The 115,343-nt window shown below is 31.9% G+C and carries 108 protein-coding genes, 4 tRNA genes, 1 other RNA gene and 3 pseudogenes (2 of these 116 running past the window's edge); 76 read left to right on the forward strand and 40 right to left on the reverse strand.

Annotated elements, in window-relative coordinates; translation table 11 throughout:
• Together gatA and ileS are read right to left on the reverse strand one after the other, a co-directional pair.
• Positions 1 to 41, reverse strand: the 5' end (the start) of a protein-coding gene (gene gatA / locus CCUN_RS08300) for an Asp-tRNA(Asn)/Glu-tRNA(Gln) amidotransferase subunit GatA (RefSeq protein ID WP_027305510.1). It extends 1,318 nt beyond the left edge of the window; the window shows 41 of its 1,359 coding nt (coding positions 1–41); its start codon is at positions 39 to 41; its stop codon lies off the left edge, out of view.
• Positions 42 to 146: 105 nt separating this feature from the next.
• Positions 147 to 2,900, reverse strand: coding sequence for an isoleucine--tRNA ligase (gene ileS, locus CCUN_RS08305; RefSeq protein ID WP_027305511.1), 2,754 nt, complete (start codon positions 2,898 to 2,900; stop codon positions 147 to 149).
• Positions 2,901 to 2,996: 96 nt separating this feature from the next.
• Between ileS and CCUN_RS08310 the strand changes: the two genes are divergently transcribed.
• From CCUN_RS08310 to rpsR, 6 genes are all read left to right on the forward strand, one after another.
• Positions 2,997 to 4,085 carry a CinA family protein gene (locus tag CCUN_RS08310; RefSeq protein WP_027305512.1) on the forward strand — a complete coding sequence of 363 codons (1,089 nt, stop codon included), beginning with the start codon at positions 2,997 to 2,999 and terminating at the stop codon, positions 4,083 to 4,085.
• A 287-nt stretch (positions 4,086 to 4,372) separates the two neighbouring features.
• Entirely contained in the window at positions 4,373 to 4,900 is a 528-nt protein-coding gene (gene pgsA / locus CCUN_RS08315; RefSeq protein WP_027305513.1) for a CDP-diacylglycerol--glycerol-3-phosphate 3-phosphatidyltransferase, read from the forward strand.
• A complete protein-coding gene (rseP, locus tag CCUN_RS08320; protein ID WP_027305514.1) occupies positions 4,897 to 6,000 on the forward strand; it encodes an RIP metalloprotease RseP in 1,104 nt (367 codons plus the stop codon). Before pgsA ends, rseP begins: the two co-directional genes overlap by 4 nt.
• A gap of 186 nt (positions 6,001 to 6,186) precedes the next feature.
• The gene (gene rpsF / locus CCUN_RS08325) at positions 6,187 to 6,564 is read left to right on the forward strand and encodes a 30S ribosomal protein S6 (RefSeq protein ID WP_027305515.1); all 378 of its coding nucleotides are present in this window, start codon (positions 6,187 to 6,189) and stop codon (positions 6,562 to 6,564) included.
• Between the two features lie 7 nt (positions 6,565 to 6,571).
• Complete coding sequence (locus CCUN_RS08330; protein WP_027305516.1) at positions 6,572 to 7,069, forward strand: single-stranded DNA-binding protein; 498 nt, start codon at positions 6,572 to 6,574, stop codon at positions 7,067 to 7,069.
• 16 nt (positions 7,070 to 7,085) lie between these two features.
• On the forward strand, positions 7,086 to 7,346 hold the full coding sequence (rpsR, locus tag CCUN_RS08335) for a 30S ribosomal protein S18 (protein WP_027305517.1): 261 nt from the start codon (positions 7,086 to 7,088) through the stop codon (positions 7,344 to 7,346).
• Positions 7,347 to 7,412: 66 nt separating this feature from the next.
• Here rpsR and CCUN_RS08340 read toward each other — a convergent pair whose 3' ends face one another.
• From CCUN_RS08340 to fliW, 5 genes are read right to left on the reverse strand one after another with little or no spacing between them, the layout of a single operon-like run.
• Positions 7,413 to 7,865 carry a hypothetical protein gene (locus CCUN_RS08340; RefSeq protein ID WP_027305518.1) on the reverse strand — a complete coding sequence of 151 codons (453 nt, stop codon included), beginning with the start codon at positions 7,863 to 7,865 and terminating at the stop codon, positions 7,413 to 7,415.
• Complete coding sequence (locus CCUN_RS08345; RefSeq protein ID WP_027305519.1) at positions 7,862 to 8,554, reverse strand: hypothetical protein; 693 nt, start codon at positions 8,552 to 8,554, stop codon at positions 7,862 to 7,864. The genes CCUN_RS08340 and CCUN_RS08345 overlap by 4 nt, the downstream gene beginning before the upstream one ends.
• Positions 8,551 to 8,850, reverse strand: coding sequence for a type II secretion system protein (locus tag CCUN_RS08350; protein WP_027305520.1), 300 nt, complete (start codon positions 8,848 to 8,850; stop codon positions 8,551 to 8,553). The genes CCUN_RS08345 and CCUN_RS08350 overlap by 4 nt, the downstream gene beginning before the upstream one ends.
• A complete protein-coding gene (locus CCUN_RS08355) occupies positions 8,847 to 9,581 on the reverse strand; it encodes a pyrroline-5-carboxylate reductase (protein WP_027305521.1) in 735 nt (244 codons plus the stop codon). The genes CCUN_RS08350 and CCUN_RS08355 overlap by 4 nt, the downstream gene beginning before the upstream one ends.
• On the reverse strand, positions 9,581 to 9,988 hold the full coding sequence (gene fliW, locus CCUN_RS08360) for a flagellar assembly protein FliW (RefSeq protein WP_027305522.1): 408 nt from the start codon (positions 9,986 to 9,988) through the stop codon (positions 9,581 to 9,583). The genes CCUN_RS08355 and fliW overlap by 1 nt, the downstream gene beginning before the upstream one ends.
• Before the next feature lie 190 nt (positions 9,989 to 10,178).
• Here fliW and bamD point away from each other — a divergent pair, with 190 nt between their 5' ends.
• The 14 genes from bamD (at position 10,179) to CCUN_RS08430 (ending at position 21,324) form a co-directional block, all read left to right on the forward strand.
• Complete coding sequence (gene bamD / locus CCUN_RS08365; RefSeq protein WP_027305523.1) at positions 10,179 to 10,826, forward strand: outer membrane protein assembly factor BamD; 648 nt, start codon at positions 10,179 to 10,181, stop codon at positions 10,824 to 10,826.
• Positions 10,827 to 10,835: 9 nt separating this feature from the next.
• Complete coding sequence (lon, locus tag CCUN_RS08370) at positions 10,836 to 13,211, forward strand: endopeptidase La (protein ID WP_027305524.1); 2,376 nt, start codon at positions 10,836 to 10,838, stop codon at positions 13,209 to 13,211.
• A gap of 426 nt (positions 13,212 to 13,637) precedes the next feature.
• Positions 13,638 to 15,062 (forward strand): catalase, encoded by a 1,425-nt coding sequence (locus tag CCUN_RS08375; RefSeq protein WP_027305525.1) that lies wholly within the window; start codon positions 13,638 to 13,640, stop codon positions 15,060 to 15,062.
• Positions 15,063 to 15,103: 41 nt separating this feature from the next.
• Positions 15,104 to 15,604, forward strand: a complete 501-nt coding sequence (locus tag CCUN_RS08380; protein ID WP_027305526.1) for an ankyrin repeat domain-containing protein — start codon at positions 15,104 to 15,106, stop codon at positions 15,602 to 15,604.
• Positions 15,605 to 15,817: 213 nt separating this feature from the next.
• The gene (locus CCUN_RS08385) at positions 15,818 to 16,279 is read left to right on the forward strand and encodes a restriction endonuclease (RefSeq protein ID WP_027305527.1); all 462 of its coding nucleotides are present in this window, start codon (positions 15,818 to 15,820) and stop codon (positions 16,277 to 16,279) included.
• 329 nt (positions 16,280 to 16,608) lie between these two features.
• Positions 16,609 to 16,683, forward strand: a tRNA-Gly gene (locus tag CCUN_RS08390).
• Between the two features lie 13 nt (positions 16,684 to 16,696).
• Positions 16,697 to 16,785, forward strand: a tRNA-Leu gene (locus tag CCUN_RS08395).
• 8 nt (positions 16,786 to 16,793) lie between these two features.
• Positions 16,794 to 16,867 (forward strand) — tRNA-Cys (locus tag CCUN_RS08400).
• 23 nt (positions 16,868 to 16,890) lie between these two features.
• A tRNA-Ser gene (locus CCUN_RS08405) sits at positions 16,891 to 16,978 on the forward strand.
• A 137-nt stretch (positions 16,979 to 17,115) separates the two neighbouring features.
• The gene (locus tag CCUN_RS08410) at positions 17,116 to 17,652 is read left to right on the forward strand and encodes a hypothetical protein (protein ID WP_027305528.1); all 537 of its coding nucleotides are present in this window, start codon (positions 17,116 to 17,118) and stop codon (positions 17,650 to 17,652) included.
• Positions 17,653 to 17,660: 8 nt separating this feature from the next.
• A complete protein-coding gene (locus CCUN_RS08415) occupies positions 17,661 to 18,200 on the forward strand; it encodes an HAD family hydrolase (protein WP_027305529.1) in 540 nt (179 codons plus the stop codon).
• Positions 18,187 to 19,302 carry a hypothetical protein gene (locus CCUN_RS08420; protein ID WP_027305530.1) on the forward strand — a complete coding sequence of 372 codons (1,116 nt, stop codon included), beginning with the start codon at positions 18,187 to 18,189 and terminating at the stop codon, positions 19,300 to 19,302. Before CCUN_RS08415 ends, CCUN_RS08420 begins: the two co-directional genes overlap by 14 nt.
• 36 nt (positions 19,303 to 19,338) lie before the next feature.
• Positions 19,339 to 19,974, forward strand: a complete 636-nt coding sequence (locus CCUN_RS08425; RefSeq protein ID WP_027305531.1) for a hypothetical protein — start codon at positions 19,339 to 19,341, stop codon at positions 19,972 to 19,974.
• Between the two features lie 9 nt (positions 19,975 to 19,983).
• Positions 19,984 to 21,324: a DNA-processing protein DprA gene (locus tag CCUN_RS08430; RefSeq protein WP_051521693.1), complete on the forward strand. Its 1,341-nt coding sequence runs from the start codon at positions 19,984 to 19,986 to the stop codon at positions 21,322 to 21,324.
• Between the two features lie 348 nt (positions 21,325 to 21,672).
• Here CCUN_RS08430 and serC read toward each other — a convergent pair whose 3' ends face one another.
• Positions 21,673 to 22,743: a phosphoserine transaminase gene (gene serC, locus CCUN_RS08435; protein WP_027305532.1), complete on the reverse strand. Its 1,071-nt coding sequence runs from the start codon at positions 22,741 to 22,743 to the stop codon at positions 21,673 to 21,675.
• 8 nt (positions 22,744 to 22,751) lie between these two features.
• Complete coding sequence (xseA, locus tag CCUN_RS08440; protein ID WP_027305533.1) at positions 22,752 to 23,915, reverse strand: exodeoxyribonuclease VII large subunit; 1,164 nt, start codon at positions 23,913 to 23,915, stop codon at positions 22,752 to 22,754.
• A gap of 165 nt (positions 23,916 to 24,080) precedes the next feature.
• Between xseA and CCUN_RS08445 the strand changes: the two genes are divergently transcribed.
• From CCUN_RS08445 to CCUN_RS08455, 3 genes are read left to right on the forward strand one after another with little or no spacing between them, the layout of a single operon-like run.
• Complete coding sequence (locus CCUN_RS08445; RefSeq protein ID WP_027305534.1) at positions 24,081 to 25,058, forward strand: Bug family tripartite tricarboxylate transporter substrate binding protein; 978 nt, start codon at positions 24,081 to 24,083, stop codon at positions 25,056 to 25,058.
• A gap of 3 nt (positions 25,059 to 25,061) precedes the next feature.
• Entirely contained in the window at positions 25,062 to 25,499 is a 438-nt protein-coding gene (locus tag CCUN_RS08450) for a tripartite tricarboxylate transporter TctB family protein (protein WP_027305535.1), read from the forward strand.
• A 15-nt stretch (positions 25,500 to 25,514) separates the two neighbouring features.
• Entirely contained in the window at positions 25,515 to 27,008 is a 1,494-nt protein-coding gene (locus tag CCUN_RS08455) for a tripartite tricarboxylate transporter permease (protein ID WP_027305536.1), read from the forward strand.
• Positions 27,009 to 27,480: 472 nt separating this feature from the next.
• Here CCUN_RS08455 and mreC read toward each other — a convergent pair whose 3' ends face one another.
• From mreC to CCUN_RS08495, 8 genes are all read right to left on the reverse strand, one after another.
• Complete coding sequence (mreC, locus tag CCUN_RS08460; protein WP_027305537.1) at positions 27,481 to 28,230, reverse strand: rod shape-determining protein MreC; 750 nt, start codon at positions 28,228 to 28,230, stop codon at positions 27,481 to 27,483.
• Entirely contained in the window at positions 28,220 to 29,263 is a 1,044-nt protein-coding gene (locus CCUN_RS08465; protein ID WP_027305538.1) for a rod shape-determining protein, read from the reverse strand. The genes mreC and CCUN_RS08465 overlap by 11 nt, the downstream gene beginning before the upstream one ends.
• A gap of 10 nt (positions 29,264 to 29,273) precedes the next feature.
• A complete protein-coding gene (gene clpX / locus CCUN_RS08470) occupies positions 29,274 to 30,506 on the reverse strand; it encodes an ATP-dependent Clp protease ATP-binding subunit ClpX (RefSeq protein WP_035175737.1) in 1,233 nt (410 codons plus the stop codon).
• The gene (gene lpxA, locus CCUN_RS08475; RefSeq protein WP_027305540.1) at positions 30,499 to 31,293 is read right to left on the reverse strand and encodes an acyl-ACP--UDP-N-acetylglucosamine O-acyltransferase; all 795 of its coding nucleotides are present in this window, start codon (positions 31,291 to 31,293) and stop codon (positions 30,499 to 30,501) included. The genes clpX and lpxA overlap by 8 nt, the downstream gene beginning before the upstream one ends.
• Positions 31,290 to 31,730, reverse strand: a complete 441-nt coding sequence (gene fabZ / locus CCUN_RS08480; RefSeq protein ID WP_027305541.1) for a 3-hydroxyacyl-ACP dehydratase FabZ — start codon at positions 31,728 to 31,730, stop codon at positions 31,290 to 31,292. Before fabZ ends, lpxA begins: the two co-directional genes overlap by 4 nt.
• A gap of 158 nt (positions 31,731 to 31,888) precedes the next feature.
• Positions 31,889 to 32,962 (reverse strand): epoxyqueuosine reductase QueH, encoded by a 1,074-nt coding sequence (locus CCUN_RS08485; protein WP_027305542.1) that lies wholly within the window; start codon positions 32,960 to 32,962, stop codon positions 31,889 to 31,891.
• On the reverse strand, positions 32,962 to 33,420 hold the full coding sequence (gene bcp / locus CCUN_RS08490) for a thioredoxin-dependent thiol peroxidase (protein WP_027305543.1): 459 nt from the start codon (positions 33,418 to 33,420) through the stop codon (positions 32,962 to 32,964). Before bcp ends, CCUN_RS08485 begins: the two co-directional genes overlap by 1 nt.
• Positions 33,413 to 33,625, reverse strand: coding sequence for a tautomerase family protein (locus CCUN_RS08495; RefSeq protein ID WP_027305544.1), 213 nt, complete (start codon positions 33,623 to 33,625; stop codon positions 33,413 to 33,415). Before CCUN_RS08495 ends, bcp begins: the two co-directional genes overlap by 8 nt.
• Positions 33,626 to 33,755: 130 nt before the next feature.
• Here CCUN_RS08495 and ilvE point away from each other — a divergent pair, with 130 nt between their 5' ends.
• The 4 genes from ilvE (at position 33,756) to CCUN_RS08515 (ending at position 36,796) form a co-directional block, all read left to right on the forward strand.
• Positions 33,756 to 34,676 (forward strand): branched-chain-amino-acid transaminase, encoded by a 921-nt coding sequence (gene ilvE, locus CCUN_RS08500; protein WP_027305545.1) that lies wholly within the window; start codon positions 33,756 to 33,758, stop codon positions 34,674 to 34,676.
• A 2-nt stretch (positions 34,677 to 34,678) separates the two neighbouring features.
• Positions 34,679 to 35,743, forward strand: a complete 1,065-nt coding sequence (locus CCUN_RS08505) for a prohibitin family protein (RefSeq protein WP_027305546.1) — start codon at positions 34,679 to 34,681, stop codon at positions 35,741 to 35,743.
• A 72-nt stretch (positions 35,744 to 35,815) separates the two neighbouring features.
• On the forward strand, positions 35,816 to 36,286 hold the full coding sequence (locus tag CCUN_RS08510; protein ID WP_088245169.1) for a DUF2393 family protein: 471 nt from the start codon (positions 35,816 to 35,818) through the stop codon (positions 36,284 to 36,286).
• Positions 36,287 to 36,796 (forward strand): DUF2393 family protein, encoded by a 510-nt coding sequence (locus CCUN_RS08515; RefSeq protein ID WP_027305548.1) that lies wholly within the window; start codon positions 36,287 to 36,289, stop codon positions 36,794 to 36,796.
• On the opposite strand, the gene CCUN_RS08520 is transcribed toward CCUN_RS08515, so the two are convergent.
• From CCUN_RS08520 to CCUN_RS08540, 5 genes are all read right to left on the reverse strand, one after another.
• The gene (locus tag CCUN_RS08520) at positions 36,793 to 37,764 is read right to left on the reverse strand and encodes an iron-sulfur cluster assembly scaffold protein NifU (protein ID WP_027305549.1); all 972 of its coding nucleotides are present in this window, start codon (positions 37,762 to 37,764) and stop codon (positions 36,793 to 36,795) included. The genes CCUN_RS08515 and CCUN_RS08520 overlap by 4 nt on opposite strands.
• A 10-nt stretch (positions 37,765 to 37,774) precedes the next feature.
• Entirely contained in the window at positions 37,775 to 38,956 is a 1,182-nt protein-coding gene (locus CCUN_RS08525; protein WP_027305550.1) for a NifS family cysteine desulfurase, read from the reverse strand.
• Between the two features lie 194 nt (positions 38,957 to 39,150).
• Positions 39,151 to 39,777: a methyltransferase domain-containing protein gene (locus CCUN_RS08530; protein WP_027305551.1), complete on the reverse strand. Its 627-nt coding sequence runs from the start codon at positions 39,775 to 39,777 to the stop codon at positions 39,151 to 39,153.
• A complete protein-coding gene (locus CCUN_RS08535; RefSeq protein WP_244893539.1) occupies positions 39,764 to 40,993 on the reverse strand; it encodes a polysaccharide pyruvyl transferase family protein in 1,230 nt (409 codons plus the stop codon). Before CCUN_RS08535 ends, CCUN_RS08530 begins: the two co-directional genes overlap by 14 nt.
• Positions 40,994 to 41,066: 73 nt before the next feature.
• The gene (locus CCUN_RS08540; RefSeq protein ID WP_027305552.1) at positions 41,067 to 42,221 is read right to left on the reverse strand and encodes a hypothetical protein; all 1,155 of its coding nucleotides are present in this window, start codon (positions 42,219 to 42,221) and stop codon (positions 41,067 to 41,069) included.
• Positions 42,222 to 42,357: 136 nt separating this feature from the next.
• Between CCUN_RS08540 and rpmI the strand changes: the two genes are divergently transcribed.
• The 5 genes and pseudogenes from rpmI (at position 42,358) to cheQ (ending at position 44,797) form a co-directional block, all read left to right on the forward strand.
• A complete protein-coding gene (gene rpmI, locus CCUN_RS08545; protein ID WP_027305553.1) occupies positions 42,358 to 42,549 on the forward strand; it encodes a 50S ribosomal protein L35 in 192 nt (63 codons plus the stop codon).
• 95 nt (positions 42,550 to 42,644) lie between these two features.
• On the forward strand, positions 42,645 to 42,998 hold the full coding sequence (rplT, locus tag CCUN_RS08550; RefSeq protein ID WP_027305554.1) for a 50S ribosomal protein L20: 354 nt from the start codon (positions 42,645 to 42,647) through the stop codon (positions 42,996 to 42,998).
• Positions 42,999 to 43,025: 27 nt separating this feature from the next.
• Positions 43,026 to 43,123: pseudogene (locus tag CCUN_RS10270) on the forward strand (HDOD domain-containing protein); the annotation flags it as partial.
• 309 nt (positions 43,124 to 43,432) lie between these two features.
• Positions 43,433 to 44,296, forward strand: coding sequence for a cheVAW transcriptional regulator CheP (gene cheP, locus CCUN_RS08555; protein WP_027305555.1), 864 nt, complete (start codon positions 43,433 to 43,435; stop codon positions 44,294 to 44,296).
• 21 nt (positions 44,297 to 44,317) lie between these two features.
• Entirely contained in the window at positions 44,318 to 44,797 is a 480-nt protein-coding gene (gene cheQ / locus CCUN_RS08560) for a cheVAW transcriptional regulator CheQ (RefSeq protein WP_088245168.1), read from the forward strand.
• Here the strand turns inward: cheQ and CCUN_RS08565 are convergent.
• Both CCUN_RS08565 and CCUN_RS08570 read right to left on the reverse strand, forming a co-directional pair.
• Entirely contained in the window at positions 44,766 to 46,073 is a 1,308-nt protein-coding gene (locus tag CCUN_RS08565) for an MFS transporter (RefSeq protein WP_027305557.1), read from the reverse strand. The two genes, cheQ and CCUN_RS08565, sit on opposite strands and share 32 nt — an antisense overlap.
• Before the next feature lie 3 nt (positions 46,074 to 46,076).
• The gene (locus CCUN_RS08570; protein WP_035175739.1) at positions 46,077 to 46,235 is read right to left on the reverse strand and encodes a hypothetical protein; all 159 of its coding nucleotides are present in this window, start codon (positions 46,233 to 46,235) and stop codon (positions 46,077 to 46,079) included.
• A gap of 90 nt (positions 46,236 to 46,325) precedes the next feature.
• Between CCUN_RS08570 and moaC the strand changes: the two genes are divergently transcribed.
• From moaC to CCUN_RS08605, 7 genes and pseudogenes are all read left to right on the forward strand, one after another.
• A complete protein-coding gene (moaC, locus tag CCUN_RS08575) occupies positions 46,326 to 46,799 on the forward strand; it encodes a cyclic pyranopterin monophosphate synthase MoaC (RefSeq protein ID WP_027305558.1) in 474 nt (157 codons plus the stop codon).
• Positions 46,777 to 47,040: an HP0495 family protein gene (locus tag CCUN_RS08580; protein ID WP_027305559.1), complete on the forward strand. Its 264-nt coding sequence runs from the start codon at positions 46,777 to 46,779 to the stop codon at positions 47,038 to 47,040. Before moaC ends, CCUN_RS08580 begins: the two co-directional genes overlap by 23 nt.
• A 10-nt stretch (positions 47,041 to 47,050) precedes the next feature.
• Positions 47,051 to 48,181 carry a hypothetical protein gene (locus CCUN_RS08585; RefSeq protein ID WP_027305560.1) on the forward strand — a complete coding sequence of 377 codons (1,131 nt, stop codon included), beginning with the start codon at positions 47,051 to 47,053 and terminating at the stop codon, positions 48,179 to 48,181.
• 1,312 nt (positions 48,182 to 49,493) lie between these two features.
• A pseudogene (locus CCUN_RS10275) lies at positions 49,494 to 50,498 on the forward strand (methyl-accepting chemotaxis protein); the annotation flags it as partial.
• A 413-nt stretch (positions 50,499 to 50,911) separates the two neighbouring features.
• Complete coding sequence (mutY, locus tag CCUN_RS08595; RefSeq protein ID WP_027306064.1) at positions 50,912 to 51,928, forward strand: A/G-specific adenine glycosylase; 1,017 nt, start codon at positions 50,912 to 50,914, stop codon at positions 51,926 to 51,928.
• Between the two features lie 182 nt (positions 51,929 to 52,110).
• Complete coding sequence (locus CCUN_RS08600; protein ID WP_027306065.1) at positions 52,111 to 53,865, forward strand: 1-deoxy-D-xylulose-5-phosphate synthase; 1,755 nt, start codon at positions 52,111 to 52,113, stop codon at positions 53,863 to 53,865.
• 171 nt (positions 53,866 to 54,036) lie between these two features.
• The gene (locus CCUN_RS08605) at positions 54,037 to 54,714 is read left to right on the forward strand and encodes an MmcQ/YjbR family DNA-binding protein (protein ID WP_027306066.1); all 678 of its coding nucleotides are present in this window, start codon (positions 54,037 to 54,039) and stop codon (positions 54,712 to 54,714) included.
• 29 nt (positions 54,715 to 54,743) lie between these two features.
• Here CCUN_RS08605 and CCUN_RS08610 read toward each other — a convergent pair whose 3' ends face one another.
• The 3 genes from CCUN_RS08610 to CCUN_RS08625 all read right to left on the reverse strand — a co-directional run bounded on the left by CCUN_RS08610 (position 54,744) and on the right by CCUN_RS08625 (position 57,500).
• On the reverse strand, positions 54,744 to 55,058 hold the full coding sequence (locus CCUN_RS08610; protein WP_027306067.1) for a hypothetical protein: 315 nt from the start codon (positions 55,056 to 55,058) through the stop codon (positions 54,744 to 54,746).
• 492 nt (positions 55,059 to 55,550) lie between these two features.
• The gene (locus CCUN_RS08620; RefSeq protein ID WP_085296682.1) at positions 55,551 to 56,159 is read right to left on the reverse strand and encodes an HXXEE domain-containing protein; all 609 of its coding nucleotides are present in this window, start codon (positions 56,157 to 56,159) and stop codon (positions 55,551 to 55,553) included.
• Between the two features lie 78 nt (positions 56,160 to 56,237).
• Positions 56,238 to 57,500 carry an MFS transporter gene (locus tag CCUN_RS08625; protein WP_027305815.1) on the reverse strand — a complete coding sequence of 421 codons (1,263 nt, stop codon included), beginning with the start codon at positions 57,498 to 57,500 and terminating at the stop codon, positions 56,238 to 56,240.
• Positions 57,501 to 57,610: 110 nt separating this feature from the next.
• On the opposite strand from CCUN_RS08625, the gene CCUN_RS08630 reads away from it, so the two are divergent.
• Both CCUN_RS08630 and CCUN_RS08635 read left to right on the forward strand, forming a co-directional pair.
• Complete coding sequence (locus tag CCUN_RS08630; RefSeq protein ID WP_027305814.1) at positions 57,611 to 58,468, forward strand: radical SAM/SPASM domain-containing protein; 858 nt, start codon at positions 57,611 to 57,613, stop codon at positions 58,466 to 58,468.
• A 294-nt stretch (positions 58,469 to 58,762) separates the two neighbouring features.
• Positions 58,763 to 60,043 carry a hemolysin family protein gene (locus tag CCUN_RS08635; protein ID WP_027305813.1) on the forward strand — a complete coding sequence of 427 codons (1,281 nt, stop codon included), beginning with the start codon at positions 58,763 to 58,765 and terminating at the stop codon, positions 60,041 to 60,043.
• 90 nt (positions 60,044 to 60,133) lie between these two features.
• Here the strand turns inward: CCUN_RS08635 and CCUN_RS08640 are convergent, their stop codons facing one another.
• The 4 genes from CCUN_RS08640 to CCUN_RS08655 are packed head-to-tail and all read right to left on the reverse strand — an operon-like array spanning position 60,134 to position 64,776.
• On the reverse strand, positions 60,134 to 60,946 hold the full coding sequence (locus tag CCUN_RS08640) for an ABC transporter substrate-binding protein (protein ID WP_027305812.1): 813 nt from the start codon (positions 60,944 to 60,946) through the stop codon (positions 60,134 to 60,136).
• Positions 60,943 to 61,722, reverse strand: a complete 780-nt coding sequence (locus CCUN_RS08645; protein WP_035175811.1) for an ABC transporter ATP-binding protein — start codon at positions 61,720 to 61,722, stop codon at positions 60,943 to 60,945. Before CCUN_RS08645 ends, CCUN_RS08640 begins: the two co-directional genes overlap by 4 nt.
• The gene (locus tag CCUN_RS08650) at positions 61,719 to 62,693 is read right to left on the reverse strand and encodes a FecCD family ABC transporter permease (protein WP_027305810.1); all 975 of its coding nucleotides are present in this window, start codon (positions 62,691 to 62,693) and stop codon (positions 61,719 to 61,721) included. The genes CCUN_RS08645 and CCUN_RS08650 overlap by 4 nt, the downstream gene beginning before the upstream one ends.
• Positions 62,683 to 64,776, reverse strand: a complete 2,094-nt coding sequence (locus tag CCUN_RS08655; RefSeq protein WP_084483689.1) for a TonB-dependent receptor — start codon at positions 64,774 to 64,776, stop codon at positions 62,683 to 62,685. Before CCUN_RS08655 ends, CCUN_RS08650 begins: the two co-directional genes overlap by 11 nt.
• Before the next feature lie 202 nt (positions 64,777 to 64,978).
• On the opposite strand from CCUN_RS08655, the gene CCUN_RS08660 reads away from it, so the two are divergent.
• The 5 genes from CCUN_RS08660 (at position 64,979) to CCUN_RS08680 (ending at position 68,954) form a co-directional block, all read left to right on the forward strand.
• Positions 64,979 to 65,710 (forward strand): HugZ family heme oxygenase, encoded by a 732-nt coding sequence (locus tag CCUN_RS08660; protein WP_027305808.1) that lies wholly within the window; start codon positions 64,979 to 64,981, stop codon positions 65,708 to 65,710.
• A gap of 304 nt (positions 65,711 to 66,014) precedes the next feature.
• Positions 66,015 to 66,401 carry a FlaG family protein gene (locus tag CCUN_RS08665; RefSeq protein WP_027305807.1) on the forward strand — a complete coding sequence of 129 codons (387 nt, stop codon included), beginning with the start codon at positions 66,015 to 66,017 and terminating at the stop codon, positions 66,399 to 66,401.
• A 1-nt stretch (position 66,402) separates the two neighbouring features.
• Entirely contained in the window at positions 66,403 to 68,361 is a 1,959-nt protein-coding gene (gene fliD / locus CCUN_RS08670; RefSeq protein WP_027305806.1) for a flagellar filament capping protein FliD, read from the forward strand.
• A gap of 10 nt (positions 68,362 to 68,371) precedes the next feature.
• Complete coding sequence (gene fliS, locus CCUN_RS08675) at positions 68,372 to 68,755, forward strand: flagellar export chaperone FliS (RefSeq protein WP_027305805.1); 384 nt, start codon at positions 68,372 to 68,374, stop codon at positions 68,753 to 68,755.
• A complete protein-coding gene (locus CCUN_RS08680) occupies positions 68,739 to 68,954 on the forward strand; it encodes a hypothetical protein (protein WP_027305804.1) in 216 nt (71 codons plus the stop codon). The genes fliS and CCUN_RS08680 overlap by 17 nt, the downstream gene beginning before the upstream one ends.
• Here CCUN_RS08680 and rnpB read toward each other — a convergent pair.
• Positions 68,942 to 69,264, reverse strand: an RNA gene (rnpB, locus tag CCUN_RS08685) — RNase P RNA component class A. The genes CCUN_RS08680 and rnpB overlap by 13 nt on opposite strands.
• Positions 69,265 to 69,371: 107 nt before the next feature.
• Here rnpB and efp point away from each other — a divergent pair.
• On the forward strand, positions 69,372 to 69,941 hold the full coding sequence (gene efp / locus CCUN_RS08690; protein ID WP_027305803.1) for an elongation factor P: 570 nt from the start codon (positions 69,372 to 69,374) through the stop codon (positions 69,939 to 69,941).
• A gap of 260 nt (positions 69,942 to 70,201) precedes the next feature.
• On the opposite strand, the gene CCUN_RS08695 is transcribed toward efp, so the two are convergent.
• From CCUN_RS08695 to CCUN_RS08705, 3 genes are all read right to left on the reverse strand, one after another.
• Positions 70,202 to 70,954, reverse strand: a complete 753-nt coding sequence (locus CCUN_RS08695; protein ID WP_084483688.1) for an alpha-2,3-sialyltransferase — start codon at positions 70,952 to 70,954, stop codon at positions 70,202 to 70,204.
• Complete coding sequence (locus tag CCUN_RS10090; RefSeq protein ID WP_051521710.1) at positions 70,938 to 71,117, reverse strand: alpha-2,3-sialyltransferase; 180 nt, start codon at positions 71,115 to 71,117, stop codon at positions 70,938 to 70,940. The genes CCUN_RS08695 and CCUN_RS10090 overlap by 17 nt, the downstream gene beginning before the upstream one ends.
• 215 nt (positions 71,118 to 71,332) lie before the next feature.
• Positions 71,333 to 72,688, reverse strand: coding sequence for an apolipoprotein N-acyltransferase (locus CCUN_RS08705; RefSeq protein ID WP_035175810.1), 1,356 nt, complete (start codon positions 72,686 to 72,688; stop codon positions 71,333 to 71,335).
• Here CCUN_RS08705 and yajC point away from each other — a divergent pair.
• The 19 genes from yajC to CCUN_RS08800 all read left to right on the forward strand — a co-directional run bounded on the left by yajC (position 72,664) and on the right by CCUN_RS08800 (position 94,661).
• Positions 72,664 to 72,933 carry a preprotein translocase subunit YajC gene (gene yajC / locus CCUN_RS08710; protein ID WP_027305802.1) on the forward strand — a complete coding sequence of 90 codons (270 nt, stop codon included), beginning with the start codon at positions 72,664 to 72,666 and terminating at the stop codon, positions 72,931 to 72,933. The two genes, CCUN_RS08705 and yajC, sit on opposite strands and share 25 nt — an antisense overlap.
• Positions 72,926 to 74,506, forward strand: a complete 1,581-nt coding sequence (gene secD, locus CCUN_RS08715) for a protein translocase subunit SecD (protein WP_027305801.1) — start codon at positions 72,926 to 72,928, stop codon at positions 74,504 to 74,506. The genes yajC and secD overlap by 8 nt, the downstream gene beginning before the upstream one ends.
• Positions 74,507 to 75,478 (forward strand): protein translocase subunit SecF, encoded by a 972-nt coding sequence (gene secF, locus CCUN_RS08720; protein WP_027305800.1) that lies wholly within the window; start codon positions 74,507 to 74,509, stop codon positions 75,476 to 75,478.
• 9 nt (positions 75,479 to 75,487) lie between these two features.
• Positions 75,488 to 77,926 (forward strand): leucine--tRNA ligase, encoded by a 2,439-nt coding sequence (gene leuS / locus CCUN_RS08725; RefSeq protein ID WP_027305799.1) that lies wholly within the window; start codon positions 75,488 to 75,490, stop codon positions 77,924 to 77,926.
• Positions 77,923 to 78,432, forward strand: coding sequence for an LPS assembly lipoprotein LptE (gene lptE / locus CCUN_RS08730; RefSeq protein WP_027305798.1), 510 nt, complete (start codon positions 77,923 to 77,925; stop codon positions 78,430 to 78,432). The genes leuS and lptE overlap by 4 nt, the downstream gene beginning before the upstream one ends.
• Positions 78,413 to 79,792: a hypothetical protein gene (locus CCUN_RS08735; RefSeq protein ID WP_027305797.1), complete on the forward strand. Its 1,380-nt coding sequence runs from the start codon at positions 78,413 to 78,415 to the stop codon at positions 79,790 to 79,792. Before lptE ends, CCUN_RS08735 begins: the two co-directional genes overlap by 20 nt.
• The gene (locus CCUN_RS08740; RefSeq protein WP_027305796.1) at positions 79,785 to 80,954 is read left to right on the forward strand and encodes a Mur ligase family protein; all 1,170 of its coding nucleotides are present in this window, start codon (positions 79,785 to 79,787) and stop codon (positions 80,952 to 80,954) included. Before CCUN_RS08735 ends, CCUN_RS08740 begins: the two co-directional genes overlap by 8 nt.
• Entirely contained in the window at positions 80,941 to 81,825 is an 885-nt protein-coding gene (gene pgp4 / locus CCUN_RS08745; protein ID WP_085296683.1) for a peptidoglycan metallopeptidase Pgp4, read from the forward strand. The genes CCUN_RS08740 and pgp4 overlap by 14 nt, the downstream gene beginning before the upstream one ends.
• Entirely contained in the window at positions 81,780 to 82,175 is a 396-nt protein-coding gene (locus tag CCUN_RS08750) for a bactofilin family protein (protein ID WP_085296684.1), read from the forward strand. The genes pgp4 and CCUN_RS08750 overlap by 46 nt, the downstream gene beginning before the upstream one ends.
• On the forward strand, positions 82,175 to 85,108 hold the full coding sequence (gene mfd / locus CCUN_RS08755) for a transcription-repair coupling factor (RefSeq protein WP_027305793.1): 2,934 nt from the start codon (positions 82,175 to 82,177) through the stop codon (positions 85,106 to 85,108). Before CCUN_RS08750 ends, mfd begins: the two co-directional genes overlap by 1 nt.
• A 1-nt stretch (position 85,109) precedes the next feature.
• Complete coding sequence (locus tag CCUN_RS08760; protein WP_027305792.1) at positions 85,110 to 85,880, forward strand: ATP-binding protein; 771 nt, start codon at positions 85,110 to 85,112, stop codon at positions 85,878 to 85,880.
• A 13-nt stretch (positions 85,881 to 85,893) separates the two neighbouring features.
• Entirely contained in the window at positions 85,894 to 86,574 is a 681-nt protein-coding gene (locus CCUN_RS08765) for an endonuclease III domain-containing protein (protein WP_027305791.1), read from the forward strand.
• Positions 86,575 to 86,656: 82 nt separating this feature from the next.
• Positions 86,657 to 87,478 (forward strand): DNA-methyltransferase, encoded by an 822-nt coding sequence (locus CCUN_RS08770; protein ID WP_084483684.1) that lies wholly within the window; start codon positions 86,657 to 86,659, stop codon positions 87,476 to 87,478.
• Positions 87,471 to 88,061: an HNH endonuclease gene (locus tag CCUN_RS08775; protein ID WP_035175808.1), complete on the forward strand. Its 591-nt coding sequence runs from the start codon at positions 87,471 to 87,473 to the stop codon at positions 88,059 to 88,061. The genes CCUN_RS08770 and CCUN_RS08775 overlap by 8 nt, the downstream gene beginning before the upstream one ends.
• 291 nt (positions 88,062 to 88,352) lie before the next feature.
• Positions 88,353 to 89,354, forward strand: coding sequence for a Fe(3+) ABC transporter substrate-binding protein (locus CCUN_RS08780; protein ID WP_027305789.1), 1,002 nt, complete (start codon positions 88,353 to 88,355; stop codon positions 89,352 to 89,354).
• On the forward strand, positions 89,355 to 90,968 hold the full coding sequence (locus CCUN_RS08785) for an ABC transporter permease (RefSeq protein WP_027305788.1): 1,614 nt from the start codon (positions 89,355 to 89,357) through the stop codon (positions 90,966 to 90,968). It abuts the gene before it with no gap.
• Entirely contained in the window at positions 90,955 to 91,869 is a 915-nt protein-coding gene (locus CCUN_RS08790; protein ID WP_027305787.1) for an ABC transporter ATP-binding protein, read from the forward strand. The genes CCUN_RS08785 and CCUN_RS08790 overlap by 14 nt, the downstream gene beginning before the upstream one ends.
• Before the next feature lie 54 nt (positions 91,870 to 91,923).
• A complete protein-coding gene (locus tag CCUN_RS08795; protein ID WP_027305786.1) occupies positions 91,924 to 93,138 on the forward strand; it encodes a saccharopine dehydrogenase family protein in 1,215 nt (404 codons plus the stop codon).
• Between the two features lie 1,169 nt (positions 93,139 to 94,307).
• Entirely contained in the window at positions 94,308 to 94,661 is a 354-nt protein-coding gene (locus tag CCUN_RS08800) for a dCTP deaminase (protein WP_084483682.1), read from the forward strand.
• A 410-nt stretch (positions 94,662 to 95,071) separates the two neighbouring features.
• Here CCUN_RS08800 and CCUN_RS08805 read toward each other — a convergent pair whose 3' ends face one another.
• The 3 genes from CCUN_RS08805 to CCUN_RS08815 all read right to left on the reverse strand — a co-directional run bounded on the left by CCUN_RS08805 (position 95,072) and on the right by CCUN_RS08815 (position 103,962).
• Positions 95,072 to 96,022, reverse strand: a complete 951-nt coding sequence (locus tag CCUN_RS08805) for an LPD3 domain-containing protein (RefSeq protein WP_085296685.1) — start codon at positions 96,020 to 96,022, stop codon at positions 95,072 to 95,074.
• Positions 96,023 to 96,265: 243 nt separating this feature from the next.
• Positions 96,266 to 100,537: a putative barnase/colicin E5 family endoribonuclease gene (locus CCUN_RS08810; RefSeq protein WP_085296686.1), complete on the reverse strand. Its 4,272-nt coding sequence runs from the start codon at positions 100,535 to 100,537 to the stop codon at positions 96,266 to 96,268.
• 143 nt (positions 100,538 to 100,680) lie between these two features.
• Positions 100,681 to 103,962 (reverse strand): PBECR2 nuclease fold domain-containing protein, encoded by a 3,282-nt coding sequence (locus tag CCUN_RS08815; RefSeq protein WP_085296687.1) that lies wholly within the window; start codon positions 103,960 to 103,962, stop codon positions 100,681 to 100,683.
• A gap of 208 nt (positions 103,963 to 104,170) precedes the next feature.
• Between CCUN_RS08815 and CCUN_RS08820 the strand changes: the two are divergent.
• The 8 genes and pseudogenes from CCUN_RS08820 to CCUN_RS08855 form a co-directional block, all read left to right on the forward strand.
• A pseudogene (locus CCUN_RS08820) lies at positions 104,171 to 104,584 on the forward strand (Cj0814 family flagellar-dependent secreted protein); the annotation flags it as partial.
• Positions 104,585 to 104,990: 406 nt separating this feature from the next.
• Positions 104,991 to 105,683 carry an SIR2 family NAD-dependent protein deacylase gene (locus tag CCUN_RS08825; protein ID WP_027305293.1) on the forward strand — a complete coding sequence of 231 codons (693 nt, stop codon included), beginning with the start codon at positions 104,991 to 104,993 and terminating at the stop codon, positions 105,681 to 105,683.
• Positions 105,676 to 106,284 carry a LysE family transporter gene (locus CCUN_RS08830; RefSeq protein ID WP_027305294.1) on the forward strand — a complete coding sequence of 203 codons (609 nt, stop codon included), beginning with the start codon at positions 105,676 to 105,678 and terminating at the stop codon, positions 106,282 to 106,284. The genes CCUN_RS08825 and CCUN_RS08830 overlap by 8 nt, the downstream gene beginning before the upstream one ends.
• On the forward strand, positions 106,284 to 107,381 hold the full coding sequence (gene dapE, locus CCUN_RS08835; protein WP_027305295.1) for a succinyl-diaminopimelate desuccinylase: 1,098 nt from the start codon (positions 106,284 to 106,286) through the stop codon (positions 107,379 to 107,381). Before CCUN_RS08830 ends, dapE begins: the two co-directional genes overlap by 1 nt.
• Before the next feature lie 75 nt (positions 107,382 to 107,456).
• On the forward strand, positions 107,457 to 110,663 hold the full coding sequence (locus tag CCUN_RS08840) for a type ISP restriction/modification enzyme (RefSeq protein WP_035175670.1): 3,207 nt from the start codon (positions 107,457 to 107,459) through the stop codon (positions 110,661 to 110,663).
• A complete protein-coding gene (gene thiS / locus CCUN_RS08845; RefSeq protein WP_027305297.1) occupies positions 110,660 to 110,851 on the forward strand; it encodes a sulfur carrier protein ThiS in 192 nt (63 codons plus the stop codon). Before CCUN_RS08840 ends, thiS begins: the two co-directional genes overlap by 4 nt.
• Complete coding sequence (thiF, locus tag CCUN_RS08850; RefSeq protein ID WP_088245163.1) at positions 110,848 to 111,654, forward strand: thiamine biosynthesis protein ThiF; 807 nt, start codon at positions 110,848 to 110,850, stop codon at positions 111,652 to 111,654. Before thiS ends, thiF begins: the two co-directional genes overlap by 4 nt.
• Positions 111,655 to 112,044: 390 nt before the next feature.
• Complete coding sequence (locus CCUN_RS08855; RefSeq protein ID WP_088245164.1) at positions 112,045 to 112,815, forward strand: thiazole synthase; 771 nt, start codon at positions 112,045 to 112,047, stop codon at positions 112,813 to 112,815.
• A 325-nt stretch (positions 112,816 to 113,140) separates the two neighbouring features.
• Here the strand turns inward: CCUN_RS08855 and rimP are convergent, their stop codons facing one another.
• Positions 113,141 to 113,566, reverse strand: a complete 426-nt coding sequence (gene rimP / locus CCUN_RS08860; RefSeq protein ID WP_027305300.1) for a ribosome maturation factor RimP — start codon at positions 113,564 to 113,566, stop codon at positions 113,141 to 113,143.
• Entirely contained in the window at positions 113,556 to 113,918 is a 363-nt protein-coding gene (gene rbfA / locus CCUN_RS08865; RefSeq protein ID WP_027305301.1) for a 30S ribosome-binding factor RbfA, read from the reverse strand. The genes rimP and rbfA overlap by 11 nt, the downstream gene beginning before the upstream one ends.
• A gap of 119 nt (positions 113,919 to 114,037) precedes the next feature.
• Between rbfA and CCUN_RS10185 the strand changes: the two genes are divergently transcribed.
• Together CCUN_RS10185 and CCUN_RS08870 are read left to right on the forward strand one after the other, a co-directional pair.
• Positions 114,038 to 114,160, forward strand: coding sequence for a hypothetical protein (locus tag CCUN_RS10185; protein WP_280521951.1), 123 nt, complete (start codon positions 114,038 to 114,040; stop codon positions 114,158 to 114,160).
• Between the two features lie 160 nt (positions 114,161 to 114,320).
• Positions 114,321 to 115,343 carry the 5' portion of a DUF2972 domain-containing protein gene (locus CCUN_RS08870; protein WP_027305302.1) on the forward strand. 516 nt of this gene lie beyond the right edge of the window, so only the first 1,023 of its 1,539 coding nucleotides appear in the window; it begins with the start codon at positions 114,321 to 114,323; its stop codon lies beyond the right edge, outside the window.

Here is a 115,343-nt window from a genome sequence, read left to right on the forward strand (position 1 = left end):
TCATTTTTTGAGTAAGTTAAAGCTTCTTTTAAACTAATCATTTTTATCCTTTTTTCTTATAAAAAGTATGGCTAAAGTACTTAAAAAAAATACGACGAAAATCGTAATCAAAACAAGACTTGTTGGAATTTCCTCTTCAAACACTCTTACATCCTATCAATCACTTCTTGACATCTTGGACAAAGCTCATCTTGAGCTTCAAATTTCCAGCATCTTGGGCATTTGTTGTGCTTTGCTTTGATGATTTTAAATTTTTGGTTTTCTATTTCAAATTCAAACAAAGCCTCCTCATTGCCCATTTTTTCAAAGACACTGACTATAAACCAGTCTGCCATTTCAATTCTCGGTAGGGCTAAAATGGCTTTTGAATTGGTTTGAAGTTCAAGCTCTAAGGTTGATTTAATCATTTTATCCTTTTTAAGAGTGTCAATGAATTCAAAAAATTTTTCCCTCGCTAAAAGCAAAATTTTATCATCAATCTTAAAATCATACTCAAATTTTTCCTCTAAACTCAAATCAAACACATCCAAAGCCTCACCTTTAATCAAAACATTGCTATGCTCTAAGGCTTCATCAACACTATAAGTCAAATTTGGAGCTAATAAATTTAAAAGCTCTTTAGTGATTAAAACCATCGCAACTTGGGCACTTTTTCTTTTGGGGCTGTCTTTATCATCACAATAAAGCCTATCTTTGATAATATCAAGATAAATTCCGCTCAAATCCGCACTTAAAAAATTTAAAAGCCCATTAAAACCCTTAGAAAAATCATAATTTAAAAAAGCTTCTTTACTTGTTTTAAACACCAAACTTGCACGAGTGAGTATCCATTTATCGATAAAAGAAAATTCATCAATTTGCATATCTTTTAAATCATTTGTATTTGCGAGTAAAAATCTTATGGTATTTCGAATTTTGCGGTATTGTTCGCTCACTTGTTTGAGTATATTTTCAGAAATTTTTAAATCACTTGAATAATCACTCAAAAGTATCCAAAGTCTTAAAATTTCAACTCCATAAGTCCTTGCTACATAGTCAGGAGCGATAACATTGCCTTTGGATTTACTCATTTTTTGTCCCTTTTCATCAGTGGTAAATCCATGTGTTAAAATGCTTTGATAAGGGGCTTTTTGTTTGATTGCAGTCCCCACTAAAAGTGAGCTTTGAAACCAACCTCTATGCTGATCGCTTCCTTCTAAATACATACTTGCTTGCTCTTCTCCTGCGTCGAAATTTCCGCTATTTAAAACCGCATTCCAAGTACTGCCGCTATCAAACCAAACATCTAAAATATCGTAAATTTTTTCTAAATTTTCAGCTTTGTATTTTGAATTTGGAGGAAGCAAGTCTTTGATTTCAAGTTCCCACCAAGAATCTGCTCCTTGTCTTTCAAAAATTTTCGCAATAAATTCCAAAATTTCATCATCAAGCACAATTTCTTTGGTATTTTTATCTCTAAAAAATGCAATCGGTGTCCCCCAATCTCTTTGCCTTGATATGCACCAATCAGGGCGATTTTCAATCATAGAACCTATTCTTTTAATCCCGCTTTGTGGGTAGAATTTTGTTTTTAAAATTTGTTCTTTAGCTCTTTCTCTTAGACTTTTTCCTTCAAGTTTTGGTTCATCCATTAAAATAAACCATTGTTTGGTTGCTCTATAAATTACGGGTTTATGAGTCCTCCAGCAAAAAGGATAAGAGTGTATGAATTTTGAAACAAAGATGAGATTTTTACCTAAAAGTTCTAAGATTTTTTCATTTGCTTTAAAGATATGAAGTCCTATAAATTCATCAAGCAAAGCAGGAGGTAATAAGCCTTTAGTTCTCAAGGTTTCATCATAACAACCTCCATCATCTACAGGCATTAACACTTCAAGCTTGTATTTTAAGCCCATATAATAATCATCTTCTCCATGCCCAGGTGCTGTATGCACAAGTCCTGTTCCTCCGTCCATTAAGACATGTTCGCCAAGTACAAAAAGGGATTTTCTTGAATTGAGCGGATTGATTGCATTTAAACCTTCAAATTCTTTAGCTTCAAATTCTTTTTCAAGCTCTCCTTGAGTCAATCCAAGTTTTACCATATTTTTAAGCAAGGCTTTAGCAAAAATCAAACCCTCTTTTGTTAAAACATAATTTTCATTAGGATTTAAAGCTATGGCTTGATTAGCCACCAAAGTCCAAGGCGTCGTAGTCCAAATAACCGCACTTGCTTTTTTAATGTTTAATTTTTTTAAAGCCTCTTCATCGAGTTCAAATGCGATAAAACTTGAATAATCTTCTTTGTCTTCGTATTCCACTTCGGCTTCAGCCAGAGCGGATTTTGCTGCCCAACTCCAAAATACAGGTTTAGAACGTTCATACAATAGTCCTTTTTTAGCGATTGCACACAAAGTGCGGTAAATATTTGCTTCAAACGCAAAATCCATTGTAATATAGGGTTTATCCCAATCTGCTATCACGCCTAAATTTTTAAATTCATTTTTTTGTATGTTTATGAATTCACTTGCATGTTTTCTGCAAAGTGTGCGAATTTCTTTTTTGCTTAAATCCTTTTTTTTATCCTTAAGCTGAAGTTCAACTTGTTGCTCTATAGGAAGCCCATGACAATCCCAACCGGGAGTATAACGCACTTTTTCTCCATTAAAATAATGCGTTTTGATAATGGTTTCTTTTAAAATTTTATTTAAAGCGTGTCCTATGTGGATGTGTCCATTTGCATAAGGAGGTCCATCATGTAAAGTAAAAGTTTTTTGAGCGTTTTTACGTTTTTGTTTTATCTTTTCATAAGCATAATTTTTATCGAACCATTTTTTAAATTTTTTAGGCTCACATTCGGCTAAATTTGCACGCATAGCAAAGCTTGTATTTGGCAAAAGTAAAGTTTCTTTATAGTTCATATTTTAACCACCTTGTTTTTTAAAGTGAAATTTTACCTAAAATAGCTTAAATTTCTACCCTATTTTTAGATATAATTACAAGAAAAAAGGAAAAAAATGAAACATTTGCTTTTTATTGTTGGTGATGAGCTTATTATGAGTCAAAATTATAAGGATTATATTTATAGAGCTTATGAAGAAAAATTTCAAGAGCTTAGTGAAATTCGCATACAGAGCAAAACAGATAAAGAATTGCCTTTTTTACTTGAAAAACTTATGAAAAAATACGAATTTATCACTTTATTTGCAGATGAACAATGCTACGCGATTATTGCTAAAATTTTAGCCACACTTGATGAGGACAATCTTATCCTTAAAGATGAAACTTTGGTTCCGGATAAAGCAATCTTTGCTAAAAATAGCTTTGTGAGTGATTTTAAATATTGCAAGATTAATCTTTTAAAAGTCAATACAGAGGAAAAACTTCCGCCCTTGCTTGGCGAAATTTACCTTGATTTTAAATATTTTTGTCTGTTTGGAATCGATGATGAGAGTGCTTTAATCTTGCTTGAAACCCTTAGAAAATCCTTTGAAGTCAGCATTAAGGCTTCAAAACTCTTAGAGAATCTCACTCTTATGAAGGTTACAAGCTCACAAGCTGTAAAGATTGAAGGTTTTTTACAAAGTGTTAAAAAACTCTTTGGTCCCAAAGTTTTTTTAGGAAAAAATCCACTCCATTTTATCATCAATAAACTTTTGGAAAAAAGGTTAAAAATTTCTTTTGCTGAAAGTTGCACGGGAGGAAATTGTGCAAGTACGCTGACAAAAATTTCAGGAGTGAGTGAAATTTTTGAAGGTTCAATCGTAAGTTATTCTAATCGCTTAAAACACGAATGGTTAGGCATTAGCGAGAGTGTTTTAGAAGGAAGAGGGGTTTATAGCGAACGTTGTGTTTATTTTATGCTTAAAGGCATTTTCAAAACCGCTCAACCAGATTTTGCTCTTGCAATCAGTGGCATAGCCGGAGATGAGGATAGAGAAGGGATTAAGGCTGGGAGCGTTTATATCGGTGCTATGTTTAAGGACGGCACTTATTTGCAAGAGCTTTTAGAACTCAAAGGCGATAGAGAATTCATACAAAAACAAGCCGTGCTTGGTGCTTTTTACCTTATGTTTAAACTCAAGCCCGAAATTTTTGAATTTTAAAAGCTTATTTGGTTTAATTCTAGTTGCAAAATCAAGGCTTATTTTAAATGATTTTTGTGTCATTGTATGCGTTAAAATTAAATTTTTTAATGAAAAAATTTATAAATGCTTCAAAAATGAGGCTAAATTTATTACAAACTTTTGCATTTAAACATGAATAATTCAATATTTTATTTGTTGAAAAGCTCGTTTTGTTTGAAAGTTAATTTTTATAAAATTTTAAATTTTCTGCAAACTTTTTTAACATAAATTTGTTAGAATTAATACATTTTATTTTAAGGCAAGTTATGAATTTACCTAATACTTTAGCTGTGTTAAGAATGATTTTAGCTCCTTTGTTGTTTTTTTTACTCACTCATCATTTTGATGGGGTGCATCAGAGCTGGATTAATTATTTTGCTACTTTGGTATTTGGCTTAGCAGCTTTGAGTGATTTTTTTGATGGTTATATTGCACGTACTTGGGGACAAACGACTAAGCTTGGTGCTATTTTAGACCCTTTAGCGGATAAAATGCTCACTCTTGCAGCTTTTTTGGGGCTTCTTATCTTAGGAAGAGCTAATGAATGGGCGGTTTATCTTATCTTGGTGCGTGAGTTTTTTATCACGGGTTTTAGAGTGATTATGGCGAGTCAAAATTTAAATCTCGCTGCTTCTTTTACAGGTAAGCTTAAAACAGGTTTTCAAATCACTGCCATTATTTTCTTAACAATGCAATGGTTTTTAGGAGAATTTTTACTCTATCTTGCCCTTATTCTCACTTTGTATTCTGGTTTTGAATACATTTATGTTTATATAAAGGAAAAAAAGCAATGAAATCTTTACTTCTTTTGGTTGCGATTCTTGTTTTGGGATTTAAATTTTATTCTGTGGAATTTTTAGCCACTCTTTTAGTCATTTCTTTTTTGATTTTTTTTCACGAATTGGGACATTTTTTAGCGGCAAAATCTTTAGGTGTTAAGGTTGAAATTTTTAGCATAGGTTTTGGTAAAGCTTTAATCCAAAAAGAAATTAAAGGCACAAATTATCGCTTAAGTGCTTTACCTTTGGGAGGTTATGTTAAACTTAAAGGACAAGATGATTTTAATCCTAGCGAAGAAAATTACGAACAAGACAGCTATGGAATTTTAACCCCTCTTAAAAAAATTTACATTCTTTTTGCTGGACCTTTTTTTAATCTTTTTTTAGCTTTTTTGCTTTATGTGATTATTGCTTATTTAGGAGTGCAAAAACTTGCTCCACAAGTTGGCAATCTCTCTCCTAATTCACCGGCTTTACAAGCTGGAATCAAAAGTGGCGACAGAATTTTAGAACTCAATGGAATAAAAATTCAAAGTTTTGATGAAATTTCAAAACTTGTTACAAATGAGCCTTTAACTCTACTTGTAAAAAGGGGAGAAGAAAATTTGATTTTTAATTTAACTCCGAAAATTGCGACAACTTATAATGAATTTTTACAAGCTGTACAAAAACCGATTATAGGTATTTCTCCAAGTGGCGAAAATGTGGTTTTGTATTATAAAGGTTTGCAAAGTTTAAAATACGCCTATGAAGAAAGTCTTAATGCGGCGAGTCTTATTATTAGAGGTATTATCAAGCTCATTACTACAGATATAGAAGCAAAAAATTTAGGTGGAATCATCACTATGGTTGATATCACTTCAAAGGCAGCTAGTATCGGTATATCCACGCTTTTAATCATCACAGCTCTTATTTCTGTCAATCTTGGAATTTTAAATCTCTTGCCCATTCCTATGCTCGATGGCGGACATATTTTATTCAATCTTTACGAGCTTGTTTTTAGGAGAAAAATTTCACTCAAAACCTTTGAATACCTAAGTTATGGAGGTATGGTTTTGCTTTTTGGCTTGATGCTTTTTGCTACTTATAATGATATTATGAGATTTGTAAAATAAAAACTTTGTTTTAAAAGGCTCTTAAATCAATAAAATTAAAAATTTGCTAGGGTTAAAGCTTCGTATTCCGCTTTCTAAAATTTCAAAGTCAAGTATAAATTAAGCAAGAATTTGTTATAATTAAATTTGCTTTATGCAAAATTCCTTGCCTGTGAAAATGGGCTTAACATCCACAAGGAGAAAATGATGAAACATTACGAGGTTTTATTTATCTTAAAACCTACACTCACCGAAGAAGAGGTGAATGCGAATTTAGAATTCGTCAAAGGAGTCTTGACTAAAAATGGTGCAGAGCTTGAAACCATAGTTCCAATGGGGACAAGAAAACTTGCTTATAAAATTAAAAAATACGAAAGAGGAACTTACTTTGTAATCTACTTTAAAGCTCCTACAATTTTAATTGCAGAACTTGAAAGAGTATTGAGAATTACGGAAGAAGTGATTAGATTTTTGATTGTAAAATATGAAAGCAAAAAAGAAATTATGGCTTGGGAAAAGCTTAGTCGTGGTATTAAACAATCTAAAAAAGAAATCAAACCTTTGGATTCTCCTGAAATTCAATGAGGAAAAAATGTTTAATAAGGTCGTTTTGGTAGGAAATCTCACTAGAGATATAGAATTGCGTTATGCACAAAGTGGCAGTGCTATCGGGGTATCGGGTATTGCTGTTACAAGAAAATTTAATGTCAATGGAGAAAAAAGAGAAGAAACCTGCTTTATTGATATAGCTTTTTATGGTCGCACTGCTGAAATAGCAAATCAATATTTGTCTAAAGGAAGTAAGGTCCTTGTTGAGGGTCGCTTAAAACTCGATCAATGGGTTGATCAAAATGGGCAAAATCGTAGTAAGCATAGCGTTCAAGTTGAAAATATGGAAATGTTAGGTTCTAATCCCAATTCACAAGAAAATTCTGCTTATGCTCAAACTCATCAGCAAAGCTTTGAACCCTATAAAAATCAAAATTCTAAAGCAAAAACGCAAACCCAGCAAAAAAATCAAAATGAAGAAAAAATCAAAGAAATTGATGTTGATGCCTATGATGGCGACGACAGCGATTTACCATTTTAATTTTAAAGGATAAATTATGGCAGAAAAAAGAAAATACTCACGCAAATATTGCAAATATACAGAGGCAAAAGTTGAATTTATAGATTATAAAGATGTAGCAATGCTTAAACACGCTCTTTCAGAGAGATTTAAGATTATGCCACGTCGTTTGACAGGAACGAGTAAAAAATATCAAGAAATGGTTGAAGTTGCGATTAAAAGGGCAAGACATGTGGCATTGATTCCTTATATTGTTGATAGGAAAAATGTAGTGAATAATCCTTTTGAAGGGCTTTAAACTTTACTTGTTTGTGGTAAAATTTCAAAACCTTAAAAATGAATGCTTAGCTTAAGTCTTTAATTTTTAGGGTTTATAAAAATTTTCTTTAGGATATATGAAGCTTTTTTGATTGATAAAAATTTCTTCATTGACTCCTTTATTAGAATTAAGAGCCACGCTAATATTTGCAATGATAACCCCATCTTTTGAAAGATTTGCATCCTTGTTAAGCTCTGTGAATTTAAAATTCTCACAAGTTGCAATAGCATAAAAATAATCAATTCTTATTGTATCGTTTGATTTAGGATAATGAAAGCTCACAGAATTAAGACATTCTTTATTTTCTTTTTTGGCTCTATACAGAAAATATTTAGCAAGTTCTTTAGAATCATGGGCTAGAATCTTAGCTTGTAAATACAAATGCGTGTCTTTGAGCAAACGCGGGGCATAGCTTGATAAATTCAAATTAAAACCGAGATAAAATCCAAGCAAAAGGATCAAAAAAACGACATTCAATAAAATATAGGCTTTCTTCACAGATAAAGCCTTTTTTGTAAGCATTGATTGAAAGTTCCTTTTTGCATACAAATTTTCAAAATTAAATTTCCAGCCCTATTTTGAAATTCAAAAACACTTACATTTTGAGCTAAAATTCCACTTTGTTTGAGTGAATCATTGTGAAATTTTGGACGCAGTTCATATTCAATCTTCGTATTTTTTAAAATCAAATCAAGTCTGGCTTCCAAGGGAAGAAAAATTCCTACAAAATCAGCTTTTACATTTTTATCACTTAAAATTTGCAAGGTTTTAACTTCATCTTGAACTAAAACATAAAGCCTTTTTTCATCATCTTTAAATAAATCTTTACGATTTTGTAAGATTTTTAAAAATTGACTTTTAGGAGAATAAAGGCTGGTGTTATTATCCAAAGTTAAAGTGGAGTTCATTAAATAAGCCTTGTAATTGCTGTCTAAATCCAAAATATTTTCCTCATCCCTTAACAAACAAGTTAAAGCATTTGGAGATATTTGTATTTTAAGGCATTTGGATAAAATTTTTTCTGTATTGAGCAGGGCTTGATTTAAATCTAAAAGCATTTGATGGCTTTCTGAAATTTTAAGATTAAAATGATAATTTTCTTTTAAGGTTTTACTTATTAAAACAAATAAAAGAGCAAAAATCACACAAGAAAAAGTGAATTCTAGCAAAGTAAAAGCTTTTTTCATTGAAAATAAACACTATAATTTTGGTCTAAAATTTTTAAACTCTTTAGTTCAAATGCTTCATCTTTTGCTATTTCTTCGCCGATATTTAAGGAATTTAAACCCGAAATTTTGAGTTCATAAATTTTGAAATTTGAATTTTGATTGAGTTTTTCTTCTAAAATATAAAGATTCTCGAGCAATTTTAAGGGCTCGTAATTTTTATAAATTTGCTCATAATACAAAGAAAAACTTGAAAAAATCACAGCTAAAATCACCACAGAAATGATAATTTCTATCAGTGAAAAAGCTTTTTTCATTCAGAGCTTCGGTCTATAGCTTCAATAAAAGCTGCACGCACGGCTTTTTCTTCTAAGGCTTTAATGCCTTTTATCGTTACACCTGCTGGAGAGCAAATATTTTCTTTAATCAAAGCAGGATGCTCATGTTTTAAAAGAGCATTAACACTTTCAAAAAGCCCTTGAGTTAAATTAAGGCTTAAATCCTTTGTCAAACCTTTATAAACCCCTCCTTCAGCAATGCTTTGAGCCACTAAGGCTAAAAAAGCAGGGGCACAACCGCTGATTGCCATTGCAGCATTCATTTGTGAAGAATCACTTAATTCATAAGCCTTACCAAAAGTATTGAGTAAATTGAGAATCTCATCTTTAAATTTTGAATTTTTAAGGATATAAGGGGTTGTGGAGGCTTTGTATCTTGCAGCAATATTTGGCATAATTCTTATAGTGTTTTTTGCCTTGATGCATTCTAATTCTTTAAAATCTGTATTTGCTAAAACAGATATTAAAATTTTAGCCTCACCCTTTAAAATTTGAGCCACATTTTTGAGTGCATAGGGTTTAAAAGCTAAAATAACCACCTTAGATTCTAAATCAAAATCCTCATAAAGCAAGGTTTTAAAGCCTTGCTCTTTTAAAATTTTAAGCTTTGATTTATCGCGTCCAACTATAAAAACTTCATATTTATCACGCAAACCATAAGCTAAAGCACTTGCCATTGCTCCATTTGCAAGTATATACACTTTTGGCATTATTTTTTATCTGTATCCTTTTTATTCATATATTTAGAAATTTTATCTGCCTGAAAAAAGTCTGGATAATTCACTGTGTCTAAAATGACTTGAACCATAAAATTATTGTCTTTATTGATAATAATGGGTGCTAAGAAATTCACAGTTGATTCTTCTATGGTTTCAGCAAGAGCCACTATATTATAAACAACATAATTTGAATTTGGTGTTAATGAGAGCAATTCTTGATAATAAGCCGGTATGTCAAAATCATAATCGGGTCGAATCAAAAAAGGATTGATAAGAACGAAAGAAAAATCTTTTCCATCAAGACTTTTAAGTCTTAAAAAGACCTCATCGATAGTTGAAAATTCCATCTTTTTAGTTTCTTCAAAACCCAAAATAGGACACTTAACCTCTAAGGTTATTTTTTCTTCACTCATTTTTTACTCCTTGTAAATCTTTGATGGGTTATTATATCACAAAGAATAAAATAATCATTTAATTTTTTTAAAAAATTTATTTTGTTTATGAAATTTTATTAAAATTTAACCAAAAAATAATTTAAAATCGTTAAAATTAATATTTTAATTTATTCACAATAAAGGTTATATTTTTATGAAAAAACATATCTTTTTGGCTTTTTGTATAGGAATTTTTCTTGCTGCGTGTAGTGCTAAAGATTCAGAAGAGCTCTATAATTTAAATGCTACGCAGTGGTATAAACAGATCATTAAAGATTTGCAAAATAAAGATTTAGAAAAAGCCGACACTCATTATGGCGGAATGGCAAGTGAGCATGTTGCAGACCCTTTACTTGAAACCATTCTTATTATTTTAGCTCAAGCTCATATGGATGAAGAAGAATACGAACTTGCCGAGTTTTATCTTGATGAATATAATAAAAAATTTGGAAATTCAAGAAATGTTGATTATATACGTTATTTAAAAATCAAAGCTAAATTCGATGCCTTTGCTTTACCAAACCGCAATCAAGCCTTAATGCTTAAGAGTCAAAAGGAGATTGATTCTTTCTTGCAGGATTATCCTCACACTCAATACGAACCCTTAGTCCAAACTATGCTTACTAAATTCAATCTTGCTGTGTTTTATCTTGATGACACTATATCTGATTTGTATCAAAGAATCGGTAAAGAAGAGAGTTATAAAATTTACCAAAAAAGATTAGAAGAGTCTGAATTTTTTGATAAGAGCATTATTGAACCTGAACTTCCTTGGTATAGAAGTATATTTGAAAAATTTTAAGGACAAATAATGGAAATTGAAGAATTAATAGAATACCCCTCTAAACTTCCTGTTTTAGTTGAAGATGAGCTTTTTTTATATCCTCCTATGATTACGCCGATTTTTATCAACGATACTCAAAATATGAGTGCTTTAGAGCTTAGCATTAAAAATGGTTCTATGCTTTTTGTCGCTCCTTCTCAATCCGGAAATGGTAGAAATTTCGATGAAATTTATGATTGTGGTGTGATAGGGGGCATTATGCGTAAGGTGCCTTTACCTGATGGACGCGTAAAAATTCTTTTTCAAGCTTATGCTAAGGGGAGGATTGTTGAAAGAATTTCAAACAAACCTTTAGAAGCAAGAATTGAACTTATTAAAGATGAACCCTTAGATGAAACTAAAAAACACGCTTTGCTCGATGTTTTAAGAGAACATATAAGAGTTTTGGCTAATATAAGTCCTTATTTTTCTCCCGATTTGCTAAGAACAATTGATGAAGAAATGGACGCTTCGAAAATTTGCGATTTGATTTTAAATACGATAAGAATCAAAAAACAAGATGCTTATGAATTTTTCATCTTAACAAATCTTGAGAAAAAACTTTTAAAATTGATTGATTTAATTGTCGATGAAATTGAAGCAAATACAATCAAAAAAGAGATTAAAAACAAGGTGCATTCAAGGATTGACAAGGTTAATAAAGAATATTTTTTAAAAGAACAGCTCAGACAAATTCAAAAAGAACTTGGGAGTGATACTCAAAAAGAAGATGAAATCAAAGAATATTACAAAAAACTAGAACTTAAAAAGAATTTTATGCACGAAGATGCGTATAAAGAAGTTAAAAAGCAAATTGAAAAATTCGAAAGAATTCATCAAGATAATTCTGAAACCTCAATGATACAAACCTACATAGAAACAGCTCTTGATGTGCCTTTTGAAAAAATTTCTAAGAAAAAACTTGACATTAAAGAGGTGAGCAAACAACTCAATCTTGATCATTATGCATTAAACAAACCTAAGGCTCGTATAGAAGAATATTTTGCGGTACGTGAGCTTTTAGAAAAAAGAAAAATTGCCGATAAGGACGGAGCTAAGGTGATTCTCTGCCTTTATGGACCTCCGGGCGTGGGAAAAACTTCTCTTGCAAATTCTGTTGCTAAAGCTTTAAAAAGAGAACTCATACGTATAGCTTTAGGAGGGCTTGAAGATGTTAATGAACTTAGAGGACACAGACGTACTTATATCGGGGCAATGCCCGGACGCATTACGCAGGGACTCATTGAGGCTAAACAAATCAATCCTGTCATAGTCTTAGATGAGATTGATAAATTAAGTCGTAGTTTTAGAGGAGATCCTAGTGCAGTGCTTTTAGAGATTTTAGACCCTGAACAAAATTCTAAATTTAGGGATTATTATCTTAATTTTAACTTAGATTTAAGCAAGGTGATTTTTATCGCTACGGCAAATGATATTAGCAATATCCCAAGTGCTTTAAGAGATAGAATGGAATTTATTGAATTAAGCTCTTACACACCGGGCGAAAAATTCCATATTGCTAAAAAATATCTTATTCCAAGTGAGCTTAAAAAACATGGTTTAAAAGCTACGGAATTTAAACTTGATGATAAGACCTTAGAGCTTATAATCAGTGATTATACTCGAGAATCGGGTGTGAGGAATTTGCGTCGTAAAATTGCACAATTGTGTCGCAAAAGTGCTAAAAAACTCTTGCTTGAAGAATGCAAGAAGGTTGTCATTGATGCTAAAAATTTAAATGACTTTTTAGATAAAAAAGTCTATGAGCCTCAAAAACTTGATTTTAAAGATAAAATAGGACAAGTCAATGGTTTAGCCTGGACTCCTGTGGGCGGAGATGTGCTTAGAATTGAAGCTGTAAAAATTAAGGGCAAAGGAGAACTAACCCTAACCGGAAGTTTAGGTGATGTGATGAAAGAGTCTGCTAAAATCGCTTTTAGCGTCATAAAAGTTCTAATCGATGAAGGTAAAATTAAAATTCCTAAGAAACTGATTTTAGATACAAAAAGCAATGTTTATGACCAATACAATCTTCATATCCACGTCCCTGATGGTGCTACTCCAAAAGATGGTCCAAGTGCAGGCATTACTATTAGCACAGCATTAGCTTCTATTTTTAGTTCTAAAGCTGTAAAAAATGATGTAGCAATGACGGGAGAAATTGATTTGGCTGGGAGAGTTTTACCTATAGGAGGATTAAAAGAAAAACTCATCGCTGCATATAAAGCCGATATAAAAACAGCCTTGATTCCAAAAAAGAATTATGAAAGAGATTTAAAAGACATTCCTAATGAAATTCAAAATGGTATGAAAATCATTCCCGTAGAGCATCTTAGCGAGGTTTTGCAATATGCTTTAGTTTAATACTGATTAAAAAATCAGATATATTTTATCTTCGCATAAAAACAAAGCGATTAAAATTGAGGTAATATTTAGATTATGCGATATTTTTTATATTCGTTGTTTAAAAGCAAAAGAAGTTAAATCAAGAGAATATAAATATATCTAAAAATATTAAATACAAAATTTATGTAATGGCATATTAAAGAATGATAAAAACAAAAATAAGCAATTTATTTATAAAAAAACATTTATATTAATTAAGAATATATTGAATAAAATATAATATTTTGTATTATAAAAACTTGATTAAATCTGAAATAATATTATTTTATTATTTCTATGATTTTAACTATAAAATCCAAAATTTCCCATTATGATTAAGCCAATTTTTATTTTTAAAAGATATAATTTATTTATTAATAATTTTTATTAATTAAGGAGAAAATAATGAAAAAATTAACCAATGATTTTGGAAATTTTGTTGCTGACAATCAAAATTCAATGAGTGCCGGAGCTCAAGGACCTCTTTTAATGCAAGATTATATCTTACTTGAAAAACTCGCCCATCAAAACCGCGAAAGGATTCCGGAAAGAACAGTGCATGCTAAGGGAAGTGCAGCTTATGGAGAGCTTAAAATTACAGCAGATCTTTCTAAATACACCAAAGCAAAAGTTTTGCAAATGGGTGAAGTGACTCCGCTCATACTTCGTTTTTCTACCGTTGCTGGAGAAGCTGGAGCTGCTGATGCTGAAAGAGATGTGAGAGGTTTTGCCATCAAATTTTATACCAAAGAGGGAAATTGGGATTTAGTGGGGAATAATACTCCAACCTTTTTCATTCGCGACGCCTATAAATTTCCTGATTTTATCCACACACAAAAACGCGACCCTAGAACGCATTTAAGAAGCAATAATGCTGCTTGGGATTTTTGGACTCTATGTCCTGAAAGTTTGCATCAAGTTACCATTTTAATGAGCGATAGAGGAATTCCTGCAAGTTATCGCCATATGCACGGATTTGGAAGCCATACTTATAGTCTTATCAATGATAAAAATGAAAGGTTTTGGGTGAAATTTCATTTTAAAACCAAACAAGGGATTAAAAATCTCACAAACGCAGAAGCACAAGCGATCATTGCAAAAGACAGAGAGAGTCATCAAAGAGATTTGGTTGAAGCTATTGATAGAGGAGATTTTCCAAAATGGAAAGTTCAAATTCAAATTTTAGCTGAAAATGAAGGGGATAAACTCGGTTTTAATCCTTTTGATTTAACCAAAATTTGGCCTCATAGTATTGTGCCTCTTATGGATATTGGTGAAATGGTGCTTAATAAAAATGTTGAGAATTATTTCAACGAGGTTGAACAAGCCGCTTTTAGTCCGAGCAATATAGTGCCCGGAATTGGCTTTAGTCCGGATAAAATGCTTCAAGCTAGAATTTTTAGCTATCCTGATGCTCAAAGATATAGGATAGGCACAAACTACCATTTACTTCCTGTTAATCGTGCTAGAAGTGAGGTTAATACCTATAATGTTGCGGGGGCGATGAATTTTGATAGCTATAAAAATGGTAGTGCTTATTATGAACCAAATAGTTATGCACAAAGTCCAAAAGAAGATAAAAGCTATCTTGAGCCGAATTTAAATTTAGAAGGTGATGCCCAAAGATACAAAGCTCTTGATGATGATTTTTACACGCAACCAAGAGCCTTGTTTCATTTAATGAATCAAAACCAAAAAGAACAGCTTTTTAGCAATATCGCTGCTTCTATGGAAGGTGTGGATTCTACAATCATCGATAGGGCTTTAGAACATTTTGAAAAAATTTCGCCTGATTATAAAGAGGGTGTTAAAAAAGCACTTCAAAAATAATTTTTTTCTGCCCAAAAGGGCAGTAAATTAAAGGATGAATAATGGAAATTTTAAGTTTAGAAGAAGAAAAAAGATTTGCAGAACTTTGCAATATGGCATTTGATTTTGCAAGAAATGATGAATGTGAAAATTTAGAAATTATGATTAAAGCGGGATTGAATGTTAATTTAAAAACACAAAAAGGCGACACGCTTTTAATGCTTGCGAGCTATAATAATTCTTTAAAAACAGCTCAAATGCTTTTAGAAAATGGTGCAAGAGTTGATGAAAAAAATGATAGGGGACAAACTCCTTTAGCAGGTGTTTGTTTTAAGGGGCATTTACAAATGTGCGAACTCTTGGTAAAACATGGAGCAAATATCAATGAAAACAATGGCTTAGGGATGACTCCTTATACTTTTGCTATCATGTTTGGACGCAAAGAAGTGGCAGAATTTTTACTCAATCATTCTAAAAAAAGCTTGATGAAAAGAATTGCATTGAAAATTTTAAAAATTTTAAAAAATGACAAAAAAATAGCTAAGAATTTTGATAAAAAATAATAAAACAAAATATTTTAAATATATTTTTTCAATGAAAATCTTTATAAACAATCTTTTTTAAAGTCAATTTTTCAATCTTTGGTTCATTGCTTTTTTGTTTTTAATGATTGTTAATAACTCAGCTATTTTTAATATTTTTTTGTTACCATTTATTCTTATTTTTACATATATTTTTATAAAAAGAATTCTTAAAAAATATAAATAGGAATAAAAATGCAAAAATTTCAAAATTCAAGACAGAATGCTAAGTATATACAAAAGGGTGATAAATATGAAGAACTTGTAGCAAAATATTATAGAGACCAAGGCTACATCGTTTTTAAAAATAGCTTATTAGGGCAGCAAGATGGCGGACTTGATTTGATTGCTTTTCACCAAAATCACACTTTACTCATACAATGCAAAAACTATACTCAAAACACTCAATTTAAACTCAAAAAAGAAAATATGGAAATGATTATAAAGAATCTTGATGAATTTAAGAAAAATCATCTTTTTTATCCCCATTCAAATTATGAGGTTAAATTTATGCTTGTTGTTTCCTCGCCCTGTGTAGAATTTGAAACTTTTAAAGCTTATAATAAAAAACGTATAGAAATTATCGAACTTCCTATTTCAGATAATGGAGAATTCATTGATACAGAAAAAACAAAGAAAAATAAAATTCAAACTTAAATCACTTCAGATTCCATTCAAGCTCATAATTTAAAGGTTTTTACAAGATTTATTTTAATTCTTTAAAATGAAAATATCATCTTTTTTATCAACTTTTATTAAAATTCTAAAATACGTCTAAAATAATGGATTTTTCATATTATATAAATGAAGCAAATTTCAAAAAAACTAAATTTCTAATGATTGCTTTATTGATACATTATATTTTTTAGATTTCAATACAAGTTAAGCTATCAATTTAATTGCCTTTAAAAGCTTTGAATAAAATAAAGCAAAGGGTTTTATAAATAAACTCCTTTTAAGTTTATTTTGTTAGAATTTTAATTTTTGCGGGAATAGCTCAGGGGTAGAGCACAACCTTGCCAAGGTTGGGGTCGCGAGTTCGAATCTCGTTTCCCGCTCCATACTTCTTTCTTTGCCCGGGTGGTGGAATTGGTAGACACAAGGGACTTAAAATCCCTCGGAATTTTTCTTCCGTGCCGGTTCAAGTCCGGCCTCGGGCACCATAACTCAAGGCGACATAGCCAAGCGGTAAGGCATGGGCCTGCAAAGCCTTGATCTCCGGTTCGAATCCGGATGTCGCCTCCAAAGGCAAACTTAAAAATTATACTCGGGAGATGGCTGAGTGGTCGAAAGCGGCGGTCTTGAAAACCGTTGAGGGTCACACCTCCGGGGGTTCGAATCCCTCTCTCCCGGCCACTTTCTTCAATGACAGCTGATTTCATTTTGCTTAAAAAATTTGTTGAAATGACCACGATTTGACTTGACTTGACTTTTTTTTTTTTTTGATATAATGGCTTCTTTTTTAAAAAAATATTTAATGAAAGGGGTTATAAATGGAAACGTATGTTTTATCTTCAAATTTATTCGCATTTTGTCGAAATCGTTGCTGGATTTGCTGGATTTGCGGTGGTGATAAAGCCCATATAGTAGAAACTATTCATCGTTATATAGGGGACTATACACATAATATATTTGAATTGTGCATATGTCAAGGGTGTTATTATAAATATACTTACACAAAAGAGGAAATTAAGGATATTATAAAAAGGGATATTATTAAAGACAGACATGATGATTGTTGTGGTGACAAGTGCATCGAAGATAGAATAATCGATCATTGCTTAAAACAAATAACATACTCCGGTAAAAATATAGAACTCTTCATTTATTTAATTTTCAAAAAACTAGAAAGTTTTAACTATGATTTCAATCCCGAAAAATACCCTTTTGAGAGATTTGTTGATATGATTAAAGAAATAGATTTTAAACGCAATGCACTTTCTAAAGGAAATGATGAATTGTTAAGCTCCTATGGTTTTAACCCTAAAAAAATGTGTGATGAAGAAAAAGCTCTTATTCTCAACCGGTAAGGCAATGAATGATTTTTGTTTTGGATATGGATGGAACCTTGATAGACAGCAATGAAGCAAATTTTCTTTCTTATAAAGATGCCTATGAATCGATTCTTAAAGAAAATTTTACTTTAGAATATAATCATTCAAGATTCACATTTAAAGATTTGAAAAAATATTTTCCCCATTTAACTCCAAAACAAAAACAACAAATCAAAGAAGAAAAGACACGTTTATACGCTCAATATCTCTCATACACAAAAATCAATCAAAATTTACTCAATCATATTTTAAAATTCATCAAAACCCATAAAATCTTTTTATGCACTAATGCTGCAAAACAAAGGGTTGAAATGATTGTAAAATATCATCATTTGGACTTTTTATCGGGAATATATTGCAATGAAAGCGACAATAAATTTTTAAATTTTTTAAAGCATTATAATTTTGATGCCAAAGATATTATTGTTTTTGAAAATGATGACTCACAAATTTCTTGTGCCTTACAAGCGGGTGTCTTAAAACAAAATATTATAAAAATAGGAATGTGCTATGAAACGACTTAAAGAATTTTTTATAGAGGCATGTTATTTTGGCGAAAACGTTAAGGTTAAAGTCTGTTATCATAAAGACTATATAAGTTATGGAGCCAAAGGCAATCCGGACTTTTTGGTTACACTTAAAAATTGGCATAGAGATAAAAAATATAAAGAATTGATTAAAGCAAAAAATGAAGCGAAAAGTTATATCTATGATATTTTAAAACGATTGAAAAAAGCATATACTATATGTGTTGTTCCTAGAAAATATATAGATAAAGATGAAAAGCAAAGTTTTTTTAGAAAAGCTGTAGAAGAAGTTGTCAATGGATTAAGACGCGAGGGCAGTCCTATTATATTTGATGATATATTTGATGATATATTTGATATCGAAGATGAATTACTATTTACACAAGATGTAATATTGATTAATGATATTTATACTAAAAATACTGATATTATAGAAAATTGCGTTTGCAACCTTCTTAGGCGTGAAGCAAGTAGCGTTGGGGTTTATTGTATTGCAAAAACTAAGGAACCTAATTGTTATAAGAGTGATGAGTGTTGTGAAGATCCTTATGAATATAAAAATTTTAAAATAGGCGATGAATTTGATCAAGCAATGCTTGATAAATTAGATTATAGTGGTGATTGTTACTTGGATTATTATTATTATGATGATGAGAGGAAAGATATTATGTGGTTTCGTGATTATACTGCAAATGGTAGATTACAGAGATATATAGATTATTTAAAAGGGTTCAGTGAATTACTTTATGAACTCACAGCTTATGAACTCACAGCAGAAAATGAAGAATATAGAGTATTATTAAAAAGATATATAGAAAAATTAAAACAAAGCCTAAAAAATTTAGAAGAAGAAGATACGAATGCGGTAGATGAAGAACATATAGAATTATTAAGACAAGATATAAAACAAACAAAACGAAAGATAAAACAATTAGAACGTTTTTTTGAAATGATAGATACTTATGTAAAAAATAATAGTCCTAAAGAAAAGAAAGTAAGTTGGGAAGAATATATAGAAAACTTCATAGCTACTGAAGCAGAAAAATATAAAAATAATAAACCTACTAGAGAAGATGATGACAGCGATTTACCTTTTTAATGAAATTAAATCAATCAATACACAAAAGGAGTTAAAATGGAAGAATTAAAATCATTCGATATAGAAACAAATGGTTTTTTAAGGAAAGAAAGTGTCTGTGGCTGGTACCATAGAGACTATACAAACTATAAGCTTGAAGGCAATCCGGACTTTTTGGTTACACTTAAAAACACAAGTTTTCAAGACGGACAACCTCATCAGAATGAAGAGACGTTAAATCGAGCAAAAGATGAAGCGAAAAGTTATATCTATGATATTTTAAAACGATTAGAAAAAACATATACTATATGTGTTGTTCCTCGATCAAAAGCAAATTTTACAGAAAAGCAGCTCTATTTTAGAAAAGCGGTAAAAGAAGTTGTCAATGAATTAAGACGCGAGGGCAGTCCTATTATAGATGGGACGGATTTTATTCAAAGGCATACAAATACCAGAACAACTCATTTAAGCAAAAAAGGATTTGACAAAGAAGGAAAAATGCCTTATGTGGGAATTACCTTAGAGACTTGCGATATTGATGATAGAGTAAAAGGTTGTGATATAATTTTAATTGACGATATTTATACTAAAACTGCTAATGTTATAGAAGATTGCGTTCAAGCTCTTTTTGATAAGGGAGCAAAAAGAGTTGCAGTTTATTGCGTTGCAAGAACTATAGATAAATCTAAATAAGGAGAAATAATGGCTCGATACACCGAAAATGTTTTGAATATACTTACTTTACTAGAAAAGAAAATTATAAAAAAAACAAGTAAAAAAGATACAGAATGGCTTATCAATAACACCAGACAATCAAATGATATAGATATGGAGCGTTTATTTAAAGAAAAAAATTTAAATGAAAAATTCGAAACTTCTTGTAAAGAAAATCTTGTAAATTTAGAGTTCAATGGACAAAAAGATTTTTCAAAAGATTTTGACAGATTCAAAGATAAAATACGAGAAAAGCTTGAAGAGATTTCATCTGTTGAGGGCTTTATCAGCTTTAAAGATGAAAAATTTCCTTTGATTATATCGCAATCAGAAGAATCTCCAAAATCAACACCAAAAGAACATGGACAACTATCATTGAATTTTGATGAACCGCAAGAGAACAATAAAAAGCAAGATAAAATAGAAATATCATCAAAATTAGAAAAAGATTTGCCATTGATTTTAGCCTATAAGGGAGATTTGAACTTATTGGCTAAAGAACGTTTTAGAGTTGCTGTTATCGGGCTTTTAGAACCAGAAGAAAACATTCAAAAATTAGAAAAAGACATAGTCACTCAATTTAGAGATAAAGATGCTATTATAATAAGTGGTTTAGCACTTGGTTGTGACACCATAGCACACGAAACTGCTTTCAAAGAGGCTACGGTGGCTATATTGCCAAGCACTCTTGAGGATATTTTACCAAAAGAAAATGAGGAATTAGCAAAGGACATTGCAAATGGTGGAGGATTGTTAATTAGCGAATATTATGAAAAAGCTGAAAATCAATGGGAATTCATTGGAAGATATATAGCCAGAGATAGACTGCAGGCTATGTTTAGTGATATAGTTATTTTAACTGCAAGTTACACAGAAAAAGATAGTAAAGAGGATAGTAAAAAAGATAGCGGCTCAAGGCATGCTATGAATAAAGCAAAAGCGTATGGTATCAAAAGAGGTATTGTATTTGATGAAAAATTATGGTTTGATGATAGCACTCAATCACAATTTAGACTCAATAAATATTTATTGCTTGAAAGATTTAAAGACATAGACTCAAACGATGATGAATTAAAAAATAATAATACATTAACACAAATAAAAGAAAAAATAAAACAAGAAACAGAAGAAAAAATAAAACAAGAAATAAAAGAAAAAATAAAACAAGAAATAAAAGAAAAAATGCATAAATTAATTGATGAAATAAGCAAGGAAGAATATCTAAAAATAGTCGGTTTGATTAAAAATTCAAAAAAGATTGAAGATTTTTTCATCGTTGAAAGAGATTGCCAAGAATTGATAGAAGAATTAAAAAATAAAAAGGATTGATGTCATTTTGTAAAATATGATTAGAGGTTTAAAGTCATAGAGCTGGATTTGCTCCATAAATTTAATTTTTTTAAATTTTTTAAAATAAAACCAAAAATTGTTAAACTTTTTCGTTTTTAGGATATTTCTAGATGATAAATTTTTACTAAGCAATAAAAAATAAGCAAAACAAATTTGCAATCACTTGTTTTAAGAGGGGGAATTGATACCTTAATAAGATTAAGATAATTTAATCAAATATAAAATCTTGCTGAAATAATTTAAGGCTTTAAAAATTTAAGAAAATGCAATTTAAACTTAAAAATTAAGCCTTAATTGAAACAATAGCGAAATTTATACAATCACAAATCACGCGTATTTCTTTTGAAATTCCCTCATAAATTCGCATAAAATTTGCACTTGTTCGGGAGTGATAGCATTATAAATGCTTGCACGAATTCCTCCTAAAATTCTATGTCCTTTAAGTCCTAGCATACCTTCTTCTTCTGCTTCTTTGACAAAAAGGGCTTCTAAATTTGTATCTTTTATGTTAAAACTCACATTCATCAAAGATTTATCAGATTTTGCATGAGTGCTGTAAAATCCACCGCTATTATCGATGCAATCATACAAAAGCTTTGCTTTTTGTGTGTTGATTTGATTCATCTTATCAAGTCCTCCAAGCTCTAAAAGCCATTGCATTTGAAGATTAAACATATAAATGGCAAAGGTGGGCGGGGTATTAAATAAAGAATGATTTTGGGCATGAATGCTGTATTTAAGCATACTAGTGAGATTTTTTTTCTCACTTCTTTCAAGCATATCTTTGCGGATAAAAACACAAGCTAAACCTGAAATTCCAGCATTTTTTTGCACTCCACCATAAAAAAGAGCGATATTAGAAAAATCAACTTTTTTTGAAAAAAAATCGCTCGAGGCATCGACAATCAAAGGAGCCTTTGTTTTTGGATATTCTTTATACTGCGTTCCGTATATGGTATTGTTTGAGCAAATATAAGCGTAGTCAGCATTGTCGCTAAAATTCACTTCTGGGATATGATTGAAATTCTCCTCCTCACTGCTTGCAACCACCTTAACCTTTACACCTAAAATTTTTGCTTCTTTGATTGCTTTTTGCGTCCAAACACCTGTATTTGCATACTCGCAAGTCCCATTCATCGCTAAATTCATAGGAATCATTGCAAATTGCAAACTCGCACCACCCTGCAAAAAAAGCACTTCATAATCATCATTCAAACCATAAAGCTGTTTTGCCCTACTCATCGCACCAAAATGTACCTCCTCAAAAATCTTACTTCTATGGCTAATCTCCATTATAGAATAGCCCCTACCTTGATAATCCACAAGTTCATCTTGAGCTTTTTTTAAGACTTCAAGAACTAGAGTTGATGGACCTGCACTAAAATTGATTTTTCTCATTTTTGTCCTTATAAAATTTTTGCTTCTTTTTGTGAAAGTTGAGAATTTAAGGTGATTAAATCTCCGCTTTGCACTTCTTCTAATGTGATTATTTTACCATTTTTTTTGATAGAAATTAAATTTTTGCTTTTTTGGAAAAAATTTTCATGTTGCAAATAAGAATTTTGCACCTTATCAAGGGCTAAATTTGCCATTTTAAATTTATTATGAATTAAAATTTGAAGTTGTTTAAGTAATATTTGATTTTGATTAATCCTTTGTTCGATGAGCGAATTTAAAGATTTAGCCTTTAAAATTTTTTGTAAATTTAAAAGCTCATTTTCTAAATTTTGCATTTTTATCTTCCAAAGATGTTTTAAATTCTGTTCTAAATAATCCAAATTCTGCTCCAAATCAAGCCTTGAGGGGAATAAAAAATGCACCGCTACACTCGGAGTTGGTGCTCTAAAATCAGCCACAAAATCGCTAATAACATAATCAATCTCGTGTCCTATAGCCGAAATGATAGGGGTTTTAAGGGAAAAAATTTCTCTGGCTAAATTTTCATCATTGAAACAAAATAAATCCTCTCTACTTCCGCCACCTCTTGCAAGAATTAAGACATCAAGTCCTTTTTCATCGGCTTTTTTTAAGGCATTGATGAGAGAAGCTGGGGCTAAATTTCCTTGAGTGAGTGCATTAAAAACATAAATTTTAGCTAAAAAATAAGCCTTTTGATGAATGATTTTAAGCATATCTTCAAGTGCTGCTGAAGTAAAAGAAGTGATAATACCGACCTTAAGAGGTAATTTCGGCAAAGTTTTTTTATATTTTTCATCAAATAAACCCTCTTGACTCAAACGTTCTTTTAGAGCTAAAAATTGTGCTTCTAAATCCCCAAATCCCGATTTTTTCATATTTGAAGCGATAAATTGATAGCGTCCGCTCTCTGTGTAAAGGCTCAAATTTCCTTCAAGCTCTAAAAAATCCCCAACCTTAGGCTTAAAATCAAGTTTTAAATTCGCATGTTTAAACATCGCACAAGCAAGACTTGATTTTTCATCTTTAAGCTCAAAATACCAATGCCCTGAAGTATGAAAAGTGATTTTTGAAATTTCACCGCTTAAAAGAATGTTTTGAAAATGGGTTTCAAGCAAGGTTTTTGCTTTTAAATTGAGTTCGCTAACAGTCATTTTTTGTCCTAAATATAAACACATACTAAGAAATACTGATGTATAAAATAGTGTAAAAAAGTTACAAATTTATAATTTTCTACCTTATTTTATTCAATAAAAGTGATAAAAAATTAATATTATGTAATAATTAATAAAAAATTAAATATTGTAAAGGATAAAACAATGAAATTTAAATTATTTTGCACAACCTTAGCATTTTGTAGTATTTTAGCTTTTGCAAAAGAGCCAAATCGCCCAGAATGCATCGCTCCTGCACAGCCCGGAGGAGGGTTTGACTTAACCTGTAAGCTCATTCAAACGAGCATTACTGATACTAAAATTCTATCCAAGCCGATGAGAGTTACTTATATGCCCGGTGGAGTTGGTGTTGTAGCCTATAATTCGATGATTAATTCAAGATCCAAAGACGGCAATGCCATTGTTGCTTTTTCAAGTGGGACTCTTCTTAATATCGCCACAGGTAAGCACGGAAAATACAATGAAAATGATGTCAGATGGCTTGCTTCTGGTGGAGTTGATTATGCTGCAGTGGGCGTTAAAGCCGATTCTCCTTATAATACTTTAGAAGATTTACTCAACGCTCTTAAAAAAGATCCTAAATCGATAAGTTTTGGTGCCGGTGGTTCAGTTGGTGGGCAAGATTGGATGACAACAGCCTTGCTTGCAAAGAGTGCAAATGTTAATATCAAAGATACACGTTACGTGGCTTTTGAAGGCGGTGGAGATGCGATGATTTCTTTGCTTGGAGGGCATATTGATGCTGCAGTTCAAGGTATAGCTGAACTGCTACCTCATTTAGAATCTGGTAGTGTGCGAGTTTTAGCTGTATTTTCTGATGAACGTTTGCATTCTAATGAGAGTAAAAAATTATCTGAAGTGCCGACTGCAAAAGAACTTGGCTATGATGTAGTTTGGCCTACAATTAGAGGTTACTACATGGCTCCAAAAGTATCTGATGCAAGCTATAATTGGTGGCTTGAAGCCCTCACTAAACTTCAACAAACTGAAGAATTTAAAAAACAAAGAGAATTAAGAGGCTTATTTGAATTCAATAAAAACGGCAAAGAATTAGAAGAATTTGTCAAGGCTCAAACTCAAAAATATCGCGATTTAGCTAAAGAATTTGATTTAGTGAAGTAAGAAATGATTAGCATAAGAATTTTTTCTGTCATTTTACTCGCTTTATGCTCTTTCCTTATTTATCAAGGTTTGGGCATAAAAACTGAATTCAGTTATGAGCCTTTAGGACCTAGACCCTTTCCTATCATCGCTTTGATTTTAATCGCCTTAGGTGCCTTTTCTCTTTTCTTTTTCTTTGAAGAAACTGAAATTAAATGGCCTGATTTAGCCTTAGCTAAAAAGACTGCTTTTTTGATTGTCAATTTATTTGCTTTTGCCTTTTTGTTTGAATATTTGGGCTTCATATTTTCAAGTATGATTTTTATTTTCCTCACTTCATTGATTTTTAAAGCCAAATGGTTGTATGCATTGATTTTTGCTATATTAGCAAGTGTGCTTTTATATTATCTTTTTGATGATTTAATGCAAATTACCCTACCTGCTGGACAAATTTTTGAGTAAAGATAAGGATAAATAATGGATACTTGGTTATATTTATTACAAGGTTTTGAAGTTGCTTTAAGCACTCAAAACATTATCATTGCAATTATAGGTTGTTTTATAGGAACTATTGTTGGAATGTTGCCCGGATTAGGACCAATTAATGGAGTTGCTATACTCCTACCTCTTGCTTATTCTATGGGGCTTGAGCCTACTTCTGCAATCATCTTACTTGCAACCGTTTATATGGGCTGTGAATATGGGGGACGCATTTCATCTATACTTTTAGGAATTCCCGGCGATGCAGCAGCAATTATGACAACTTTAGATGGACACCCCTTAGCTAAAAAAGGTTTGGCAGGGAAGGCTCTTTGTATCTCTGCAATCAGCTCCTTTATAGGCTCATTGATTGCAATCACGGGCATTGTCTTGTTTGCCCCCTTACTTGCACAATGGTCTTTAAGTTTTGGTCCTCCACAATACTTTGCCCTCATTATTTTCGCTCTTGCAACTCTTGGCTCTATGCTCGCACAAAAGCCGATTCGTTCAATGCTATCAGCTCTTATAGGCTTGTTTTTAACCACCATAGGTATTGATGGAAATTCTGGAGTCTATCGCTTCACTTTTGACAATCCGCATTTATACGATGGAATTCCCTTTGTGATTCTTGTTATAGGTTTATTTTCCATCAGTGAAATTCTATTGATTTTAGAAAACACGCATACCGGAGCAGTGGCGATTAAAAAAACCGGAAAACTTTTGGTTTCTGTGAAAGAATTTTTTCATTGTTTTTGGACGATTATAAGATCAGCAATCACAGGCTTTTTTGTAGGCGTCTTACCCGGAGCGGGAGCTACAATAGCAAGTGCGATTTCTTATATGAATGAAAAAAAACTTGCAGGAAAAGACAATGAATTTGGTAAAGGAGATTTAAGAGGAGTTGCCGCACCCGAAACGGCTAATAATGCTTCAGCTTGCGGTTCTTTCATACCTATGCTAACCTTAGGACTTCCGGGTTCTGGAACAACTGCTGTGATGATAGGAGCTTTAACCCTTTATAATATCAATCCCGGTCCTACAATGTTTAGCGACAATCCGGATATAGTTTGGGGGCTTATTGCTTCTTTGTTTATTGCTAATGTTTTATTGCTTTTTTTAAACATTCCACTCATCGGTGTGTTTGTGAAAATTTTGAGCATTCCTATTTGGGTTCTAGCTCCTATCATTGCTGTTGTATCAGCAATAGGGATTTATTCAATCAACAGCACAAGTTTTGATTTGTTTTTAATCATTATCATCGGTATTATAGGCTATATATTAAGAAAACTTCAATTTCCTATGGCACCGCTTATTTTGGGATTTGTTTTAGGGGAAATGCTTGAAGTGAATTTAAGAAGAGCTCTTTCTATTAGCAGTGGAGATTTTTCTATACTTTATGATGGGGTGATTACAAAAATTTTACTTTTAGGGGCTTTATTTATCATTGTAATTCCTCCTTTGGTTAAAAAAATAAAAAAATCAAAACATTAAGAGGGTTTTAAGACTCTCTTTTGTCTCTATGAATTATTTTTAAATGACAAATAAATTAAAAAATTTAAAGCATGAAAATAAAAAATACTTTATCTTAATGGGATAAATTCAAATGTTTGCAGTAGCAGCAAATACAGCTTAAACTTTTTAAATTGATATCCAAATCAGGCAAAAACCAAAATAAAATATAAAAAAACAAAATTATCTTATAACCAAAATTCTAATCTCTAAGTTTTTCAAATTTTAGAAAAAGTTTAAAAAGATAATCAATTTATTGATTATAAAAATTAACCAAGAGGTATTTGATATTTAATTGTTTTTATATTTTTAAATATGCTATCAGGTGAATAATTTCAAATCTCTTAAAAAATAAGTCTAAAGTTTAAAAATAAAGGTTTAGATTTGCTATATTATAAAAAATCAATTAAATTTTTATATTAAAACAAATTTTAAATTCGTATAAAAATGTTTTTTATAAGTGTTCAACCAAATATAAATACACAGGAATATTCACTTCTATATAGGGCTTTACTTTAGCATTGAGATACATCTCCTCATCAATGACCTCGTCAATGACTCCTACGGGAATTCCCGCAAAAAAGATGTTGTCAAGTCCGCTGGTTAAAATCTCGTCACCAACTTTGATTTTTGCATATTTAGGAATGAATTTGACCATAATTTTATCGTTTTGTCCCTGTATGATTCCGGGAAATTTGTCTTTTCCTATATAAACTGAAAAACTGCATTGCTCATCACCTTGTAAAATTGCCATTGTTCTGCCATCTTTATTGACAGCAATTCCGGCTGTATAGCCCTTGTAAATAATTCCAGAAATTCCGCTAGGAATATGCATTATCGAGTCAAGCCATACTTTTTTATAATCATTCATTTGCACATAAGACATTGCTCTTGCTAAGGAGATATTGGGGAAATATTGCGTGGAATTTTTATCCTCTAAAAGGCGATTGAGTTCATTAGAAAGGGTTATTGCTAAAATGGCATTACGTTCTAATTCCTTGTTTTTTTCTTTTAAAGTAGCAATTTGTTCAGCTTGATTGAAATGTTCTGAAATTTTTTCGCCTACAAACTCCTTAAAATCATAGAGTTTTCCAATAATAAAATCATTGATAAAAAGAATATTTTTTTTAATCAATCCTCCATAATGCAAAGAAACAACCACTAAAAAAGCTAAGATTAAAATAAATACAATTTTATTCTTCATTTGTGAGTTGTTGCAATAAAGAAATTTCCTCTAAAGCCCTACCTGTGCCTTTAGCAACAGCTAATAAAGGTTCATCTGCTACATATACAGGCAAACGCACAACTTCGGATAAATACTTATCAAGCCCCCGAATCAAAGCTCCGCCTCCGGTCAATACAACTCCATTTTCAACTATATCTGAAGCCAAATCCGGTGGCATCATTTCAAGCACCATTTTTAAAGCATCAGAAATTTCTTTTAAATACTCCTTCATGGCTTCTCTTACATCTTCACTTGTAAGCTCTATGGAATTTAAAAGTCCTGTAACTTGGTCGCGTCCCTTGACAACCATTGAAAGTTCTTTTGGAAGCTGCACCGCTGAACCGATATTGATTTTAATCTCCTCTCCCGTTCTTTCGCCTATGACGAGATTGTATTTTTCTTTGACATAATTGACTATACCCATATCAAGTTTATCTCCAGCTGTGCGAATGGATTTTGAAATCACCAATCCCCCTAAAGAAATCACGCCAATTTCAGTCGTTCCACCCCCAATATCCACAACTAAATTTCCCTTAGGTTCTTGTATGGGTAAATTTGCACCAATCGCTGCAGCCATAGGCTCTTCTATCAAAAATACTTCTCTAGCTCCAGCACTCAAAGCACTTTCCCTCACAGCTTTTCTTTCAACTTGAGTGAGTCCATAAGGCACAGAAATGATGATTCTAGGACGCAAAAAGGATTTTCTGCGGTGTGTTTTTTCAATAAAATAACGAATCATTCTTTCGGTCATATCAAAATCAGCTATAACTCCATCTTTCATAGGGCGAATGGCTTCTATGTTGCCCGGAGTTTTACCCACCATTTCTTTAGCTTCTTTACCCACCGCTAGAATTTTCGCTTTTCCGCCTCCATATCTTTCGCGTTCTACCGCCACTACAGAAGGTTCATTAATCACTATGCCTTTATCTTTGACCAAAACTAAAGTGTTAGCTGTGCCTAAATCTATACCCATATCGCTAGAGAAAAATCCTATAAGCTGGTCTAGTATCATTTCTTTCCTTTTAACTTATTTTTCTTTTAATTAACAAAGCTTTTGCCCCTTCGCAAACAACTTCTTTTGTAATGACTATATCATAGTTTTTATATTCAGGTAATTCAAACATCAAATCCACCATTATTTCTTCTATAATACTCCTAAGTCCTCTCGCACCGGTTTTACGCTCTAAAGCAAGTTGGGCAATTGCTCTTAAAGCTTCATTTTCAAATTTTAAATTCACTCCATCAATCGCAAATAATTTTTGATATTGTTTTATAATAGCGTTCTTAGGTTCGGTTAAAATGCGTATCATATCCTCTTCACTCAATTCATTTAAAGAAGCAATGACATGGAGTCGTCCTATGAGTTCAGGGATTAAACCAAAATGCACCAAATCATCAGGTTCAATCTTTTCAAGTAAATTTTTTTGTAAATTAGACTCTTTATCATCAAAAAAACCTACGATTTTATCCCCTTTTTTGCGTTTGAGTATGATTTCAAGTCCATCAAATGCCCCTCCACAAACAAATAAAATATTTGAAGTGTCTATTTGTATAAAATCTTGATTAGGATGCTTTCTACCGCCTTTTGGAGGAATATTGACAAGAGAACCTTCTATGATTTTAAGCAAGGCTTGTTGCACACCTTCTCCGCTCACATCACGAGTGATAGAGCGATTTTCACTCATTCTTGCAATCTTATCAATCTCATCAATAAAAACTATACCTTTTTGAGCCCTTTCAACATCTCCATCAGCGGCTTGTAAAAGTCTTGTCAATATATTTTCAACATCTTCTCCAACATATCCTGCTTCAGTGAGTGAAGTTGCATCACAGATTGCAATAGGAACATCTAAAAATCTTGCCAAGGTTTGAGCAAGCAGAGTTTTCCCGCTTCCTGTGGGACCTACAAGTAAAATATTTGACTTAAAAAGCTCTGTATCATCATCTTGCAAATCTGCTCTAAAAAGCCTTTTATAATGGTTATAAACTCCGACACTAAAAATCTTCTTTGCCTTATCTTGTCCTATAACATAGGCGTCCAAATAGGCTTTTAATTCTTTAGGTGTGATGTTTTGAAAATTTACAATATGCTTTTCTTTAGGTTCTTTTGGATTTTTTGTTTGACCAAAAATAATATCATAAGCACCTTCAACACAATATTGACAAATGCAAACATCATCTTGCTCATTATTTGATAGGACTATTCTTTGCGGACTTTCATTTTCATTGCAAAAACTACATCTTCTTTTAGTCATTATTCCTTCCTCGATAAACCGGAATTCCGCGTTTGGTTTCAAAAATAAACTCACACATTTTATTTACATTTTCGCTAATATTTTTTTCAAGCAGAATTTTTGCATTTTCTTTCAAATCCCCTTTTTTAAATAAAAATTTATAAGCCTTATTTAAATTTTCTACCTCATCTTTATCGAAACGACGACGAATTCCTACCAGATTAAGACTTCGAATACTCGCACGATTTCCTTCTGCTAAGCAAAAAGGCACAATATCTTGAGAAAGTGCTGAAGCTCCGGCTATCATACAACCCTCTCCCACACGGACAAATTGATGAATAGGAGTCAAACCGCCAACAACAACATAATCACCCAGCTCAACATGCCCTGCTAAAGTTGCGTTATTTGCCAAAATGATATGATTGCCCAAACTGCAATCATGTGCAATATGACAATAAGCCATGATAAAAGCATTATCGCCGATTCTTGTAAAGCCATCTCCCTTAGCAGTGCCTGAATTAATCGTTACAAATTCTCTAATTGTCGCATTTTTTCCGATTATCACCCCTGTAAAATTTTCATCTTTATAAGAAATATCTTGCGGAATATCTCCTACAATCGCATAAGAAAATATACGACTCTTATCTCCTATGGTGGTATTAGCTAAAATTCTTGCTCCTTGTTTAATCACAACCTCATCGCCTATCTTAGCATCTTTACTCACATAAGCATAAGCTTCTATCTTGACGCCTTGACCTAAAACAGCACCATCTTCTATGATTGCACTTGAATGAATTTGATTTTTCATCTATCTACAATCATCGCCTTAAGTTCTGCCTCTGCAACCAAATTCTCATCCACAAAGGCTCGTCCTTTAAAAACCCATAAATTCCCACGATTTTTGACCACTTGCATTTCATAATCCAAGCGATCCGCTGGACGCACAGGATTTCTAAATTTTGCCCCGTCAATTCCCGTAAAATACACAACTTTAGACTTTGGATCAACTTTATCGTCCATACTTTCAAAGGCTAAAACTCCTCCGGTTTGTGCCATACCTTCTAAGATTAAAACGCCCGGATAAATCGGGTGATTTGGAAAATGTCCTATAAAAATAGGGTCGCTAATGCTGATATTTTTATAACCCTTAACAATCTCTCCAATTTTAAGCTCTGTGATTTTATCTACAAGCAAAAAAGGATAACGATGCGGTAAAATTTCTTGGATTTGTGTTACATTTATCATTTGCTTTAAAACCTAAAAAATTAATCAAAATATATGAAAGAATTTTACAAAAAAAATACTAATAAAATTATAAAATAATTTTATTATTTTAAAAATTTTTATCAAAATTTATTTTTTGTTTTTTTAAAGCGACTCAATATTTTGCGTAAAAAATTGACTCATAAAAATGCAATTTTTTCTTTGGTGTCAAAATAAATTTCACTCTTTGCTGAAATTTCATAGCGTCCCTTTGGAATTTGTTTTAAAATGATAATGGGAGAGAGATTATAGGCTTCAAGAAGTTTTTGACGCAGTTTAATTTCTTGTTCTATACTTAGAGGTTTTTCTAAGAAATTTTCATAATTTTTAAATTTATTTTTACAAAGTGCATTAAAATACTCAAAATCTAAGAAAATCATTTCATCTTTTAAGCTTTTATAAATTCCCTTAAAATCATTATCTAAAGAAAATTTTGTCCAAGCATTTTTAAAATGTGAATAAAACAAAATATGAGCCTTGACGGCTTGATTGTTAATTTTTATTAAGGCTTTTAAAAGACGATAATTAAGAAATTTCTCTCTTGAAAGCTCAAAGGGAATTCCTTTTTTTTCTAAAGAACGCACCTTTTTATAGAGTGCGATTCTTGCTTCAATGCTTGCGGGTAAAATTTGACGCGAAATAGGCGACATGAGCTCATCAATAAAAGCTTTATTTTCTTTTTGTTTTTTCAGCCCATAAATGCAACCGCAATAATTTTGATGGTAGAGTTTATCCTCTTTTGCAAGTTTAAATTGTCTCGTGCTTCCCCCATTTTTGCGAAAATCTACAGCTAAAAATTCAATGCCATAGGGTTTGCATTCTTTTTCCAAAGCCTTTTTAAGTTGCTCTAAATCCTTTTTAGGACTCATCAAAAGAGTTGTTGTGAGTTTCTTTTCTCCAAGCTTAAATGCAAGTTGAGCACTTCCTTTCATTCTAAAATCAAAGCAAATCTCACATCTTGCTCCTTTTTCTGGCTCATCTTCGTAGCCTTTAACAGCATTGAGCCATTTTTCGTATTCATATTCTCCTTTATAAAGTTTGATTTTAAGCTTATCGCAGGAACGTTTCACATCTAAAAATCTTAATTCATACTCGCTATAAGGATGAATATTTGGGTCATAAAAATAGGCAACAAGCTTTTCTTTAGGATAAACGCGTTTTAATTCTTGTATGAAATAATGAGAATCGACACTACAACAAATATGCACTAACATTAAAGCTCTTCTAAAACCTTTAGAACATGGTCTTTTACGCGAACATTTCTATAAATTTTAGCGATATTTCCTTTCTCATCAATCACAAAGGTTGAACGGATAATCCCCTCGTATTCTTTACCATAATTTTTCTTCACGCCCCAAACTCCATAATTTTTAGCCACTTCTTTTTCATCATCACTCAATAAAATATGTTTGAGTTTAAATTTTTCAATAAATTGTCCATGGGATTGAATGCTATCAGGACTAATTCCTATAATCACAGCATTTTTATCCATAAATTTTTCATAATTTTGAGTGAATTCACAAGCTTGAGTTGTGCAACCGGGTGTATTGTCTTTAGGATAAAAATACAAAATCACCTTTTTACCAATGAAATCTTTAAGAGAAATCTTGACTCCATCTTGATTAAGAAGCTCAAATTGCGGAGCCTTATCCGCGATTTTTAAATCACTCATTTTTTGCCTCCTTTGCCTTAATGCTTTCAACACTTTCTCCCCCAAAGCCTATATCAAAAGGCTCACTTTCTTCAATCATTATAACGATTCTTTCTTTGGCTTTATTGTATTTTTTGTTTAAAAGCTCGGTTATATCGCTGATTAACGCGGCTTTTTGCTCTTTACTCATTGCAGGTTTTGCAAGTTTTATTGTTACAATAGGCATAAATTCCTCCAAAATTTTTAAAACTAACAATAATTTTAACAATATTTATTTAATTGTTAGTATATTTTTGTTAAAATTCATCGGTATTTATTGAATTTCTTAAGAAAATTTTAATAAAAAAGGCAAAAAAATGATTAAAGCAGATAAAATTTGGCTTGATGGGAAATTTGTTGATTTTAAAGATGCGAATTTGCACTTTTTAACACATTCTTTGCATTATGGTAATGCAGTTTTTGAAGGCACCAGAGCCTATAAAACTCAAAAGGGTTTAGCGGTTTTTAGACTTAAAGATCATACAAAAAGATTGCTAGAATCTGCAAAAATTACCTTGATTCAATGCCCTTTTTCTCAACAAGAACTCGAAGAGGCACAGATTGAACTTTTAAGGGTCAATCAGTTTCAAAATAATACTTACATACGTCCCTTGATTTTTCTTGGTGAAGGGATAATGGGGCTTTATCATGCAAAAGCACCGGTACGCGTTGGGATTGCGGCTTGGGAATGGGGGGCTTATCTTGGAGATGAGGGTTTAGAAAAAGGGATTAAGGTTAAAATTTCATCTTTAGCAAGAAATAGCGTCAAATCATCGTTTCCAAAGGCTAAAGCAAGTGCAAATTATCTTAATTCTCAAATCGCTAAATTTGAAGCCATTGAGGCAGGGTATGAAGAGGCTTTATTGCTTGATGAAGAGGGTTTTGTCGCTGAAGGTACAGGAGAGTGTTTTTTCATCGTTAAAGACGGGGTTTTAATCTCTCCGCCTAATGATTTTTCTTTGAAAAGTATCACTCAAGATACGGTATTAAAAATCGCTGAAGATCTTGGGATTAAAGTATTACGTGAAAGAATTTCAAGAGATGAGGTCTATACAGCCGATGAAGCCTTTTTCACAGGAACAGCGGCTGAAGTGACTCCGATTAATTATATCGATGCAAGAACTATAGGCAATGGTTTAAGGGGAGAAATGACTAAAAAAATACAAGATGCGTTTTTTGATATTGTTTATGGACGCAATGCAAAATATGACTCAATGCTAACTTATATTAAAGGATAGGAATGCCAGCGGATTTAAATGATTATTTTAATAAAAAAAATTCAAATTCTTCAGGAGGTGGTAACAATCGCCAAAATTTTAATTTTAAAGCCCCAGAATTTAATTTCAAGGGTTTTGGGAAATTTTCCCCACTCATTTATATACTCATCATTATCATTTTAGTCTTTGCTCTTGCAAAACCTTTTGCTATTGTCAATGAAGGTGAAATGGGGATTAAGGTTACAACGGGAAGCTATGATCCCACCCCTTTAAAATCGGGTTTGCATTTTTTTGTGCCGATTTTTCAAAAGATTATCGTTGTAGATACCAGACAAAGACAAATGACTTATACTTCTTTGGATGGGGGCAATGATAGTTTGCAAACGGGAACAGGAATCATCAATAAAAACAGCATTTCTGTTTTGGATAAAGATGGTTTAACCGTGCTTGTTAATATCACTGTTAAATACAATCTTAATCCCAATGAAGTGCCAAATACCATTGCAAATTGGAATTTAAATTGGGAAAATAAAATCATCGACCCAACCGTGCGTAATGTTGTCCAAAGTGTGATAGGACAATACACAGCAGAAACCTTGCCAGCAAACCGTAATGCCATTGCCGAACATATTAGCGAGGGAGTGACTAAGAGTATTTCTTCATTGTCTAATGACCCTGTGCAACTTCAAGCTGTTGAATTAAGAGAGATAGTCCTTCCTACAAGGGTTAAAGAACAAATTGAAAAAGTGCAAATCGCTAAACAAGAAGCGGTTAGAGCTGTGCAAGAAGCTATAAGACAAGCCACTTTAGCTGAAGGTGAAGCGAATGCAACCATCATTAGCTCTAAGGGTAAGGCTGATGCGATTAAGATTGAGGCTCAAGCTCAAGCCTTTGCGAATAAAGAAATTGCAGAAAGTCTTAATAATCCTTTGTTGAATCTTAAACAGATTGAAACTCAAAAGGAATTTAATGAAGCACTTAAGGTCAATCAAGATGCTAAAATTTTCTTAACGCCCGGTGGTGCAGTGCCAAATATTTGGGTGGATACTAAGGATAATAAAAAGCAAAGTTCTATAAATTTACAATAAGTTAGGACAAAGGTGGAAAGTTTTAAGGAATTTATACTTTATTATACCAGACATTTTTATCTGGTTGATTATATGCTGATTTTATTCGTCTTTTTTCTTTTCACCTCTATTTTACTTCTATGCGTTCTTTTAAGGCATAGACCTGTGATAGGATTGTTTATTATAGCTATTGATATTGTTGTTTGTTTTTTGATTTATATCTATGGTTATAAATTCATTGATTCAACTGCAAGAAGTAGAAAAACAGCTATAATCGAACAAAAAATTTTGAAAACTTCTGGGGCATTGGCTGTGGATTTTAGTATCACTAATACTTCTAAAAGAGATTTTAAAGAATGTAAAATTACGGCTAAAATTTTCAAAGATAAACTACCAGAAGATGACTTCTTAACAGAATATAAAAATAAATTTTTGCCCTACAGAAAAAGAAGCAGAGAGATTAAAGAGCTTAAAAAAGAGCAAACTCAAAACCAAAGAATTTCTTTTGAGAATTTCACCTATGAGAATAATTATACCCTTCGTTTAAGTTCGGAGTGTTTTTAAATGCAATTTACGATTTTTCATTATTTAACCCTAATCATTTTGATTTTATGCCTTGCTTTGGTTTGTGTGATTATTTTTCTTAAGGTTAAGCAAAAAGAAATTGCTTTGATTTCTTATACCATTAGTGTTGTTTTTACTGCGATTTTAACCTATTCTTTGTTTTTACTCATTAATGAATTCATCACCAAAGCATCTTTGGTGCGTTTGACTTATACGCGGGATTTAAGAAATGAAAGTTTGATTGTGAATGGAAGAGTGCAAAATCTCAATCAATTTTATGTAAGAAAATGCTATTTGTATTTAACCATAACAAACAAAAAACAAACGGGCGGGGAAGTTTTTGACAATAAAAACATAGAAAAAGCAAAAATGCAAAATACAAGCGTTTCTTACATCATAGAAATTATTGATAAGCTCCCCGGACACACTTATAAAGATTTCACCGCCCAAGTTCCTTTTCCACCAAGTTTCGCACGGCCAGAATTTTACCACATTTTAAAATGCACTTAAACAGGCATTACGCGTATATTTGGACTTAATTCTTCTTGTAAAATGGTTTCAATAGCATAAAGAGTCGCCCCGCTTCCACTCGAGCAACCGCTACAAGCTCCAAGATAACGTATATAAACATCAATCGCTGCCCCTTCAGCCTTTTGTATATCAATCACTTCTAAATCCCCGCCGTCATTATGAAGCATAGGTCGAATTTGCTCATCTAAAATGCTCTCCACAGCCTTTAGTTGTCCTACCAAGGTCATTTCATCGAAAGAAGCATCATTTTTAGTGGCGTTTTTAAGTTTTTCTTTATCCATTTGTGCCCTCACTTCAGCCAAAATATCAACCAGATAATAATCTCTTTTTTCATGTCCGCCCGGTTTAATACAGGATTTACAAAAACCTCCCGCTTTAGTGTATTGTGTGATTTCTTCAACGGTATGCAAATCATTGAGTCTTATGACCTCCTTAATCGTTCCAAGACTCACCCTTGCACACTCACAAACTATGATTTGATCTTCAAAATCTTCAGGCGAAACTCCTTTATATTGAGCCGCAGCTTGTTTAATCACATCATAAGCCATAACCGAACAATGCATTTTTTGTGGTGGAACAGCCGGAGTTTGCGGATTATCACGCATAGCAAATTCAACATCTAAATTTGTGATTTTTACCGCTTCATCAACTTTTTTACCTATGCATAAATCAACCATAGTATCACTACTTGCAATTGCTGTACCACAACCAAAACTCTTAAATTTCGCATCGATAATTGTATCGCTTTTTTCATCAACAAGCCAATAAAGCCTTACCGCATCTCCACAGCTTTCAGCACCAAAATCTGCCACAATAAGCTTTGCATTTGCTTTTTGAGCATCTTCTTCTGTAAATTCCCCCATATGTTCTGGGTGATTCATCCTATCTTGGACCTTTTGAGAATACTCATCCCAAATTGAACTTCCGATTAAATTATTTTTTCCCATAGTTTTTCCTTTATTTATAGCTGTTTGGATTATACGCATAAGTGCTAGAAATTGCTCTTAATCTTTGAGCAGCATTTCTAATTTGCTTAGCAGCATAATCAATTTCAGATTCTGTATTAAAACGCGATAAAGAAAGCCTTAAAGCTGTGTGAGCTAAATCATCTCCCGCTCCTATTGCTTCCATAATAGGATTGCTTTCTAAATCTTCACTTGCACAGGCTGAACCCGTACTTGCTGCAATCCCATTTTGATTTAAATCCCAAAGCATTGCTTCACCTTCGACACCTTTTATACTTGCAAGTATGGTGTTTGGAACTCGTTTATCCCTGCTACCTATAACAGCAGTATCTTCTATAGATAAAATTTCGTCTTCAAGTTTATCTCTTAATCTTCTAATATGAGAATCCTCAAAACTCAACATAGTATCCGCTATCCTTAAAGCCTCTCCCATTGCAACGATATAGGGCACATTTAAGGTTCCACTTCTAAGCCCTCCCATATGATCACCTCCGTGAAAAAGAGGAGTAAGTTTTAAGCCTTTTTTGATAAAGAGTCCGCCCACTCCTTTAGGTCCGTGGAATTTATGAGCCGAAAAACTTGCAAAATCCACATCAGCCTCTCTTAAATTAACCTTGATTTTACCCACAGCTTGAGTGGCATCTGTATGAAATAAGGCTCCAAATTCATGGGCAATCTCCGCCATTTCTTTAATGTCAAAAATCATTCCGGTTTCGTTATTTGCCCACATTATACTGACAAGAGCAGTTTTATCGCTGATGGCTTCTCTTAAATCTTGCGGGGTGCAAATTCCCTCTTCATTGACTCCAAGTTGAGTCACCTTAACGCCAAAATTCTCCAAAAACAAAGCCGTTGCAGTGACTGCAGGATGTTCTACACTTGAAATGATAATTTCATTGCGATTTTGATTTAAAATATAATCAAAATACACACTTTTTAAAGCCCAATTAATGCTTTCAGTAGCACAGGAAGTGATGACAATATCGTCTAAATCACTTGCTCCCAGTCCAGCATAAAGTTTGTCCATTGCCTCCCTTAAAGCAGGGTGCGTTTGACTGCCCCATTGATGAAGGCTGCTTGGATTGCCATAAAATTCGTTTAAAAAAGGAAGCATCAATTCATAGGCACTCGGATCAATCTTCGTGGTTGCATTATTGTCTAAATATACTTTCATTAGATTTTACCCTCAATCTTTTCTTAAAATTTAAAATTGTTTCATCATTTTAATTAATTTAAGATATTTTTTATCCTTATTAAATTAACAAAGAATAATATACATAAATTTATAAAATTTAGATTAAAAAACACTTAAATTTTTATAAAAGTCAAGTAAAAATTTCAACAAGAATATTTCAATGATATTTTCATTCAAGTTTTAAATTTTTCATAGTTTTGATTGAAGAATAAAAAATACCCCGTTGTTAATTTTTCTTTATTTTCATCACTTTTATAAGAAAGGAGCTTAAAACTTCTTTTCATAAAAAAACCAAAAAGTTCTTCTTGAGTGTGAAGTTTTTTAACCCAAATGGGATTATGATTGAGATTAAAGTCTTTAAAATTATAAGAACATAAAACATAACAAGGCTCTAAGGCACAAATTTTTTCAATCAAAAATTCCAAATCAACAATATATTCAAAAAGTCCTGCACAAACGACGCATCTATAATCTTTAGAAAGTTTAGGGAATTCTTTTTGATTAAAATCACAAATGATAGTATCATTTTTATGAGCGTATAAATCAACACCGAGGTATTGAACATTTTTAAATCTAAAATCATGTTTCATAACTTCTCTTAAATATTGCATTCCACAGCCTAAATCAAGGATAGAATCCACGCGAGGAAATTTGTTTAAATTTGTAGGAAGTAAATTTAAAAGTTTTTCATATCTTAATAAAAATTCAAAATCATAAGTGAAATTTTCAAGCCAAGTGTTGGTGATTTTATCAAGCTTTTTAGGGGGGGGGGTTGTGGATTTTTTCTTAAACCATTTCATTATGCATCTCCTGTTTTAAAAGATTAAAATTTGCTATTTTTTCCCTTGTATTTAAGAGTAAATTTTCATCAATCATTTTGCCTTGAGCTTTTAAAATGCTTAGTTTTAAATTCAAAAGCATATTTTCTTTAAGCTCTTCAATATCAAGCTCTTGCGGTGAAAAATCCACTCTGCCTTGCTCTAAATCTTCAAATGTATAAAGGGGTAAAATTCCTTTTAAAGCTGTAAAACGCGTGAGTTGTTCCTTTGCATTATTAGCGATTAAAATCACAGGAATTCCCAGTGCCACGCAAGGAGCAGCACAATGAAGAGCCGTTGTGATGATGAGCTTAGCTTCGTTTTTGTAGCGATTGAGAAGTTCTTGTGTGAATTTGAGGTAAAATTCTTGAGAAAAGGTTTCAAACGCACTTAAATTTATCCATCTTTGATTGATTTCTATACCCTTGTCTTTAAGATTTTTAGGAAGTAAGGCTTTGATTTTATCATCAAGATCGACAAGGAAAATTTGATTTTGAGTGTTTGCAGGCTCTCTTTTTGGTAAGGTTAAGGTTAAACATCTTGAAAAATAAGATTTTATGCCCATTTTTTGCAAAAAATTAAGAGTGAAGACATCTCTACAACCACATTCTTTGTCTTTAAAATAATGAGGAAAACGTGCGATAAAATGTTTAAGAAAATTCTGTGCATATGCAGTGAAATGCGTTCCCACAAAAACAGGCAAGATGTTTGAAGGGGGCAAAAAATCATAACTTAGAGCAAACCATCCTTGCATAATACAAATCCCCCCCCCCTCACTGGAAGGATAAAAGCTAAGGCTGTCTCTATCGAAAAATTCAAAATGATTATAATCAAGACTCTCTAAAATTCTCTTCACAGCCAGACTTTGGACAAAATCGCCTAGATTATGATAATTTCTGTGTATATGATGAGCATAATCAAACAAAATAAAAAGTTCTGGATTAAAATTCTGTGTTGGTTTAAATTTTTCTTCCAAATGAAGAAGACTTGAATCAATTTTTAATTTTTGAATTTCATTGTTTAAATGCACCTTTAAAGCATAATTTGAATGCTCTAAATTCTTTAACGCATTTTCTAAGTCATCAAGCTTTGCTTCAAGCCTTTTACAATAGCGAAAAATTCTTTCAACCCCAGTAAAATATGTATCTCTTAATTTCACAAAAATTATTTTAATTCGGGTGAAAATATCTTTTTGCATCAATCATTCCTTCAAAATCATTTTGCTTCATTATATCAAAAAAAAAAAAAACAAATTTCAAAGAAAAAACGATTCAACTCATAACATTTAAATACGCGTTTAAAATTTTATTTAAACCCATTTGTCTCTGTCTGCGATTTAAGAAATTTTCTATTGAAGAATCGCGTTTTAAATTCGCATCTTCTAGTCTTTCTTTGTCATAATTTTGGGCTTTATAATCCTGTTTTATCTCTTCAAATTCTTGTTTGATTTTTTGAGTGTAGAGTTCAAAAATCGAACTTGAATTTGTAAATTCTCTCAAATCCAAATCCTTTTCATAATTAATATATTGTTGAAAAAATACTGAAAGTTTATCTTGTGAAGTTGTGTTTTTATCCACACCATTAACATATAAATACAAATCAAAGCTCATTCTTTGTTCGTTATTTTCTTTCAAAAAATCCTCGATATTTTCTTTTCCGTCTAAAATTTCATATAATTTTTTATGAGAATTTAAATCAAGACTCGCAGGTTTCATAAAAAATTGCAATTGACTTTCATTTTTTTCCTTAAGGTCTTGATAAATGAAATTGACCAAAAGCCCACTTTTAGAAACTGCACCCTCTCTTGTGAGATAGGGCTTTAAAATTTCGTTATTTGAAGTGTTTGTTAAGGCTTTATCAAAACCAAAATCGACGATTTTATTATCAAGCATTAGGGTATTGAGGTTTTTATTTTGCGTTTTTGCCCTATCAAGCTCTTCTTTGTTTTGATAAATGCGGTTGATTTCTCCTAAAAAATCCCCGTTATTTGTTGAATATCCTTGAGTGAATCCAGAAATAATATTGCGACTTAAATTTTCATTTTCTTGCGTTTGAAATTCTGTATTTAAGGATTTTAAAGAACTATAATAACGATTGAGCATATAGGGTAAATCCATTCTATTATAATTAATGCTCTGCTCTTGTTTCATAAATTCTTTTGCTATGCCTCGAATGCTTTTGATATTAATCGCGTAAGACTCCGGTAAATTAGCGATTTGATTTAATTCTTTATCAAAAAAACCGCGTTCATCAATCCTAAAACCAAATTCACTCGCATAGGTCTTTGCATTTGGATTGAAAGAAGATGAATTTGACTCATTTTGCAAATTGAGGATATTGCTTTTTTCACTCAAATCTAAATTTGCATTTTGTAAGGTGTTGAATAAAGACAAATTTTGATACGGATTGACTGCATTGATTATCATTGAAACTCTTCTTCATAAAATATTGCTAAACATTTCATAAGCAAAACGCGTTCCAAAAAATAAAAATAAATTTCAGCATTAAAAAAGAAAAGTTAGGATAAAATTAAAGTTTTCATACAATAAAAAGGAAAAATGAATGCCAAAAATGAAAAGTGTAAAAAGCGCACTCAAACGTTTCAAAGTCGGCAAAAATAAAATCAAAAGAGGTTCGGCTTTTAGAAGTCATATTTTGACTAAAAAACCTTCAAAAAGAATGCGCAAACTTCGCACAGTGAAATATGTCGATAGCACAAATATTAAAGCTGTGGAAAAAATGTTAGGAATTTAAGTTTTTGACTAAGGTCATTTCAACTCCCCTTTTTGATGCTGTTTAAAAAAGGGAAAGCTCCAAATTTGGACGCCAATTTGTGAAAGGAAACGGATATGGCAAGAGTAAAAACAGGTGTCGTAAGACGCAGAAGACACAAAAAAATTCTAAAATTAGCAAAGGGTTTTTATAGCGGTCGTCGTAAGCATTTTAGAAAAGCAAAAGAGCAATTAGAAAGAAGTTTGGTTTATGCTTATCGCGATAGAAGACGCAAAAAAAGGGATTTTCGTCGCCTTTGGATTATTCGTATTAATGCAGCTTGTAGGCTGAATGATTTGAGTTATTCTCAATTCATCAATGGACTTAAAAAAGCAGGCATTGAGCTGGATAGAAAAATTTTAGCCGATTTAGCGATGAATGACGCGAAAGCTTTTTCTAAGATTGCAGAAACGGCAAAAAAAGCTTTATAATAAAATATAAAATTATAGCCGATTAGCTTGAAAAAAGAGGATAAAAGATTGTCTCATTTGCTTGTGTTATGCTTTTAAGGCTTGGGATTATCGTGTTTTCAAATTTTCTCATACAAAAAAGACAAAGAATTCTTAAGCCGAATTTGTTTTTAAAAGAAAATTAAATTTGTTTAAGCAAGTTTGAATGAGTGCCTTGCTGATTTAACAAGTAAAAGGCTCAATTTTAAGTATCTTTAAACGATTTGAAAATGAAGGCTTAAATTTTTGAGTGCTAAACAGCTATAATAAATAGCAAAATTTTAATGCCAAATGCAAATTTGTGATATTTTATCTTGTGATATTTTTATAAAGTTTAGATAATATTTACTAATGGATTATAATCCTTAGCTATAATAAAACATTGACAAAGTTAAACTATAAAAAGGGAATTATTAATGAGTGTAGATATGAATGAAGCTCTACTTAAAAGTGTTGAGGTCTTACCTCCTTTACCTGATACAGTGAGTAAGCTTAGAAAATACATTGATGAAGCTGGGCTCAATATAGAAATCGAAAAAATCGCTGAAATCATTTCAGCTGACCCCCTGCTTACAACAAAACTTTTGCAACTTGCAAATTCGCCTTTTTATGGTTTTACAAGCGAGGTTAAGACTATATCTCAAGTCATTACTTTGCTCGGTATTGGCAATATAAAAAATATAGTCTTTGCAGATTCCATTAAGAGTAATTTTAAAATCGATGTTTCGCCTTATGGTTTAGACACTCAAAATTTCTTAAGCTCTTGCAATGAAGAAACAACTTTTATCGCTGATTGGCTTGGAAAAGAGGATAAAAGATTGTCTCATTTGCTTGTGCCTTGTGTTATGCTTTTAAGGCTTGGGATTATCGTGTTTTCAAATTTTCTCATACAAAATAAAAAAGACAAAGAATTCTTAGACAAACTTCAAAAAGCAAAATTTCATAATATCGCTGTGGTTGAAAACGAATTTTTAGGCGTGGATCATATTTCTTTTTTAGGATTTTTACTCCATCGTTGGGATTTTGATGAACATTTGATTGAAGGCATTTGTTTTGCACACACTCCCCATGCGGCTTCAGATGAAGTGAAAAAAATCTCCTATGCTTTAGCCATTGTTAATCGCATTTTCTCACCTTACGATGGTTGTTCTTCTTTCAGTATCCAAGCTGCAATCGCACTCATACACGAAGCAAAAAATTCAGGAGTTCATTTTGATTTAGATAATTTCATCTCTAAACTTCCAGAAAAAGCCAAAAAAGCTCTTGCACAAAAGGAATAATCAAGCTTAAAAGCTTGATTTGTGATGAAAAGCATTATATTACCGCCAAATGAATTCTTAGACCATTATGTTTTAAATACAGAATTTCATCAATTTGCAAATATCTCCAAAAACGCCTATAAATTTTGGAAAAAAGCAGAAATAGGAAGGTATCAAGGCACAAGGATTATTTTTTTACATAAAAATTGCATTTTAGAAAAACACCAAAATGCTTTGAAAAAATGCACAGATTTAAGCGGTTTTGTTTTAGCAAGTGCCTTTTGCTCTTTTACCACTCTTGCACCTTCTCATTTGGTTGAAAAAAATCATTCTAGCATTTATAAACTTTTAAAACTCAAAGAAATTTGCGGGATTAAATTTGTGAATTTAAAGGCTTTTTATGATTTTTTAGGACTTGAATACCATAAACACATTTATATAGAAAAATGCCATTTTTTCAGCCCCGAGCCTTTTGAAAAAAAAATCAAAATCACACAGAGTATGTGTGTGGGGTATTATTGATTTTTTTAAACAAAAAGGCACAAAAAAGGGTTAAAAATGCTAAAAATATGATATAAATTCCCAAAGAAAAACGCCAAAAATTATCTAAATTTTGTAAAGCAAGGGTATGCAGTGCTAGGGCAAGTTGCGGAGTGATACCGCCGGATATAGCATAAGCGATATTATAAGAAAAAGAAAGCCCCGAAAATTTGATTTTTGCGTCAAAAACTTCATTCATCATTATAGGGCAAAAATTCGTCAGACCACCAAAGCAACAAGTCAGCAAATAACATGCCACAACCAAAATAAAATTCGCATTTTGCGTATAAAGAGCACTAAAACAAAACACGCTAGAAATTCCAAAACCCACAGCAAAAATCACACAAGATTTAAAAACGCCTATTTTGTCGGCTAATACTCCACTTAAAACACAGCTTAAAGAAACTAAAATAATCGCCAGCATTTGCAAATAACTTTGCTCTATAGGATTTATACTCAATATCTTTGCTATAAAATTTGGCAGAGTTAAAACCATCACCACCACAAATCCGGTTAAAACCCAAGTGATGAGCATAGAGATAAAAACACCTTTTTTTGCTGTTTTTAACACCTCTTTCAAAGGAAATTTTTCCAAAGATTCTTCTTGTTTCATTTGCTCAAAAACGGGAGTTTCGGTTAAAAATCTTCTCAAATAAACCGAGATAATCCCAAAAATTCCACCTAAGAAAAAAGGCACCCTCCATGCCCATTCAAAAAGCTCTTCTTGAGTATAGATTTGATTGACAATCAAAAACACAACAGAACCAAGCAAAATTCCAGCCACAACCGAAGCTGTAAGCACCCCCAAAGAGGTTCTTCTCTTAGAAGAAGCAGCGTGTTCATAAACAAACACCCAAGCTCCGGGCAATTCTCCACCTATAGCAACACCTTGAGCGATGCGTATGAGTATTAAAAGCACGATACAAAAATATCCAAGAGTGTCAAAACCGGGCAAAAAAGCCAAAGCAAAAGTCGGTATAGCCATAAGCAAAATGCTAAGCATAAACATATTTTTGCGTCCGGCTTTATCGCCAAAATGTGCCATTATGATTCCACCCAAAGGACGTGCTAAATATCCTGCAGCAAAAATTCCATAGGTATTAAACAAACTCCAAAAATCACTTAAATTTGCAGGAAAAAAATTCTTAGAAATATAATTTGCAAAAAAGAAAAAAATGATAAAATCATAAAATTCCAAAGTCCCGCCCAAAGACGAAAGAGCTAAGGTTTTTATATCTTTTTTGTTTAATTCTTTCAATTTTTACTCCATTTCATAGTATTCATCATCATCCTCATCATCTTCATAATCATAATCGTCCTCGTCATAATTATATTTTCTGTGCGTTTTATGAGAAGCGTATGAATCCTCTTCATCGTAAAAATCATCGTCTAAGTCTTTATCCAAATCTTTATCGTCCATAAAATTTCCTTTTTAAAAATTCTAAAGCTTATTTTAGCTTAAATTTGATTGATTTTGATATAATTTTAAGAATTTTTTTAAAGGTTGTAAATGAATTTGACTCATTTAGATGAAAAGAATCGTCCTAAAATGGTCGATGTGAGCGAAAAAAACATAACACAAAGGATAGCTGTAGCTAGCGGAGTGATTTTTATGAATGAAGAGGCTTTTAAAGCGATTAAACAAAACACTGCTAAAAAAGGTCCTGTTTTGCAAACAGCTGTTGTTGCTGCGATTATGGGAGCGAAAAAAACAAGTGAGCTTATCCCTATGTGCCACCCCTTAATGCTTTCTAAAATTGATGCAAACATTACAGAAATCGAAAAAGATTGTGCCTTTAAACTCATCATTAGCGTTAAATGCGAGGGTAAAACCGGCGTAGAAATGGAGGCTTTAACAGGTGTAAGCATAGGACTTTTAACCATTTATGATATGGTTAAAGCCATCGATAAAACGATGAAAATCAGTGAAATCGTCTTGGAGAGCAAAGAAGGAGGCAAAAGTGGTCAATATCTGCGAACTTAAGCAAGAACCCCTTATCAATTACCCGACATTTTGGGATTTTAAGGTGATTTTTGAGGCACACACTCACGCAGAAACAATTTTTAAGAGTGTGTTAGGACAAAGAGAATTTAAATTCAAAGCCTCGCACAAAAGCAAAAATGGCACTTATCAAAGCTATTTGCTCTCTGTATTTGTTGATAGCAAAAAAGACAGACTTGAGCTTTTTGAAAAACTCAAACTCAAAGCTAAATTTGTTTTATAAAGGAAAAATTATGAAAAACACTTTACTCATTTTTGAAAATTCACTTTTAAATTTAGAAAATCCTAAAGAAATTCTTGAAGATTTAAGTTTCAATCTTGCTTACAAGCAAGTGAGTGCAAATCCTCGCAATGTTGAAAAAATTTTAAATGAACTTTTGAGTGAATTTTTAGCGATTTTAAAAAAACTTGATTTATTCGATGATGAAAATGCGACTAAAGTGATTAAAGCTTTGATTAAGGCAAGTATCAAAGATGCTCAAAATTCACTTTTTGCTCTCATCGATGAAGCAGAGCTTTTAAGCACTCAAATTCAAAATCAAAAAAATCTCATCAAAAGTCAAACGAACAATCATTTCTTAGAATTTGAAAAAATCTTACTTGAGCTTGGCTATAAAGACCAGTTCCAAAACCCTTTAGATGATGCGATTTTATTTGACATTGAAATGTTAGGAATTTTAAAAGAAACCGCTGAAAGTGCGTTTTTAACGACACTTGAAAAGGGTTTGGACATAGAGCTTACAAGCAATGAAATTGCTAAAAATTTGGTTTATAATGCCATTTGTGAAGCGGATTTTGAAAAAGAAAGAATTCTTAAAATTTCAAGTATGGTCTTAACCTCTGCTTTTGAGATTGCTAATGAAAGCATTGCTTATGCGAAAGACCTTTGCTTAGGGGCGATAAAAGGCACACAAGAAGGAATTTCAACGGCTATAGAAAAATTTAAAGCCACTTTAACTTATGCAAATTTTGAAGAGGATATAAGCCTTAAAAGCAAAGAACTTATCGGCATAGAAGATGATTTTATCTCACTTTTAAAAGAAGAACTTAAAAAGCAAAACAATCCTTCTAAAGATATAGTGCAGCATTTGTTAGAAAATGAACTCGATAGCTTTTTTGCAAAATTTAAAAGATTTGTCAGTGAAAGCAGAGAACAACTCTTACTCACTCTCAATGAGCTTAAGAAAAACCCTAAAATCAATGATTTTAACGAACTCACACACAAAAAACTTCAGCATTTTAAACAAGAAATGCTTGAATTTGAAAAAAATGCTGGAGAGAAATATAAAGAATTTAATTCTCAAAAAGCAAAAAATTTAGGAATCAGACTTTGGGAAAGGGCTAAAAATTTTATTAAAAAATAAAATTTAAAAGAGTAAAATTTCATTAAAAATAAATTTTTATATTTCAAAGATAAAAATAAAAATTTAATAAAAAATAAATAAAACAAAACACGGACTTTTACTCTATTTTATCGCACTTAATGGGCTTTTAGGACAAAAACTAACTCAAATTAGTTTAAGTTTATTTTTGTATAATCGTTTTTTTTTTTTTTGGTAAATTTAAAAATAAACCAAAAATACCAAATCTTCATAAAAAAAGGAAAAAGCTATGTTTAAATTTTTTAGCAATCTCTCGATAGGGACCAAAATCACTTCTTTGGTTTTAGTCGTTTTAGCCTTATCTCTTGTGGTTTTAGTTACGATTTCAACCTCTGTGTTTAAGAAGTCCTATCTTCAACAAACCGAAATTCTTTTAGCAGAGACTTCTTTAAGAAATATCTCTCAAGTCAAAGCCGCCTATGATGAGGTGTCTACATTAGCAGAATCGATTAAACAAAATATAAATTTAAACGATAGCTATGATGATATTAATTCACTCATAAGAGAAAATATGGATATAACAAAATATTCAGAATATATGTTTTTGCTCAGCGACAAACCTTTTATCAATGAGCCTTCAACAGCCCGAACTCCGAGTGGAAAACATTTGATTTTAGTCCATGATAACGATACGCTCAACAAAGGCGGTCTTACCAATCTCCCTGCAACAGATATGTTTAATGATTTTAATGTTATAGTTGAAACCAAAAAGAACAAAAAAGATACCATAGGCTATCCAAGAATCATCAAAATAGGCGATAAAGAAGTTTTTGCTTTATTTGTTGGATTTCCAATCCTTGACGCAAATCAAAATGTAGAAGCGATTTTAGGAGTTTTAGTTGATATAAAACTCATGTCAGCCTCTATGACGAGTAAAGCTTCAGTATTTGGCGAGGGTGTAACGGAATCTGTCTTTTCAGCTGATGGCACTTTTTTACTGCACTCAACTCCTTCTTTAATCACAAAAAATGTCAAAGACCTTGGGGCAGAGATTGATAATTCTATCAAAGCTTTAATCGCACAAAACAAACAAACCGCTTTTGACTTTGATTATGTAGCAAGCAATGGGCAAAAAAGCATTTTAGCTTTAACCCGATTAGAAATAGCTCCGGGCAATATCTGGTATAGTGTTATGGGAATTCCTGTAAGTTTTATTGACGACATTTTAAACCGAATTTATTATATATCTTTTGCTTTGAGTGTGGGTTTGTTTATTGTTTTAACCCTTTTAATCCTCTTTATCTCTAAAAAATTTATAGGAGCAAGACTCAATAACCTTTTAAAATTCTTAGGTCAAGCCTTTGATTTTATCAATCACAAAACCAAAACAATAGAACTCCTCCCTGTGCAATACAACGACGAACTCGGTCAAATGGCAACAGCCATCAATGAAAACATTCGTCAAACCAAACTAGGTTTTGAACAAGACAATTCTGCTGTAAAAGAATCTGTAGAGACAGTGAGCATTGTCGAATCAGGAAATCTCACAGCAAGAATCACAGCCAATCCAAGAAATCCTCAACTCGTAGAACTTAAAAATGTGCTCAATCGTCTCTTAGATGCTCTACAAAGTCGAGTGGGAAGTGATATGAATATCATCCACGATATTTTTGAAGAATACAAACACTTAGACTTTAGAAATAAAATAGAAAATGCCACAGGAAATGTTGAGGTGACAACCAATGCCTTAGGAGAAGAAATCATTAAAATGCTCAGACAAAGTTCAGAATTTGCTAATGCCTTAGCAGGAGAAAGCACTAAACTCCAAACAGCAGTCCAATCTCTCACCTCCAGCTCTAATTCCCAAGCAGCTTCTTTAGAAGAAACCGCTGCAGCCTTAGAGCAAATCACTTCTTCTATGCAAAATGTCTCTCAAAAGACTAGTGATGTTATCACTCAAAGTGAAGACATTAAAAATGTTACAGGCATTATAGGAGATATAGCTGACCAAATCAATCTCCTCGCTCTTAATGCTGCCATTGAAGCAGCACGTGCAGGAGAACATGGACGCGGCTTTGCTGTTGTGGCTGATGAGGTAAGAAAACTTGCTGAAAGGACTCAAAAGTCTTTGAGTGAGATAGAAGCCAATACAAATTTACTTGTGCAATCCATCAATGATATGGCTGAAAGCATTAAAGAACAAACTCAAGGCATCACTCAAATCAATGAGAGTGTTTCACAGATTGACCAAAGCACAAAAGACAATGTTGAAATCGCTAATGAATCTTCTATCATTGCTAATTCTGTTAGCACTATAGCAAACAATATCCTTGAAGATGTGAATAAAAAGAAATTCTAATACAAACCCTAGAAGCTTTCTAGGGTTTATTATAGACCTTATTTGTATTTGCAAATTTATCAATAAACTTAATATGAAATTGAAACAAATTTAAGATTAAAAACAATATTTATTCAGCATTTATTTTTTGAGTAAAATTTATATTAAGGTATTTTTGTATAATCAAAATGTTTTAAAATTACAGAAGCTGTTTTTCTAAAAGCTCCTATGTGGTGCGTTTAGAGATATAAAAAGCCTTTGATAGAGATTTGACATTAAAAAAGATTTTAAGAATTTTCAAAGCAAGATTAAAAGAAACTAAACGACAAATATATAAGCTTAGCAAAAGATTTAAACAGATTCTTTCAAAAGGATAAATCTTCTAAAAAGAATAAATTTTTATTCATTATAGAAATTTTGTTATACTCTAAACTATGCAAACACTTAAACATATGCAAGATGAATTAATATTTTGGTATGAAAAGAATGGACGCAAAGAACTTCCTTGGCGTAATTTGGGCGGTGAATTTTGTGATGAGAGATTAAGAAATATCAATCGTGCCTATGGGGTGTATATCAGTGAAATCATGCTTCAGCAAACTTTGGTGAAGGTTGTTTGTGAGAAATATTATTTCCCTTTTTTGGAAAAATTTCCGACACTTGAGAGTCTGGCTTTAGCACAGGAGGATGAGCTTTTAAAGGCTTGGCAGGGTTTGGGGTATTATACTCGTGCGAGGAATTTAAAAAAGGCAGCTCAAACTTGCTTGAGAGAATTTGGCGGAGTTTTACCTAAAACAATACAAGATTTGCAGAAATTAAGCGGAGTGGGAGCCTATACGGCTGGAGCCATTGCTTGTTTTGGTTATGATGAAAAGGTGAGTTTTGTTGATGGAAATATACGTCGGGTGCTCTCGCGTCTTTTTGCCCTTAAAAATCCTAAACCAAAAGAGCTTGAATTTCAAGCTCAACGCTTTTTAAATCACAGCGATGCTTATACGCACAATCAAGCCTTGATTGACTTAGGAGCCTTGCTCTGTCTGCCTAAAAATCCTAAATGCTCTCTTTGTCCCTTGCGTGAGTTTTGCCAAGCAAGATTGACGCCTCATTTTTATCCTCAAAGCAAAAAGCTTGAGTATGAGCATTTAAATCTCAATCTTATTTTTCTTCAAAATCAAAACAAATTTGCCCTTAAAAAGAGTCAAGAAAAACTTTATTATGGGCTTTATAATTTTATCTTTTTTGAGGATGAAGAATGCAAGGATTTAAAATTTTTAGGAGAATTCAAGCACAGCTATACTAAATATAAAATTCGTGTTAAAATTTATCATAAAAATATTTCAATACAAGATGCTGTATGTGAGTTTAAAACTTATGAATTTAAAACCCTTGAAGAGTTAAAAAATCTAGCCCTTTCAAGCCTTTCTTTAAAGGCTTTGAAATTTTTAGTTTAATTGCGATGTTTTAGGATAATTGTGAAAAAATAAAAGGTGCTATCGTAAATGTCAAGAGAATAATGCTTATTGGAATTTTGTTTGCTCTTTCTTGTTTGATATTGATACCAACTCTAAGCATATTTACAATTTGTTTTTTTTGATATAATAACACTGCAAAAAAGTAAAAAAGAAGGATGGCTATGTATTTAGAAAATATCAATGGTCCAAAGGATATTAAAAAATTAAAGACGGAGGAGTTGAAAGTCTTAGCCGATGAAACAAGAGCAGCACTGATAAACAAAATCAGTAAGGCAGGTGGTCATAGCGGACCGAATTTAGGAATGGTTGAAATGACGGTTGCACTTCATTATGTTTTTGATTCTCCTAAGGATAAAATAGTCTTTGATGTTTCGCATCAGTGTTATCCGCATAAAATCTTAACGGGCAGAAAAGAGGCGTTTTTAGATAGTGAGCATTTTGGTGATGCAACAGGATACACTAACCCTCTTGAAAGTGAGCATGATTTCTTCACCATAGGACATGCTTCAACCTCTATTTCTTTAGCTTTGGGTCTGGCTAAGGGCAGGGATTTAAGGCAAGTAAATGGCAATGTAATCGCAATTATCGGAGATGGTGCATTATCGGGCGGTGAGGCACTAGAGGGCTTAGATTATGCGGGAGAATATAATAAAAACCTCATTATAATCCTCAATGATAATGACCAAAGTATCGCAGAAAACCATGGCGGTATGTATAAAACATTAAAAGATTTAAGAGAAACTAACGGCAAATCCTCAGATAATATTTTCAAATCTTTCGGCTTGGATTACAAATATTTAGATGATGGTCATGATATAAAAAGCCTTGTTGATTTATTCAAAAGTGTAAAGGATATTGACCGCCCGATAGTATTACATATCCATACAATAAAAGGAAAGGGCTTACCCTATGCCGAAAAAGACAGAGAATCTTGGCATGCAGGAGGTCCGTTTAATGTAGAAGACGGAAGTCCTAAGTTTAAAGCACAAGAGGCTGATGATCCCGTATTTGACAGCATAAAAGAATTACTTGATACAAATCCAGAGGCAATACTTGTCAATGCGTCTGTTCCTATGGGGCTTGGAATGGTCAAAGGAGTCAGGGAAGAATACGTTAACAGAGGTCAATTTATTGATGTTGGAATTGCAGAGGAAAATATGGTTGCAATGAGTGCAGGCATCGCAAAAAATGGCGCAACGGTTGTCTTTAGCACTTTTGCACCCTTCTTTCAAAGGACATATGATCAAGTATCTCACGACTTATGCTTAAATGACATTCCTGCAACCATGCTTGTATTGCACCCCGGGGTGTATGGATTGAATTCTAATACACATATCGGCTTGTGCGATATTCAAATGTTTGCTCATATTCCTAACCTTATCTATTTAGCACCGACGACCAAAGAAGAATATTTTCAAATGTTTAAATTTGCAACCACGCAAAAAGAACATCCCGTTGGAATAAGAGTCCCTGCAAATCTGCCAGAGACAGGCGTTAAAGACACGACCGATTATTCAAAATACAATAAAAATAAAATCGAGAAAAAAGGGTCTAAAGTCGCTTTATTTGCAGTGGGTGTCTTAATGCCCTTAGCTATGAAAACTGCACAAAAAGTTAAAGATGAAATAGGGCTTGACATTACGGTTGTAAATCCGAGATTTTTAACAGGCTTGGATGAAGAACTGCTCAATGGATTAAAAAAGGAACATCAACTGGTTATCACAATAGAAGATGGCGAATTGATGGGAGGCTTCGGACAAAACATTGCATCATTCTATGGAAATAGTGATATGAAGGTTTTAAATTACGGCGTATCTAAGGCATTCCATACAGATTTTAATCCTGATGAACTATTGAGGGAAAATGGTATTTCGCAAGAAAATCTTGTCAATGTCATTAAAGAATTCATTAAGTAAGTGTGGCAATATGCAAGAAAAGATTGTTTAGTCGGACAAATTATTGCCCTAGAGTTTAGAAAAAGACTCTGCAAATAATACATTATCCTAATCTTGCCTATGAACTAAAAGCTGGCAATTAATTATCAGCTTTTAGTTAAAAGTTAAAAAATTTGATGTATAATGATTTTTATGACAATAGAAGAAAATATATTTAAAAGATACTTGCCCGATTTTAAGAAATTAAAAGATTATGGGTTTATAAAAAATAATGACGCTTTTAAGTTGGAAAAATTATTCAAAGACAATATGTTTAAAGCTATTATAACTATAAATTCAAAAGGAAGTGTAAAAGCAATAGTTTATGACCTTGAAAATAATGATGAGTTTTTGCCCCTGCGAGTTGAAAATAATCAAGGAAAATTTGTTGGCGAAGTTAGAGTCGCATATGAAAATTTACTTAAAAATATAAGAGATAATTGTTTTTCAAAAAAATATTACATATTCCCTCAATCAAACAGGATTGCAGATTTAATCATTCAAAAATACGCAAATGCACCCGAATTTCTATGGAAAACAACACCCGGAACAGGAGTTTTTAGAAATCCCGAAACAAAAAAGTGGTATCTCGCAATTTTAGATATAGATAGAAATAAAATTCAAAAAAATAAAACAGGATTGGTTGAAATCGCATTAATAAAATTAAGTCGCGAAAATGTTGAAAAAAGATTAAAACAAGAACATATTTACCCCGGTTGGCACATGAATAAAAAACATTGGATAGCCGTTATACTTGATGAAAGTTTGTCTGATAATGAGATTATGGAATTAATAGAAGAAAGCCATAGCTTTACCATCAAAAAATCATAAAATAATCACGTCTAAGTGTTTCTTTACATTTATCTTTCTTTTATTCTTTTTAAAACCATCTTTGGAACTTGGCTGTAATTTTTTATTCCAATGATTTTTACTAATGATTTTTGCATAATCATAAATGCAACAATCATCAATAATGCCCCGAATAAGTATTCTAAACCTGTAGCCATATTGTGTTTTATAGTATAAATATAAAATAAAACACTTACAATAAATTGCATTTCAGCTGTTACCATTCCGGGGGAATAAAATTTATCCATTCTAAATAATTTTATAAAACCGATATGAACAACGCCTTCCATTATTCCTAACGTTGCAGTCATTAAAATCGGAATCATATAATTATCCAAACAAAATGGAGTAATTGTAATAATTAATAAAAGAATATCAACGGGAACTCTTGTTATTCTTCTTAATTATTCATTTGATTTAACATCTAAAACATCTGAAAACTTATCAAAAAACCGCCCGGATAAACTCCTTCTTCCCATTCGTGCAAAAGAAAAAGAACGGTGTAAATTAAAGCAGCCTTTTGAATAAATGATAAATCACCCATAATTGCAGCTGTAAGCAAAAATAATATTGAAATGACACTATAAATTTCTAATGAATAATATCTAATAAATTTAATCATTCTTCAACTCCAATAATTTATAGTTAGATATTAGCACAAAATTTATTAGAGGGTTTTGAAAATTTTATCTTTTCGATTTATCACTTATCTTTATACTCATTCAAGAAAAATACATCAGGTAGAAGTAAATAATTTATTTTATCCAAAATAAAACTCCTTTTTATTGTTTAATGCATGCCCAAAGCCACAGCTTGAATTATCTTTTAGCAAGTTGTTTTTTGAGATTTTTATAAACATCACTATATTTATAACCTATCATTGTTGTTAAAGTTTTTTGCATTACTATAAAACAAGCAAACATTACTAATGCACCTATTAAATAATCAAAACCCGATAAAATATTATTTTCAATCAAATATGCAAATAATATGATTGTAACTATGGCTTGAATTTCCGCTGTAACCATTCCGGGAGAATAGAATTTAGGACATTTAAAAAGTTTTATGAAAAAAATATGAACAAGACCTTCAAAAAGTCCTAAAAAGGCAAGTGGTAAAATGGTTATCGGATAATTGTGAAAAATAAAAGGTGTTATTGTAAATGTTAAGAGCAAAATGCTTGTTGGAATTCTGCTTGCTCTTTCTTGCTCAATATTAATATCAACACCAAGCATATTTGCAATTAATTTTGTAAGGCTTCCGGGATATTTCATTTCTTCCCATTCGTGTAAAACAAATAAGAAAATATACACTAAAACAAATTTTTGAATAAGGGATAAATCACCGATAATTCCTGCTACAACAAGAATGAACATTGAAATTATCGTATAACTTTCTAAAGCATAATATTTAATAAATTTTACCATGACGCCCCATTTTATGATAGACAAATTATAACTAAAATATTAATCCCTTTCAAGCCTTTCTTTAAAGGCTTGAAATTTTTAGTTTAATTGCGATGTTTTAGGCAAACAAAGGGCAACGCAAAAGACCACAGCCATTAGGAGTGCAATATAAATAAAAAAGCCATTTTCAAATTGAGCATTTTTAAACTGCAAAGCGACAAAGGGAGCTGAACCGCCAAATATGGCATTAGGGATAGCATATCCTAATCCCGTGCCAAGAGCCCTTATGTGCTCGGGAAAGAGCTTTGCCTTAAAGATTCCAGCCACAGAGGTGTAAAAACTAAGAATCACAAATAAAATCAAAACCAAAGACAAGACAGCTATAGCACTCGTTGCGCTTTTTAAAGCCTCAAAAACAGGATAAATTCCTAAAAAGGCAAGGACTGAAAAGATGATTAAAGAATTCTTATGTCCAATTTTATCACCAAGTAAGCCAAATAAAGGTTGAATGAGCATTAAAACAAAAAGAGCGATGAGATAGATGTGATTTGAAAGTGTTTTATCAATGAGTCCTAAATTCACAATAAAGGTTTTCGTATAAGTGGTAATGGTATAAAATGCCAAAGAGCCCCCTGCTGTAATGCCCACAACAAGCAAAAAGGGCTTGTAAGAAGCAAAAAGAGCCTTGAGTGTGCCTCTGTCCTCGTGCTTGTGAAGTTCGGTCGCACTTTCATCCATAACCTTACGCACAAGCAAAGAACCTAAGGCTAAAATTCCTCCCACAACAAAAAGAATCCTCCAAGCAAAATCTTTCATTTGCTCATCGCTAAAGAATAAAAGCATAATGCTAATGCTTGCCACAGCCAAAAGCTGCCCACCTATGAGCGTCACATACTGAAAAGAAGAATAAAAGCCCCGTTTTCCTTCACTTGCAAGTTCGGATAAATAAGTCGCTGCGATTCCGTATTCTCCGCCTACGCTTAAGCCTTGAATGAGCCTTGCAATCAAAAGCAAAATAATCGCAAAATCGCCTACAAGTTCCTTACTCGGTAAGACTGCAATCATAAAAGAGCCTAGAGCCATTAAAACCACAGAAAAGACCATAGATTTTTTACGTCCAAATTTATCAGCTAAAGAACCAAAAAGCCAACTCCCAATAGGTCGCATAAAAAACCCTGCTGCAAAAACACCAAAGGCGTTGATTTGCTGGATGATGGGATTATCAGAACTTGAAAAGGTGTGAGCAAAATAAGTCGCCGTAAAAGCATAGATATAAAAATCAAACCATTCTACTAAATTTCCGCTACTTGCTGCAACAATGGAGCGAATTTTTTGAGCCTTGCTTAAAGCTTGTTTTTCCATATATAATCCTTTTAAACATTAATCTTTTAAAGATATAATATATCTAAGAATGATAGACTTAAAGGATTTATGCATAAAAAAATGAAAAATTTCAATCAAAATGTTACAAAATGAAATTTAAAAAAATTTATATAGAATTGAGTGATATTTGTGGTTTAAAATGTGATTTTTGTCCCTCTGCAAAGGGCTTAAGAGGTGTGATGAGTGTGGAGAATTTTTCTGTTTTATTGCCACAAATTTATGATAAGGCGCAAGTGTTTTGTTTGCATATTTTAGGCGATCCTTTGTGGATAGATAATTTAAAAGATTATATCAATCTTGCTCAAAAATATGCAATGGAGCTTGAAATAACAACAAGTGGTTTTTATTTGAGTCCTAAAAATCAAGCTTTGCTTTTAGAAAGCACAAATATCCGGCAAATTAATATCTCTCTTATGGCTTTTTTGAGTCAAAAAAAAGTGGGCTTTGAAGAATATTTTAATCCTATTTTAAAGCTTTGTGAAAGTCATTTTCAGCAAAAATGCAAAAGTTTTATCAATCTTAGACTTTGGAATTTAAATGCTCATTTCATAGCTCCAAAACAAAATTTTGAAATTTATAGGCTTTTAGAGCGGTATTTTGGAACTAAAATCGATATAAAGCTCAAGCAAAATCGTCTTCAAAGGCATATTTTACTCCATCAAAACCGGCTTTTTAACTGGGTGGATTTGAAAGGAAAAAAACAAAATTTTCAAGGAACTTGCCACGCCCTTAAAGAACAAATTGGAATTTTAAGTGATGGTTCATTGGTGCCTTGCTGTTTTGATACTAAGGCTGATATTTTTTTAGGAAATGTTTTTGAAAAAAATTTTAATGAACTTTTAAATTCCAAACGTTTAAAGGCGATGAAAAAAGGTTTTGAGCAAAATAAACGTGTTGAAGCCTTGTGCCAAAGATGCGAATTTCACCTTCCTCAAAATTCATCTTAAAAACTCACAGAATTAAAATTTCATTTTATATTTATGTGTGCATTAAAATAGACTCAATATCTTAGACAAAATTGATAAAAAGTTGATTTAATTTGTTTAATTTTAAATTAATTTGAAAATAAAATTTCAAATTTAATTGTTTTTATTAGGTCTTAAATATGAAAATAACAAATATATCATTAAATCTTAAAAGAAATTTTATAAAATTTTAAGCAAAATTTATAGTTTAAATTGTGTATAATTATAAAGCTATATTTTTAAGGAGTATTATTGGACCCCAGTCATTCTTTTTTTATGCTAATTATTGCTCTTATTTTAGTGTTTTTAAATGGTTTTTTTGTGTTGTCTGAATTCAGTATTGTTAAGGTGCGACGCTCTAAACTTGAAGAATTTGTTAAAGAAAAAAAACCAAACGCTAAAAAGGCTTTAGAAATCACTTCTAAACTTGATACTTATTTGAGTGCTTGTCAATTAGGCGTTACATTGAGTTCTTTGGCTTTAGGTTGGATAGGAGAGCCCGCCATTGCAAAACTTTTAGCAAACTTTTTTGTGAATTTACATTTAAATCCCGTTTTAATCCACACTTTAGCCTTCGTTTTAGCCTTTAGTTTTATCACGCTTTTGCATGTGGTTTTAGGAGAACTTGTGCCAAAAAATATTGCGATAGCCATTGCTGATAGAGCTGTTCTTTGGATAGCTAGACCCTTGCATATTTTTTGGATTATCTTTTTGCCTTGCATTAAAATTTTTGATTTTCTTGCAGCTTTAACTTTAAAAATTATCAAAATTAGACCGGCTAACGAGCATGAACTTGCCCATTCTGAAGAAGAAATTAAAATCATCGTCAGCGAGAGTCAAAAAGGCGGAGTTTTAGACGAATTTGAAACTGAAATCATACGCAATGCTGTGGATTTTAGTGATACTGTTGCAAAAGAGATTATGACTCCGCGAAAAGATATGATTTGTTTGAATAAGAAAAATTCTTATCACGAAAATATGCAAATTGTCTGTGAGTATAAACATACAAGATTTCCTTACATAGACGGCTCTAAAGATACGGTTTTAGGGCTTATACATATTAGAGATGTGTTGCAAAATGAATTTAAAACTAAAGATGAAAATTTAGAAAAATTCATCAAGCCTATGATACTTGTGCCTGAAAATATCAGTATTTCTAAGGTATTAGTGATGATGAATCAACAAAAGATGTATACAGCCTTAGTGATTGATGAATATGGTGGGACTGCTGGAATTATCACTATGGAGGATATTATGGCAGAAATTATCGGAGAGATTAAAGGCGAAGAGGAGGGGCATTATAAAAAACTTGCTGAAAACATCTACGAATTTCAAGGCAGATATGAGATAGAAAAGGTTGAAGAGCTTTTGATGATTAGCTATGATGAAGATTTAGAGCAAGTAACCATAGGAGGCTATGTATTCAATCTCTTAGGACGTCTTCCTGTTGTTGGCGATAGGATAGAAGATGAACTTTGTTATTATGAAGTAAAAAAAATGGACGGAAATTCCATAGTACGCGTTAAAGTTGTGAAAAAAACCGCTGATAAAAAATGATGATTTTATTTAAAAAATCAAGCAAAATTCTAAAATTGCATTCTTAATCCGTCCTGCTTGAAATAAACTTAAAAATCAAGCAAGACGCGTTTAAAATTCTCCTTTCTTTAAATTTTCTTTAAATTCTAATATTCTTTCTGTGATTTTAGGACTAAGTCTTAAAAGAATTGAGGTGTTTTCATTGAAATAAATTTGAGCTTTTTTATAAGCATTCGTGTTTTTTAATAAAGGATTAAGTCTTAGGAATTCTTTTGTATTGTTAATTTGCATTCCAAGCATTATAATGTCAGGATTTTGTTTGAGTATAAATTCACTTGAAATTATAGGTCTTTTAATATCACTCTGTGGGCTTAGATTTTTAATGCCTATGAGCTTAAAAATATCGGCTATTATAGAATTGTCCGCAAATGCCATTAAGGGTTGATTTGAAAAGAGATAAATTCCACTTTCATTGAAGGGTTCTTTTTGTAATTTTTCTAAATCATTTTCGAATTTTTGCAAGAGCTCTTCACCTAATTCTTGTTTATCCACTATATTTGCAAGAATTTTGATATGATTTTTTATATCATTTAAATGATCTGCCTTAAGATAGAGAGTTTTAATGCCAAAATTCTTAAGACTTTGCTCTAAATTTAAAGAATATGAGCTTAAAATCACCAAAGTAGGTCTTAAACGTAGAATTTTTTCTAAAGAAGGATGTGAAAAACTCCCTACACTAGGAAGTTTAGAAGTTTCTTCTTGAGGATAAATGCTAGAATGTTGCAAAGAAGCAATGCCCACTATATTTTCTTGTGCTTTAAGCAAAAAAAGTGTTTCTATACTTGCAGGATCAAGCACGACAAGCCTTTGATTTGCACCCAAACAATACGATAAAAATACACATAAAAATAAAATCTTTTTCATCTTTTCTCCTTTAAAGCAAACACGTAGGGCGTTTGATTTGAATTGATAATTTCGCAATCTAAATTATAAATTTCTTTTAAAATTTCTTTTGTAAAAAGTTGTTTCACGCTTCCTTGATAGCGGATTTCTCCTTCTTTTAAAAATAAAATTTTATTACAAAATAAAGCAGCTAAATTTAAATCATGCAAGACAGCAACAACGCTGATTTTTCTTTGTTTGATTAAATTTTCACATAAATTTAAAAGCTCAATGGCATAGTTTAAATCAAGAGCAGAAGTTGGTTCATCTAAAAATAAAACTTGAGGATTTTTAAGCAAGGCTCGAGCTAAAAGCACTCTTTGAAATTCTCCTCCGCTTAAAGATAAGATGTTTCTATCAAGAAAATGTTCAAGTTTAAGCTCTGTAGCTAGAATCTTAAGCTCTTCTAAATCTTTTTTAGAATAAGACAAAAAATTATATTTTAAATGCACATATTTACTCATTAAAAGCACATCTATGACTTTTAAAGGCGTGTGCAATTGTGAATTTTGGGGAAGAAAACCTATAATTTTAGCTAATTCTTTAAGGGAATAATCCTGAAGTTTTTGATTGAATATGAAAATTTCTCCATTTTGACATTTTAAATTTCCAAGCATAGTTTTTAAAAGTGTGCTTTTTCCCGAACCATTAGGTCCTAATATGCCTAAAAAATCGCCTCTTTGTAGAGTAAAATTTATATTTTTAAGTCCGTTTTTAAAGGGATAAATAAAATTTACATTTTTAAGTTTTAAGATCATAAAAAATTCCTTATTTTAAGAGCTAAATACAAAAATATAGGGGCTCCAAAAAATGAAGTAACCACACCAATAGGAATTTCAATGGGAGCTAAAACACTCCTTGCCAAGCTGTCGCAAAAAAGCAAAAACAATCCTCCAATTAAAGTGCAAAAAGGTAAGACGAGAATGTTATTGTAATTTTTTAGCAAAAGTCTTGTAATATGTGGTATGATAAGCCCTACAAACGCTATCAGTCCTGTAAAAGCAAGAGCAAAAGAGCAAGCCAAAGAAGATACAAGCAGCAAACGAATTTTTAATTTTGCAGCATCCACACCTAAATTTCTTGCCTCATCATCTCCGCTTAAAAGTATATTAAGAGAATTTTTATGGATATAAAAATAAGCAAGACAAAAGAGTAAAGGCACAAAAATCAAAAAGACACGTTCTAAACTTGCTGCTGAAATATGTCCCATAAGCCAAGTAATGATTTTAAAAGAATCTTCGCCGATATAATAAACAAGAAATGAGCTTAAAGCTCCTAAAAAAGACGAAGTTGCTATGCCTATGATGAGTAAGCTTGATAAAGAAGATTTTTTAGAAATTTTAAAAATAAACAAAGAAAACAAGCCTGAACAAATAAAAGCAAAAATTCCAAAATAATAATCTCCAAGCCCCAAAATATGTGCTAAAATTGCTCCAAAACTCGCCGCTGAAGCAATTCCTATGATATAAGGATCAGCTAAGGGATTAGAAAAGACATTTTGAGTGATGACACCAGAGCTTGCCAAAAGCATACCGATTAAAATTGCCATTAACACTCGTGGTAAGCGCACATTGAGTATAATTTCTCTTGTGAGTTCATCGCCTTTAAAGATATAAAAAATCAATTCTTTAGGATTTAAATACTCCTCTCCAAGACCTAAGGCTAAAAATATAGCAATCAAATAAAAAAACAACAAGCAAATTCCTAAAAAATAATACTTAGAAAGCATATTTAAACTCTATATAATAATTTCTTCCGCTTCCGGGCAAATACTGATTCTTAAAAGAATCTTGATAGCTATAATATTGTTTATCAAAAAGATTGCGAATCCCTGTAGAAATTTGAAGATTCTTTTTGCGATATCCTAGTCCTAAATCTGTAAGAAAATAGTCTTTAATCCATTGATTGTTTCGCATTTTTCCCGTATTTTCATCAACATTTCCATTGTCCTTAGCCCTTGAAAGATAGCTTAAATCCAAAAAACTAAACCACTCATTTGTAAGATTATATTCCGCTGTAGCTGTAATTTTTACCTTAGAAACATAAGGAATTATTTTGTCTTTATTAATGCCTTTAGAAATTCTTGCATCAATATAACTTAAACTTTGTTTTAATAATAATTTATCAAAAATTTGAGAGAGCTGAAGTTCAGCTCCCATTCTTCTTGTTTCATCGATATTATAATACCTCCACCAAGCTCCGGCTGCAGAATGAGGATCTCCTAAATAAGAAATTTCATTTTTGGATTTTGTGTAAAAAAGTGCGAGATTAAAAGTATAAAAATCAAACCAAAAATCTTTCATTCCCAGCTCAAAAGTGTCAAAAATTTCAGAATTTAAATCCGCTGTATAATAAGGCTCTAAAGTTGGATTCGCTGTTGTATTGTTACGATTGACTAATTGTGCGGGAGTGGGGCTGATAAAACCTCTTTCGTATTTAAAATAAAGCGAACCTGTGTCTGAATACTGATAGTTTGGGGTGATTTCAAAGGCAAAATTATCGATTGTTTTATGTGTATCAAAACGACTTGTTGTATCTATAGAATTTGCGAGGATTCTACCCGCCATTTGATTTCTATAAGTTCTTGCTGTATCGTATAAGCTGTATTCATACCTTAAACCAAAATTTAAGAATAAAGCTCCAAGATTATGAGAATCAAGAATGAATAAAGAATGACTTTGTTTATCCATATCCATTAAAGTTGTCATTCTATGGTATGTTATGATAGGAGGCACACTATAAAAAACCTTGCTGTTTCTTTGTGCATCATGATAAGCAAATTCATAGCCTAAAGTAAAATACGAATTTTCTTCATAATTATACCGAGCTTTTAAAGTAACGCCTCTTAAACCATCTTCAAAACCGCTGCCATCCTCATAGGCATGAGTTCCCATCATTTGAGAAACACTTTTGATAAAATCGATTTTTTGATTTTGCCAAAAACTTTGAATATTTAATTCAAAATTCGCGTTAAATTGATGGGTAAAATCAAGGCTAAGAGCGGGGCGTATGGTTTTTGTGATTTTATCAGAATCGCCTCTTTGTGTTGGGTCTGATTGAATTTGATTTTTGGTTAAATACCCGCTACTTGTATCCTTGCTCCAAAAATAATCGTATGAAAAAATCAAAGTATTATACTCATCAATATCTATAATATTCTTAGCATCAATAAAATAACCTTTCTCGCTATATCCTTTTTGATAACCTTTTTTATTAAATCCTTGAGCGTTAAAATTAAGAGTTAAATAAGGATTAAAATTATAAGTCATGCTTGTGCCTAAATTTCCACCCAAAGCTCCTCTATCAAAATTTGTTGTATTTAAGTGTATTTGGAAATTCTGCTGTTTTGATTTTTGAGTGATGATATGAATCACTCCTCCTCTTGTCCCATTTCCATAAAGCACAGAACCACCACCGGGTATGATTTCAATGCGTTCAACTTGATTGATATTGATAGAGTCTAAAGGGGTAACGCCGTGAGAATTATCAAGAACATTTATCATCTTGCCATCAACCATAACCTTTACAGCAACATTAGACTTTGAACCTTGTCCTCTCATATCGACATTTGCTCCTAATCCGCTATCAACAAAACTAATGACTGATATTCTTTCTAGAGCTTGTTTTAATGAAGTGTATCCATGTTTTTTAAGTTCTTCTTTATCGATTAAGATAATATTTCTTAAATTACTCTGTGCTTCTTGTTCAAAACCAGAAGCAGAGACTACAATTTTATCCAAATCAAACTCTTCTAAAGCCTCAATATAGATTGTAGCGGATAAAATTCCGCAAATGATTTTTTTAGAACTCATTCATATATCCTCATCTTTCTAAAGAATTTTTATAATTTAATAATACTAATAATTTATATCAATAAAATTATGAAATCGAATTTAAAATTTATCAGCTTAAAAATCAATAAAATATTTATAAAAGGTAATTATATATAAAATTTAAGTAAGCTTTAATATGATAATTTATATTATTAATAAAATATTATTTAGGGAGGAAAAAATGGATTTTAAGAGTATTATTTCTCATATGAATGAGCATCATAAATCAAATTTGATTGATTTATGCAAAAAATTTGGCAAGGCACAAAAGATTGAAGATGCTAGGCTTGAAAGCGTGGATTTTGAGGGCTTGGATATACTTTATAATGGCAATGAAAACTTACGCATAGAATTTCCTAAAAGGGCTGATGAATCCTCGATTAAAGATAGCATTATCGCCCTTTGCATGAGTGCAAAAAGTGAAAAAAAAGAAAATTTAGCACAAGAAATTAAAGATTTTATGTTAAGTTTTAATTCTGTATGTCTTGCCACGCTTTCACCCCATGCAGAAGTGGTATGCTCTTATGCACCTTTTGTAAGCACAGAATTTGGAAATTTCATTTATATCAGCGAAGTGAGTGAGCATTTTGCGAATATCAAAGCACATCCTAATAATCTTGAAGTAATGTTTTTAGAAGATGAGAGCAAGGCTGCTTCAGTGATTTTAAGAAAAAGATTGCGTTATAGAACAAAAGCAAATTTTATTTCAAGAGGAGAGCTTTTTGATAAAATTTATGATGAATTTGAAAGACAAACCGGCGGTGGAGGCGGGATTAAAACCATACGCACTATGCTTGATTTTCATCTTGTGCAGCTTGAATTTCTCACTGGTCGCTTTGTAAAAGGTTTTGGACAAGCTTATAATATAAAAGGAGATGAAATCACTGCAATAACAGGAAATCCGCATAAATAATTCTTTTATGTTAAAATTTCTCATAAAGCGTTTATTTCTAAGCCTTAGTTAATGGGCTTAGTTTATCATTAAATCTTTATTAAAATAAATCTTAGATTATATAGTGTGAATTTTTAAATCAAAATTTTTATATTTTATTATAATTATTAGTTTGTTTGTTTTTTAATAAACTCATCAATTCTTTTTTGATAATATTTGATAATAAAAAATTTAATTTTTTACTAAAAAAATATTCATATTTTTTTTAAACCTGTCGATTTAGAGCTTAGCTAAAATTATAAGAAATTTTAAAAAGGATTTTAAAATGGAAATATCAAAACTTAGTGGGCAAATGGACACAGCAAGACAAGTGGATACAGCGTCAAATTTGCAAAACCAAAGGACTGGGATAGCGGGTGCAAATTTAAATTCTGCACAAATTCAAACAAACTCGAATCAGCAAAGAGAGGATGAGCAAAACAAAAGTTTGAATGAAAGACTCAATGATGTTGTCAAAGAGCTTAATCAACAGATGGATTATTTAAATTCAAATGTTCGTTTCGGTTTTAGTGACGATATTAATGCTATGTATGTTACTGTGTCTGAAAGAAATACAGGTAAAGAGATTCGTCAAATTCCTAGCGATGAAGCAATAAAATTAACCAAGTATTTTAGAGACGCGATAGGTTTGATTTTCGATAAGGAGAGTTAAAATGGCTTTAGGTGCTCTGTCAAGTTTAGGATTTGGTTCAGGTGTTTTAGAACAAGACACTATAGATAAGCTAAAGAAAGCAGATGAGGAAGCTCGTATCAGTCCTTATACTTCAAGGATTGAGAGCAATACCACAAAACAAAAAGATATAGCCGAGCTTCTGACCAAACTTTCGGCTTTTAGAAGTTCAGTTTCATCTCTTGGAGATGCGACTATTTTTGCAAAAAGAAAGGTTGTAGCGAGTGTAACGACAAATCCACCGGCAGACTTAAGTGTCAATAGTGGGGTCAATGTCCAAAGTATGAGAGTTAGTGTGACTCAACTTGCACAAAAAGATGTGTATCAAAGTAAAGCACTTGCAAATGAGAATGGTTATGTCAATGGAGCTTTAGGGGCGAATGATAATGTTGATTTAACTTTTTTCCAAAATGGTAAAGAATATAAAGTTACGATTAATGGTAACACAACTTATAAAGAACTTGCCGAAAAAATCACTGAAGCAAGTGGTGGAGAAATTGTTGCTAAAATCGTTAATACCGGTGAAAAAGGGCAACCTTACAGACTCACACTAACAAGCAAAGAAACCGGTGAAGATAATGCGATTACTTTTTTTCCGGGTGCGAAAAATGTTGATGGAAAATACGATTCTAGCAGTATAGACTCTCGAGCTCAAGATATTTTTTCTAATTTAGGTTGGGAGCTTGATGATACGACGGGCGATTTTGATAAAAAAGTTGGTTATCAAATCAAAGATGATGCAAATGATCCTAAATTCCATTTACAAACTGCACAAAATGCTGAATTTACGCTTGATGGTATTAAGATGACAAGATCAAGCAATACCATTACGGATTTAGGTGTCGGTATAACTTTAACCTTAAATTCAACAGGGGATATTAATTTTGATGTGCAACAAGACAATAGTGCTGTCAATGAAGAAATACAAAAGCTTGTTGATGCATTTAATGATTTGGTGGTCAATCTTAATGCTGCGACAGATTATAATAAAGAAACCGGCACAGCGGGTTCATTACAAGGTGTTAGCGAAGTCAGTAGTATAAGATCAAGCATTATTAATGCACTTTTTAAATCTCAATTAGTCGATGGAAAAATTATAGATGAAAATGGGAGTGAAGTGAATTCTAAGGTTATGCTTTCTATGCAAGATTTTGGTGTAAGTCTTAATGAAGCTGGAAATTTAGCTTTTGACCAAACTAAATTCGATGAAAAAGTCAAAGAACTTGGCTCTGATTTTGTTGAGAGTTTTTTTGCTGGAGTAACAAGATATGAAGAATTGTCCCATACAGGTGATTTGATTCAGCAAAATAGCCTTGATAAATACACTGATCCTACCGGACAAGATTCTGATAAAGGATTAGCTTTCAAGAGTGGAGATTTTGTAATTGAATTTGATGGGCAAAGCTATGATTTATCAAAAAATAAAGATGGAACAGCCTTTAAACTCACGGGAAAAAATGAACAAGAATTGCTTAATAATCTAATCAATCATATTAAAGATTTAGGCATAGAAGGTTTAGATGTTAAAATAGAGCAATATGATAAAGACAATCAAAAAGGCTATAATATTAAATTTAAAAGCGAAGGCAATGGTGATTTTGCTATCAAAGGTGATGAAAATTTCCTTAAGCAATTCGGTCTTAGTGAAACAAGTATTACTGCTAAACCTATAGAGGGTGCAGGTATTTTTGCTAAACTTAAATCAATTGTCGATGGAATCAGCGGAACAAATGGAAGCTTGACAAAATACGATGAGAGCTTAACTAAGGATACAAAATCTTTGAATGAGGCTAAAGAAAATACTCAAAAATTGATTGACTCAAGATATGAAACAATGCAAAATCAATGGTTGCTCTATGAAAGTGTTTTGAATAAACTCAATACTCAACTTTTAGCGGTTCAAAATATGATTCAAGCAAGTAATAATCAAAATAATGCTTAAGGAATAAACAATGCAAAACAATTTAGCTTATAGTGCGTATTCTCAAAATCAAGTGGGGATAGAATCTCCACAAAGACTTATAGAAATGCTTTACGAAGGGATTTTACGCTTTTGTGCAAGGGTAAAAATTGCGATAAAAAATGAAGATATTGAACAAAGAGTGTATTTTATCAAAAGGACTACAGCAATTTTTATCGAATTAATCAATAATCTTGATTATGAAAAAGGTGGAGATGTGGCTCATTATTTAAGCGGACTTTACACAAGAGAAATTCAACTGCTTTCTTTAGCAAATGTAGAAAATAATGAAGCGAGGATTGATGAGGTTATCAATGTAACTAAAGGACTTTTAGAAGCTTGGAGAGACGTGCATAATAATGAAAACTTGGGTTGATAAATTTAAACTTGCTTTAATTAAAGAAGAAATTGAAACTTTAGGAAAATTGCTTGATAGTATTGATTATAAAGGAGTGGATTTAAATGAAATGAAGTCTCTTATCGAAGAGGCTATCAAGCTTGTAAATCGAAAAAAAGATGCCCATGCTGTTGAAATTCGAAAATTCCAAAAGGCTATAAAATACATCAAAGCATAGCGATAAGCCGAGTTCTGTCGTGAATGCTCATTTATCTGGTTTTGTTTTTGCAAACAAAATCAAGCGAAAGGTTTAAAATAAAGACTTTAACCGCCCTTTCTTGCTGCAGATTGGGTTTGCATAGCCGAAATTGTTTCCAAAATCGCTGGTAGGCTCTTACCCTGCCGTTTCACCTTTTCCACTTTTAAGTGGTAGTTTGCTTTCTGTTGCACTTTCCCTTAGGTTGCCCTAGCCATCAGTTAGATGGAATCTTTGTCTTTTGCAGCTCGGACTTTCCTCTTCTTAAAGAAGCGAGCATTTACTATGCTTTGATAAAAGATTATAACGAAAATTTACTTATTTAAAAAGAAAAATTATATAAAGATTTAAAATTAAATTTGCTAAAATAAGACTTTATTTTTATATAAGGAAAAATTGATGGCATCTTATTCAATGGGTGATTTAAAAAAAGGTTTAAAAATCGAGCTTGATGGAATTCCATTTAAAATCGTAGAGTATCAACATGTAAAACCGGGTAAGGGTCCAGCCTTTGTGCGTATTAAAATTAAATCTTTTATCGATGGTAAAGTGCTAGAAAAAACCATTCATGCCGGCGATAAATGTGAGGCTCCAAATTTAGAAAACAAAACAATGCAATATCTTTATGATGATGGTGAGAATTGTCAATTTATGGATACGCAAAGTTATGAGCAGGTTGCGATTTCTGAAGAGGATGTAGGAGAAGTAAAAAAATGGATGCTTGATGGTATGATGGTTGAAGTGCTTTTTCATAATGGTAAGGCTATAGGCGTGGAAGTTCCGCAAGTTGTGGAGCTTAAGATTATAGAAACTGCACCAAATTTTAGAGGCGATACTCAAGGTTCAAACAAAAAACCTGCCACCTTAGAAACAGGAGCTGTTGTGCAAATTCCTTTTCATGTCTTAGAAGGCGAAGTTATACGCGTTGATACAACAAGGGGTGAATATATCGAAAGAGCAAACAAATAAATTTCTTAAATTTATAATCTTTGGTGTTTGAATTAAAACTTTAGACAAGAAATAAATGCTAAATTTTATAAGATAAAAAGAGTTTATGATGAAAATTTATCATATTTTGCGTTATAAAATTGAAAAAATGTGATAATTGCGAGTTTGTAGATTTATATTTATTTTATTAGCTTTGCAAAATAATTATCGATGAGAAAAAATGAACATGGCAAAAATAGAACAATTGCAAATATAGAGCAAAAATAGCCTAAAAATTATCATTAAAGCTTGATTTTAAGATAGTTTTTAACCGCACTTGGCAGTTTAATCAAATCCTTAATAAGCCTAAAATATATATTTTCCTCTAGTATGGGTCTTAAATACATTTTTCTGTATTGTTTATAAGCTATATCTGGAGGGATTAAAATATCTTTTATGCTGTCCTTTGGTTTTTCTTTAATAAAGCTTTTATCGTAAATAAAGTTTTGCGGTGCCAGATTTATGTATTGATTTAGAGGGCTATTTGGACAAAGACTTAACATTTCAACTTTATAATTTTTTTGTATAAAACCAAGTGCTTGTATATCCATTTCATTAGAATGAATAACCTTTTCAAATCCTTCACCTAATTCTTTAATTTTTAACTTATATATTTTATCTAAATTTTTATTTGCCATAGTAAAAGCATAATTGATTGCATCTTTTTTATATCCATCAAAACCTACTAAATAAATTCGTTTATATCCTAAGGCAGCCGCTAAAGATATAGCATAAATTCCTGTTCTAATTTCCATTTTGTTTTTATAATATAAGCTATTAAAATTTGTTAAATTATCAAGTTTATTAGGAATTTCTAAGCTCATAAATGCATCGGGAAAAAATTTTTTAAAATTTTTCTTAAAATATTCAAATTTTTTTCCTGTATAGGCAAAATCATATAATTTACAAATTTTATATTCAAAGCTATATTCTAATTTTTGTGTGAGATAATGAAGAGTATAGTAATGCTCAAAAAAATTAGCTGGAGGGTTTATATAAGCTTTTACCTCCCCCCCCTAAATAGTATTTATCTTCAAAATAAAATTGAGTGGTTCGAAAAATATCAAATTTTTCCGGCAATCTTGAATAATCAATTTCTTTTAAACTAAGTCCATTTCCTGCCACCACAACATTTTCTTTGTCAATATTTATTATCAAATCTTTTATCCTTTGTTAGCATTTCTGGTCGGATTAATTTTTATCTCCTTCCAAAGCTTTGTTAAGTCTTTTTTCACTTGTGTCAAATGTTATTTTAAGCTTCTTGCATTAAAATTATAACACAATAAAGTTTCTAAAATTTACTTAAAAATGAAATTTTAAAAATTTCATTTCACAAACAACGAAATTTAAATGGTTTATTTGGTTTTAAAAACTTATTCAATGCCTATTTTTAAAATCATCCTCATTTTTTGATACAATTTTTCAAATTTCATTTTCCATTTTTCATAAAGAGGAATTTTAGGCTTAATCACAGCATTTTCTTTACCATTAACAGCATGATAGACACTCACTCCATATTTATTTGCATAAAATTTCATCAAAAGTTGCTGAAGTTTGTATTCGCTAGAATGGTTAAACCAAGCATTGTTTGAAATCGCGATAATGAGCTTTGAATCTTCATAAATTCTTTCTTTGGTGGCTTCATAGCAAATGGCGTTTGTGATGATTTGTTGATTGAGTTCATATTTACTTTGCACAGGACCTTGAGAAAATTCTTGCATATGAGGCAAAAAATATTTCTTAACTAAATTTTTAAAAAAGGGAATTTCTTCTCCAAAAGGCACGAGAAAATGTTTATTTAGGATAGAGACTTGACCTTGATTAAAAACATAGGTGCTGTTATAAATTTGATTTTCTGCGGTACTAAAAGCCCCTGTGATGATAGTGATTTTATAAGATAATTGTTTAAGAATGTTTTGATATTTTTCTTTAAAATCCTTTTGCAAATCAAAAGCAAAGGCACTTTCTGGCAAGACAATCAATTCTTTTTTTTCATTGATGGCATTAAGAATTTCTTTAATGAGTTCATTAGAATGAACCTGTATATTTTCTACAAGATATTTTTGATTTTGAGAGATATTTGTGTTTAAGAGTGTAAAATTCAAATTTAAATTTGTTGATTCTTTTTGTTCATAATGAAAACCTATAAAAAATAAAATAATAATAATGGCCATTTTATAGTATCTTGAAATGTATTTTTCATAATAAAAATAAGCGATTAAAAATATACAAACCACTCCTGTGGTGTTTGCATCAAAAAAGCCATAAACGCTAAAAATTCCCCAATTGAGCCAATCAAAGCCCAAAGGATGGATAAAACTCAAACAAAAAATTGCACAAAGTCTTAGAAAATCAAATTTGAAAAGATAGCAAATTCTAAATAAAATTCCATACACAAGAGCTATAAATAATATAATAAAAGGAATGAGATAATCAAGATTAAAATAAATTGAAGATAAGCTCACCCACCAAAACCAAAAAATTCCTAAAAAAAATCCAATCCAAAAATACTCTTTTGCATTCCTAGTTCTAAGGAGCAAAACCAAGCCCCAAATGGCTAAAAAAGGGCTAAGAGTCTCAAAAACGATATTGTCAAAAAAAGATAAATAAATTGAATTTGAAAGTAAAATTGCAATAAAAAAGACTTTTATTATTTTAAAAATGGTAGAATTAGGATTGAAATTTTTTAAAAAAAAGGAAAAAAATGGAACATTCAGTCTTAAACTCATTGATACCTCTTATTGTGCTTGTCGCAATTTTTTATTTTTTGATTATAAGACCCAGACAAAAACAAGAAAAAGCCCATAGAAATATGATTGAATCCCTGCAAAAAGGAGATAAAATCATCACAAATGGGGGAATCATTTGCGAGGTCATAAAATCTGAAAGTGATTTTATCAAAGTTAAGCTTAATGAAGAAAATATTACCGCAAAAATTTCAAAAGATTTTGTAGCAAAGAAGATTGATGCGTAATTCTAAAATCACCTATCGCCTCGTTATTTTTGTGATTGTATTTATTTTTGGTGTGGTGTTTTCTCTTCCTTCTCTTTTGCAATTAGAAAAAGGTGCAAAAATTAATCTCGGCTTGGATTTACAAGGTGGGCTTTATATGCTTTTAGGTGTGGATAATCAAGAGGCTATAAAATCAAAAATCAAATCCATAGCTTCGTCCTTGCATTATTCTATCAATAAAGAAAACATTCTTGTGGATAAAGTGCTAACAAATGATCAAAGCATAGAATTTAATCTGCTTGATGCAAGTGATGCTTCTAAGATTGAAGATTTGTTGAAAGAAATTCAAGGGCTTGATGTCCAAAAAAATCATTTATCTTATACAATTTCTTTCACTCCCGAAGAAATAAAAAATATAGAAAATTTCGCTCTTTTACAAGCTGTTGAAACCATTCGCAACCGACTTGATCAATTTGGTTTGGCTGAACCAACGGTTGCTAAACAAGGAGAGGATAAAATTTTAGTTGAATTAGCAGGCATTAAAACCAAAGAAGATGAACTAAGAGCAAAAGAAAGAATCACTAAGGCTGCCCATTTGCAATTAATGGAAGTTGATGATTCTAAAATGTCTCAAGCCTCGAGCATGAGTGAAAGTGAAGCACAAAGCTATGGTTTGGTGATTTTAAGCGACGCAAAAAATGAAGCCCTTAAATACACGCTTAAAAGCATTCCTATCTTAGATGGTTCTATGCTCACAGATGCTAAAGTTGGTTTTAGCGATACAAGTAATTATCCCGTGATTAACTTCACTCTTAATGCTGAAGGGGCAAAAAAATTTGGAGATTATACCGGAGCAAATGTTGGAAAACGTTTGGCTATCGTGCTTGATAATAAGGTTTATTCTGCTCCAAGCATTAATGAAAGAATAGGCGGTGGAAGTGGGCAAATTAGCGGAAATTTCACTCAAGAAGAAGCAAGGGATGTTGCTGTGGCTTTAAGGAGTGGAGCCTTGCTTGCTCCTGTGAAACTCTTAGAACAAAGAAGCATAGGACCTTCTTTAGGAAGTGATAGCATTAAAATGAGTATGATTGCTTTGATTGGTGCTTCTGTGTTTATCGTGGTTTTTATGGCTTTATATTATGGAGTGGCGGGAATTTTTGCGGATATTGCTTTGCTTGTTAATGTCTTGATGATTATTGCTTTAATGGCTATGTTTGGAGCGACTTTAACCTTGCCGGGTATGGCAGGACTTGTTTTAACCGTTGGTATGGCTGTTGATGCAAATGTGATTATCAATGAACGCATTAGAGAGCTTTTGCGTGAGGGTATGAGCATCAAAGCAAGTGTAGAAAACGGGTATAAAAATGCTATGAGTGCGATTGTGGATTCAAATATCACTTCTTTAATCACTTCTATTGCACTTTATGCTTATGGAACAGGGGCTGTCAAAGGTTTTGCAGTAACTTTGGGTATAGGTATAGTGATTTCGATGATTACTGCAATTTTAGGGACTCGCGGAATGTTTGATTATTTTATGCCTTCTATGCAAAAAAACAATCAAACAAAATTTTGGTTTGGTTATAGGAAAAAATAAATGCAGTTTTTTAGTGAAAAGAAAATTTATGATTTTATGAGAATGCGTTTTGTTGCCATTTCTCTTTCTTTTGTTTTGTTGTTGGGTTCGATTTTTTTATTGTTTGATAGAGGTTTGCAATTTGGCATTGATTTTAGTGGAGGCACTTTAATACAACTAAAATATAAAGAAAAAGCTCCTATAGCTCAAATTCGCGAAATTTTGGAGCAAACCGGTCAGTTTCAAAATTTATCTGTTACTGAATTTGGAAGCGATGAGGAAGTTACAATAAGATTCTTAGGAAGCAATGAAAATTTAGGAAACGATAGTGCAGAGGGTATCAGCAAACTTTTAAAAGATACGGGTGAATTTGAGTTAAGACGTGCCGATGTTGTGGGTCCAAAAGTCGGCGATGAACTAAGAAATAAAGGCTTAATGGCAATCATAGTATCTTTAATCGCCATACTCATTTACATTGCTTTTCGTTTTGAGTGGCGTTTTGCTCTAGCAGCCATTTTGAGTGAAATTCACGATGTTCTCATCACTTTAGGAGCGATTTGCTTGTTTAGGATTGATGTGAATTTAGATACTTTAGCAGCGGTTTTAACTGTGCTTGGGTATTCTTTAAATGATACGATTATTATTTTTGATAGGATTAGAGAGGGCATTAAAAAAAGTAAAGAAACAAATTTAGCTCCTATTATCAATGAAAGTGTTTCTGCAACTCTTTCAAGGACGACTTTAACTTCGGGGCTGACCTTAGCAACTGTTGTGATTTTATATTTTTTTGGTGGTTCTATGATAGAAGGTTTTTCTTTATCCTTAATTGTAGGTATTGTCATAGGGACTTTAAGCTCTATTTTTGTTGCAAGCCCTACTTTGCTTTGGTTTAAATTTAATGTCTTTGATTTTAGAGCCAAAGAGCTTGAAAAAATGAAAAGAAAACAAGAAAAAGAACGCAACCGAGCAATGTATGAAAAAGGTGCGGTTTAAGGAGATTTAATGGCTTATGAAGCAAAAAAAATAGAAAAAAAATGGCAAGAATTTTGGGATAAAAATCAAAGTTTTGAACCAAAAGAAGATTATACTTTAAAGAAAAAATACATACTTTCTATGTTTCCTTACCCTAGCGGACGCATACATATGGGACATGTAAGAAATTATACCATAGGCGATGCTTTAGCAAGGTATTATAGAAAAAATGGTTATAATGTCTTGCATCCTATAGGCTTTGATAGTTTTGGTATGCCTGCTGAAAATGCGGCAATTAAACATAAAATTCATCCTAAAACTTGGACCTATGAAAATATCGCTTATATGAAACAAGAATTATTTTCTTTGGGCTTGTCCTTTTCTCAAAAAAGAATTTTAGCAACTTCTGACCCTTTATACACGAAATTTGAACAAGAATTTTTCATTAAAATGTTTGAAAAAGGTTTGATTTATATCAAAGAGGCTCAAGTGAATTGGTGTGAGCAAGATAAAACTGTTTTAGCAAACGAACAGGTTGAGGATGGTAGATGTTGGCGTTGTGGGCATGAGGTTGTGCAAAAAAAAATGCCCGGGTATTATGTTAAAATCACTTCTTATGCAACAGAGCTTTTAGACGGGCTTGAAGCATTAAAAGACAAGTGGTCTGCGCAAGTTTTAACAATGCAAGAAAATTGGATAGGAAAAAGCGAGGGATTGGAATTTTCTCTTTTTTTAGATGAAGAAAGTGGTATGAAAACGACTGCAAAGAAAATTGAAGTTTTTACAACAAGAGCGGATACTCTTTATGGAATGAGTTATATAGCCTTAGCTCCTGAACATGAAATCGTGCAGCATTTGCTTGACAATTCTCATTTAAGCTCTGAAATTTCAAGCAAAATCAAAGCCATGCAAAATCAAAGCCAAAGAGAGAGACAAAGTGCGGAGAAAGAAGGGTATTTTTTAGGAATTTATGCCATCCATCCTTTAAGCGGGAAAAAAATTCCTGTTTGGGTTGCAAATTTTGTTTTGATTGATTATGGAAATGGTGCGGTGATGGCTGTGCCTGCTCATGATGAAAGGGATTTTGAATTTGCAAAAAAATACAATTTAAAAATCATCAAAGTGATAGAAGGTCAAGAAACAAATTTAAATCAAGCCTACACGCAAAAAAGTGGAAAATTGATTCAAAGTGCGGAATTTAGCGGTCTTGATTGTAATGAAGCCCGAAAAAAAATTATGAATTATTTTGAGGATAACAATTTAGGTCAAAGAGTTGTTAATTTTAAAATCAGAGATTGGGGCGTTTCAAGGCAAAGATATTGGGGAGCACCTATTCCTATGGTAAAATGTGAAGATTGTGGTATAGTGAGTGAGAACTTAGAAAATTTACCTATAACCCTACCCGATGATATTGAAATCACAGGCGAGGGAAATCCTTTGGATAAACACCCCACTTGGAAATTCTGCACTTGTCCAAAATGCGGAAAACAAGCCCTAAGAGAGAGTGATACTTTGGATACTTTTTTTCAAAGCTCTTGGTATTTTGCAAGATTTGCTAGTGATGAAAAGACTTGGGAGCAAAAGGCTTTTGATAAAAAAAGCGTGGATTATTGGCTCAATGTTGATCAGTATATTGGCGGGATAGAGCATGCAATCTTGCATTTACTCTATGCAAGATTTTTTCAAAAAGCTTTAAGAGATTTAGGATATTTAAGGGATAGTGAGCCTTTTTGCAGACTTTTAACTCAAGGAATGGTTTTAAAAGATGGGGCGAAGATGAGTAAATCTAAAGGAAATGTCGTTGATCCTGATGAGATTATCAATCGCTATGGAGCTGATACAGCAAGGCTCTTCATCCTTTTTGCTGCACCACCAGCTAAAGAACTTGAATGGAATGATGATGCCTTAGAAGGTGCTTATCGTTTCCTTTGCAGATTTTATGAGAGGGCTTTAAATGTTAGGGGTAAAGAGCTTTTAAAAATAGAACAAAATTCTTTAAACAAAGAGGAAAAATATGCGAGATTAAAAGTCTATGAAGCCCTTAAAAAATCAGAAGAAGTTTATACCAAAAATTTTGCTTTTAACACGCTTATTGCTGCTTGTATGGAGGCTTTAAATGCTTTAAATGTATGCAAAAATGAAGCCTTAGAGCAAGAGGGCTTTTATATACTTTTAAATATTTTAGAACCTATCATTCCACACATTTGTTTTGAATTGAGTGAAAAACTTTTTGAATGTGAAAATTTTAAAAAAATTGAGCTTAAAGATGAGGTTTTTATCAAAGAGAGTTTCAATTTAGCCGTTAGTGTTAATGGCAAAAAACGTGCCCAAATCGAAGTTTTAAGTGAGCAAAGTGAAGATGAAATTTTACAACAAGCCAAACAAAGTGTCAAAAAATGGCTTGAAAATAAAAAGATTGTCAAAGAAATTTATGTGAAAAATAAACTAGTGAATTTGGTGATTGAATGAGAAATTTTGTTTTATTTTTTGTTTTTTTTATCACAGCCTGTGGTTATGTGCCCACTTCAAAAATTGCAGCTACGATTTTTGATGAGAAAATTTATGTCAATGTTGAGCTTAATCTTCAAGATCCTAAAAATAGCATTTTCGTCGCAGATACTTTAAGGGAGATGATTAGCTCTAAACTTGGAAAAAAACTTGCTTTAAAACATGAAGCAAGTGATGTGATTAATGTCAGAATGAGCAATCTTGAATTTTTGCCCCTTATTTATGATAAAAATGGCTATGTGATTAAATATAAGGCAAGATTAAATTTAGATTTTAATGTGGTTTTTAAAAATGGAACAAGTGAAAATTTAAGCACAAGGGGAAGTTATAATTTTGATATTACACCAAATAGCATAATTACCGATAATATAAGGACTCAAGCCATTAAAAATGCTTCGAGTGAAGCCTTTGATGAATTCATTTCTATCATTGCGATTAAAGGACACAATAATGTCGAATATCAATGAAATAGCAAGGGAAACCTTAATCACCTTAAAAGAAAGAAAACTTAAGCCAACTCCTGAAAATTATAGTGAAATTTTTGAAGAACTAAGCCAAAAACACGGCTTTGTTACAAATTCTAAGATTCGGCTTGATAAATACCGCTCCTTGCTTTTGCCCATTTATCAGCAAGAGCTTAGGGACAAACCTTTGCGTTCTTTGGAGCAATTTATCAGTTTTTTAATTTCAGCACTCAATCGTAAAAACACAAAGCAAGGGGATGAATTTTTTGAACTTTTATCCACGATTAGTAAAATTTTACAAATCAGCAGGGATAAAAAAGTCAGGGATTTAGCTAAAATCACTTCTGCTTGTATTTTAAAAACTATGGATAGCGAGAGCATTTATTTACTCAGTAAAAAATGGAAAGAATTTGAAAAAAATTACGAAGACAATGATTTAGATAAAGAAATGCGTAAATATGGTTTAAACCGCTATGATGACTTTGATTCTATGATTAAAAAACTCATAAACAAGCTTGATGAAAGGAGTTATGAGCATATAAGTGGATTGATTTTGCTTTGTTTAAATCCTTCTTTGGTGGAGGATTTAAAGATTGAAGCTTTTATACATGAATTATCGCAAAAACCTTATATTGTTAGTGAAGCTCATTTTAAAAACGAATTATTAGAATGTGTCAATAGAAGAATCGCTGTGGATAATATTTATGTGCAAAAGAATTTGAATTTTCTTGATGAAAATTTAAGAAAAATTAGCGAACTTTTGACCATACTTGATAAATCCCATCAAAACAATATCAATTTTATTAATTCTTTAAATCCTAATGAAAACGGCGAAGTGGTTTTGAGTTTTGAGGATTTAAAGCTTAAATTCACACAGCTTAATGAAAAAATTAAAACCCTTAACGCCGCCGTTCAATTCACGCAAAATTTAGAAGAACGTGAAGCTTGGAGTGTATTAAAAGAGCTTGAAAAACTTGATGAAAATTATATAAAATATAAGGTGAATTATTCTTTGGCACTTTTTTCTATTTCAAATTATCGCTTCATTATGGAAAAATACGGGGTGAGCAGTCTCAATGAAATTTTTGTCCGGTTTAAAAAAATTCTTAAAGAGAGTTGCACTGAATTTGATGAACTTTGGATGATTGATGAAAAATCTTATCTTATTGTCGCTCCGGGCAAAAGTAAGGAAGATATAGAAAATATAGTCAAAACAGATTTAAAAGCCATTGAAAATTTTAGATTCATTTATAAACAAGATTTAATCACTCCAAAAATTTCAGCTTTTTATTTGGATAAACAAAGCAAACCTGATTCAAATATCTATGAAGAATTGTTGGAAAAAATCGCTCAAAATGACTAAAGTGGATGAAATTTTAGCACAAAAAAGCCTTCATTATGAAAAGATTGATCGCTTTGTGGCTTTTAGAATGTTTGAAAAATACAAAGAACAAATCGCTTTAAAACCCATCATTCATATTGTTGGAACAAATGGCAAAGGAAGCACCGGACGCTTTTTAGCTCAACTTTTAGAAAATTTGGCTTTTAAAGTCGGGCATTATACAAGTCCGCATATTTTAAATTTTAAAGAAAGATTTTATCTTAATCATAATATCGTAAGCGATGAGCTTTTAGACCTTACTCATGAGAAACTCGCGGACATTTTTAAAGAAGATTTAAAAAAAATTTCTTATTTTGAATACGCTACTTTTTTGGCTGCTGTGCTTTTTAGGGATTGTGATTTTGTTATATTTGAAGCAGGACTTGGCGGAGAATATGATGCAACTTCAGTTTTTGAAAGAAGATTGAGTATTTTTACAAAAATAGGTTATGACCATATGCATATCTTGGGAAACAAACTTGAACAAATTGCAAGAACAAAGCTTAAAACTATGGCAAAAAAGGCACTCATAAGCAATGAGCAAGAAAAAATTGTGCTTGATTTGGCACAAAAGATTGCTTGGTTAAAGGGAGCGGATTTAAGACTCAATAAAACTTTTGAAGATGAGGATTTAAACAAAGAATTTGAAAAATATGCTCTTAATTATGCTCTACCGCAATTTTTAAAGCACAATCTTTCTTTAGCCTTGAATGCTTGTTTGCTTTTAAATTCTAAAGAAGAAGTCCTTAAAGCTTTAAAAGAACTTAAAAATTTAAATTTGGCAGGAAGATGTCAAAAAATCAGCGAAAATCTTTTTATCGATGTTGGACATAATGAAATGGCAGCTTTGGCTTTAAGAGAATATTTTAAGGGACAAAAAATTATTTTAGTGTATAATTCTTACTTGGATAAAGAAATTTTTAAAATTTTACAAATATTAAAGCCTATAATTGATACAATTCGAATTTATAAATATTTTAATGAAGACAGAAAGCCGGCTAATGAGCTCATTTTTAAGATTGCTCAAGAGCTTAACCTACGGTGTGAAATGTTTAAAGGAATTGATTTAAAAGAAAAGACTTTGGTTTTTGGTTCTTTTATTTTGGTTGAAAAATTTTTAAAGGAGTATTGTGATAAAAGATAAATTTACAATTACAATTACAGATATTAATGGTTCAAGACATTTTTATTTAAGTCAAATCATTAAAAAAATCGCACTTTATATCATTATTTTTGTTTTTTTATTTTTAGTTTTAAGTGGATTTTATATCAAATATCTTGACGGAAAAGTCAGTGAGCTTGATGAAAAAAAACAAGAGCTTCTTGAAAAAACCAAAGAACTTGAAATCACTAATGAGCAAATGCAAAAAAGCGTTGAAGAAAAAGCACAACAATACTCAATGATTGAAGATAAAATCGCCGCTTTTGAAGAATCTTTAGGTCTTGAAAGCGAAAATAATATTAGCATCACGCAAAGGCTTGATAATCTCGAGCTTACTAATGAACAACAAAGCTCCATACTCTCTCAAATTCCAAATGGCTATCCTATTGTTAATAAAGGCATTACGGGGAATTTTGGCTGGAGAGAGCATCCTATATTAAAACGAAGAGAATTTCATCCGGGCATTGATTTAAAAGCCGATGTAGGAACTCCTGTTTATGCTCCTGCAAACGGAGTGGTTGAATTTGCAGGATACAATGAAAACGGCTATGGTTATAATGTTATTTTACTCCATAATTTTGGTTTTAAAACCGTTTTTGCCCATATGACAAGAAGAGATGTCGTCAAAGCGGGACAATTTGTTAAAAAGGGAGATTTGATAGGATATTCCGGAAATACAGGACTTTCAACAGGTCCTCATTTGCATTATGAGGTTAGATTCATTAATAAAACCTTAGAACCTTTGTATTTTTTAAATTTACAAAGAAAAAATATGAATAATTTTTTTAATACAGAAAGGAGAGTTCCATGGCAATCTTTAATAAAGGCGGTGTCGGTTCAACACCAAGTTTAAGCACAGAAACAACCGTAATTTCATCAGGGGCTAAAATAGAAGGAAAATTCTATTTTTCATCCATGCTTCATGTTGATGGAGAGCTTAGCGGGATTATACACTCTGAAAGTATAGTTGTTATCGGTAAAAATGGGAATTTAAAGGGCGAATTGCAAGCAGATAAAGTGGTTGTAAATGGCTATTTTGAAGGAGAGCTTGATGCGAATAGTCTTGAAATTTTAGCCGGTGGAGTGGTGATGGGAGATATTTCAGTTAATGGGCTTTCGATTGAAAATGGTGGAAAATTTAGAGGCACTTCTAAGATTAAAGAGGAGAATACGGTTAAACTCATTGAAAACAATCCAGAATAATGCAAGCTTCATTCTATGAGTATTTAAAACATTCAAATCCCTGTGAGTTAATACTTTGCGAAGATGATAAAGAGGCGGATTTGCTCTCGCAAATCTCTCTTTTTTTAGGTATAAAAACTTTCGTTTTGCCTGATTTTCGTGCAGAATTTGGAGATGATTTAAGGGTTTTTTCTAAAGAGCTTTTTGAGCTTTGTCAAGTTTTAAATGCTTATCATAAGGAAAAAAATCAAAAAATTTTGATTGCACCCTTACACACCATACTTAAAAAATTACCCGGAAAGAAACATTTAAAAAATTTAGTCGTAAGCAAACAAGAAAAATTGATTTTAAAGGATTTTAAAGAAGAGCTTTTAAGGCTTGGTTATGAATTTGTGGATATTGTGCAAGATAAAGGCGAAATTTCTGTTCGTGGCGATGTTGTCGATATTTTTTGTATCAATGAAGAACAACCTTTGAGAATTTTGCTTTTTGAAGAAGAGATTGAAAGCATAAGATTTTTTGATTTAAATTCTCAAAAATCCATCCCAAATGAGCTTGAAAATTTTGAAATTTGTCCCTTTTTAGCTTATTTTAGTGAAGAAAATTATGAAGATTTTAAGCAAAAAATCGAGAATTTTCAGAGTGAAGTTTTGATTAATGATATTCATTCTTTAGGTTTTTGGTGCATTGATGATTTTTATGATTATTTGGAGCTTGATTTTAGGAGCATTAAAGAATTTAATTTGGACACATTCGCAAGGGATTTGAGTTTTATCAATCAAAGAATCATTCCTCAAGCAAAGATTTTCAAACCCTTACAAAGCGTTTATCATAAGGATTTTTTTGCATTTCATAAAGATAAAAAAATCATAGTTTTAGCTCAAAATGAAGCCCTTTTTAAACAGCTTGAACTTGAAAATATGCCAAATTTGATTTTTAAAAAGAGCGATTTGAGGATTAATTTAAGCTCTGCAAATGAGCTTATCATCTCTTTAAACCAAAAAGAAAAGCTAAAAAACAAACGCAAGACAAAACTCATTTTAGATGAATTAAAAATCAACGATTTTATTGTCCATGAAGATTATGGAGTGGGTCAATTTTTAGGGCTTGAACTCATCAGTATCAGTGGAGCTAAGAAAGAATTTGTAACGCTTTTGTATCAAAATAACGACAGACTTTTATTGCCCGTTGAAAATTTGCATTTGATTGATAAATATTTAGGAGCTAGTGGGGAACTTCCTTCGCTTGATCGTTTAGGAAAAACAAGTTTTATCAAACTCAAAGAAAGGCTTAAGGCTAAACTTTTAGCACTTGCTTCGCAGATTGTGATTAGAGCTGCAAAAAGGGCTTTGATTTGCCCTAAAAAAATCAATATAGACTTTGCCTTGCAAGCAGATTTTGTTGCAAAGGCTGGATTTTCTTATACTCAAGATCAACTCAAAGCTTGTGAAGAAATTTTAGAAGATTTATCTGGTTCTAAGGTTATGGATAGACTTTTAAGTGGTGATGTGGGTTTTGGAAAAACTGAAGTGGCGATGAATGCTATTTTTCCGGTGGTTAAAAATGGTTTTTGTGTATTTTTTTTCGTGCCGACAACACTTTTATCCCATCAGCATTTTAAGACTTTGAAAAAACGTTTCGAGCCTTTTAATATCCCTGTTTTTAAATGCGATCGCTTTACAAATTCAAAAGATAAAAAAAATCTTTTAGAAAATTTAAAGGCTCAAAAACCTTGCATTGTTGTAGGAACTCACGCACTTTTAAGTATGGAGTGTGAAAATTTAGCCCTTGTGATTATTGATGAGGAGCATAAATTTGGAGTGAAACAAAAAGAAAAACTTAAAGAACTCTCTTATAATGCCCATATTCTTTCAATGTCTGCCACGCCGATTCCAAGAAGTTTAAATCAAGCCCTAAGCTCAATCAAATCTTACAGCACTCTACAAACCCCACCCGAAGACAGGCTTGATGTAAGAACCTTTGTCAAAGAAAACAATGAAATTTTACTCAAAGAACTCATTGCAAGAGAGCTTAGAAGAGGGGGGCAAATTTTTTATATTCACAATCATATCTTAAGCATTGAGCAATGTAAAAAACATTTGCTAGAGCTTTTTAAGGACTTAAGAATTCTCATCTTGCATTCTAAGATTGATTCTAAAACTCAAGAAGAGCAGATGCTTAAATTTGAAAATAAAGAATACGATATGCTCCTTAGCACTTCTATCATCGAGAGCGGGATTGATTTACCTAATGCTAATACCATAGTTGTTGAAAGAGCCGATCGCTTTGGAATGGCTGATTTGCATCAGCTTAGGGGCAGGGTTGGTCGGAGCAATAAACAGGGATATTGTTATTTTTTTATTGAAAACAAGCAAAAGATTACAAAAGATGCTCTTAAAAGGCTGGTTTCTTTAGAAAGCAATTCTTTTTTAGGTGCGGGGAGCATTTTGGCTTATCATGATCTTGAAATTAGAGGAGGCGGGAATTTATTAGGTGTTGATCAAAGCGGACATATAGAGCAAATTGGTTATAGTCTTTATCTTAAAATGCTTGAAAATGAACTCAATCAACTCACACAAAAAGAACCTTTAGAAGAAAATAAGATTGATTTAAAACTTAATATCAACGCTTTTTTAAACAGCGAACTCATTGCAGAAGATCGCTTAAGACTTGAGCTTTATAGAAGACTTAGTCAGTGTAAAAAAGTGAGTGAGGTTTATGAAATCGAAGGCGAAATTGAAGATCGCTTTGGAAAACTTGATACTTATACGCAACAATTTTTAGCCCTTATAAACATTAAAATTTTAGCCCATAAAAAATACAAGAGCATTAGCAATTACGAACAAAACATACAATTTACAAATTTTCACAATCAAAAAGAAATCATCAAAGCAAAAAGCAAGGACGATGATGATATTATCACTGCAGTTTTAACTCATTTAAGAAAGGTTTAATATGGATTGGAGTACGACTTATGCAGCGATTTATAGAGCAAGAAAGGATAGATTAAAACCTGTATTTGAGCTTGATACCATAAGCCTTAAAGAACTTGTGGGGCTAGAGAGTCAAAAACAAGCTTTAATGGATAATACCTTAAATTTCATACAAGAAAAAGGAGCAAATCATGCCCTGCTTTGGGGAGCAAAAGGCACGGGAAAATCAAGCTTAATCAAGGCAGTGTTTAATGAATTTAAAGAACAGGGCTTAAGACTTGTTGAACTTGCAAAAGATGATTTGTTTGCTTTGTGTGATATTATTGATGAGTTAAGAAATGAGCCCTATAAATTCATACTTTTTTGCGATGATTTTTCTTTTGAAGAAAATGATACAAGTTATAAATTTTTAAAACCTTTGCTTGATGGCAGCATAGAAAAGGCTCCTAAAAATATTCTTATTTATGCAAGTTCTAATCGCCGCCATTTACTCAAAGAAAATTTAGAGGACAATCAAAACATACAAGTCATACATGGCGAACTCCATTTAAGCGATGCAGCAGAAGAAAAATTGAGTTTAAGCGATAGATTTGGACTTTGGCTTAGTTTTTATCAAGGAAATTTAGAGGAATATTTAAAGATTGTTGATTTTTATTTTCAAAATGAAGAGCTTGATAGAGAACTCTTGCATTTAAAAGCTAAGGAATTTGCAAATTTAAGAGCAAGTAGGGGAGCAAGGACAGCAAAGCAATTTTATTTGGCTTTTAAAGAAAATTTAAAAAATTTAAAATAAGGAAAAAGTTAAAATGAAAGGGAGTGAAATTTTTAAAAAACTTTTAAGTTTTTCTTTGCCTTATGATGAATTTGATTGGCTTGAAAATAGAGCTTTGAGCGAATTTGAAATTCTCATTTCAGTTGTTTTAACTCAAAATACAAATTGGAAAAATGTCTTAAAAGCCTTAAAGAATTTAAAACAAGCTCAAATTTCTGAATTAGAACAGCTTGTAAAGCTTGAAAATACAGAACTTGCTTCACTCATTAAGCCTAGTGGATTTTATAATATTAAGGCAAAAAGGCTTAAAAATTTAATCCATGCCCTTTTAAGAGATTTTCACAATTTGCAAAATTTTAAAGATTCAGTCAGCAGGGAATGGCTCTTAAATATCAAAGGTTTGGGCTATGAGAGTGTCGATAGCATTTTAAATTATTTGTGTCAAAGAGAAATTTTGGTTGTGGATAGCTATACAAATCGCCTTGCATTGGCTTTGGGCTATGAATTTACAAATTATGAAGAATTAAGGGAATTTTTTCAAAGTGGGATTGAGACAGAACAAAAAAAACTTTGCAAATTGCTGGGTAAAAAATGCGAACTTTTCGAGCTTTATCAAATTTTTCACGCTTTAATCCTTGCTTTTGGTCAAATTGCTTTTAAAGGAAAAAAACTAAGCGAAAAAGGCGAATTTTTCATTGCAAAATTAAAGGATTAAGTTGAGATTAAATATTGAGAGAATTAATGATAAAGCGTTAAAATCATTGTTTGTTGTCTATTTGCTATTTTAGGGAATGCTTATGATTTGCACAAAACAAAATGCACTTAGGGCGGAGGAATCCGCATGTGCTTATTTTTCTTTTAAGGATTCTTGCCTTTATCAAGCGTCCATTCTTAATAAGCAGTTATTGCAAAAACAAAGCCTTGATTTAATCATCACCTCACCCCCTTATAATGTGGGCATAGAATATCATTCTAATGCGGATTCTAATGATTATAAAGAATATTTAGAATTTTGCAAAGCTTGGTTGAAAAACTGCTATTTTTGGGCAAAAGATGGGGCAAGATTTTGTTTGAATATCCCTTTAGATAAAAATAAAGGCGGACAGCAAAGTGTGGGGGCGGATTTAACGCAAATTGCTAAAAAAGTCGGTTGGAAATACCATAGCACGATTGTTTGGAATGAGGGAAATATTTCAAGACGCACAGCTTGGGGAAGTTGGCTTAGTGCGTCTGCTCCCTATGTTATCGCACCTGTGGAACTTATTTTGGTGCTTTATAAAGGAGAATGGAAAAAGAAAATCAAAGGAGAAAATGATATAACAAAGCAAGAATTTATGGCTTGGACAAATGGATTGTGGAGCTTTAATGGAGAATCTAAAAAACGCATAGGACACCCTGCACCCTTTCCTAGAGAATTGCCTAAAAGATGCATTAAGCTTTTTTCTTTTGTCGGTGATGTGGTGTGTGATCCTTTTAGCGGAAGCGGGACAACGATGATAGAAGCTTATCTTAATCAACGCAAATTTATAGGCATAGAACTTGACAAAGGTTATTGTGAGCTTTCAAAAAAGAGATTTTTGGAGTTGATTCAAAAGGAGAAAGGATTATTTGATGAGTGATAAAGTCAGTTCGCAGCTTGATTTAATCATGGAATTTTTCAAGGCAAATCCAAATAGGGACATTGCTCACCCTGAAGTTGTTGATTGGGTGGTTAAAGAATGGAAAAATCGCACTGGAAAGGTTTTTAGAGACCCGGATAGAGGAATAAGAAGTTTGCATCAAAAGGGTTATTTGCAAAAAATTGCAAAAGGAGTGTATCGCTATGATCCTCATTTTGTCACCTTAAGAGAGGATTTAGAGGATTTTACTCCAAATTTAAAAAGACAAATTTTAGAACGTGATAATTATAGTTGCGTTATATGTGGAATGGGCAAAAAAGAAGGAGTAGAACTTCATATTGATCATATCAAACCTAAAGATTTAGGCGGCAAAGCTACACTAGAAAATGGACAAACATTATGCTCTAAACATAATTTTTTAAAGAAAAATTTAAAACAAACTGAAACAGGCAAGAAAATGTTTATACGCATGTTAGAAAGTGCTAAGAGTGCTAACGAAAAAGCATTGATAGACTTCTTAGAGGAAGTGTTAGAGGTTTATGAAAGGCACAATATCAATGGGCATATTGTGTGGAAAAAATAAATTTTGCAATAATTTAAAATGAATGGAATTAAAGTGGAGCAGATAAAAAATTTATTGTAAAACATAAAAATCATTTCGATAATCAATAAATACTTATAATCTCGGTTTTTTAAGAAAATTTACTCTTTATTTGCAAAAAAATATTAATATTTATTATCAAAAATTTAATTTGAAAGGATTTACATTATGGTCAAGAAAATTACTTTTCTTTTGTTTTTTACATTTTACGCTTTTGCTTGCCAAGAACACAGCACAAGTGAGCAAAGTCATTCAACGTATAAAGGATAAAATATGAAAAAATTATTTTTTTTAATGTCTTTATGCATTTTTGTATTTGGTGCAGAACTTAATATTTATTCTGCGAGGCATTATGATGCGGATTTTGAGATTATCAAAAAATTTGAGGAACAAACCGGCATCAAGGTCAATCACACTCAAGCTAAGGCTTCAGAATTGATTAAAAGACTTCAATTAGAGGGAGATAAATCTCCAGCGGATATTTTTATCACGGCGGATATTTCAAATTTAAATGAAGCTAAAAATGCAAAAATTTTAGCCCCGCTAAAATCCGAATTTTTAGAAAAAACCATTCCAGCTCATTTAAGAGATAAAGACAATCAATGGTTTGCTATCACTAAAAGAGCAAGAATTATCGCTTATAACAAAAATGCAAACACAGATATAAGCAAACTTAAGAATTATGAAGATTTAGCAAAGCCTGAATTTAAGGGCAAGATTGTTATGAGAAGTGCAACCGCTCCTTACAGCAAAACCTTGCTTGCTTCAATCTTTGCTAACGATGGCGAATCAAAGGCTAGAGAATGGGCTAAAGGCGTGTTGGCAAATCTAGCCACTGCACCAAAAGGAGGGGATAGAGATCAAGCCAGACAAGTTTTTGCGGGTGAGGCTGATTTTGCTGTGATGAATACCTATTATATAGGACTTTTAAAAAATTCTAAGAATCCAAAAGACGTTGAAGTCGGCAATGCTCTAGGGATTATTTTTCCTAATCAAGAAGGCAGAGGAACTCATATCAATATAAGCGGTATAGCCCTTACAAATTCAAGCAAAAATAAAGAAGAAGCAAAAAAATTTATGGAATTTATGCTCACTCCTGAAATTCAAAAGACTCTTAGCGATATAAATTATGAATATCCTGTAAGAGATGATGTTGAACTCTCGGCAACGATTAAAGAATTTGGTGCTTTCAAAGAGGATAAAATTCCACTTTCTGAAGTGGCGGATAATGTCAAAGAAGCAGTGAAAATTTATAATGAAGTTGGTTTTAGATAAGTGTTAAAAAGTCTAAAATTCTTTAAAATTGGGGCGATTTTACTCGCCCTTTTTTTAGCTTTGCCTATTTTAAGCATTTTCATAGAACTTTTTATCGCTTTATTTTTTGAAAATTTTACAGATGCAAAGCTCCTAGAAAGCGTCAAGGAAAATTTAAATCATTTTTTTTCTTATTTGTTTTTAAAATTCATTAAAGATACTTTTTTTGTCAGCTTAGGTGTTTTAAGTTTAAGTATTGTTTTGGGTGTGAGTACTGCGTATTTGATTGCAAATTTTAATTTTTATTTTTCAAAAATTCTTGAAAAACTACTGATTTTACCTCTTGCAATCCCTGCTTATATTTTAGCCTTTGTTTATGTCGGAATTATGGATTTTCAAGGGTTTTTTCATCAAATTTTTGGTTTTAGAATTGATTTTTTTAATATTTATGGAGTGATTTTTGTTTTAAGTTTTTCTTTGTATCCCTATGTGTATTTGTTTGCTAAAACTGCTTTTAAAAGTGAGGCTAAGGAGGCTTTTGAGGTTGGTAAAATACTAGCTTATAGTGAATGGAAATTTTTTTATAAACTTGGAATTTTTACCATAAAACCTGTGATTTTATCCTCATCAATGCTTGTTTTGATGGAAACTTTAAGTGATTATGGAGCTTCAGCTTATTTGGGAGTGGATACCTTTTCAGCAGGAATTTTCAAACTTTGGTATGATTTGAGTGATCCTTATTCTGCAAGTGTTTTATCGGGTTTTTTGATGCTCTTTGTTTTTTTGCTGATGTATATAGAATATTGGCATAAAACGAGGCAAAAATACAGCTTCAATCAAAATTTAGAGCTTTTTTTACAAAAGAGAAATTTAAGCAAGATGAAGCAAATTTTTGCAAGTTTGTATTGTTTTGTTATTGTGTTTTTAGGTTTTATTTTGCCTTTGACTTGGCTTTTGTATTGGGGATTACAAGATGAGAAGCTTTTTGAGAGTGAATTTTATATCATCATTTTACAAACTTTAATTTTAGCTGCTATCAGTGCTTTATTCATCTTAATTTTAGCCCTATTTCTTAGTTTTGTTGCAAGAATTTTAAAAAACAATATCCTTGCTTTGCTTCTTCTTAAAATGAGTTCTTTAGGTTATGCTATACCCGGAGCAGCCATAGGCATTAGTGTGATGATAGTTTTTTCATATTTAGGAAAACTAAGCGGAATTTTGTTTTTAGGACAAAGCTTTATGGTGTTGATTTTTGCTTATATTATAAGATTTTTAGCCACAGCAATTTATTCTTTAGAAAGTGCTTATACTAAAATTCACATTCATTTAGATGAAGCGAGTTTAAACTTAAAACCCAGCTATTTAACCCTATTTTTTAAGGTGCATTTACCGCTTTTAAGACATTTTTTATTTTTAGCTTTTATTGTGGTTTTTATTGATATTATTAAAGAATTGCCTTTAAGTCGCATTTTATCTCCTTTTGGTTTTGAAACCTTAAGTGTTAAGGCTTTTTGGTATGCAAGTGATGAGAGAATTTATAATGCAGCTTTACCCTCGCTTTTTATCGTCCTTTTGTCTTTAATGGCTGTGATTTGGATACAAGTTTTAACAAGGAAAAACGATGTTAGAAATTAAAAAACTCACAAAAAAATTCAAACAAATTCAAGTCTTAAATGGATTGGATTTAAACCTTAACAAAGGAGAAATTTTAAGCATTTTAGGCAAGAGTGGCAGTGGAAAAAGCACTCTTTTAAGAATCATTGCAAATTTAGAAAAACCGAGCTCTTATGAGAAATTTCAATGTCTTGGTCAAGTGGCTTTAATGTTTCAAAATTATGCCTTATTTCCTCATCTTAATGTGAAGCAAAATATACTCTTTGCTTTGCATGATTTAAAAAAAGAAGAGCGAGATAAAAAATTAAACGAGCTTTTGGAAAAATTTGAAATTTCAAAACTCAAAGATAAAAATATAGACGAAATTTCAGGAGGACAAGCTCAAAGAGTAGCCTTTGTGCGAGCTGTTGCTAGGGGCTGTGATTTGCTTTTGCTTGATGAGCCTTTTTCAAATTTGGATCAAGCTCTAAAAAATGATTTAAGAAAAGAGCTTAAACTTTTGATTAAAGAGCAAGGAATTTGTGCGATTTTAGTTACTCATGATATTGCCGATGCGTATTATATGTCTGATAAAATTGCTTTGTTAAGTGAGGGTAAGATTATGGATGTTAATACCCCTAAGGAACTTTATTTTCACCCTAAAGATAAAAAGAGTGCAAAAATACTCGCGGATTTAAATATTATCGAAGGAAAGCTTGATTTAGACGATGAATTTTTTGCTTGGATTGAATCAAGAAATCGCATTTTTGGTTTTGCAGAATTAAAACTGGGCACGAAATTTGAAGCTCAAGTGATGAGTAAAGAATTTTTAGGAGCTTTTTATAAACTCAAGCTTGATTATAAGGGAATTTGTTTTTATATGCTTCTTAGTTCAAGCTATGATATAAAAGAAAAGATTTGTTTTGATTTCATTTGCAAATAAAACTCAAGTGATTTTTTGTTATAATTAAAAAAAATTATTGTTAAAGGTTGAAAAATGGCTAATCTTTTAATCATCGGTGCCGGTGGAGTCAGTCGCGTTGCAACGATAAAATGTGCTATGAATCAAGAAGTATTTGATAAAATCACTCTGGCTAGTCGCACAAAAAGAAAATGCGATGAAATTGCGTCTTTTATAAAACAACGTTTAAATGTCAATATCCACACAGCTGAAATTGATGCAGATGATAGTGAAGCGGTGGTGGGGCTTATCAAAAAAAGTGGAGCTGAAATTTTACTCAATCTGGCTTTGCCCTATCAGGATTTAACCCTTATGGACGCTTGCATTAGAGCAAAAATTCATTATATTGATACTGCAAATTATGAGCATCCAAGTCTTGCAAAATTCGAGTACAAAGAACAATGGGCTCGCAATAAATCCTTTAAAGATGCGGGAATTTTAGGGCTTTTAGGAAGCGGTTTTGATCCGGGTGCTACGAATGTTTTTTGTGCCTATGCCCAGCAAAATTTATTTGATGAAATTCATTTTATTGATATACTTGATTGCAATGCAGGTGATCACGGATATGCCTTTGCGACGAATTTTAATCCCGAAATCAACCTTAGAGAAGTTTCTGCAAAAGGCAGATATTGGCAAGAAGGTAGGTGGATAGAAACTGAACCTATGGAGATAAAAATGGGTTGGGATTATCCTCAAGTGGGTGTTAAAGATAGCTATTTGCTCTATCATGAGGAACTTGAAAGTCTTGTTAAAAATATCAAAGGCTTGAAAAGAATTCGCTTTTTTATGACCTTTTCACAAAATTACCTCACTCATATGAAATGTCTTGAAAATGTCGGTATGTTGGGCATTAAAGCGGTAAAACATAAGGGAATGGATATTGTGCCGATTGAATTTTTAAAGACTTTATTGCCCGATCCTGCAAGTTTAGGTCCTAGAACTAAGGGTTTTACAAATATAGGTTGCGTGATACGCGGTAAAAAAGATGGTCAAGATAAGCAAATTTATATTTATAATGTTTGCAATCACGAAGAATGTTTTAAAGAAACCGGAGCTCAAGCTGTCAGTTACACCACAGGAGTGCCTGCAATGATAGGAGCAAAACTCATTGCTCAAGGAATTTGGAAGGGCAAAGGCGTGTTTAATATAGAAGAATTTGAAGCCAAACCTTTTATGGATGAACTCAATTCTTCTGGATTGGCTTGGAAAATCATAGAAATGAAGCCAAATTTAGGAGATGAAAAAAATTAGTTTTTATAAAAACTAAAGCCAAATATTTATTAATGGAATAAAATAGCAAGTGAGATTTTGCTAGATTTGTTGATAATGGTGATTTTATATTGACTTAGAATGTATGAAAGAATGCGTTGATAAATAACCGATTGTAAAGATTTTGACTTAAAGATATGGATTTTTTATTTATCAAGGCTTCATAAATTTTAATTTTTTAAAAAAATCAAACTAAAATTTATTAATGGTGTTTTCTTAGAAGATAAATATTTTGAAATTTTATTATTTTTATAAGCAAATCATATATAAATTTTCTAAAATTTTATATTATCACAAAATTTGAAAGCATTATGGATTATATATCTAATTTTTATGGATAAGTTTGAAATTTTTAAAGATAAAAGATTGACTAAAAATATTATGCAACAAATTTCTTTTATCAAAACTTGTTTTAGTAATTATCGAGTGTTTAAAAGGAATAAAAGATGAAAAAATGATTTTATTTACTAAGCTTTTGCAAACTTGTATATTTAAGGCTTTTGTACTTTAAAGAAAGTGAATTTTTAAAAATCACAAGAATTGATTTAATCATTTCATACAAACATTAGAAAATTTAAAATATAAACAAGGTGAAATCAATAAAATTTATCAAAAGCCACAAATAAGCCCATTTTAATTAATTTCAATTGTAGATTTTACAACATATTTAAAAAAACAATCAAACACCCATTTAATAGGTATTTCATCGATATAAAAAATCAAAGAATGCTTTAAAGCTCTGCCAAAATGTGCCATAAAGACAATTTTTCTTAAAACAAACTTTAAAAATTACCCCTATTTTAAAATAAAATTTTTAATTTGTCAAGTGCTATCAACAAAACTAAAAAACACCATAAGCTTAAGCATACAAACCAAAACACGATTTTAAGGGCTTTCAACATTGCAAAACACCAAAGCACTAAAGACATTTAGGATTTCTACCTAAAGGGGCTTAAAACGAAACAAAAAATAAAAATGATAAAATTTTTTGAAAATTTTTAAGATAATTTAATAAAATTTTTAATATGATTGACTGAAACAAGTGAGCTTAAAAATTTAAAATGTATCACTTGCTTAAATGATTATAATATTCAAGGAGCTTCTATTGATTTAAGCCTCAATGAAAAAGCAAAAATAAGGCTAAAAAAGATATAGATTTATTCAAACCGGACGCGTTAGAAAGCAAAGAACTCTTTGAAGAAATAGACTTGGCAAAAGGGTATGATTTAGCACCTCTTTCGTATTTATATGGCTCTAGTGTTGAAAAAGTAACCATACCAGAATATAAATGTGGGCTTATTTTACCGCGAAGCACCTTTGCAAGATTAGGCTTAATTTTGCCCATTTCTAGTTTTGCAAATCCGGGTTATAGTGGTCATTTGCCCATTGTTATTTTTAACGCTTCTGATTCTTTTATCAAAATACCGCCTTACATAAGAATTATGCAAATAATTTTTTTTAGAATTAAAAGGACATGCACAAGCATACAAAGAACAAAAAGATGAAAAATATTATAATGAAAATCCTTTAAAACAGCCTAGCTTAAACGATATAGAATTAAAGGCTATACTTGAAAAGCTTAAACAATGAAAAAGAGCTTTTAACACTCATTAAAAACGCTTTAGAAAAGACTAAAAAAGACAATGCACACTTAACTTTAACATTAAATGATGTTTAGATACTTTTTTACAGCTTAAGCTTAAAATTGATAGAAACGAAAAACACAACGAAATCATCATTAAAGCACTCAAAGACTTAAGGGCTGAAAAAAATACACTTGAAAGCTTGATTATAACCATTCTTAAAGAAATCATTTTAAAGACGCGTTAAGCTTTGATTTATAAAAAAATGTTATAATCACTCTAACAATCATTAAAGGGCGCATCGTCGTTGTGGTTACGATTGCTATAAGACTTTAGCGGTTGTCCCTTAAGTCCGTGCCACTCGGATTAAACTTAAGGGCTTGTATGTTTTCTAACTCTAAAGAATAAATGTGCTTACCATTCTCTAAAATCTCTTTAATCGTAATTAATGCGTTTGCTTCTTTATTGTTAAGTTTAAAATTTGCGTTGTATCTGTGAATTAAAAGTTTTTTGTCGTTGTGTTTTAAATCTGTGCTTATGTGTGATTTTTTCGCATTTTCAAAAAGGCTTTTAATGTGATTGACTGCACAAAAATGTTCATCCCTACTGAATCCATTTTGCACACTTTTATTGATAGCCTTTTCGCTCATCATCTTTCTTAAGCCTTTATTTGTTAAAATTGCCCTCTCATTAGTATTCACATTAACAATATCCTTATTTAAAAGCGGTTGTAAATGAGCTTTTAAATCCTCTCTTAAAGCCTTAATGCCTTTTGGTGAGTCTGTGTTGAGATGTAACATTTCATTTTGCGTTTCTTGTGGGCTTTCTTGCACGTCTTGTTTAAGCCCCTCTTGAGTCTTAGCGTTTAAAGACTCTTGCTTTGTGTTTATTGAAGCTTCTTGTGTTTTGTTGGCTTGTTCTTGCTTTTCTTGGATTTTTGTGTTATAATGCTCTTGTGAAGTTGAGGGCTTAGAATCTTCTTTAAGATTAGCTTCGTGCGGATGAAATCCCTCTGAATCTCGTGCTTTTAAATGTTGTGCTGTTCTTATTCTGCTTATAATTTCCCTTGTTTTTGTTGTCGGTATGGCTGTCAATAAAAAATCATTTTCATTTCGTGGTGTTATGACTATATAAAAAAGCTCTCCATTCTTTCCTTGAAAACTTTTTATAAATTCTTGCGTTTCTTGTCCTTTGCTGTTAATTCTATGAAGTAAAAAATCATAATCTTTAAGCGTTGGCTCAACTAAATGCAAAAATTCGGTATTTTTTATTTTTATTTTCATTAAAGTGCTTTCATTTAAAGCTCTGTAAAAAAAAAGGGGGGGGGGTTGATTTGCGCTTTAGATTTATTTAAGTGTGATTATATTATAATATTTTTTGTAGAGTTTAGGGCTTAGAATCTTTTAAAGATTAACTTTTGCGGTTATAAATCCCTATGGATATCGTATCTGGTCTTACAATGTTTTAACATTTTTGCCGTTCGATCCACTCAAAAGTAAGATAAGGGTGGGCGTTTCAATCTTTTTTTAATTTCTTTTTTTAATGTTCCGTGCCGTGCTTATATGTTTAATAAGTGCTCTCACGTGCGTTGTCGGTATGGCTGTCAATAAAAAATCATTTTCATTTCGTGGTGTTATGACTATATAAAAAAGCTCTCCATTCTTTCCTTGAAAACTTTTTATAAATTCTTGCGTTTCTTGTCCTTTGCTGTTAATTCTATGAAGTAAAAAATCATAATCTTTAAGCGTTGGCTCAACTAAATGCAAGAATTCCGGCCGGTTTGTATCGGAGCGGGTTTGCAAATGGATTAAAAAATTTTCTTTATTCATAATATTTTCTAGCTTTAAAAAATCCTCTTTTGTTATTTCTTCGGGCATAACGCTTGGCTCTATAGTTTTAAGGCTTAAAATAGCTTCTTGCTTGTCTTTGCTTAAAGCTTTAAAGTCTTGCGTTTGGGTATAATTTTCTATGGTTTTAAGTGTGTGTTGTGCTTTTGCTTCTCTCCTTTGCATTTGTTTTAAAATGTGGTTTGCTTGGGCTAATCTGCCTTTTTCGTTTTGTATGATGTGGTTTTTGAGATTGAATGTTTCTAAAAAGGGATATTTTTGCACGGCTTCATCATAACCTTTTGCTAGGGTGTCGGCTAGTTCTTTTTTAACCGCTTCTTTAAATTGTGGATTGTCTTTTAAGACTTTAAAGCCCTTTGAGAGGGTTAAACTTCCTAAACCTCCGCCTAAAAATCCTAAAAGAAATTTTTGTGGATTAAAACTCACATTTCCCTCTTCATCGCGTTCTAATCCTGCTAAACTTCCCCCTGCTAATCCGCTGCCTAAATGGGGGTTGCTGTAAAGAGTAGGGTCGTGTTTTTTGAGTATTTCGCGATACTCTTTAGCTCTTTTTATCTCGCTTTCAATAAAACTTTTTACGGCTTTATTAGCTTCTTGGTCGGGGGTGTCTCTTAAGATTTCAAATTCTTTTACTATAAAATATTCTCGCAATAGATCATCGCGATTTAATTTTCCACTTTTAAGGTGTTCTATTGATTCTTCTATAAAAAATTCCGCTAAATGTCCGCCGCTTCCTAAGTCTCGGGTTAGCATTTGTTCTAAATACCTCTCATAAACTTCACAATTCCATAAATTAAGTCGGTTTTTATTATAATCTTGTGTTATTTTCTTTTTTTCTAAATCATCAAAAAACGTGCCTTTTAGGTATGTTTTAAGATTTTTTAGGGCTTCATTTTGTAGTTTTCTTTTGCGGGTTTCTGCATGTTGTTGTCGTATGGGTTTAAGTTCTTTTAAGCCCGTATTTGGTAAGCTTTCAATAGGGTTTTTAGCAACATTGTCGGATGCTATCGTAAAAGGTTGTTCCGTGAAAGTGTCAGCCTGTTTCCCTTTTTTGTTTTTAAATGTTGTTAAAATAAAGTGATTTGTTTTATTACCTTTAAAATCCGCACTTAATCCTGCTACATAATTATCATATTCTATACGATAACGTGCTTCATTTTGTTTAATAATTTTCCCTTTTTCTACAATCTCACTTAAAGCATTGATGAGTTTAGCCTCTTCGCTTTCTCCTTTGAAGGCGTTAAACTCTCCCCTGTGTTTTTCTAAAATGTGCTTTAATCCAAAATGTGAATCCCCAAAGACAACATCAATATTTCCATTTCCACTTAATGCGTTTAAATCCTCCCTATAAAATGCTCCTTTAACCTGCCCTTGTTTTTCTTTTAACAAATGATTAATGGCTTCTTTGCCTTTATGATAAAAGGCACTAAAATTCACACCGAAAGGTTCATTTTCTAAAGGCTCTTTAGAGTCTTTTAAGGGCTTTTGTGTTAGATTTGCACTATCAGTTTTAACAATACTAGTAGGGGTTTTAAGCGGGGCATCTACCGATTGAGTTTTAACTGCCATCTCTGCATTATCCGCTTTAATGCTTAAGGGGGTGGGTTTTTCAAGGCTTTCTAATTCTAACGTGTAAATTTTATTTTTGCCTTGCTTCTTTTCAAAAAGCGTTATTTTGGCAGTTGCTTCTTTATCATTTATCTTTAAATCGCTTTTAAATCTATGCACAGCTAAAATGTTCATTCTGTGCTTGTTGTCCGCGTGTGTCTCTGTGAGTGTTGCATTTTCAAATAAATTTTTAATTTCTGCACTCGCTTTAAAATGCTCGTCTGTGCTAAATCCATTTTTTAAGCTTTTTTCCACTGCTTTATTGCTAGATATTTTATTCATCTCGCGTTGCGTTATCACTCCATGCATATTGGTTTCTTTGTTTATAATCTCTTTATTTAAAAGCGGTTGTAAATGAGCTTTTAAATCCTCTCTTAAAGCCTTAATGCCTTTTGGTGAGTCTGTGTTGAGATATAACATTTCATTTTGCGTTTCTTGTGGGCTTTCTTGCACGTCTTGTTTAAGCCCCTCTTGAGTCTTAGCGTTTAAAGACTCTTGCTTTGTGTTTATTGAAGCTTCTTGTGTTTTGTTGGCTTGTTCTTGTGTGCCGTGTTTGCTTTGTTCAAAAAGTGAGTTATAAAAAGCTCTATGATCAAAATTGGGCATTAAAGATTGTAAATATTCTCTTTCAGCACTTCCTAAGATTTTACTTTGATCTATAAATTCGCTTAAAGCTTCATCTTCTTTAACGGCTTGATGCCATGCCTCATCATTTAGCACGTCTTTTAAAAAGGCTCTTGCGTTATTCACATACTCTTTAAATGCTTTTTGTTGCTGTGGTTCTTTTAAAGCTAAGTCGCCCGATTCTGCATAAAGTCTCTCTTGGCTATCTAAGAAGTTATTAATATGCTTTGCGAAACTTTCTGGTTTATCCATAAACGAAGCTTTATAGCTAAAATCATAATGGTGTCTTTCTCCTGTGAGTTTTTCGCTCAAATCATCCATAATATCATAAAACTTATTAAGATAATCATATGTATATTGTAAGGCTTTGGGTTTGTAATTTTCACTTATTGATTGTATAATATCTGCCTCAATGATTCCGGAGGCTCTCTTGACAAAATCGGGATCGTTTTTTAAGCTCTTAAAAGTATCAAAATAAACCTTTTCAAAAGATTCTTTTGTATATCCTGCTTTGTTTAAAAGCTTAATGACTTCTTCTTTCTTCTCTTGGATTTGCTTTTTGTTTAGTTTTATGGTAAAATCTTCTAAAGTATCTTTTGAAGTAGTCCTTTCAAAAGCGTTATTTGACGTATTAAGCGGGTCTGTCCTACGCTTAATGATACTTTCTTTTTTTTCAAACGCTGTTAAAACCCATTTTTCTTTTTTAGCGTCAAAATCATTTCTAATCACGGCTTTATAATGCTCATCCTCAAGTGTGATTCTGTTTTGCGTTTGTTTTTTTAATGGTAAATTTTCAATTAATTGCGTTAAATCCTCCAAAACTTCGGGATGATATTTTGCAATCTTGGCTAAACCAAAACCATCGCTTTTTCCTGTTCCTGCTTCTCCCCAAACTAAGCTAATATCGCCCAAATCCTCCCTATAAAATGCTCCTTTAACCTGCCCTTGTTTTTCTTTTAACAAATGATTAATGGCTTCTTTGCCTTTATGATAAAAGGCACTAAAATTTACGCCGAAAGGTTCATTTTCTAAGGTTTCATTGTGTTTTAAAGGGTTTAAAACTTGTTCTTGCTTTTCTTGGATTTTTGTGTTATAATGCTCTTGTAGCCCTTGCAATGATTTTTCATTTTTGCTATTTCTGCCGTCAAAAGTAAGGATAGGGTCGGCGTTTTTTAATTTCTTTTCAATAAAAGCCTTACGATTTGTTTTAAAAGCTGTGATAAGTTTCTCGTTGTTATCCTGTGTTATAACAAGATAAAAAAATGTATTATTCTCATCTTTAAACGCTTTAATAAAAGTTTGTCTATTATCTTTTTTAAACATTAAATCGGGTTGCTTAAAAGTCGGTTCAATAAGATTTAAATAAGCTAAACGTTGCTCTTTGTCGGCTTTTTTTGAAAAATGATTAATAAAATTTTGCTTATTTTTGAAATGATTGAATGTTTTTAAAAAGGTATCAATATTTATTTTTGGCGGTATTTCTTGCGGTTGGATATGATTTAATTTGTCTATGGCTTCATTATAGCTTAATGAAGTTGTTTTTAAGTCTTTAACTCCTGCGTTTTCTAAAGTTTCATTGTGTTTTAAGCTTTGATTTGCTAAAGTGTCTTTTGCAAGTTCGGGGCTTGGATTATCATTAATCGGCTTGGCGGTTTGTTGTATCCCCCGAAGAGCTTCCGCATTTTGTATTTTTTCACTTTTGACAATATCATTAATCACTTTTCTTATTTGAGTCGTTGGGTAAGCTGTAATATTAACTTTATCTTGTGTGATAACAATATAAAATAAATCATGCGTCTCTTTATGTTTATAGGCTTTAATATACTCTGTCCTTAAGTTTTCACCTGTTTTAACTTGTAAAACTAAATGCGGATTTTCTTGCGTATCTTTAAATAATTTCGCATAAAATTCCCTTTGTGCTTTGTCTTGCTTTGAGTTAAAATAGCTTCTTGCTTGTCTTTGCTTAAAGCTTTAAAGTCTGCACTTTGTGCATAGTTGTCAATAGCTTTTATTGTTTTTTCTTTCGCATTTTTTAAGTCTTTAACTCCTGCGTTTTCTAAGGTTTCATTGTGTTTTAAGCTTTGATTTGTTAGACTTTGCTTTGAGTTAGGCTTGTTGGCTAAGGACAGGACGCCTGTAAAAGCTTTTTGTGCTGAGGACTCCCGAAGTTTGAAGTCTAACTTATTTAAATATATATTTTGTGCTTTTTCTAGCTTGTTTTTAATTGTATTTACTTTTTTAGGACTTATGCTCACGCTCAAAAATCCTTTTTCATATTCTCGGCTTATGTTTGTCAAAAATAACTTTTCTTTAATCTCTTTTGCAAAAATAAGATCGCCTTTGGCGTCTTTAAAAATTAATTGCGGGTTTTCTAGCGTGTCTTTGATTTCGTTAATATATTTTAAGCGGTCTTTTGCTCTTAATTTTTCAAAATCGGCTCTATTGATTTTTAGCGGTTTATCTTTCAAAACATCTTTTAAAGCCTCCCTTGCTTGGGCGTTGAGATTGGGGATAAAATCCTCATCAAGGCTTTTAAGGTTAAAAGTGTTAAGCCATGCTTTTTCTAGGTCTTGGCTTTGCACGTCTTGTTTAAGCCCCTCTTGAGTCTTAGCGTTTAAAGACTCCTCGCTTGTGTTTTTAGCATTTTTTAAGTCTTTAACTCCTGCGTTTTCTAAGGTTTCATTGTGTTTTAAAGGGTTTAAAACTTGTTCTTGCTTTTCTTGGGTTTTTGTGGTATAATCTGCATTGTCAAGTTTGATATTAGAATTTGCTTTATCAACGTAAGGGCGATTAGCGTTAATCTGACTCGCCGCTTGATGATATAATTCTTTTCCCCCTTGTTTAATTTTATTGTTTAATCCCCTTTCACTTTTGGGTGCATTGCTCGTAATAATCCACTCTCCCACTTCATTTTTAGCAATACTTGTAAAATGTTTTTTCTCATTAAAATTTTTCGCAAAAATCAAAGCCCCATCATTTTGCATAATAATACGTTCCGGATGTTCTAAGGTGGGGCGGATTCTGTCTAAATATTTTAAGCGATGTTGTTTAATAAGCTTCACTAAACTCCCGCTTTTTAAATGGATTTGCTCACCTTTCAAAACATCTTTTAAAGCCTCCCTTGCTTGGGCGTTGAGATTGGGGATAAAATCCTCATCAAGGCTTTTAAGGTTAAAAGTGTTAAGCCATGCTTTTTCTAGGTCTTGGCTTTGCACGTCTTGTTTAAGCCCCTCTTGAGTCTTAGCGTTTAAAGCTTCGTCTTTGGGTTTGATTTTAATAAGATTCTCGCCTTGCAAAAGTTGTTCGGCTGTGCTTAATTCTTTAGCAAAATAATTATAATCACGGCTTTTTAAATGTGTGATGAAGGTTTTATCTTGATCTTTAGTAATCAAAAGATAAAAATAAGCGTCTTTGTCTTTATCTGTGTCTTTAAATTTCTTTAAATATTTCGTTTTTCCATCTTTTATGTATTTAAAATGCGGATTATAAAGGGTTTCATCGATTAAATCAAATAGAGCTTTTCTTGTTTGTGCATCCGCTCTTGTATAAAGATGTTCTTTGAGATTGTCTATATTATCAAAACGTTTTAAAAGTGCGTTGATTTCTTCGTCGCTTAAGTGTTTGCGTGTGATGTCTTGGGCTTGTAAATGCTCTAAAACTTGCTTGATATGTTCTTGACTAAACTTTGCGTTTGTGTTATAATCATCTTTGGAGGTTGGGGGTTTTAAGCCTTTTGGCTCACCTGCCTGCTGTCTAAGTCCCCCTATAATGTCAGCGTTTTTTTCCTCTTGCAAAGACGCGTTTAAATCCTTGCTTTCAATGCGTTTTAATTGCTCATAAAACTCATCTTCGCTTTTTTCTAAAGCTTGAGTGAATTGCTCTAAAGCTTTTCTTGTTCCGTTTGAAAAATCCCCTGTTTTTGTTTTGCTCTGCAAAATTTTCTTAAAATCACTCAAACCATCGGCATGATTTAATGCCCTTTCGATTTGAAATTTTAACGCCCTTTTGCTGATGCTTTGATCCATTGTCCCCCCGCGTAAAAAGAAAGGCAAAGATAAGTTTCTTAAAATGCTGTCCATTAAAAAATTAGTGATTTTTACCTGTGCAGAACCTTGAATGCTTGTTGCCATTGTGCTTGAGCTGCTCGTTGCCTTTGGTTCAAAGATTGAACTTGCGATTTTCACATCATTATAAAAAAGCTTGTTAAAGTCCTTTGTGTATTTGATAAAGTCTTTTGCTTCTTGGCTTTTAAATTGATAGTTATTAAGATTTTCTAACGCGTTTAAAAAGCCTTGAGAATCAAAAACATTCAAGCCATTTTTAAATTGCTTTTCATTGTCCTTATAAAGTGTATTTAATACACTGATTTCTATATCTTTAATCTCGCTTTGCCTTAAGCCCTGCGTTAAAACATCTAAATTATTAAGCTCTTTTTGCCCCTGTCCCTTTGCAAAATCGATGAGTTTGTGCAAGATTTTATCTTTTTTTGTGTTCTCATCAAAGATTTTTAAACGTTTTGCATTTTTAAGCACGGCTTTAAGCTGTGAATAATCCTCATTTGCCGTTTGAAAAAGCTTCATCGCTTGAGTGGTGAGTTTAGGATTTTGTTTAAAAATGTTTTCAATGCCTTTATCAATATCATCTTTAATAAAATTTTCGATAGCACTTTGAAAATGATTTTTAAGATTTGGGTCTGTAATCTCCTTAAAATTAGCGTTTAAACTCTTACGCATATTAATGAGTTGCTTAAGATTCACGCCGTCTTCGTTGTAAAGATTTTTACTTAACACTTGCAAAAAGTTTTTATCTTTAAGCTCTAAAATGAGTCCGCTCTCTTGTATTTCTTGGGCGAATTTTGCAAAATTTGCCGGGCTGATTGTTGTTTTTTCATCCTTAAAAGCATTAAGAAGTGTCTTGTCTATGGCTTCATTGTAAGCCTCTTTGCTCTCACTCTCAAAGCCCTTAAAAATCTCTTTTAAATCCTTAGAATCAATGTTAAGATTTGAAAGCTGTTTTTTAATCTCATTGCTGGAGCTTTGCAAGATTTCTTTTAAAGCCGTTTGAGCCTTAGGACTTTGCGAAGCGACTTGAGTTAAAATGCCGACATTAAGTCCGCTCTCATCTGCTCTAATATAATCAATCAAACGTGCCTTTTTGTGCCATGGCTAGGCTTGATTAAGTACGTTTAAAAAATCGCTCGTGCTTTGTGTGAATTTATAATTTGGGTATTTTTCATTATAAAAGCTTTTTAACCTTGCTTAAGCTTTCTTGTAAGTGTGATTTTTAATTGCTGATTAAAGCACCTCCAAATTCTTTACTTAAAGCATCTAAGTCTTTTATTTGCTCATCGCTAAAGCTTTGTTTATGAGTTTCTTAAAATCTCAAAATAATATTGTAAGAGGTATAACTTTAACAGGTGGAAACACACAGCTTAATCCTATAGCATTAGCTTATAATACAGCTATGGCTAAAGAAAGTTTTTATGGTTCTCATGTTAATATCGATGATATTATGACAGGTAAGGTTGATTTTACAAGTTTATTAAAAGCGGATGCTTTGGGAGGTTGGTTAGATGGTCATATCTATGCTTATGAAAATGGGGTTAAATGGCAAGATTCTAGTATAGGCTATGGTGGTGCTTGGTTTGACAGACAATTTAATCAAGCAAAAGCTAATGGTTGGAAAGCAAGTAGTGAAAGCATTAATTCTTATGTAGCTTCTGTTATGGATAGACTTAATAATCTTATCAATCAAACTAGGGCTTAAATATTAATCTAGTATTTATATTAATCTAATATTTATTGTTTTGTAGAAAATAGCTTATATTGTTGTCTTCTTGCTAAAACAATGAATAAATTTAATAATATTAGCGGAAACTAAAGCTATTAGTAAAATTATTCTTTGATTGTCATTAAGAGTTAAAATCAAAAAGCAATCTAAAAATACTCTTTAAAAAAGGCAATAAAACTAAAAAATTTAAGAATTTTTTATCTCAAATGAAAATTTAGGCTTTATTTTTTAAATTATCTAAAATATTTTTTTAAACGCGAAATTTTAAACCAAAAAATAAAAATTCATTTCAAATTTATAAGACAAATTAAGAATTTTAAAAACATTTATTGAGGACTTAAAGCTTTTTGTGTTAAAATTAATTTTATTGCAAGGGGCAAAAATGAAAAATGTAATGATACTTAGCGGTGCAGGTTTATCAGCTCCAAGTGGGCTAAGAACTTTCAGAGACAGCAATGGACTTTGGGAAGAATACGATGTAATGGAAGTTTGCTCTGCTACGGGCTTTAGAAAAAATCCTCAAAAAGTGTTGGATTTTTACGATGCAAGACGTGCCCAACTTCAACATGTTAAGCCAAATAAGGCTCATCAAATCATCGCAAAACTAAAAAAACACTACAAAGAAAATTTATTTGTAGTCACTCAAAATGTCGATGATTTGCTCGAACGTGCAGGTTGTGAAGAAGTGATACATTTGCATGGCTTTTTGCCCGAACTTCGCTGTTTAGAATGCGGAGAAATTTTTAACATAAACTATGAAAGTATATTAGGAAAAATCTGCCCCCGATGCAAAAGTAAGAATTTAAGGCATAATATCATTATGTTTGAAGAACAAGCCCCCGCTTATGTTACGCTTTATGAACTTTTAAATCGAACAAATCTTTTCATCAGTATAGGCACTTCCGGACAAGTTTTGCCTGTGGGACATTATGCAAGAATGTGTGAAAAAAGCATTTTAAATATTATGGAAAAAGATGAATATTTAGAGCAATTTTTTGATAAAATTTACATTGAAAATGTGCTGGATGCTATGGATAAAATCGCAAATGATATAAAGGAATTTATGGATGTTTGAAGCTTTTTTTAGTGGAGTTTTATTAGGACTTGGTGTGGCTGTGCCTTTTGGTCCTATAAATATCTTAATTTTATCTTATGCTTTAAAATCTTTCTCAAATTCCTTTTGTATAGGCTTTGGAGCTATGAGTGCGGACATAATGTTTCTTTGTTTGCTTAATTTTGGCTTACTTGGTTTTTTAAAGGGTGCAATTTTTACAAAAATTTTAGCGGTTTTTGGCTTTATATTTTTAACTTATATAGCTTTTTCACTTTTTAAGTCTAAACATAAAGCCTTAGAATTTAAAGAAAAAGAGCTCAATGAAAGTCTGCTTAAAAGCTTTATAAAAGGTTTTACTTTAAATGCTTTAAATCCTTATGTAATAGGATTTTGGTTGAGTATAGCTGTGATTTTTACAAAGAATGAATTTGCTTTTTTTATGATTGCGGGTTTGTTTTTATTCATACTTTTTTGGATTTTTTCTTTATCGTTTTTTGTGGGTCGATTCAGCCATTTATTCAGTGCAAAAGTGATATATTTTATCAATATAAGTTCAGCCATCATTATAGAATATTTCGCTTTAAATTTAGTCTATAAAACTTTTTTATTAAAGGATAATTAATGCATGCAAAAGAATTTTTAATGGAACTTTTGAAATTTAAATCCATAACGCCTCAAGATGATGGAGCCTTAAATTTTATTGCCTTAGAATTGAGTCATTTTCAAGTTGTTTTCATTGAAAAAGAAGGAGTGAGAAATCTTTTGCTTACAAAAGAATTTTCTAAAGAAGGTGAGCATTTAGCCTTTGGAGGGCATATTGATGTGGTCAGTGCGGGAGAGGGCTGGGAGAGTCATCCTTTTAAACCCATAGAAAAAGAAGGTTTTATCTATGCAAGAGGGGCTCAAGATATGAAAAGCGGTTTAGCAGCCTTTCTTTGGGCAGCAAAAAAAGCAAATTTTAAAGGCTCAAGGCTTTCAATGCTCATAACAAGCGATGAGGAAGGCGATGCAAAATATGGCACTTTAGAGCTTTTAAAATACATGAAAGAAAAGCAAATCCTGCCCGATTATGCTGTGGTTGCTGAAGCAACGTGTGTGAAAAAATTTGGCGATAGCATTAAAATCGGTCGGCGGGGCTCAATCAATGGGCGATTAACCATCAAAGGCAAACAAGGACATGTGGCTTATCCTGAAAAATGTATCAATCCTATCCACGATTTTGCAGGAGTTTTAAAATTCTTAGCAGGATTTGACCTAGACCCCGGAAGTGCGGAATTTTCTCCCTCTAAAATCGTTATCACAGATATTCGTGGCGGAATGCAACTTCATAATGTGACGCCAAACGACTTAAAACTTATGTTTAATGTGCGAAATTCTCCAGATACAAGCCTTGAAGATGTGCGAAATTATATAGAAAAGATTTGTGAAGGCTTAAATTATGAGTTAGAACTCTCTCAAAGCTCCAAACCTTTTTTAACCGATGCTCAAAATAAAATCGTGCAAAAACTCAATGAAAGTGTGCAAAAAATCACCTCCATTGTGCCCGAGCTTAACACCAAAGGTGGCACAAGCGATGCGAGATATTTTGCTGAATTTGGGGTTAAGGTTGCTGAATTTGGAGTTTGTAACGATACAATCCACGCAGTCAATGAAAGAGTTAGCGTCGAGGAATTTGAAAAACTCTGCCTTGTTTTTAAAGATTTGATAGAAAATTTTTAACACAGAATTTTGAGAGAAAAGAGCAAAACAAACTTGCAATTTATCTGTGATAAATTTTGATTTTAAGGACTGAAATTGAATGAAATTTACAAAGAGCAATTAGAAATTTACCAAAAAGAACTTAAAGAGCTTTATGAGAGTAAAAAATACAATGAACTTTCCTTCCGCACTCCCTTAGAAAATTGTCTCAAAGCCTTAAAGCCCAAAGGCACAAAACTCATACAAGAAGCTCAAAGTGAAAAGAATCAGGGGCATATAAGACCCGATTTTAAAGTTTATAAAACCATAGATAAAGAAGATGAACTAAGCTATGAAAATTTAATTGGCTTTGTAGAATGCAAGAACATCACAGAGAATTTAAACAAACACATCAAAAGCTCTCAACTTGATAAATACCTAAGCATTTCACCTAATATCATACTCACAAATTACAAAAAATTTATCCTTTTTTCTTTTGATAAGATTGTAGAAGAGGTAGAATTATTTAATGATGAATTAGACGCAAATGAAGACCTTTTTGATGATTTCTCGCAAAGGCTTTTAAAATTTAAAGAACTTATAGAAAAATTTTTTAACGACACGCATACAACGATTAAAACCAAAGATGAATTTGTGAAAATTCTAAGCTCTCAAAGCTTTTATTTGAGTTATTCATTAAATGAAGCTTACAAGCAAGAAAAACAAAGGCAAGAGGCTAAAAACGCACTCATCAAAGGACATTCCTTTTACAGATTTTTTCAACGCACATTTGACACTTTTAAAGGAATGCAAAAGATTGAATTCAGTGAGCTTGATTTTTGCGATATTATAGCTCAAAGTATCGTTTATGGAATGTTTGTTTCTTTTGTAGAATTAGAACAAGACACAAAAAAAGAGAGAATTGCAACAGATGAATTCATCAAACTCCTGCCGAGTCAATTTAAAACTTTGATTGAATTCATTTATTTTGCACTGCCCTCTTTTGACATACCTAAAGATATTGTTTATGTCCTTGAAAATGTAAAGAAAACCCTCGCTTTAATTGACAAAAGCGAACTTTGCAAAATGCTAAATACCGAGCTTGAGGACATTTGCATCTATCTTTATGAGGATTTTTTAAAATCCTACGATGAGTTAAGAGCCACTCAAAAGCGTAAAGAAGGCGGAGTTTTTTATACACCAAAAGAAGTTGTAGAGATGATTGTTTCAAGTTTGCACACATTTTTAAAAGATAAATTCAATAAAAGCAAAGGCTTTGCTGATGAGGGCGTCAAAGTGCTTGATTTTGCGACAGGAACGGGGAGTTTCCTTGCTTGTGTTTTTGAAAAAATTTTAAAAGAAGAAAATATAAAAGCCCTTGAACACGCGACAATTAAGGATAAATTTTTAAAAGACATTTATGGTTTTGAACTCTCTTTTGTGGCTTATATTGTTGCGAGATTAAAGCTTTCTTTGATTCTTAAAAAGCGAGGTTTTACAAATTTTGATGAAAATGATTTGAAAATTTTTCTCAATAACACCTTAGATTTAGAAAATACAGCAAATCATCAATTAGACATGCCCCTAGAACATCTTGATGAGGAATGGAAACAAGCCCGAGACGTCAAGTATTCTCAAAATCTGCTTGTCATTTTAGGCAATCCTCCCTACAATGTTAAAAGCAAAAATAAAGGCAAAGAAATTTTAGACCTGCTCCAAAGCTACAAAGAGGGTTTAAATGAAACAAAGCTTAATTTAGATGATGATTATATCAAATTCATACGCTTTGCCCAGTGGAAACTGCTTGAACAACAAAGGCAAAATTCCCTTTTTGAACATCAAAAAGGACTTTTAGGCTTCATCACAAACAATTCTTTTTTAAGCGGACGCACACACCGAAAAATGCGAGAGAGTCTCTATAAAAGCTTTGATGAAATTTACATACTCAATCTTCACGGAAGCGATAAAGAGCCTAAGGAGGATAAAAATATTTTTGACATTCGCGTAGGCGTTTGCATTTCACTCTTTGTCAAATACAAAGAAGAGCACAGCACGGGGGCAAAATTGTATTATCATTCAAGCTTAGAAAATCAAATCTTTTCTAAAAAAGACAAACTAGCCCTACTCAATGAACTCAAAGAAAAGGGCTTAAAGTCCATAAAATGGCAAGAATTAACACCCCAAGAGCCTTATTTTTGGTTTGTGCCTAAGAATTTAGAGGACAAAGAATATGAAAATTTTTGGGCTTTGGCAGAGGATAAGGCTTTAGGAGATTGTAAAACAATATTTGAAAATTTTAGTAGTGGAATTTCAGCATTAAGAGACAAAATTTGTATTCATCTTAACATAAATAGTTTAAAAGAAACTTTAGAAAATTTTAAAAATTTAGAAGTCAAGGACATTAGAGAAAAGTATCAAGTTACAGATTCTAGAGATTGGGGCGTTGAGAGAGCAAAACAAGATGTAAAGAAAAATCAAGGCACAATTCAAAAAATCGCCTATCGTCCCTTTGATTTTCGTTATACTTATATGCATGAAAATTCCAAAGGATTTTTAGGCTATCCTTGCTATGATACAATGCAACATTTTTTGTGGGGTGAAAATTTAGGGCTTTGTTTTCCTAAAACAACTCTCAATCCAAATTTTGACTATGGTTTAGCCCTCAATACGATTGCGGATAGAAGTCTTGGGGGTAAAAATACAGGTTCTGAAACCTATATTGCCCCACTTTATCGCTATGAAAGCACTTTAGGTGAGCATTTGCAAGAATTAGAAAAAGTTCCTAATTTCACTCAAAATTTTAAAGATTTTTGCAAAAACAATGAACTCTTAAAAGACAAAAGTCCCGAAGACATCTTAGCCTTTATTTATGCGAATTTATTCAATCCAAACTACCGCAAAAACCACTTAGAATACCTAAAAAGCGGTTTTCCTCGCATAAATTTTGAAGTGGATTTAGAAAGTTTTAATGCATTGATAAAATACGGAAAAGAGCTTTTAGACCTCCATCTTTTTAAGACAATTCCACAAGATTCAAAAATAACTTTGGACTTTTTAGATGAAAAACAAAAGCAGAGTCTTAAAATTGAAGCTGTGAAAGAAAGGTGGAGAGAAAACAAGCTTTATTTAAATGAAAATTTGGTGATTAAAGGCGTGAGCAAAGAAATAATGGAGTTTAAAATAGGAGGTTATGAAGTGATTAAATCCTTTTTAAAATACCGCAAAGATTACGAAATGTCAAAAGATGAAACCATGCATTTACTTAATATCTGTAAAGTGCTTGAGAAAACCCTTGCTTTGCAAAAGAATTTGGAGGAAATATGATCATCAATGGAGAGAAAATTGAAATGAAAGAACTGAAATTTTTAGACCTTTTAAAACAAAAAGGTTTAAAAACAGAATTGATTGCTTTAGAACTCAATGGCAAAATCGTCCCAAAAAATGAATTTGAAAAATTAATCTTAAAAGAAAACGATAGAGCCGAGATTGTAAGCTTTGTAGGAGGTGGTTGATGAGGATAAAATTCAATGGCAAGGATTATGAAACAAATTGCAAGGATACTTTGGAATTTTTTAAACAACACAGCAAAGATGAAAACGATGTATGGATAATCAATGGCTTTGCTACAAAGGCAAAGCAGGAATTAAAAGACTCCGATGAGCTTTTTTGTATCAGTAAAAATACCCTGCCTCCAAAAGATGCTCTTGAAGCAATGATGAGAGCAAGACACACGCCTAAACTTTACGATAAGCTTAAAATTTCAAGCGTCGCTGTGTGCGGACTGGGCGGACTGGGCTCACATATAGCCCTTATGCTTGCAAGAAGTGGGGTTGGCAGACTTCATTTGATTGATTTTGATGTGATTGAACCAAGCAATCTCAATCGTCAAGCTTATATGATAGAAGATTTGGGGAAATTTAAAACTGAAGCGATGAAGGAACAAATTTCAAAAATCAATCCTTTTATAGAAGTAAAAATCGATACTTTAAGGATTGATGAAAATAATATCAAGGATTTATTTAAAGATGATGATATAGTCTGCGAAGCTTTTGATAGTGATTTGGCTAAGGCTATGCTCGCACAAAATTTTCATCGCTATTTTGAGGATAAAGTGCTTATTTGTGGCTCTGGACTTGCTGGATATGGGAATTCAAATTCCATACAAACAAGAAAAATTGCTTGTAATTTCTATGTGTGCGGGGATTTAGAAAGTGCCGCACAACCCGGAAATGGACTCATGGCACCAAGGGTTAATATTTGTGCAGCTCATCAAGCAAATTTGGTTTTAGAGCTTTTGGTGCAAATTAAAAATTGATTTAAATTGCTTTTTAAAAAAGCTCTTGTGCAAAATTTAAATGGTATTATTTTGGATAATCTTAGAAGAAAATGAAAAATATCTCAAAGAGGAATTCAATATAATGCTTTTTAAATCAATGCAGTATTAAAAAAGAATTTGAAAAATCAGCTTGTTAAAGTATGCTATGAACATGCTTGTTATTACGATAAAAGCTTGAATGCTTTCTTTGAAATAAAAAATTGTTTTGATGTTTAAAAAATAAAAGCACAAAATATTGCTTGTATCACCGCTTTTATTATAATATTATAACAAGATAAAAATTTAAAAGAATATTTTAGAATGCTGAAAAATTAAAAATTTTTAATCCAAATAAGATAAAATATTTTGAAAATTTTAGTGAGGATAAAAATGAATAAAGACACCCTTAAAATCGGAGAATTCGAGTTTGAATCCCGCTTTATCTTAGGTTCTGGAAAATATTCTTTAGAGCTTATAAAATCAGCGGTAGAAGAAGCACAGGCACAAATCATCACTCTTGCCTTAAGACGTGCTAATACAGGAGAAATTGCAAATATTTTAGACTATATCCCTAAAAATATCACTCTTTTGCCCAATACTTCAGGGGCTAGAAATGCACAAGAAGCTTTGCGTATCGCAAGACTTTCAAGAGAGCTTGGATGTGGAGAGCTTATAAAGATTGAAGTGATTGGCGATAGCAAGTATTTATTGCCCGATAATTACGAAACGATTAAGGCTGTAGAACTTTTAGCAAAAGACGGCTTTACGCCTTTACCTTATATGCATGCTGATCTTTACGCTGCAAGAGCTATGGTGGAGGCTGGAGCGGCGGCGATTATGCCTTTAGCAGCTCCCATTGGAAGCAATAAAGGACTTTGTGCTAAGGAATTCATACAAATTCTACTCAACGAAATTTCTTTACCCATCATCGTCGATGCGGGTATTGGCACACCAGCACAAGCATGTGAAGCAATGCAAATGGGAGTGAGTGCAGTGATGATTAATACAGCCATAGCAGAAGCTAAAAAGGTTGCTTTAATGGCAAGAGCCTTTGCTTTAGCTATTCGTGCAGGACGCGAAGCGTATTTGGCTAAAATTCCACGAGTGAATGAATTTGCAAAGGCGAGTTCTCCTCTTACGGGATTTTTAAGAGATGAATGACATTTTATGTTTTCTTGTTTGTTTTAATCCTTTATGGAATGAAAATATTTTTTTAGCTTCACACGGGGCAAAAAGATACAAGAAAAGCTATCAATTCTAAAGTTCTGTGTTTTTAAGCTTAGAAAAAATTGAATTATATTTTTAACAAAAAAAGAGGGGGGGGGTCAATTGAGAAGATGAATAAATTTAAACGCTCAGCTGATTTTTTCTAAGCACAATCAATTTTTATGCACTGATTAAAACAATGATTTTTCAGCATTGAGCTTTGTAAAATGCTTTGTTAAGCAAATTCTTTTGCCTTTTAAATATTTGCAATCGCAAGGTATCAATTTTTCCATTCTACAAAGGTTTTTGCTTTTTTGATATTGTGGAATTCTAAAGAAATTGTTTGAGCTTGTCCGGTTCTTAAAAAGATACAAGAATCTTTAACGGCTAAAATTTCACCTTGAATTTTTTCATTGTCTTTTGTGCTAATCTTTACCTTTTCTCCTATGCTTTTAGAAAAATGGTCTAAAGTTTGAAGTTTTCTCTCAAGTCCCGGAGATGAAATTTCTAAAAAATATTCCTCATCAAAAGGATCTTCCACATCAAAAATGGGCGAGAGAATTTCACTCAATCTCGCACAATCATCTAAATTCACTCCCCCATCTTTAAAGATAAAAATACGATAAATTTTTTTACCATTTTCCTTTGTAAGCTCTGTATCATAGAGTTTTACTCCAGCTTCTTTGCATAGGGCTTCAAGATTCATTTCTATCCTTTTTAATTTTTTCAAATAAAAAATCCATACGATTTTGATATTCTAATCTGTCATCAAATTTAAAATGCAAATAGGGGCTTTTATACCAGCCTTGCTCACTCATACAATAATTTTGCAAAATTTTTGTTGCTTTTTTTAAATGTGTGAGAATTTGTTCTTGTTCTTTTGCATCGAAGGACATTTTATCGATATACACAAAGGCATCATAGCGTCCCTTTCTGCACTCAACATCTACAACGCAAAGATTTTTTAAAAGCTCATCATCTAAATGAGCCAAAGCTCGGGGAATGAGTTCTCTTAACACACTTTCGGTGCGAAGTTTTTTAAGTTCGCTTGGATTCATCTTTAAACCTTGTTTTTAAGATATAACTTTAACAAAAAATTCTTTAATTTTATTTGATATAAATTTGTTTTTTTTTTTTTTGATATAATGCTTAGAAATTTTTCATAAAGGATGATAGAATGAAAGCAACGGATAGGATAAAAAACACTCTGTCTTATAAACTTGGTTCGTGTGTGATAAAATTTGTCAAACAACCACTTTTAGGGGGGGGGTTATCACAATTCACAAATAAAAAATTTTAAATTCCTTTTAAGATGTTTATTTGTTCCTATTTTAATCTTTAAATTTTTAGGTATCATAAAATCTCACAATAAAAAAATAAAAGCTTACAAACAAATTGTTGCAATATTCCCCGAATTCAAAAGAGCAAATCTTGAAAGTTTAGGAGACTATAAAGAAGCTTTGCTTTGTAAAAAACATTTATCTTTTTTACTTGGAAATGCTTTTATCAAAGCTCATAAACAAATTTTCACAGGGGGTTATTTTAGGCTTTATTCTTTTATCAATGAAGCAAGAAAAGAATACAATGAATTTTCAAATCTTAAACTCAAGCTTAGAGCTTTTGAAAATCCCATAATAATTGAAAATTTTAGTCTTCATACCTTAAAATTTATCTTTGAAAATTTAGAAAAAATCAATCAATGGCTTGATTCTGATTTATTTGAAAAAGAATTCTCTCATTTTCAAAGAAAACCTTTAATCAATCCTCATCAATGTGATTATAAAAACATTCCGGCTCTATGTGCTTGGGAATTAAACCTGCCTTTGCCACCGCTTTATGATTTGATTTTGATTTCAGGGAGTCGAAGTGGGCATAATGCCATTTTAAATTTTTTTGAACAATGTGAAGCAAAAAGAGCAAAGGATCACTTGCCTATAGATTTAAAAATCATTTACACTCATTTTTATGATTTTTTACTCGATTCTAATCATACAAATTTTTTCAAAATTCTTCCATTTATACAATATGCAGGTTCAAAATATTCCATTAAAGAATATAAAAGTTATTGTGAATTTTTTATCCACAAAAGTCCTTGCTTGGTGCAAGTAAGAGACCCTTTTATAAAGCTTTTGCTTGCTAATAACCGCTGGAATAAACCTAATGCTGTCTATCGCTTTACTTTAAAAGATGATTTAAATGCTATTTTAGATAGAATTTATTATGCATGGAGTGGGCAAAATAGTCTTGAAAACGCTTTAAACTATCTTTGTTCTTTAGAATTTTTAAGACAAGCTTCTGCGATTAAGGGTTTAAATTGCATCAGTGATATTCATTTTGTTGATACAGACAATGAACTTATGCCAAATAACGCCTTTGAAACTATGAAAAAACTTGCTTTAAAATATAAGCTTAATCCACCAAAAGATAGGGATTTTTTTGAAGGATTGATAGAAGAAAATCTTTTTGCTTTACTTCCTCTTACT

The sequence above is a fragment of the Campylobacter cuniculorum DSM 23162 = LMG 24588 genome (genome assembly GCF_002104335.1).
Taxonomy (GTDB): Bacteria; Campylobacterota; Campylobacteria; order Campylobacterales; family Campylobacteraceae; genus Campylobacter_D; species Campylobacter_D cuniculorum.

Coding starts and splice junctions, on each gene's coding strand:
- ileS (WP_027305511.1), bottom strand. CDS start 2,900: ATGAACTATAAAGAAACTTTACTTTTGCCAAATACAAGCTTTGCTATG.
- CCUN_RS08310 (WP_027305512.1), top strand. CDS start 2,997: ATGAAACATTTGCTTTTTATTGTTGGTGATGAGCTTATTATGAGTCAA.
- pgsA (WP_027305513.1), top strand. CDS start 4,373: ATGAATTTACCTAATACTTTAGCTGTGTTAAGAATGATTTTAGCTCCT.
- rseP (WP_027305514.1), top strand. CDS start 4,897: ATGAAATCTTTACTTCTTTTGGTTGCGATTCTTGTTTTGGGATTTAAA.
- rpsF (WP_027305515.1), top strand. CDS start 6,187: ATGAAACATTACGAGGTTTTATTTATCTTAAAACCTACACTCACCGAA.
- CCUN_RS08330 (WP_027305516.1), top strand. CDS start 6,572: ATGTTTAATAAGGTCGTTTTGGTAGGAAATCTCACTAGAGATATAGAA.
- rpsR (WP_027305517.1), top strand. CDS start 7,086: ATGGCAGAAAAAAGAAAATACTCACGCAAATATTGCAAATATACAGAG.
- CCUN_RS08345 (WP_027305519.1), bottom strand. CDS start 8,554: ATGAAAAAAGCTTTTACTTTGCTAGAATTCACTTTTTCTTGTGTGATT.
- CCUN_RS08350 (WP_027305520.1), bottom strand. CDS start 8,850: ATGAAAAAAGCTTTTTCACTGATAGAAATTATCATTTCTGTGGTGATT.
- CCUN_RS08355 (WP_027305521.1), bottom strand. CDS start 9,581: ATGCCAAAAGTGTATATACTTGCAAATGGAGCAATGGCAAGTGCTTTA.
- bamD (WP_027305523.1), top strand. CDS start 10,179: ATGAAAAAACATATCTTTTTGGCTTTTTGTATAGGAATTTTTCTTGCT.
- lon (WP_027305524.1), top strand. CDS start 10,836: ATGGAAATTGAAGAATTAATAGAATACCCCTCTAAACTTCCTGTTTTA.
- CCUN_RS08375 (WP_027305525.1), top strand. CDS start 13,638: ATGAAAAAATTAACCAATGATTTTGGAAATTTTGTTGCTGACAATCAA.
- CCUN_RS08380 (WP_027305526.1), top strand. CDS start 15,104: ATGGAAATTTTAAGTTTAGAAGAAGAAAAAAGATTTGCAGAACTTTGC.
- CCUN_RS08385 (WP_027305527.1), top strand. CDS start 15,818: ATGCAAAAATTTCAAAATTCAAGACAGAATGCTAAGTATATACAAAAG.
- CCUN_RS08410 (WP_027305528.1), top strand. CDS start 17,116: ATGGAAACGTATGTTTTATCTTCAAATTTATTCGCATTTTGTCGAAAT.
- CCUN_RS08415 (WP_027305529.1), top strand. CDS start 17,661: ATGATTTTTGTTTTGGATATGGATGGAACCTTGATAGACAGCAATGAA.
- CCUN_RS08420 (WP_027305530.1), top strand. CDS start 18,187: ATGAAACGACTTAAAGAATTTTTTATAGAGGCATGTTATTTTGGCGAA.
- CCUN_RS08425 (WP_027305531.1), top strand. CDS start 19,339: ATGGAAGAATTAAAATCATTCGATATAGAAACAAATGGTTTTTTAAGG.
- CCUN_RS08430 (WP_051521693.1), top strand. CDS start 19,984: ATGGCTCGATACACCGAAAATGTTTTGAATATACTTACTTTACTAGAA.
- serC (WP_027305532.1), bottom strand. CDS start 22,743: ATGAGAAAAATCAATTTTAGTGCAGGTCCATCAACTCTAGTTCTTGAA.
- xseA (WP_027305533.1), bottom strand. CDS start 23,915: ATGACTGTTAGCGAACTCAATTTAAAAGCAAAAACCTTGCTTGAAACC.
- CCUN_RS08445 (WP_027305534.1), top strand. CDS start 24,081: ATGAAATTTAAATTATTTTGCACAACCTTAGCATTTTGTAGTATTTTA.
- CCUN_RS08450 (WP_027305535.1), top strand. CDS start 25,062: ATGATTAGCATAAGAATTTTTTCTGTCATTTTACTCGCTTTATGCTCT.
- CCUN_RS08455 (WP_027305536.1), top strand. CDS start 25,515: ATGGATACTTGGTTATATTTATTACAAGGTTTTGAAGTTGCTTTAAGC.
- mreC (WP_027305537.1), bottom strand. CDS start 28,230: ATGAAGAATAAAATTGTATTTATTTTAATCTTAGCTTTTTTAGTGGTT.
- CCUN_RS08465 (WP_027305538.1), bottom strand. CDS start 29,263: ATGATACTAGACCAGCTTATAGGATTTTTCTCTAGCGATATGGGTATA.
- clpX (WP_035175737.1), bottom strand. CDS start 30,506: ATGACTAAAAGAAGATGTAGTTTTTGCAATGAAAATGAAAGTCCGCAA.
- lpxA (WP_027305540.1), bottom strand. CDS start 31,293: ATGAAAAATCAAATTCATTCAAGTGCAATCATAGAAGATGGTGCTGTT.
- fabZ (WP_027305541.1), bottom strand. CDS start 31,730: ATGATAAATGTAACACAAATCCAAGAAATTTTACCGCATCGTTATCCT.
- CCUN_RS08485 (WP_027305542.1), bottom strand. CDS start 32,962: ATGTTAGTGCATATTTGTTGTAGTGTCGATTCTCATTATTTCATACAA.
- bcp (WP_027305543.1), bottom strand. CDS start 33,420: ATGAGTGATTTAAAAATCGCGGATAAGGCTCCGCAATTTGAGCTTCTT.
- CCUN_RS08495 (WP_027305544.1), bottom strand. CDS start 33,625: ATGCCTATTGTAACAATAAAACTTGCAAAACCTGCAATGAGTAAAGAG.
- ilvE (WP_027305545.1), top strand. CDS start 33,756: ATGATTAAAGCAGATAAAATTTGGCTTGATGGGAAATTTGTTGATTTT.
- CCUN_RS08505 (WP_027305546.1), top strand. CDS start 34,679: ATGCCAGCGGATTTAAATGATTATTTTAATAAAAAAAATTCAAATTCT.
- CCUN_RS08510 (WP_088245169.1), top strand. CDS start 35,816: ATGCTGATTTTATTCGTCTTTTTTCTTTTCACCTCTATTTTACTTCTA.
- CCUN_RS08515 (WP_027305548.1), top strand. CDS start 36,287: ATGCAATTTACGATTTTTCATTATTTAACCCTAATCATTTTGATTTTA.
- CCUN_RS08520 (WP_027305549.1), bottom strand. CDS start 37,764: ATGGGAAAAAATAATTTAATCGGAAGTTCAATTTGGGATGAGTATTCT.
- CCUN_RS08525 (WP_027305550.1), bottom strand. CDS start 38,956: ATGAAAGTATATTTAGACAATAATGCAACCACGAAGATTGATCCGAGT.
- CCUN_RS08530 (WP_027305551.1), bottom strand. CDS start 39,777: ATGAAATGGTTTAAGAAAAAATCCACAACCCCCCCCCCTAAAAAGCTT.
- CCUN_RS08535 (WP_244893539.1), bottom strand. CDS start 40,993: ATGCAAAAAGATATTTTCACCCGAATTAAAATAATTTTTGTGAAATTA.
- CCUN_RS08540 (WP_027305552.1), bottom strand. CDS start 42,221: ATGATAATCAATGCAGTCAATCCGTATCAAAATTTGTCTTTATTCAAC.
- rpmI (WP_027305553.1), top strand. CDS start 42,358: ATGCCAAAAATGAAAAGTGTAAAAAGCGCACTCAAACGTTTCAAAGTC.
- rplT (WP_027305554.1), top strand. CDS start 42,645: ATGGCAAGAGTAAAAACAGGTGTCGTAAGACGCAGAAGACACAAAAAA.
- cheP (WP_027305555.1), top strand. CDS start 43,433: ATGAGTGTAGATATGAATGAAGCTCTACTTAAAAGTGTTGAGGTCTTA.
- CCUN_RS08570 (WP_035175739.1), bottom strand. CDS start 46,235: ATGGACGATAAAGATTTGGATAAAGACTTAGACGATGATTTTTACGAT.
- moaC (WP_027305558.1), top strand. CDS start 46,326: ATGAATTTGACTCATTTAGATGAAAAGAATCGTCCTAAAATGGTCGAT.
- CCUN_RS08585 (WP_027305560.1), top strand. CDS start 47,051: ATGAAAAACACTTTACTCATTTTTGAAAATTCACTTTTAAATTTAGAA.
- mutY (WP_027306064.1), top strand. CDS start 50,912: ATGCAAACACTTAAACATATGCAAGATGAATTAATATTTTGGTATGAA.
- CCUN_RS08600 (WP_027306065.1), top strand. CDS start 52,111: ATGTATTTAGAAAATATCAATGGTCCAAAGGATATTAAAAAATTAAAG.
- CCUN_RS08605 (WP_027306066.1), top strand. CDS start 54,037: ATGACAATAGAAGAAAATATATTTAAAAGATACTTGCCCGATTTTAAG.
- CCUN_RS08610 (WP_027306067.1), bottom strand. CDS start 55,058: ATGATTCCGATTTTAATGACTGCAACGTTAGGAATAATGGAAGGCGTT.
- CCUN_RS08620 (WP_085296682.1), bottom strand. CDS start 56,159: ATGGTAAAATTTATTAAATATTATGCTTTAGAAAGTTATACGATAATT.
- CCUN_RS08625 (WP_027305815.1), bottom strand. CDS start 57,500: ATGGAAAAACAAGCTTTAAGCAAGGCTCAAAAAATTCGCTCCATTGTT.
- CCUN_RS08630 (WP_027305814.1), top strand. CDS start 57,611: ATGAAATTTAAAAAAATTTATATAGAATTGAGTGATATTTGTGGTTTA.
- CCUN_RS08635 (WP_027305813.1), top strand. CDS start 58,763: ATGCTAATTATTGCTCTTATTTTAGTGTTTTTAAATGGTTTTTTTGTG.
- CCUN_RS08640 (WP_027305812.1), bottom strand. CDS start 60,946: ATGAAAAAGATTTTATTTTTATGTGTATTTTTATCGTATTGTTTGGGT.
- CCUN_RS08645 (WP_035175811.1), bottom strand. CDS start 61,722: ATGATCTTAAAACTTAAAAATGTAAATTTTATTTATCCCTTTAAAAAC.
- CCUN_RS08650 (WP_027305810.1), bottom strand. CDS start 62,693: ATGCTTTCTAAGTATTATTTTTTAGGAATTTGCTTGTTGTTTTTTTAT.
- CCUN_RS08655 (WP_084483689.1), bottom strand. CDS start 64,776: ATGAGTTCTAAAAAAATCATTTGCGGAATTTTATCCGCTACAATCTAT.
- CCUN_RS08660 (WP_027305808.1), top strand. CDS start 64,979: ATGGATTTTAAGAGTATTATTTCTCATATGAATGAGCATCATAAATCA.
- CCUN_RS08665 (WP_027305807.1), top strand. CDS start 66,015: ATGGAAATATCAAAACTTAGTGGGCAAATGGACACAGCAAGACAAGTG.
- fliD (WP_027305806.1), top strand. CDS start 66,403: ATGGCTTTAGGTGCTCTGTCAAGTTTAGGATTTGGTTCAGGTGTTTTA.
- fliS (WP_027305805.1), top strand. CDS start 68,372: ATGCAAAACAATTTAGCTTATAGTGCGTATTCTCAAAATCAAGTGGGG.
- CCUN_RS08680 (WP_027305804.1), top strand. CDS start 68,739: ATGAAAACTTGGGTTGATAAATTTAAACTTGCTTTAATTAAAGAAGAA.
- efp (WP_027305803.1), top strand. CDS start 69,372: ATGGCATCTTATTCAATGGGTGATTTAAAAAAAGGTTTAAAAATCGAG.
- yajC (WP_027305802.1), top strand. CDS start 72,664: ATGGAACATTCAGTCTTAAACTCATTGATACCTCTTATTGTGCTTGTC.
- CCUN_RS08705 (WP_035175810.1), bottom strand. CDS start 72,688: ATGAGTTTAAGACTGAATGTTCCATTTTTTTCCTTTTTTTTAAAAAAT.
- secD (WP_027305801.1), top strand. CDS start 72,926: ATGCGTAATTCTAAAATCACCTATCGCCTCGTTATTTTTGTGATTGTA.
- secF (WP_027305800.1), top strand. CDS start 74,507: ATGCAGTTTTTTAGTGAAAAGAAAATTTATGATTTTATGAGAATGCGT.
- leuS (WP_027305799.1), top strand. CDS start 75,488: ATGGCTTATGAAGCAAAAAAAATAGAAAAAAAATGGCAAGAATTTTGG.
- lptE (WP_027305798.1), top strand. CDS start 77,923: ATGAGAAATTTTGTTTTATTTTTTGTTTTTTTTATCACAGCCTGTGGT.
- CCUN_RS08740 (WP_027305796.1), top strand. CDS start 79,785: ATGACTAAAGTGGATGAAATTTTAGCACAAAAAAGCCTTCATTATGAA.
- CCUN_RS08750 (WP_085296684.1), top strand. CDS start 81,780: ATGGCAATCTTTAATAAAGGCGGTGTCGGTTCAACACCAAGTTTAAGC.
- mfd (WP_027305793.1), top strand. CDS start 82,175: ATGCAAGCTTCATTCTATGAGTATTTAAAACATTCAAATCCCTGTGAG.
- CCUN_RS08760 (WP_027305792.1), top strand. CDS start 85,110: ATGGATTGGAGTACGACTTATGCAGCGATTTATAGAGCAAGAAAGGAT.
- CCUN_RS08765 (WP_027305791.1), top strand. CDS start 85,894: ATGAAAGGGAGTGAAATTTTTAAAAAACTTTTAAGTTTTTCTTTGCCT.
- CCUN_RS08770 (WP_084483684.1), top strand. CDS start 86,657: ATGATTTGCACAAAACAAAATGCACTTAGGGCGGAGGAATCCGCATGT.
- CCUN_RS08775 (WP_035175808.1), top strand. CDS start 87,471: ATGAGTGATAAAGTCAGTTCGCAGCTTGATTTAATCATGGAATTTTTC.
- CCUN_RS08780 (WP_027305789.1), top strand. CDS start 88,353: ATGAAAAAATTATTTTTTTTAATGTCTTTATGCATTTTTGTATTTGGT.
- CCUN_RS08790 (WP_027305787.1), top strand. CDS start 90,955: ATGTTAGAAATTAAAAAACTCACAAAAAAATTCAAACAAATTCAAGTC.
- CCUN_RS08795 (WP_027305786.1), top strand. CDS start 91,924: ATGGCTAATCTTTTAATCATCGGTGCCGGTGGAGTCAGTCGCGTTGCA.
- CCUN_RS08805 (WP_085296685.1), bottom strand. CDS start 96,022: ATGAAAATAAAAATAAAAAATACCGAATTTTTGCATTTAGTTGAGCCA.
- CCUN_RS08825 (WP_027305293.1), top strand. CDS start 104,991: ATGAAAAATGTAATGATACTTAGCGGTGCAGGTTTATCAGCTCCAAGT.
- CCUN_RS08830 (WP_027305294.1), top strand. CDS start 105,676: ATGTTTGAAGCTTTTTTTAGTGGAGTTTTATTAGGACTTGGTGTGGCT.
- dapE (WP_027305295.1), top strand. CDS start 106,284: ATGCATGCAAAAGAATTTTTAATGGAACTTTTGAAATTTAAATCCATA.
- thiS (WP_027305297.1), top strand. CDS start 110,660: ATGATCATCAATGGAGAGAAAATTGAAATGAAAGAACTGAAATTTTTA.
- CCUN_RS08855 (WP_088245164.1), top strand. CDS start 112,045: ATGAATAAAGACACCCTTAAAATCGGAGAATTCGAGTTTGAATCCCGC.
- rimP (WP_027305300.1), bottom strand. CDS start 113,566: ATGAATCTTGAAGCCCTATGCAAAGAAGCTGGAGTAAAACTCTATGAT.
- rbfA (WP_027305301.1), bottom strand. CDS start 113,918: ATGAATCCAAGCGAACTTAAAAAACTTCGCACCGAAAGTGTGTTAAGA.
- CCUN_RS10185 (WP_280521951.1), top strand. CDS start 114,038: ATGAAAGCAACGGATAGGATAAAAAACACTCTGTCTTATAAACTTGGT.